This window comes from Neorhizobium sp. R1-B, assembly GCF_004368875.1.
GTDB classification, from domain to species: domain Bacteria; phylum Pseudomonadota; class Alphaproteobacteria; order Rhizobiales; family Rhizobiaceae; genus Neorhizobium; species Neorhizobium huautlense.
Genome location: NZ_SOEM01000001.1, coordinates 452,442 through 563,415, shown reverse-complemented (window position 1 = coordinate 563,415; position 110,974 = coordinate 452,442). Strand labels below are relative to the sequence as shown.

The 110,974-nt window shown below is 60.9% G+C and carries 115 protein-coding genes and 2 pseudogenes (1 of these 117 running past the window's edge); 58 read left to right on the top strand and 59 right to left on the bottom strand.

The features are described 5' to 3' along the window. Both EDE05_RS02690 and EDE05_RS02685 read right to left on the bottom strand, forming a co-directional pair. A pseudogene (locus tag EDE05_RS02690) lies at window positions 1-284 on the bottom strand (IS110 family transposase); the annotation flags it as partial. A gap of 85 nt (window positions 285-369) precedes the next feature. Next, window positions 370-1,320 (bottom strand): aldo/keto reductase, encoded by a 951-nt coding sequence (locus EDE05_RS02685; protein WP_134099855.1) that lies wholly within the window; start codon window positions 1,318-1,320, stop codon window positions 370-372. A 196-nt stretch (window positions 1,321-1,516) separates the two neighbouring features. Between EDE05_RS02685 and EDE05_RS02680 the strand changes: the two genes are divergently transcribed. Continuing rightward, on the top strand, window positions 1,517-2,503 hold the full coding sequence (locus EDE05_RS02680; protein WP_134099853.1) for a Gfo/Idh/MocA family oxidoreductase: 987 nt from the start codon (window positions 1,517-1,519) through the stop codon (window positions 2,501-2,503). 12 nt (window positions 2,504-2,515) lie between these two features. Here EDE05_RS02680 and EDE05_RS02675 read toward each other — a convergent pair whose 3' ends face one another. Together EDE05_RS02675 and EDE05_RS02670 are read right to left on the bottom strand one after the other, a co-directional pair. Continuing rightward, on the bottom strand, window positions 2,516-2,890 hold the full coding sequence (locus EDE05_RS02675; RefSeq protein WP_105370376.1) for a GtrA family protein: 375 nt from the start codon (window positions 2,888-2,890) through the stop codon (window positions 2,516-2,518). Then, the gene (locus EDE05_RS02670) at window positions 2,887-3,891 is read right to left on the bottom strand and encodes a glycosyltransferase (protein ID WP_134099850.1); all 1,005 of its coding nucleotides are present in this window, start codon (window positions 3,889-3,891) and stop codon (window positions 2,887-2,889) included. The genes EDE05_RS02675 and EDE05_RS02670 overlap by 4 nt, the downstream gene beginning before the upstream one ends. Before the next feature lie 139 nt (window positions 3,892-4,030). Between EDE05_RS02670 and EDE05_RS02665 the strand changes: the two genes are divergently transcribed. After that, the gene (locus tag EDE05_RS02665; protein ID WP_245519846.1) at window positions 4,031-5,878 is read left to right on the top strand and encodes a hypothetical protein; all 1,848 of its coding nucleotides are present in this window, start codon (window positions 4,031-4,033) and stop codon (window positions 5,876-5,878) included. Between the two features lie 19 nt (window positions 5,879-5,897). Here the strand turns inward: EDE05_RS02665 and EDE05_RS02660 are convergent, their stop codons facing one another. Beyond that, window positions 5,898-6,128 carry a hypothetical protein gene (locus tag EDE05_RS02660; RefSeq protein WP_105370379.1) on the bottom strand — a complete coding sequence of 77 codons (231 nt, stop codon included), beginning with the start codon at window positions 6,126-6,128 and terminating at the stop codon, window positions 5,898-5,900. A 74-nt stretch (window positions 6,129-6,202) separates the two neighbouring features. Beyond that, window positions 6,203-6,520: a hypothetical protein gene (locus EDE05_RS02655; RefSeq protein ID WP_134099845.1), complete on the bottom strand. Its 318-nt coding sequence runs from the start codon at window positions 6,518-6,520 to the stop codon at window positions 6,203-6,205. 292 nt (window positions 6,521-6,812) lie between these two features. Here EDE05_RS02655 and xseA point away from each other — a divergent pair, with 292 nt between their 5' ends. After that, entirely contained in the window at window positions 6,813-8,417 is a 1,605-nt protein-coding gene (xseA, locus tag EDE05_RS02650; RefSeq protein WP_134099842.1) for an exodeoxyribonuclease VII large subunit, read from the top strand. Next, window positions 8,417-9,010 (top strand): NAD(P)H-dependent oxidoreductase, encoded by a 594-nt coding sequence (locus EDE05_RS02645; RefSeq protein WP_105370382.1) that lies wholly within the window; start codon window positions 8,417-8,419, stop codon window positions 9,008-9,010. Before xseA ends, EDE05_RS02645 begins: the two co-directional genes overlap by 1 nt. A gap of 3 nt (window positions 9,011-9,013) precedes the next feature. Here the strand turns inward: EDE05_RS02645 and EDE05_RS02640 are convergent, their stop codons facing one another. After that, window positions 9,014-9,955, bottom strand: a complete 942-nt coding sequence (locus EDE05_RS02640; RefSeq protein ID WP_134099839.1) for a cyclase family protein — start codon at window positions 9,953-9,955, stop codon at window positions 9,014-9,016. 159 nt (window positions 9,956-10,114) lie between these two features. Between EDE05_RS02640 and EDE05_RS02635 the strand changes: the two genes are divergently transcribed. Next, window positions 10,115-11,224: an endonuclease/exonuclease/phosphatase family protein gene (locus tag EDE05_RS02635; RefSeq protein WP_134099836.1), complete on the top strand. Its 1,110-nt coding sequence runs from the start codon at window positions 10,115-10,117 to the stop codon at window positions 11,222-11,224. 5 nt (window positions 11,225-11,229) lie between these two features. Here the strand turns inward: EDE05_RS02635 and EDE05_RS02630 are convergent, their stop codons facing one another. From EDE05_RS02630 to EDE05_RS02615, 4 genes are all read right to left on the bottom strand, one after another. After that, the gene (locus EDE05_RS02630; RefSeq protein WP_134099833.1) at window positions 11,230-12,483 is read right to left on the bottom strand and encodes an aminopeptidase; all 1,254 of its coding nucleotides are present in this window, start codon (window positions 12,481-12,483) and stop codon (window positions 11,230-11,232) included. A gap of 108 nt (window positions 12,484-12,591) precedes the next feature. Next, window positions 12,592-13,482 carry an MBL fold metallo-hydrolase gene (locus EDE05_RS02625; protein WP_134099830.1) on the bottom strand — a complete coding sequence of 297 codons (891 nt, stop codon included), beginning with the start codon at window positions 13,480-13,482 and terminating at the stop codon, window positions 12,592-12,594. A gap of 8 nt (window positions 13,483-13,490) precedes the next feature. Beyond that, a complete protein-coding gene (gene ybaK, locus EDE05_RS02620) occupies window positions 13,491-13,964 on the bottom strand; it encodes a Cys-tRNA(Pro) deacylase (protein ID WP_134099827.1) in 474 nt (157 codons plus the stop codon). Window positions 13,965-13,968: 4 nt separating this feature from the next. Further along, window positions 13,969-14,322, bottom strand: coding sequence for an ArsC family reductase (locus EDE05_RS02615; protein ID WP_134099824.1), 354 nt, complete (start codon window positions 14,320-14,322; stop codon window positions 13,969-13,971). Between the two features lie 174 nt (window positions 14,323-14,496). Here EDE05_RS02615 and EDE05_RS26690 point away from each other — a divergent pair, with 174 nt between their 5' ends. Further along, a complete protein-coding gene (locus EDE05_RS26690; RefSeq protein ID WP_165924078.1) occupies window positions 14,497-14,658 on the top strand; it encodes a hypothetical protein in 162 nt (53 codons plus the stop codon). Window positions 14,659-14,786: 128 nt separating this feature from the next. Next, complete coding sequence (locus EDE05_RS02610; RefSeq protein WP_112802387.1) at window positions 14,787-16,223, top strand: methyl-accepting chemotaxis protein; 1,437 nt, start codon at window positions 14,787-14,789, stop codon at window positions 16,221-16,223. Here EDE05_RS02610 and EDE05_RS02605 read toward each other — a convergent pair. Together EDE05_RS02605 and EDE05_RS02600 are read right to left on the bottom strand one after the other, a co-directional pair. After that, a complete protein-coding gene (locus tag EDE05_RS02605) occupies window positions 16,220-16,729 on the bottom strand; it encodes a VOC family protein (protein WP_134099821.1) in 510 nt (169 codons plus the stop codon). The two genes, EDE05_RS02610 and EDE05_RS02605, sit on opposite strands and share 4 nt — an antisense overlap. An 81-nt stretch (window positions 16,730-16,810) precedes the next feature. Then, on the bottom strand, window positions 16,811-17,485 hold the full coding sequence (locus tag EDE05_RS02600) for a 2'-5' RNA ligase family protein (protein WP_134099818.1): 675 nt from the start codon (window positions 17,483-17,485) through the stop codon (window positions 16,811-16,813). A gap of 185 nt (window positions 17,486-17,670) precedes the next feature. On the opposite strand from EDE05_RS02600, the gene EDE05_RS02595 reads away from it, so the two are divergent. Then, a complete protein-coding gene (locus EDE05_RS02595) occupies window positions 17,671-18,234 on the top strand; it encodes a methylated-DNA--[protein]-cysteine S-methyltransferase (RefSeq protein WP_208325199.1) in 564 nt (187 codons plus the stop codon). A gap of 127 nt (window positions 18,235-18,361) precedes the next feature. Beyond that, window positions 18,362-18,868 carry a ClbS/DfsB family four-helix bundle protein gene (locus tag EDE05_RS02590; protein ID WP_134099812.1) on the top strand — a complete coding sequence of 169 codons (507 nt, stop codon included), beginning with the start codon at window positions 18,362-18,364 and terminating at the stop codon, window positions 18,866-18,868. Between the two features lie 131 nt (window positions 18,869-18,999). On the opposite strand, the gene guaA is transcribed toward EDE05_RS02590, so the two are convergent. From guaA to EDE05_RS02525, 13 genes are all read right to left on the bottom strand, one after another. Further along, complete coding sequence (gene guaA, locus EDE05_RS02585; RefSeq protein ID WP_134099809.1) at window positions 19,000-20,589, bottom strand: glutamine-hydrolyzing GMP synthase; 1,590 nt, start codon at window positions 20,587-20,589, stop codon at window positions 19,000-19,002. Window positions 20,590-20,628: 39 nt separating this feature from the next. Beyond that, the gene (locus EDE05_RS02580) at window positions 20,629-21,282 is read right to left on the bottom strand and encodes a 5'-methylthioadenosine/S-adenosylhomocysteine nucleosidase (RefSeq protein ID WP_134099806.1); all 654 of its coding nucleotides are present in this window, start codon (window positions 21,280-21,282) and stop codon (window positions 20,629-20,631) included. Continuing rightward, window positions 21,279-21,728: a PaaI family thioesterase gene (locus EDE05_RS02575; protein ID WP_105370394.1), complete on the bottom strand. Its 450-nt coding sequence runs from the start codon at window positions 21,726-21,728 to the stop codon at window positions 21,279-21,281. The genes EDE05_RS02580 and EDE05_RS02575 overlap by 4 nt, the downstream gene beginning before the upstream one ends. Before the next feature lie 71 nt (window positions 21,729-21,799). Next, a complete protein-coding gene (locus tag EDE05_RS02570; protein WP_134099804.1) occupies window positions 21,800-22,252 on the bottom strand; it encodes a TspO/MBR family protein in 453 nt (150 codons plus the stop codon). A gap of 37 nt (window positions 22,253-22,289) precedes the next feature. Next, window positions 22,290-23,372, bottom strand: coding sequence for a DUF1513 domain-containing protein (locus EDE05_RS02565; protein ID WP_134099801.1), 1,083 nt, complete (start codon window positions 23,370-23,372; stop codon window positions 22,290-22,292). 5 nt (window positions 23,373-23,377) lie between these two features. Continuing rightward, window positions 23,378-24,481: an imelysin family protein gene (locus tag EDE05_RS02560; RefSeq protein ID WP_134099798.1), complete on the bottom strand. Its 1,104-nt coding sequence runs from the start codon at window positions 24,479-24,481 to the stop codon at window positions 23,378-23,380. Further along, window positions 24,481-25,950 (bottom strand): di-heme oxidoredictase family protein, encoded by a 1,470-nt coding sequence (locus tag EDE05_RS02555; RefSeq protein WP_245519856.1) that lies wholly within the window; start codon window positions 25,948-25,950, stop codon window positions 24,481-24,483. Before EDE05_RS02555 ends, EDE05_RS02560 begins: the two co-directional genes overlap by 1 nt. Window positions 25,951-26,069: 119 nt before the next feature. Beyond that, complete coding sequence (locus EDE05_RS02550; RefSeq protein WP_134099792.1) at window positions 26,070-27,344, bottom strand: imelysin family protein; 1,275 nt, start codon at window positions 27,342-27,344, stop codon at window positions 26,070-26,072. Between the two features lie 134 nt (window positions 27,345-27,478). Then, complete coding sequence (locus EDE05_RS02545) at window positions 27,479-28,768, bottom strand: RsmB/NOP family class I SAM-dependent RNA methyltransferase (protein WP_134099789.1); 1,290 nt, start codon at window positions 28,766-28,768, stop codon at window positions 27,479-27,481. 87 nt (window positions 28,769-28,855) lie between these two features. Next, window positions 28,856-29,236, bottom strand: a complete 381-nt coding sequence (locus EDE05_RS02540; protein WP_245519855.1) for a septal ring lytic transglycosylase RlpA family protein — start codon at window positions 29,234-29,236, stop codon at window positions 28,856-28,858. A 413-nt stretch (window positions 29,237-29,649) separates the two neighbouring features. Next, complete coding sequence (locus EDE05_RS02535) at window positions 29,650-30,522, bottom strand: SDR family oxidoreductase (protein ID WP_134099783.1); 873 nt, start codon at window positions 30,520-30,522, stop codon at window positions 29,650-29,652. Beyond that, complete coding sequence (gene queG, locus EDE05_RS02530; protein ID WP_134099780.1) at window positions 30,522-31,697, bottom strand: tRNA epoxyqueuosine(34) reductase QueG; 1,176 nt, start codon at window positions 31,695-31,697, stop codon at window positions 30,522-30,524. Before queG ends, EDE05_RS02535 begins: the two co-directional genes overlap by 1 nt. Beyond that, window positions 31,678-32,370: a glutathione S-transferase family protein gene (locus tag EDE05_RS02525; RefSeq protein ID WP_105370404.1), complete on the bottom strand. Its 693-nt coding sequence runs from the start codon at window positions 32,368-32,370 to the stop codon at window positions 31,678-31,680. The genes queG and EDE05_RS02525 overlap by 20 nt, the downstream gene beginning before the upstream one ends. Window positions 32,371-32,526: 156 nt before the next feature. On the opposite strand from EDE05_RS02525, the gene EDE05_RS02520 reads away from it, so the two are divergent. Beyond that, on the top strand, window positions 32,527-33,333 hold the full coding sequence (locus EDE05_RS02520) for an undecaprenyl-diphosphate phosphatase (RefSeq protein WP_112802419.1): 807 nt from the start codon (window positions 32,527-32,529) through the stop codon (window positions 33,331-33,333). Window positions 33,334-33,381: 48 nt separating this feature from the next. On the opposite strand, the gene EDE05_RS26685 is transcribed toward EDE05_RS02520, so the two are convergent. The 7 genes from EDE05_RS26685 to dnaN all read right to left on the bottom strand — a co-directional run bounded on the left by EDE05_RS26685 (window position 33,382) and on the right by dnaN (window position 38,393). Then, a complete protein-coding gene (locus EDE05_RS26685) occupies window positions 33,382-33,534 on the bottom strand; it encodes a hypothetical protein (RefSeq protein ID WP_165924080.1) in 153 nt (50 codons plus the stop codon). Window positions 33,535-33,792: 258 nt separating this feature from the next. After that, a complete protein-coding gene (locus tag EDE05_RS02515; protein ID WP_134099778.1) occupies window positions 33,793-34,773 on the bottom strand; it encodes a complex I NDUFA9 subunit family protein in 981 nt (326 codons plus the stop codon). A 102-nt stretch (window positions 34,774-34,875) separates the two neighbouring features. Beyond that, window positions 34,876-35,163: a DUF1330 domain-containing protein gene (locus EDE05_RS02510; protein WP_132408279.1), complete on the bottom strand. Its 288-nt coding sequence runs from the start codon at window positions 35,161-35,163 to the stop codon at window positions 34,876-34,878. A gap of 120 nt (window positions 35,164-35,283) precedes the next feature. After that, window positions 35,284-35,976 (bottom strand): orotidine-5'-phosphate decarboxylase, encoded by a 693-nt coding sequence (gene pyrF, locus EDE05_RS02505; RefSeq protein ID WP_132408281.1) that lies wholly within the window; start codon window positions 35,974-35,976, stop codon window positions 35,284-35,286. Beyond that, window positions 35,963-36,565 (bottom strand): histidine phosphatase family protein, encoded by a 603-nt coding sequence (locus tag EDE05_RS02500; RefSeq protein ID WP_132408283.1) that lies wholly within the window; start codon window positions 36,563-36,565, stop codon window positions 35,963-35,965. The genes pyrF and EDE05_RS02500 overlap by 14 nt, the downstream gene beginning before the upstream one ends. Continuing rightward, on the bottom strand, window positions 36,565-37,158 hold the full coding sequence (pmtA, locus tag EDE05_RS02495) for a phospholipid N-methyltransferase PmtA (RefSeq protein WP_134099775.1): 594 nt from the start codon (window positions 37,156-37,158) through the stop codon (window positions 36,565-36,567). Before pmtA ends, EDE05_RS02500 begins: the two co-directional genes overlap by 1 nt. Before the next feature lie 116 nt (window positions 37,159-37,274). Further along, the gene (gene dnaN / locus EDE05_RS02490) at window positions 37,275-38,393 is read right to left on the bottom strand and encodes a DNA polymerase III subunit beta (protein WP_105370702.1); all 1,119 of its coding nucleotides are present in this window, start codon (window positions 38,391-38,393) and stop codon (window positions 37,275-37,277) included. Between the two features lie 258 nt (window positions 38,394-38,651). Between dnaN and rsmI the strand changes: the two genes are divergently transcribed. The 9 genes and pseudogenes from rsmI (at window position 38,652) to EDE05_RS02445 (ending at window position 47,638) form a co-directional block, all read left to right on the top strand. After that, entirely contained in the window at window positions 38,652-39,569 is a 918-nt protein-coding gene (gene rsmI / locus EDE05_RS02485) for a 16S rRNA (cytidine(1402)-2'-O)-methyltransferase (protein WP_112802432.1), read from the top strand. Then, window positions 39,559-39,924 carry a YraN family protein gene (locus EDE05_RS02480; RefSeq protein ID WP_132408287.1) on the top strand — a complete coding sequence of 122 codons (366 nt, stop codon included), beginning with the start codon at window positions 39,559-39,561 and terminating at the stop codon, window positions 39,922-39,924. Before rsmI ends, EDE05_RS02480 begins: the two co-directional genes overlap by 11 nt. 111 nt (window positions 39,925-40,035) lie before the next feature. Then, window positions 40,036-41,358 carry a sn-glycerol-3-phosphate ABC transporter substrate-binding protein UgpB gene (gene ugpB / locus EDE05_RS02475; protein WP_132408289.1) on the top strand — a complete coding sequence of 441 codons (1,323 nt, stop codon included), beginning with the start codon at window positions 40,036-40,038 and terminating at the stop codon, window positions 41,356-41,358. A gap of 78 nt (window positions 41,359-41,436) precedes the next feature. Continuing rightward, window positions 41,437-42,321: a sn-glycerol-3-phosphate ABC transporter permease UgpA gene (ugpA, locus tag EDE05_RS02470; protein ID WP_105370416.1), complete on the top strand. Its 885-nt coding sequence runs from the start codon at window positions 41,437-41,439 to the stop codon at window positions 42,319-42,321. Window positions 42,322-42,330: 9 nt separating this feature from the next. Then, complete coding sequence (gene ugpE, locus EDE05_RS02465) at window positions 42,331-43,179, top strand: sn-glycerol-3-phosphate ABC transporter permease UgpE (RefSeq protein ID WP_132408293.1); 849 nt, start codon at window positions 42,331-42,333, stop codon at window positions 43,177-43,179. A 1-nt stretch (window position 43,180) separates the two neighbouring features. After that, entirely contained in the window at window positions 43,181-44,281 is a 1,101-nt protein-coding gene (locus EDE05_RS02460; protein WP_105370418.1) for a sn-glycerol-3-phosphate import ATP-binding protein UgpC, read from the top strand. Between the two features lie 107 nt (window positions 44,282-44,388). After that, window positions 44,389-44,892: a cupin domain-containing protein gene (locus EDE05_RS02455; RefSeq protein WP_132408295.1), complete on the top strand. Its 504-nt coding sequence runs from the start codon at window positions 44,389-44,391 to the stop codon at window positions 44,890-44,892. Between the two features lie 75 nt (window positions 44,893-44,967). Next, window positions 44,968-45,918: a glutathione synthase gene (gshB, locus tag EDE05_RS02450; protein WP_112802438.1), complete on the top strand. Its 951-nt coding sequence runs from the start codon at window positions 44,968-44,970 to the stop codon at window positions 45,916-45,918. Between the two features lie 185 nt (window positions 45,919-46,103). Continuing rightward, window positions 46,104-47,638 (top strand): annotated as a pseudogene (locus tag EDE05_RS02445) (YifB family Mg chelatase-like AAA ATPase). A 19-nt stretch (window positions 47,639-47,657) separates the two neighbouring features. Here the strand turns inward: EDE05_RS02445 and cysK are convergent. Together cysK and dut are read right to left on the bottom strand one after the other, a co-directional pair. Further along, the gene (cysK, locus tag EDE05_RS02440; protein WP_112802442.1) at window positions 47,658-48,626 is read right to left on the bottom strand and encodes a cysteine synthase A; all 969 of its coding nucleotides are present in this window, start codon (window positions 48,624-48,626) and stop codon (window positions 47,658-47,660) included. Window positions 48,627-48,756: 130 nt separating this feature from the next. Further along, the gene (gene dut / locus EDE05_RS02435) at window positions 48,757-49,227 is read right to left on the bottom strand and encodes a dUTP diphosphatase (RefSeq protein ID WP_132408297.1); all 471 of its coding nucleotides are present in this window, start codon (window positions 49,225-49,227) and stop codon (window positions 48,757-48,759) included. 90 nt (window positions 49,228-49,317) lie between these two features. Between dut and EDE05_RS02430 the strand changes: the two genes are divergently transcribed. Then, window positions 49,318-50,901, top strand: a complete 1,584-nt coding sequence (locus tag EDE05_RS02430; protein ID WP_132408299.1) for a peptide chain release factor 3 — start codon at window positions 49,318-49,320, stop codon at window positions 50,899-50,901. Between the two features lie 6 nt (window positions 50,902-50,907). On the opposite strand, the gene EDE05_RS02425 is transcribed toward EDE05_RS02430, so the two are convergent. Continuing rightward, window positions 50,908-51,294, bottom strand: a complete 387-nt coding sequence (locus EDE05_RS02425) for a RidA family protein (RefSeq protein WP_134099773.1) — start codon at window positions 51,292-51,294, stop codon at window positions 50,908-50,910. A gap of 82 nt (window positions 51,295-51,376) precedes the next feature. Between EDE05_RS02425 and EDE05_RS02420 the strand changes: the two genes are divergently transcribed. Further along, complete coding sequence (locus EDE05_RS02420) at window positions 51,377-51,904, top strand: Lrp/AsnC family transcriptional regulator (RefSeq protein WP_134099770.1); 528 nt, start codon at window positions 51,377-51,379, stop codon at window positions 51,902-51,904. A gap of 10 nt (window positions 51,905-51,914) precedes the next feature. On the opposite strand, the gene EDE05_RS02415 is transcribed toward EDE05_RS02420, so the two are convergent. Together EDE05_RS02415 and EDE05_RS02410 are read right to left on the bottom strand one after the other, a co-directional pair. Continuing rightward, window positions 51,915-52,871, bottom strand: a complete 957-nt coding sequence (locus tag EDE05_RS02415) for a threonine/serine dehydratase (RefSeq protein ID WP_132408305.1) — start codon at window positions 52,869-52,871, stop codon at window positions 51,915-51,917. A gap of 59 nt (window positions 52,872-52,930) precedes the next feature. Continuing rightward, a complete protein-coding gene (locus EDE05_RS02410) occupies window positions 52,931-53,827 on the bottom strand; it encodes a LysR substrate-binding domain-containing protein (RefSeq protein ID WP_132408307.1) in 897 nt (298 codons plus the stop codon). A gap of 105 nt (window positions 53,828-53,932) precedes the next feature. Between EDE05_RS02410 and EDE05_RS02405 the strand changes: the two genes are divergently transcribed. Then, a complete protein-coding gene (locus EDE05_RS02405) occupies window positions 53,933-54,640 on the top strand; it encodes a glutathione S-transferase family protein (RefSeq protein WP_132408309.1) in 708 nt (235 codons plus the stop codon). Window positions 54,641-54,710: 70 nt separating this feature from the next. Here EDE05_RS02405 and otsA read toward each other — a convergent pair whose 3' ends face one another. Further along, entirely contained in the window at window positions 54,711-56,087 is a 1,377-nt protein-coding gene (otsA, locus tag EDE05_RS02400) for an alpha,alpha-trehalose-phosphate synthase (UDP-forming) (RefSeq protein ID WP_134099768.1), read from the bottom strand. A gap of 16 nt (window positions 56,088-56,103) precedes the next feature. Beyond that, the gene (otsB, locus tag EDE05_RS02395; RefSeq protein ID WP_134099765.1) at window positions 56,104-56,913 is read right to left on the bottom strand and encodes a trehalose-phosphatase; all 810 of its coding nucleotides are present in this window, start codon (window positions 56,911-56,913) and stop codon (window positions 56,104-56,106) included. A gap of 192 nt (window positions 56,914-57,105) precedes the next feature. Here otsB and EDE05_RS02390 point away from each other — a divergent pair, with 192 nt between their 5' ends. Continuing rightward, window positions 57,106-57,915: a class II glutamine amidotransferase gene (locus EDE05_RS02390; RefSeq protein ID WP_132408313.1), complete on the top strand. Its 810-nt coding sequence runs from the start codon at window positions 57,106-57,108 to the stop codon at window positions 57,913-57,915. Here EDE05_RS02390 and EDE05_RS02385 read toward each other — a convergent pair. Next, on the bottom strand, window positions 57,899-58,264 hold the full coding sequence (locus EDE05_RS02385; RefSeq protein ID WP_105370433.1) for an MmcQ/YjbR family DNA-binding protein: 366 nt from the start codon (window positions 58,262-58,264) through the stop codon (window positions 57,899-57,901). The genes EDE05_RS02390 and EDE05_RS02385 overlap by 17 nt on opposite strands. A 1-nt stretch (window position 58,265) precedes the next feature. Next, on the bottom strand, window positions 58,266-59,477 hold the full coding sequence (gene coaBC, locus EDE05_RS02380) for a bifunctional phosphopantothenoylcysteine decarboxylase/phosphopantothenate--cysteine ligase CoaBC (RefSeq protein ID WP_134099762.1): 1,212 nt from the start codon (window positions 59,475-59,477) through the stop codon (window positions 58,266-58,268). 130 nt (window positions 59,478-59,607) lie between these two features. Here coaBC and EDE05_RS02375 point away from each other — a divergent pair, with 130 nt between their 5' ends. The 3 genes from EDE05_RS02375 (at window position 59,608) to EDE05_RS02370 (ending at window position 61,052) form a co-directional block, all read left to right on the top strand. Next, entirely contained in the window at window positions 59,608-59,973 is a 366-nt protein-coding gene (locus tag EDE05_RS02375) for a hypothetical protein (protein WP_134099759.1), read from the top strand. A gap of 155 nt (window positions 59,974-60,128) precedes the next feature. Continuing rightward, window positions 60,129-60,293, top strand: coding sequence for a hypothetical protein (locus tag EDE05_RS26680; RefSeq protein ID WP_166675413.1), 165 nt, complete (start codon window positions 60,129-60,131; stop codon window positions 60,291-60,293). A gap of 210 nt (window positions 60,294-60,503) precedes the next feature. Continuing rightward, window positions 60,504-61,052, top strand: coding sequence for a glyoxalase superfamily protein (locus tag EDE05_RS02370; protein WP_134099756.1), 549 nt, complete (start codon window positions 60,504-60,506; stop codon window positions 61,050-61,052). A 9-nt stretch (window positions 61,053-61,061) separates the two neighbouring features. On the opposite strand, the gene EDE05_RS02365 is transcribed toward EDE05_RS02370, so the two are convergent. The 4 genes from EDE05_RS02365 to ubiE all read right to left on the bottom strand — a co-directional run bounded on the left by EDE05_RS02365 (window position 61,062) and on the right by ubiE (window position 65,577). Beyond that, entirely contained in the window at window positions 61,062-61,847 is a 786-nt protein-coding gene (locus EDE05_RS02365; protein ID WP_105370438.1) for an ATP-dependent Clp protease proteolytic subunit, read from the bottom strand. Further along, window positions 61,834-63,141 (bottom strand): hypothetical protein, encoded by a 1,308-nt coding sequence (locus EDE05_RS02360; RefSeq protein WP_105370439.1) that lies wholly within the window; start codon window positions 63,139-63,141, stop codon window positions 61,834-61,836. The genes EDE05_RS02365 and EDE05_RS02360 overlap by 14 nt, the downstream gene beginning before the upstream one ends. A gap of 92 nt (window positions 63,142-63,233) precedes the next feature. Next, window positions 63,234-64,796 (bottom strand): 2-polyprenylphenol 6-hydroxylase, encoded by a 1,563-nt coding sequence (gene ubiB, locus EDE05_RS02355; protein WP_134099753.1) that lies wholly within the window; start codon window positions 64,794-64,796, stop codon window positions 63,234-63,236. Between the two features lie 4 nt (window positions 64,797-64,800). After that, window positions 64,801-65,577, bottom strand: a complete 777-nt coding sequence (ubiE, locus tag EDE05_RS02350; protein WP_134099750.1) for a bifunctional demethylmenaquinone methyltransferase/2-methoxy-6-polyprenyl-1,4-benzoquinol methylase UbiE — start codon at window positions 65,575-65,577, stop codon at window positions 64,801-64,803. Window positions 65,578-65,725: 148 nt separating this feature from the next. On the opposite strand from ubiE, the gene mutM reads away from it, so the two are divergent. From mutM to EDE05_RS02320, 6 genes are all read left to right on the top strand, one after another. After that, window positions 65,726-66,604, top strand: coding sequence for a bifunctional DNA-formamidopyrimidine glycosylase/DNA-(apurinic or apyrimidinic site) lyase (gene mutM / locus EDE05_RS02345; RefSeq protein WP_134099748.1), 879 nt, complete (start codon window positions 65,726-65,728; stop codon window positions 66,602-66,604). 15 nt (window positions 66,605-66,619) lie between these two features. Then, window positions 66,620-67,393: an enoyl-CoA hydratase gene (locus EDE05_RS02340; RefSeq protein WP_134099745.1), complete on the top strand. Its 774-nt coding sequence runs from the start codon at window positions 66,620-66,622 to the stop codon at window positions 67,391-67,393. 182 nt (window positions 67,394-67,575) lie between these two features. Then, complete coding sequence (gene rpsT, locus EDE05_RS02335; RefSeq protein WP_105370704.1) at window positions 67,576-67,842, top strand: 30S ribosomal protein S20; 267 nt, start codon at window positions 67,576-67,578, stop codon at window positions 67,840-67,842. A gap of 859 nt (window positions 67,843-68,701) precedes the next feature. Beyond that, complete coding sequence (gene dnaA / locus EDE05_RS02330) at window positions 68,702-70,267, top strand: chromosomal replication initiator protein DnaA (protein ID WP_134099742.1); 1,566 nt, start codon at window positions 68,702-68,704, stop codon at window positions 70,265-70,267. A gap of 37 nt (window positions 70,268-70,304) precedes the next feature. After that, window positions 70,305-70,889, top strand: coding sequence for a LysE family transporter (locus EDE05_RS02325; RefSeq protein ID WP_245519845.1), 585 nt, complete (start codon window positions 70,305-70,307; stop codon window positions 70,887-70,889). A gap of 11 nt (window positions 70,890-70,900) precedes the next feature. Continuing rightward, window positions 70,901-71,491 carry a class I SAM-dependent methyltransferase gene (locus EDE05_RS02320; RefSeq protein WP_134099736.1) on the top strand — a complete coding sequence of 197 codons (591 nt, stop codon included), beginning with the start codon at window positions 70,901-70,903 and terminating at the stop codon, window positions 71,489-71,491. A gap of 10 nt (window positions 71,492-71,501) precedes the next feature. Here the strand turns inward: EDE05_RS02320 and hemW are convergent, their stop codons facing one another. The 4 genes from hemW to rph are packed head-to-tail and all read right to left on the bottom strand — an operon-like array spanning window position 71,502 to window position 74,489. Next, window positions 71,502-72,695 (bottom strand): radical SAM family heme chaperone HemW, encoded by a 1,194-nt coding sequence (gene hemW, locus EDE05_RS02315; protein ID WP_105370705.1) that lies wholly within the window; start codon window positions 72,693-72,695, stop codon window positions 71,502-71,504. A gap of 1 nt (window position 72,696) precedes the next feature. Continuing rightward, complete coding sequence (gene rdgB / locus EDE05_RS02310) at window positions 72,697-73,341, bottom strand: RdgB/HAM1 family non-canonical purine NTP pyrophosphatase (protein ID WP_134099733.1); 645 nt, start codon at window positions 73,339-73,341, stop codon at window positions 72,697-72,699. Window positions 73,342-73,349: 8 nt separating this feature from the next. Then, complete coding sequence (locus tag EDE05_RS02305) at window positions 73,350-73,757, bottom strand: VOC family protein (RefSeq protein ID WP_134099731.1); 408 nt, start codon at window positions 73,755-73,757, stop codon at window positions 73,350-73,352. Window positions 73,758-73,772: 15 nt separating this feature from the next. Beyond that, complete coding sequence (gene rph, locus EDE05_RS02300) at window positions 73,773-74,489, bottom strand: ribonuclease PH (protein WP_134099728.1); 717 nt, start codon at window positions 74,487-74,489, stop codon at window positions 73,773-73,775. A gap of 169 nt (window positions 74,490-74,658) precedes the next feature. Between rph and hrcA the strand changes: the two genes are divergently transcribed. The 3 genes from hrcA (at window position 74,659) to EDE05_RS02285 (ending at window position 76,933) form a co-directional block, all read left to right on the top strand. After that, window positions 74,659-75,738, top strand: coding sequence for a heat-inducible transcriptional repressor HrcA (hrcA, locus tag EDE05_RS02295; RefSeq protein WP_105370450.1), 1,080 nt, complete (start codon window positions 74,659-74,661; stop codon window positions 75,736-75,738). A 117-nt stretch (window positions 75,739-75,855) separates the two neighbouring features. After that, a complete protein-coding gene (gene grpE, locus EDE05_RS02290) occupies window positions 75,856-76,503 on the top strand; it encodes a nucleotide exchange factor GrpE (protein WP_105370451.1) in 648 nt (215 codons plus the stop codon). A gap of 106 nt (window positions 76,504-76,609) precedes the next feature. Further along, the gene (locus EDE05_RS02285; protein WP_105370452.1) at window positions 76,610-76,933 is read left to right on the top strand and encodes a helix-turn-helix domain-containing protein; all 324 of its coding nucleotides are present in this window, start codon (window positions 76,610-76,612) and stop codon (window positions 76,931-76,933) included. A gap of 75 nt (window positions 76,934-77,008) precedes the next feature. Here the strand turns inward: EDE05_RS02285 and ptsN are convergent, their stop codons facing one another. The 6 genes from ptsN to lptC form a co-directional block, all read right to left on the bottom strand. Then, window positions 77,009-77,473, bottom strand: a complete 465-nt coding sequence (gene ptsN, locus EDE05_RS02280; RefSeq protein WP_105370453.1) for a PTS IIA-like nitrogen regulatory protein PtsN — start codon at window positions 77,471-77,473, stop codon at window positions 77,009-77,011. A gap of 79 nt (window positions 77,474-77,552) precedes the next feature. Beyond that, on the bottom strand, window positions 77,553-78,128 hold the full coding sequence (gene raiA, locus EDE05_RS02275; protein WP_105370454.1) for a ribosome-associated translation inhibitor RaiA: 576 nt from the start codon (window positions 78,126-78,128) through the stop codon (window positions 77,553-77,555). A 255-nt stretch (window positions 78,129-78,383) separates the two neighbouring features. Beyond that, window positions 78,384-79,943 carry an RNA polymerase factor sigma-54 gene (rpoN, locus tag EDE05_RS02270; RefSeq protein ID WP_134099725.1) on the bottom strand — a complete coding sequence of 520 codons (1,560 nt, stop codon included), beginning with the start codon at window positions 79,941-79,943 and terminating at the stop codon, window positions 78,384-78,386. 167 nt (window positions 79,944-80,110) lie between these two features. Next, window positions 80,111-80,893, bottom strand: a complete 783-nt coding sequence (gene lptB / locus EDE05_RS02265) for an LPS export ABC transporter ATP-binding protein (protein ID WP_105370707.1) — start codon at window positions 80,891-80,893, stop codon at window positions 80,111-80,113. Window positions 80,894-80,929: 36 nt separating this feature from the next. After that, a complete protein-coding gene (locus EDE05_RS02260; RefSeq protein ID WP_245422742.1) occupies window positions 80,930-81,388 on the bottom strand; it encodes an LptA/OstA family protein in 459 nt (152 codons plus the stop codon). A gap of 117 nt (window positions 81,389-81,505) precedes the next feature. Continuing rightward, window positions 81,506-82,174, bottom strand: a complete 669-nt coding sequence (gene lptC / locus EDE05_RS02255) for an LPS export ABC transporter periplasmic protein LptC (RefSeq protein ID WP_134099722.1) — start codon at window positions 82,172-82,174, stop codon at window positions 81,506-81,508. 210 nt (window positions 82,175-82,384) lie between these two features. Between lptC and sppA the strand changes: the two genes are divergently transcribed. The 3 genes from sppA (at window position 82,385) to EDE05_RS02240 (ending at window position 84,108) form a co-directional block, all read left to right on the top strand. After that, window positions 82,385-83,341: a signal peptide peptidase SppA gene (gene sppA, locus EDE05_RS02250; RefSeq protein WP_134099719.1), complete on the top strand. Its 957-nt coding sequence runs from the start codon at window positions 82,385-82,387 to the stop codon at window positions 83,339-83,341. 26 nt (window positions 83,342-83,367) lie between these two features. Further along, a complete protein-coding gene (locus EDE05_RS02245; protein ID WP_105370457.1) occupies window positions 83,368-83,667 on the top strand; it encodes an integration host factor subunit beta in 300 nt (99 codons plus the stop codon). A gap of 105 nt (window positions 83,668-83,772) precedes the next feature. Further along, window positions 83,773-84,108, top strand: coding sequence for a lipopolysaccharide assembly protein LapA domain-containing protein (locus tag EDE05_RS02240; protein WP_105370458.1), 336 nt, complete (start codon window positions 83,773-83,775; stop codon window positions 84,106-84,108). Between the two features lie 12 nt (window positions 84,109-84,120). Here EDE05_RS02240 and EDE05_RS02235 read toward each other — a convergent pair whose 3' ends face one another. Further along, complete coding sequence (locus EDE05_RS02235; protein WP_105370459.1) at window positions 84,121-84,576, bottom strand: carbon monoxide dehydrogenase subunit G; 456 nt, start codon at window positions 84,574-84,576, stop codon at window positions 84,121-84,123. Between the two features lie 174 nt (window positions 84,577-84,750). On the opposite strand from EDE05_RS02235, the gene EDE05_RS02230 reads away from it, so the two are divergent. The 5 genes from EDE05_RS02230 to EDE05_RS02210 all read left to right on the top strand — a co-directional run bounded on the left by EDE05_RS02230 (window position 84,751) and on the right by EDE05_RS02210 (window position 90,014). Beyond that, entirely contained in the window at window positions 84,751-85,863 is a 1,113-nt protein-coding gene (locus tag EDE05_RS02230; protein ID WP_134099717.1) for a class I SAM-dependent methyltransferase, read from the top strand. Then, complete coding sequence (locus tag EDE05_RS02225; protein WP_134099714.1) at window positions 85,860-86,720, top strand: RNA methyltransferase; 861 nt, start codon at window positions 85,860-85,862, stop codon at window positions 86,718-86,720. Before EDE05_RS02230 ends, EDE05_RS02225 begins: the two co-directional genes overlap by 4 nt. After that, on the top strand, window positions 86,717-87,208 hold the full coding sequence (lspA, locus tag EDE05_RS02220) for a signal peptidase II (protein WP_134099711.1): 492 nt from the start codon (window positions 86,717-86,719) through the stop codon (window positions 87,206-87,208). The genes EDE05_RS02225 and lspA overlap by 4 nt, the downstream gene beginning before the upstream one ends. 55 nt (window positions 87,209-87,263) lie before the next feature. Then, window positions 87,264-89,042, top strand: coding sequence for a response regulator (locus EDE05_RS02215; protein WP_134099709.1), 1,779 nt, complete (start codon window positions 87,264-87,266; stop codon window positions 89,040-89,042). Window positions 89,043-89,141: 99 nt separating this feature from the next. Further along, window positions 89,142-90,014, top strand: coding sequence for a GNAT family N-acetyltransferase (locus tag EDE05_RS02210; protein ID WP_105370463.1), 873 nt, complete (start codon window positions 89,142-89,144; stop codon window positions 90,012-90,014). A gap of 245 nt (window positions 90,015-90,259) precedes the next feature. On the opposite strand, the gene EDE05_RS02200 is transcribed toward EDE05_RS02210, so the two are convergent. Continuing rightward, entirely contained in the window at window positions 90,260-92,542 is a 2,283-nt protein-coding gene (locus EDE05_RS02200; protein ID WP_134099706.1) for an NADP-dependent malic enzyme, read from the bottom strand. 204 nt (window positions 92,543-92,746) lie between these two features. On the opposite strand from EDE05_RS02200, the gene mutS reads away from it, so the two are divergent. The 4 genes from mutS (at window position 92,747) to murJ (ending at window position 101,309) form a co-directional block, all read left to right on the top strand. Further along, on the top strand, window positions 92,747-95,392 hold the full coding sequence (gene mutS, locus EDE05_RS02195) for a DNA mismatch repair protein MutS (protein WP_245519854.1): 2,646 nt from the start codon (window positions 92,747-92,749) through the stop codon (window positions 95,390-95,392). 122 nt (window positions 95,393-95,514) lie between these two features. Further along, window positions 95,515-96,543: an AraC family transcriptional regulator gene (locus tag EDE05_RS02190; RefSeq protein ID WP_134099701.1), complete on the top strand. Its 1,029-nt coding sequence runs from the start codon at window positions 95,515-95,517 to the stop codon at window positions 96,541-96,543. 110 nt (window positions 96,544-96,653) lie between these two features. Next, window positions 96,654-99,479: a [protein-PII] uridylyltransferase gene (locus EDE05_RS02185; protein WP_134099698.1), complete on the top strand. Its 2,826-nt coding sequence runs from the start codon at window positions 96,654-96,656 to the stop codon at window positions 99,477-99,479. Between the two features lie 258 nt (window positions 99,480-99,737). Further along, a complete protein-coding gene (murJ, locus tag EDE05_RS02175; RefSeq protein ID WP_134099692.1) occupies window positions 99,738-101,309 on the top strand; it encodes a murein biosynthesis integral membrane protein MurJ in 1,572 nt (523 codons plus the stop codon). On the opposite strand, the gene EDE05_RS02170 is transcribed toward murJ, so the two are convergent. After that, the gene (locus EDE05_RS02170) at window positions 101,306-101,746 is read right to left on the bottom strand and encodes a DUF882 domain-containing protein (RefSeq protein ID WP_105370469.1); all 441 of its coding nucleotides are present in this window, start codon (window positions 101,744-101,746) and stop codon (window positions 101,306-101,308) included. The two genes, murJ and EDE05_RS02170, sit on opposite strands and share 4 nt — an antisense overlap. A gap of 824 nt (window positions 101,747-102,570) precedes the next feature. Between EDE05_RS02170 and trpS the strand changes: the two genes are divergently transcribed. From trpS to EDE05_RS02115, 11 genes are all read left to right on the top strand, one after another. Further along, a complete protein-coding gene (gene trpS, locus EDE05_RS02165) occupies window positions 102,571-103,635 on the top strand; it encodes a tryptophan--tRNA ligase (RefSeq protein ID WP_134099689.1) in 1,065 nt (354 codons plus the stop codon). A gap of 123 nt (window positions 103,636-103,758) precedes the next feature. Further along, a complete protein-coding gene (locus EDE05_RS02160; protein ID WP_105370471.1) occupies window positions 103,759-104,250 on the top strand; it encodes a universal stress protein in 492 nt (163 codons plus the stop codon). Window positions 104,251-104,417: 167 nt separating this feature from the next. Then, window positions 104,418-104,984, top strand: a complete 567-nt coding sequence (locus tag EDE05_RS02155; RefSeq protein WP_105370472.1) for a NifU family protein — start codon at window positions 104,418-104,420, stop codon at window positions 104,982-104,984. 18 nt (window positions 104,985-105,002) lie between these two features. Beyond that, the gene (gene tsaB / locus EDE05_RS02150) at window positions 105,003-105,662 is read left to right on the top strand and encodes a tRNA (adenosine(37)-N6)-threonylcarbamoyltransferase complex dimerization subunit type 1 TsaB (protein ID WP_134099686.1); all 660 of its coding nucleotides are present in this window, start codon (window positions 105,003-105,005) and stop codon (window positions 105,660-105,662) included. Window positions 105,663-105,670: 8 nt separating this feature from the next. Beyond that, on the top strand, window positions 105,671-106,165 hold the full coding sequence (locus EDE05_RS02145) for an N-acetyltransferase (protein ID WP_134099683.1): 495 nt from the start codon (window positions 105,671-105,673) through the stop codon (window positions 106,163-106,165). Window positions 106,166-106,204: 39 nt separating this feature from the next. Next, window positions 106,205-106,633 carry a Fur family transcriptional regulator gene (locus EDE05_RS02140; protein ID WP_105370475.1) on the top strand — a complete coding sequence of 143 codons (429 nt, stop codon included), beginning with the start codon at window positions 106,205-106,207 and terminating at the stop codon, window positions 106,631-106,633. Next, the gene (locus EDE05_RS02135; protein ID WP_105370476.1) at window positions 106,630-107,433 is read left to right on the top strand and encodes a lysophospholipid acyltransferase family protein; all 804 of its coding nucleotides are present in this window, start codon (window positions 106,630-106,632) and stop codon (window positions 107,431-107,433) included. The genes EDE05_RS02140 and EDE05_RS02135 overlap by 4 nt, the downstream gene beginning before the upstream one ends. Before the next feature lie 42 nt (window positions 107,434-107,475). After that, a complete protein-coding gene (gene miaB, locus EDE05_RS02130; protein WP_134099681.1) occupies window positions 107,476-108,897 on the top strand; it encodes a tRNA (N6-isopentenyl adenosine(37)-C2)-methylthiotransferase MiaB in 1,422 nt (473 codons plus the stop codon). 23 nt (window positions 108,898-108,920) lie between these two features. Beyond that, window positions 108,921-109,976: a PhoH family protein gene (locus tag EDE05_RS02125; protein ID WP_105370478.1), complete on the top strand. Its 1,056-nt coding sequence runs from the start codon at window positions 108,921-108,923 to the stop codon at window positions 109,974-109,976. A gap of 17 nt (window positions 109,977-109,993) precedes the next feature. Next, complete coding sequence (gene ybeY, locus EDE05_RS02120; protein WP_134099678.1) at window positions 109,994-110,503, top strand: rRNA maturation RNase YbeY; 510 nt, start codon at window positions 109,994-109,996, stop codon at window positions 110,501-110,503. Between the two features lie 10 nt (window positions 110,504-110,513). Continuing rightward, window positions 110,514-110,974, top strand: partial view of a hemolysin family protein gene (locus EDE05_RS02115; RefSeq protein ID WP_134099674.1) — the 5' portion only. It continues 718 nt past the right edge of the window; 461 of the gene's 1,179 nt are visible here — the first part of the coding sequence; it begins with the start codon at window positions 110,514-110,516; its stop codon lies off the right edge, out of view.

Sequence of the window (110,974 nt, the reverse complement as noted above, 5' to 3'; positions counted from 1 at the left end):
ATCACCGTCCAGTTGCGGGTCGCCTCGACAACCGCATGGCTGTTCTCCCGGTATCGCTCCAGGAACGACCCCAGCGACCGACGATCGTTCTTCACGCGCCCGGATCGTAGCGTCTTGCCGACGGAATCTTGCACGACCAGGTGGCTGTAGCTTTTGTGGTAATCCACGCCGATGTGATAATCATAAGGTGCAGTCACGCTTTGCTCTCCTTCACTGAGTTCGCGAAAACCCAGGAAAGGTAAGCCAAACGGCGCAAAGCGTGACTGTCCTAAGATCATCTGCATCTCAGAGATCCGTTCTCTCCATGGACGTGGCCTCTTTCATGCCACCTCCTTTGCGAGTGGGACGCGCGGCGCGGCGTGCCCGGATTCAGGCGCCGGCTTCAGTGAGCAGTTTCATCTGGTCGTCCGAGAGCGTCAGGTTGCCGGCGGCGATGATCGCGTCGAGCTGGTCGATGCTGGTGGCGCTGGCGATCGGCGCGGTGATGCCCGGCCGCTGGATAAGCCAGGCGAGCGCGATGGAAGCAGGCTCGGCATTCGTCTCGACGGCCACCTCATCGAGAGCGGCAAGGATGCGGTATCCCTTGTCGTTCAGATAGGTAAGCGCGCGGCCGCCGCGGGCCTTGCCCTCTGCATCCGTCCTGTCGCGGTATTTGCCGGTCAGGAAGCCGGAGGCGAGACCGAAATAGTTGATGACGCCGATCTCTTCCCTGAGGCAGAGTTCGGCAAGCGGTCCTTCGAATGAGTTCCGCGTATAGAGATTATATTCTGGCTGGAGCACGTCGTAGCGGGGCAGGCCGGCCTTGCCTGCAGCGTCGAAGGAGTCCTGCATCATCCCGGCATCGTAATTCGAGCAGCCGATCGCGCGGATCTTGCCCTGTTCCTTAAGCTTTGCGAAGGCGCCGAGCGTTTCCTCGTGAGAGGTGGTCTCGTCGGGCCAGTGGGCGAGATAGAGGTCGATATAGTCCGTCTGCAGACGACGCAGCGAATTGTCGGCTTCTTCGAGGATCCATTTGGCCGAGAGGTCCCGCTTTCCCTGACCCATATCGGATCCGACCTTGGTGACGATGATCGCTTCGTCTCGCGAGCGGCCGCTTTTCTTTAGCCATGCACCGATGATCGCCTCGGACTCTCCACCCTGATGGCCGGGGACCCAGCGGCTGTAGGCGTCGGCGGTGTCGATCGTATTGAAGCCTGCATCGAAAAAACGATCGAGCATGGCGAAGGAGATTTTTTCGTCTGCGGTCCAGCCGAATACGTTGCCGCCGAAAACGACGGGCGAAATGGAAAGACCGGTCCGGCCGAGTGCGCGCAGCTCCATGACATTCTCCAAAATTTCTAAATAAGCGGGGGTGGGTACGGGAAAGGAACTTGAGATTAACGGATGTACCGCCGCCGACCAGCCTCTATTTCGATCGCCAGATCATTTTTTCAAGCGCGAGTAACCCTCGCGTCCATTGCGCCGGCCGGAGGGGCCTCATATGGTGCGGCCCCGCAATGTGTTGATGGAGGGCCTTATGCTGCGTTTTGGAATCCTGTCGACAGCGAGGATCGGCCGCGAGCTGGTGGTGCCGGCCATTCAGGATGCTGAAAACTGCGTGGTGACCGCGGTTGCCAGCCGCGATATCGCCAAGGCCCGCGCCATGGCGGACCGTTTCGGCGCGCCCCATGCCTTCGGCTCCTACGAGGAGATGCTGGCCTCGGATGTCATCGACGCCGTCTATATCCCGCTGCCGACGAGCCAGCATGTGGCGTGGTCGCTGAAAGCGGCGGAAGCCGGCAAGCACGTGCTATGCGAAAAGCCGATTTCTCTGAAGGCTGCCGAAATCGAGAAGCTGATTGCTGCGCGCGATCGCCACAAGGTGCTGATCGCGGAAGCCTTCATGGTGACCTATGCGCCGGTCTGGCTGAAGGTGCGCGAGCTTCTGAAGGATAAGGCGATCGGCGAGCTGAAACATGTGCAGGGCGCCTTTACCTATTTCAACCGCGACGCTTCCAATATGCGCAATATCCCGGAGCTTGGCGGCGGCGCTTTGCCGGACATCGGGGTTTATCCGACCATCACGACGCGCTTCGTAACGGGTGCCGAACCCGAGCGCGTGCAGGCCGTCACGAGACGGGATCCGGAATTCGGCACCGATATCTATTCGAGCGTCAAGGCGGATTTCGGTTCTTTCGAAATGACTTTCTACGTGGCGACCCAGATGGCCGGCCGTCAGGTCATGGTTTTCCATGGAACGGAAGGCTATATCGAGGTGAAATCTCCCTTCAACGCCGATCGCTGGGGTGCGGAAGAGGTCGAGCTCACCAGCCAGAAGCACGACGTTTCCCAGATCTTCCGTTTCCAGGACAGCCGCCAGTATCGCAGGCAGGCGGAAGCGTTCGCGCGTGCCGTCAAGGGCGAACCGGCCGAGGTGGTGACGCTCGAGAACTCGCTGCTGAACCAGCGGTTCATCGACGCTATCTATCGCGCAAGCGACCATGATGGTTGGGAAAAAGTCTAGGGCTGTCGGTTCTTACTGGCGGAAAACAAAGCGCGAATAACCGAAGAAGCTGTAGAGCATGGCCGCAAGCGACGCGAAAACGATCGCCACAACGGGCTGCAGGAATGGCGCGCGGTAGAGAAGCAGGGAATAGACGGCATAGTTGAGGAGCGCCGACGTGACGCCCACCGCCCAGTAACGAAAACCTTCGGCGGCCAGTGAATGGCGGGAGCGGCCGAAGGTGCGGTTGCGGTTGATGAACCATGTCCAGGCCATGGCGGCCATGATTGCCGGAACGCGGGCCGCAAAAGGGCTGAGCCCGATGACGGTGATGAGGAGGTGAGTGAGGGCGGCATCGACCAGAAATCCGCTGCCGCCGGCAACCACGAACCAGAAGAGCCGTTTCATGCAGCACTCTTGTCGGTTCTGCCGCGTTTATCGGAAAGGGTTTTCGGCTGCGGCTGCGAAGACGTCTCGCGTCGGGGCAGGTTCATGTAATGGATGCGGAGCTGTTCGGCGCGGGCGCGCGAGACGGAATCGAGGATCAGCGCTGCAGTAAATATCAGCAGGGACATCAGCATCAGCACCAGGGAGAAGACCCAGGTGGGCATGCGCTCGACGAGGCCGGTCTGGAAATAGGCAACTAATACAGGCGCCATGAAGATCATGCTTGCCGCCATGAAGGCGCTGCTGATGATGCCGAAAAAGGCGAACGGCCGCGTTTCCTTCATCAGCATTGCGAACATCCAGAGGATCTTGAAACCGTCCCTGAACGTCGAAAGCTTGGAATGGGAGCCTTCCGGCCGCCGACCGTAGTCGAGTTCGATCTCGCAGACCGGCAATTTGAGCCGGGAGGCATGGACTGACATCTCGGTCTCTATTTCGAAGCCGCCGGAAACGGCGGGAAAGCTTTTGACGAACCGCCGCGAGAAGGCGCGGTAGCCGGAAAAGATGTCGGTGAAATCGGATCCGAAGATCGTCCGGTAGAGGAGATTGAACAGCCTGTTGCCGACTGCATGGCCCTGGCGCCCGGCATCGGCATGGACGCCGCGACGGGTGCCGACCACCATGTCTGCGCGCTCCGTCCGCAGCGTGCGGACCAGCTCTTCGGCGTCCTGCGGTGCATAGGTGCCGTCGCCGTCGGCCATCACGTAGATGTCGGCCTCGATATCGGCGAACATCCGCCGCACCACATGACCCTTGCCCTGCCGCCGTTCGCGCATCACCTCCGCGCCGGCAAGCATGGCCTGAAGCGCCGTGCCATCGGTGGAATTGTTGTCGTAGACATAGACGCGGGCTCGCGGAAGCGCTTCCCGGAACCCGCGAACCACGGAAGCGATCGTCGTTGCTTCATTGTAGCAGGGCAGCAGGATGGCAATATCCGGATGGCCTGTCAGCGCGTCGGTCATGATTTTCACTCGATACACGGAAAATCCAACGCAGGAACTGACTGCGCCGTCGGCTTTACTATTTCTTGGGAAGGTTAAGGCTACGTTTCCGCCACCTCGCGAGATGACAACTTCCCGGATGAATATGGCGGAAAGCACGATGGACAGGCCCGGTGGAATTGTGGCGGATCGGCTGGCCGCGCCGTTGTTCTCCAGGTTATGGCCCTCGGTCGCAGTCTATTGGCTCGTGACCGCCGCGATGAGCCTCCTCATTTTTCTTCCCAGAAGTACCGACTATATCGGTCGCGACAACGACGATGTCATGCGACTCGTCGAGGTGCGCGATCTTCTGGCCGGGCAGAACTGGTTCGACCTGATGCAATACCGCCTGGGGCTTGCGGAAGGCACGCTGATGCACTGGTCGCGTCTGGTCGATCTGCCGATCGCCGGGCTGATCAAGCTGTTCTCGCTGTTTCTGGAGCCGTTGCAGGCCGAAGCTGTTGCGGCGACGCTCTGGCCGTTCCTGCTGATGCCTTTCCTGCTCTTCCCGCTCGGCCTTGCCTGCCGGCGACTCGGTGGCGCGTCCGCCATGCATGTCGGGCTCGGGCTTGGCGCGATTTTCATTTTCACCTGCGTGCGCTTCTCCCCCGGCGCGCTGGATCATCACAACGTCCAGCTTGTCCTCGCCATGTGGATCGCCGCCATGCTGGTTGATCCGCAGAAGAGGGTTTCGAGCTACGGAGCCGCGGCCTTCGCCTGCGCCCTCGCGATAGCGGTCGGTGCCGAAACAGTGCCGCTCGTGGCCATTGCCTGCGTCATTGTCGCGCTGCAGTGGCTGTGGCATGGCGAGGCATTTGCCCGTTCCGCCCGAGCCTTCGGCCTTTCCCTGACCCTGTCGATTTCGGCCTTTTTCTTCCTGACGGTACCGCCGCGTTCCTATGGCGTGGTTACCTGCGACAATCTCTCCTTCGGCTTTTATACGCTTTCGGCGCTAGGGGGTACGGCACTTTTCCTCATGGCGAGCCTGCCGAGAACGCCCCCGCGAGCCGGCCGCTTGATGTTGGTCGCGATAACCGGCGGCCTTATCCTTCTGGCGGCTGTTCTCGTCGCGCCGGCCTGTCTTGGAGATCCGCTCGGATCGCTGGACCCCATGCTGGTCGAGTTGTGGCTGAAGGCCGTGAGCGAAGCGCGTCCATTTCTGACTGAGATGGCTGCCGAACCGGGTGTTGCGGGCGGCTTCTACGCCGTGGGCTTTTTTGCGATCGTCATATGTCTGTGCCGCAGCCTCAGAGGTGAGGCGGTGGAAATCCATATCATCCTCGCTGCGCTGGTCGGTGTCTCGTGGGGCGTGGCGTTGGTGCAGGTGCGGGGTGCGTTCTTTGCCAATATGCTGAGCATCCTGCCGTTGTCGCTGCTGATCGCCGACCTCAGACAGCGTGCTGCAGCCAGACCAAAGCATATCGGCCTTGCGCTCGGTTACATAGGCACCGTTTTGGCTTCCGTGCCGATCATCTGGGCTTTTGGCGGTGTGATTGTGATCAACGGCTGGAGAGACGGCTTCGACGTTTCCGCGCTTTCCCAGCCGGGAGAGCCCGATGCGTCCGGTGCCGAGACGGGCGAGTGCGGCAGCGCCGCAGACATGGCAAGCCTCAATAAACTCGACACCGGTGTGGTCGCAGCCCCGTCGAACAGCGGAGCGGATATTCTGCGTTGGACGCCGCACAGGGTCCTGTCTGCCCCCTACCATCGCAATCAGAAGGGCATGCTGACGGAACTGCACATCGGCCTCGCCCAGCCAGCGGAGGCCGAGGCCTTCCTCAGAGGGGCAGGTGTGACGATTGTCGCTTTCTGTGAGACCGATCCGCAGACCCGGAGCCTGATCCGCCTGAAGGCCGACGGCTTCTATGCGGGCCTCGCACGCGGCGCGGTTCCGGGTTATCTGCAGCCGGTGGGCGAAATCAGGAACGGAGGCTTTCAGTTCTATCGGGTGCTGCCGGCAGGCGGTTGAACTGAAAAATCGGTCAGGCTCAGGTAGCGCGCAAACGCTTGGCGATGAGAAGACAGGCCAGGAAATTGATCAAGCCTGCATTATAGCCGAGCATCGCGATGAGGAGATTGAGATAGGACGCTGGGCCGGGCGAGGTGATCGTCGCGAGCGCGAAAGTCACGACAATCAGGAACGCCACAAAGGCCATGGAGAAGGCGGACCGCATCATGGCGGCACAAACGCCTATCGATGCAGCGGTCAGAAACAGCACCTCAAATCTCCGTTTTGCCCTGTATTGCCGGGAGGATATGAGGCACGTCCTAAGAAATGCTTACCCGCCTTCGTTCAGAAATTCCCGGCATCGGGCGAAAATGGCTCGATCTGGGCCACAGCAGAATCCGATAACCTGGCCGCGACCGCGTCAGGTAGGACGTATGGCCTCAATGCGCGCGGGACCTCACCCTTCCAGACGAGGTTGATGTAGTAGCCCGACAGGGGAGATGTCAGCGCAACCACCTCACCTTCGAACGCAGCCGTCTCGCCAGTGGCTTCACTGAGGGTCCCGTCGCCCGGAATGGCATCCGCTCGGAGACCGACCGCGCTCAATACGAAAACCGCCTGGGACCTATCCTGGAAGCGAAGCAACAGGCGTTCAGGCTGCATAAGGGGCCATCGTTATCAAAGCAGCCAGGCGATCTCGGTAAATGTCGCTCCATGCCATTGTCGCTCTCCTCTGCTCCCCGGAGCGGACAGGTCATTCTCCAGGACAAGATGTGGCCGAGACAAAAAAAGAAAAGGCGCATGATAAGCAGGCGAGCGCACCGGTCAACGAGAGCGGCGCGACTGAGGCGCCCAAGGGAATCGCCTTGAGATGAGCTATTTTGGATTTGATCGTCCACGGTTCTGTGGTTACGGCAGTGATGAATTTGCCGGCCATATCCTCTAGAAGGAAGAAATGAACAGCCTGATCCCCAACGATTCGCCGACGAACCTGACCGAGTTTTCGGTGTCGGAGCTTTCGGGCTCGATCAAGCGCACGGTCGAGACCGCGTTCGACCATGTGCGGGTGAGGGGCGAGATTTCCGGATACCGCGGCCAGCATTCGTCGGGGCATGCCTATTTCTCTCTCAAGGACGATCGGGCGCGCATCGACGCGGTGATCTGGAAGGGCACATTCCCCCGCATCAAGTTTCGCCCCGAGGAGGGTATGGAGGTGATTGCCACCGGCAAGGTCACCACATTCCCCGGTTCGTCGAAATACCAGATCGTCATCGAGAACCTCGAACCCGCAGGCGCGGGCGCGCTGATGGCGCTGCTGGACGAGCGCCGCCGCAGGCTCGCCGCCGAAGGATTGTTCGACCAGAGCCGCAAACGGTCCTTGCCGTTCCTTCCGCATGTCATCGGCGTCGTGACCTCCCCGACGGGGGCGGTGATCCGCGATATCCTGCACCGTATTTCCGATCGCTTCCCGGTGCATGTCATCGTCTGGCCGGTGAAGGTTCAGGGCGAGGGTTCCGGCGACGAGGTGGCGGCAGCCATCCGCGGCTTCAACGCGATCGAGCCGGGCGGCCCTGTAAGGCGGCCGGACGTGCTGATTGTCGCCCGCGGCGGCGGCAGCCTCGAGGATCTCTGGAGCTTCAATGACGAGGCGGTCGTGCGCGCAGCGGCCGATAGTCGGATTCCGCTGATTTCGGCTGTCGGCCATGAGACGGACTGGACGCTGATCGACCACGCTGCCGATGTCCGGGCGCCAACCCCGACCGGGGCTGCCGAAATGGCGGTGCCGGTGAAGGCTGATCTGGATGCTCAGATAGCGAATTTGACCGCTCGCCTGCGCGGCTGCGCCACCCGGCAGATGGACCACCGGCGGCAATCGTTGCGGGCGCTCGTCCGGGCGCTTCCTTCGCTCGACCAGTTGCTGGCTTTGCCACGCCGCCGGTTCGACGAGGCTGCCGCCGGCCTCGGTCGCGGGCTGGAGCGTACCACCGTCGTCAAACGGCGCAGTTTCGAGCGCGTTTCCTCCGGCCTGAGGCTCGACCTGCTCACCAACAGGCTGGCCCAGCAACGGCAATTGCTGGCGGACCGGCTCACGCGCAGCGAGCGCTGCCTGGAACGTCAGCTGCTGAAGGAGCATAATCGGCTTTCTAAGGCAGGCGCTTCATTGTCCGCCTTGCCGCCGCGGCTGCTCGGCCAACTGGCGCGCGAACGCCAGCATCTGGTCTCGCTTGGCCGTCATGCCGATACGGCCATGTCGCATACGCTCCTCCGCGGTCGCTCTGCGATTATGGCGCAGGATAGGGTGCTGCAGTCGCTTTCCTACAAGAACGTATTGAAACGCGGCTTTGCGGTCGTTCGCGGCGAGGACGACAAGCCGCTTACGCGCGCCGCCGGGATCGGCGAGGGGCTTGGTGTATCGCTGGAGTTCGCCGATGGCCGGATCGCCGCGATCACGGGCGGTGAGGGCGAGGCAACTGGTTCGACCCCGCCCCCCCAGGCGAAGAAACGGCCTGCCAAGGCCGAAACCGCGGGCGGCGCCCCGAAGCAGGGCAGTCTCTTCTGATGCACGTGCTCCTGGTTTTGGCCCATCCCTTGCCGGAGAGTTTCGCAGCCTCCGTTGCGCGGACGATACGGGAAACGCTGGAGGCGAATGGCCATACGGTCGACCTCCTTGATCTTTACGCCGAGAACTTTGATCCACGGCTGACCGAGAAAGAGAGGCGCCGCTATTTCGATGTGCCTTACGACACCTCCGATGTCGCCGATCTGGTTGCAAGGTTGCGTCAGGCCGAAGCGTTGATGCTGGTCTTCCCGCAATGGTGGTTCAACCTGCCGGCGGTGCTGAAAGGCTTCTTCGACCGCGTTTTCGCTCCCGGCGTGGCATTCCGGCATGACAAGGACGGCGGCAGGATCGTACCGCTTCTCACCAATATCCGCCACTTTTGGGCTTTCACGACGACCGGTTCGCCGTGGTGGGTCGTCCGGTTCTACATGGGCGACCCGGTGCGGCGGCAGCTCAAGCGCGGTATCGCCATCTTCTGTAACCGGAAAGTCGATTTCCGCATGCTGGCCCTGCACGACATGGACCGTGCGACCGACGGCAAGCGCAGGCGGCACCTGGAACGCGTGAAGGCCGCGCTCCAGGATTTCCGGTAGATCTCAGCGAATCCGCATCCCCGCCTTCTCGTCGAAATGCAGGGGCTTGTCGAATTTCTGCAGCGGCGCTTCCGGGACTGAGCCCACCGTCACGCCGTACTGCCAATCCGGCGGGCAGATCGCGATGTAGCGGGCATAACCGCCGACCCCGCCGCCGAATTTGGGATAACCGATCGCCACCAGCGCGCCCGTTTCCGGTACCTTGTCGAGATTGGCCACGCCTTCGGCCTGCGCGAAGCCATTGTGCATTAGCCAGTGCTCGCCTTCGAGTGTCGGCGTTGTATCCGTATCCAGCGGCTCATGTCCGTGAAAAAGGATCTTTCGTTCCAGATGCAGGAACTTCAGTGCGTCGAGGGAAACGCCGGGGAAGGGACGGGTCGTGGAGAGCGAGGGATCCGGCCACTTCTTGTACCAGCCGGATCGCACGAAGACGACGGAGCCTTCCGGAATGCGCCCGTGCTTTTCTTCGAAACCCGTGATGTCGGCGACCTGCAGATGATAGCCCGCGTCGGCCTTCACCTTATCTTCGATATTGATGACCACGAGCGGCCGCACCGCATAGGTCGCAGGGATTTCATCGATAGCAGCATATTCAGGCGCCCAGTGGGCCGGCGGATCGAGTTGCGTGCCGAGCTGATCGGTTGCGAGATTGTAGGTGGAGGCGTTGAAGCCATGTTTCTCGTAGGTGAAGGTGTCGCCCTTCTTGGCATAACCTTCGAGATCGGCGCCGGCTGCAGCCTGCCCGAAGCTCGATTTTCCGAAGCCTGCCCAGACAGGGATGTCTGGTGTGATGGTATGCGTGAGATCGACGTATTTGGCGCCTTTCAGCGTCTCGTTATAGACCTTCCACAGCCCGGGCTCCTCGGCAAATGCAGTGGTGATCGGCGCAATATATAGAAGCGCTGCAGCAATCGGCGCAGCCAGACGAACAAATGAGCTAAACATCGCGACTTCCCTTTTTGGCTTTCGTCATCGTCAGCCGGAACCTGGAATATGCCGGCACTCTCAATCTCCTGCCGCAACGGAGGAAAAGTCAACTTCGGACCAGACACGTAAATGCAACAGAAACGTGTTACCTTCGCACGGATACAATGGGAGGGGCACATGAGATTGGCGGCATTCAACGTTGAAAACCTGTTCGACCGCGCCAAAGCGATGAACCTCGAAACCTGGGCCGAAGGTAGAAAGGTGCTGGAGCAGTTCGCCGAGCTGGACAAGCGCCTGGGGCAGGTAACATACAGCCCTGCGGACAAGGCGCGGATGGCGGAGCTGGTTGTCGAACTCGGCATGGAGAAGAGCGACACCGGCCCATTCGTCATTCTCAGGCGCAATAGAGGCAATCTCCTCAAGCGGCCGAGGACCGGTGGTGTTGTGATCACCGCAAACGGACGGTTCGATTGGGTGGGGTCACTCGAATTGCGTGATGAGCCAGTGGACGAAGAGGCCATGCGAAACACCGCCCGCGTGATGCACGACATCGAAGCGGATGTTCTGGGCGTTGTCGAGGCCGAAAGCCGACCGGTTCTTTGGGCTTTCAACAACCAAATTCTCCCGGCGATCAACGGCAAGCCTTATCGGCAGGCGATGGTCATCGACGGCAACGATGATCGCGGTATCGATGTCGGCATCATGACGCGCGAGAACTACGTCATAGACATGATGCGCAGCCATGTGGACGACCGCGGTGCGAATGGAGACCCGGTCTTTTCCCGCGATTGCCCGGAATATTACATCACGACCCCGAGGGGAACGAAGCTGGTGGTTCTGGTCAACCACTTCAAGAGCAAGGGTTTTGGCAGCGCTCAATCCTCCGACGCACGCCGCAAGGCGCAGGCGGCCCGGGTTGCAGAGATCTACGAACAATTGCTGTCCGCCGGCTTCGAACACATCGCCGTCATCGGCGATCTGAACGACACGCCGGACAGCGCGCCGCTGGCACCCTTGATGCAGACGTCGCTCAAGGACGCCTTCGTTCATCCGCAATTCGACGACGGCGGCTATCCGGGAACCTTCGGGCTCGGCAATGCCGACAACAAGATCGACTATCTTCTGCTTTCGCCCAAACTCTTTGAGACGGTGGAACGGGGCGGAGTCTTCCGCAAGGGCGCCTGGCCGGGATCAAGGCCGAAGCGCTGGGACACCTATCCGCAGGTCACAAGCCCGGAGCAAGCGGCATCCGACCATGCCGCCATCTGGGTCGATCTGGATATCTAGGGTTTTCAGGCCCACTCACCCTTGCGCATGACCGCGACCCTAGAGCCGTCAGCTCGGATGCCGTCGATATCCACCTGGTTGGATCCGATCATCCAGTCGATGTGGATGAGGCTGGAATTGCCGCCTTGTGCCTTGATCTGCTCCTGGCTGAGCGAGGCGCCGTCGAGGAAGCATTTCGAATAGCACTGGCCGAGCGCGATATGGCAGGAGGCGTTTTCGTCGAACAGGGTGTTGTAGAAAAGCACGCCGCTTTTGGAGATCGGCGACGAATGCGGCACCAGTGCCACCTCGCCGAGCCGCCGGGCGCCGTCGTCCGTGTCCAACACCTTGTTCAGCACCTCCTCGCCCTTTGAAGCCTTGGCCTCGACGATCCGGCCGGCCTCGAACTTCACCTGGATGTTGTCGATCAGCGTCCCCTGGTGTGACAGCGGCTTGGTGCTCGACACATGACCCTCGACCTTGAGCGCGTGCGGCGTGGTGAAGACCTCTTCGGTCGGAATGTTCGGATTGCAGGTGATGCCGTTCTTGGCGGTGGAAGCTCCGCCGTGCCACTCGTGGTCGTCGGCAAGGCCGACCGTCAGATCGGTGCCGGGACCGGTGAAGTGGAGGGCCGCGAATCGCTCGCCATTCAGCCAGGTCGAGCGCTTCTTGAGATTGGCGTTGTGTTCCGCCCACGCCGTGATCGGATCGGCGACATCGACGCGCGATGCCGCAAAGATCGCCTCGGCGAGTTTGCCGACGGCGACATCGTCGGGGACATCCGGAAATACCTGGCGAGCCCAGGAGGGATTGGGATAGGAAACGATGTTCCAGTTGATGTCGAAATTGGCGATCTTTTCGAGGGCCGGCTTGTAGGCCATCGAATTGGCCTTGTTGGCGCGGGCTACCTTGGCGGGGTCCTGAGCCGCGAGCAGCATCGGATTGTCTCCGGAAATCGCAAGCCGCGCCGCCCCATTCGCATAGGCCCTCGCCATGCCTTCGTAGAGCCAGTCGGAGGCCTTGTCGAAGCTGGCGTCTGGGGCATGCTCGTAGCGGGCAAGCGTCGTCTCTTCGTCGGAATAGAAGGTGGTGACGAGGCCCGCACCGGCCTTGTAGGCATGTTTGGTGATCAGGCGTACGAGCGGCAGGGCCGGAAGTGGTGCCGTGATCACCAGATCCTGACCCCCTTCGAGCCTGAGCCCCACTTTGACGGCCACTTCCGCAAGCTTTTCGAGTTTCTGAGGATCGACGACGGTCTGAAAATTCGGCACGATTGTCATGGATGGCCCTCTGCTTTCTCTATCCGGTTCCTGAAACTTAAAGAGCTTTGGGGCGAAAATGAAGACGCGAGCCCGAGAAACCGGCTCAGGGCTTCATCTTGGAATCCGCTACCCTTGCCGCAGCGCGGCTTCGAGCGCTGCAATGTTATTTGCATGGACGTCCTCGTAAGGCGCGAAATAGATCACCGCGCCGGAGGCGATCTCCTCGGCGACGAAGGAACGGAGCGACGGCTCGACTGGTTTGCCGGCGGCGAAAGCGCCCGCCACCCGCTGAAGATAGGCATGGTTGGCGTCGATCAGGCTTGGTCCATAGCCGCCGGAGGCGATACGATCCGCATCGCCATGCGCTGGCAGTACTTTTCCGATCGGCCAGTCCCGCATTCGCGCGAGTTCGGCGATATGGGTTCCGATCTCGGCCGCTTCCGAAATATAGGTGATCGTATCCTCGAGCGTATCGCCGGCAAACAGCAGCTTTTCATCCGGCAGCCAGAGCACGTTGCCATCGGCGCTGTGGATCGCGAAGTGATGCAGTTCCACATTGCGATGGCCGACCGTGAATTCGAGCCGTCCTTCGAAAACCGTTATCGGCATGACGAACGGCTGGATCGGCGGATTGGCGTTTTCGATCTTGTCGCGGTTCTGCTCGAGTTTCTCCGCGGTCAGCCGCAGCGCGATGATCTCACAATCGGCAAATACTGCATTTCCGGCGATGTGATCCTTGTGCCAGTGGCTCAGCACGACGCGGATCCTGGTGACGCCAAGGCCTTGCAGATGATGCCGGATCGCCTGGGCATGCTTGATGGAGATGTGCGTGTCGTAGACCAGCGCCTCGTCCCGGTCGATCAGGGCATAGGAGGCAATGCCGAGAGAATAGGCGCCGTCGTCCAACCAGTTGGCCGCTTGCGCATGGAGCCGCTTGCCCGCGACGCGGCCGTCGTAATAGGCGAAGATGCCTGGATAGGGTTCAAGGATGCGAAGCGTCTCGGTCATTTCAAGCATCGCAAGCCTCATGCGACCAATGGGGCGGCAACCGCCTTCAGCACATCGCGAGCGGCCTTTGGATCAAGCCTGACCTGCAAGCCGCGCTGCCCGCCATTGATATACACGTGCGGCTCGTCGAGCGCAGCGATTTCGATTGCCGTCGGAACCACCTTCTTCTGACCGAAGGGACTGATGCCCCCGACATGATAGCCGGTGGCGCGCTCCGCCTCGGCAGGCTTCATCATCGCGGCCGACTTGCCGCCGAAGGCCGCGGCGAGCTTCTTCATCGAAACCTCACGATCGGACGGCACGACGACGCAGACCGGCTTGCCGTCCACCTCCGCCATCAGCGTCTTTAGCACCCGGCAAGGCTCCTCGCCGATCGCTTCGGCCGCCTGCAGGCCGATCCGGTCGGCATTCGGGTCGTAGTCATAGGTGACGGTCGTGAAGGCGACACCGGCCTTCTGAAGGGTCTGCGTGGCACGCGTTGTCTTCGACATGACTTCAGTTCCCGCCGAACGCCTCTTCGTAGATCTCGGGTTTGAAGCCGACGATCAGCTTGCCATCGGCTTCCAGCACCGGACGCTTGATCATCGAAGGCTGAGCAGCCATCAAATCGATCACCTTCTGGCGGTCAAGGCCGGCCTTGTCGGCGTTATCGAGCTTCTTGAAGGTGGTTCCCGCCCGGTTCAGTACGGTTTCCCAGCCGGCGCGGCTGGTCCAGTCTTCCAGACTGGAGCGCTCGATACCGGCGATCTTGTAGTCGTGAAAGTCATAGGTGACACCTCTGCGGTCGAGCCATTCCCGCGCTTTCTTCATCGTGTCGCAGTTCTTGATGCCGTAGATCGTGATCGCCATCGAATACCCCATGTGCCGAGAGGGATCGATATCAACAGGCACCCTCCTCATGCAAGTCGTTGATCTGGCTCAATCGGCGTTATGTGACGGTTGCATGGCTCCCCTGTGCTGTTGTGCGTTGCACAAACGAGGGTCCGAGCTCATATTTTAGCGGAAAGAAAAGGAGAGATTGTCATGATCGCACAGAAGAAGAACCGTGGCGCATTTGGCCGGGCCTTTGCCGTCGTCAGCGCCGCAATTGCAGTTTCGGCTGCCGTAGAAAACCATCGTCGCCCGAAGAGCCACGATCTTAACACCCTCGGCATCGACCCCAAGGCTTTTGATCAGCTCGTTTAACTGGCTTCCGGCGAAACAGCCGCGAGTGTAACGGCTTCATCCGAAAGTATAGTTTCGCGCGCATTGCGCGCGGAAACTGTCCGTTAACCATAGCTATCCTATTATCTCCTAATATTTTGGAGGTTGAGGTGAGCGGGCAGGTCCTGAAAATAGCCGAGCGGCCGGATGCGGACGCGCTCGATGCCGAAGTCCTGAAGAATTCCGTCGTAAAGCTGGCTGGTGAGGCTTCGGCTCTCGGTCTCCACCTCGTCGATATCGCGGGTGTTGTACAGGATACCGCCGCCCAGTCTTCGCAGCATGCAGCGCTTCTGGGGCGTCTGACGCAGTCGGCCCAATCGATCGCCGAAGTCAACGGCCAGATCGCTCGCTCACTGCATGAATCCGATGAATTGACCACAAGCGCCCGCCAGGTTCTGGGCGCGCAGGCCGAGCAGCTTTCCGGTTCCGTCACCGCCATCGATCATATGGTCAATGCCTCGCAGGAGATCGGCGCGGAAATCAAGCTATTTTCCTCCGCATTGGGTGATGTCGGGCGGCTGGCGGATGCGATCGGCACGATTGCCCGGCAGACGAACCTTCTGGCGCTTAACGCGGCGATCGAGGCGGCGCGCGCAGGCGATGCGGGCAAGGGTTTTGCGGTGGTTGCGGCCGAGGTTCGGGCGCTGTCGCTGCAGACCTCTCAGACGACCAGTTCCATTCAGGCGACGCTCGACCAGCTGAACAGCCGCATCGACCGGCTTGTGGCGGCCGGCGAGGGCGCAAGCCGCTCCGCCGAAGGCGTGAAGACGACTGCGATGAAAGTGCAGGGCTCCTTCAAGGGCGTCGAAGACGTGATGACACGCATCCTCGACAACGCATCCGCGTTGGCGGGCACCACCGAAACCGTCGACCGGCAATGCGGCGAATTCGCCTCCTCGATTGCCTCAGCTGCCAGCGCGATCCTGAAATCCAACGATCAGCTTCAGCAGACCTCCGCCCGTGTCGGCGATATGGTGACGATTTCCGAACGGATGATCCAGGCGACCGCCAACGCCGGCGTCGAGACGCCGGACAGTCCCTACATCCGGCAGGTGATAAAGCTTGCCGCCGACGTCTCGACCGCTTTCGAAGCAGGTGTCAGATCGGGCCGCATCGACATGGCCTCGCTTTTCGACCGGCAATATGCGGCGATCCCCGGCACGGATCCTGTTCAATACATGACCCGCTTTACCGAGTTCACGGACGCGGTCCTGCCGCCGATCCAGGAAGGCGCGCCGGAAGCCGACGAACGGATCGCCTTCTGTGCCGCTGTGGACGAAAACGGCTATCTGCCGACCCACAATCGCAAGTTCTCGCAGCGCCCGCGTCCCGGTGATCCGACCTGGAACACCGCCAACTGCCGCAATCGGCGCATCTTCAACGACCGCGTCGGGCTCGCCGCGGGCCGCAACAAGGAACCATTTCTGCTGCAGACTTACCGCCGCGACATGGGCGGCGGCCAGTTCGTGCTGATGAAGGACATTTCCGCGCCGATCACCGTGAACGGCCGTCATTGGGGTGGCCTGCGCCTGGCGATCCGGGTCTAAGCCCGCGCTGCCTCCAACGTGGAACTCTCTTCATAGGCTGCATCAAGCCTGGCGATGTCGATCTTCCTCATCGACAGCATCGCCTCCATGACCCGGTTGGCCCGCATGGCATCGCTGTCGGTCAGCATTTTCGGCAGTCTGGCGTAGTTGACCTGCCATGCGAGCCCGAACCGGTCGGTCAACCAGCCGCAGGGCTGTTCCTGCCCGCCTTCGGCGAGCTTTTCATAATATGCGTCGATTTCCTCCTGCGTCTCGCAATGGATGAGAAAGGACACCGCGCCGTTGAACTTTGCCCACGGCCCGCCGTTGATCGCGGCAAAGCTCTGGCCTTCAAGCTCGAAACCCATGGCCATGACCTGCCCCCTGGGCCGCGGTCCGGCATCGCCATAACGAGAAACCTCGGTGATGCGGGAGTTTTCGAACACCGATACATAAAAATTGACGGCTTCTTCCGCATTGTCTTCGAACCAGAGATGCGGAACGATCTTGTGCTTCTCGATGGCCATTTTTCTCTCCTCTATCGGGTGACGTTCTTAGAACGTGGCGGAACCAGCCGATCCGACATCGCTCCGAAAATATTTATGCCTTTAGGCCATCAGTCTCAGTTGTTCGAAGCTTGGTGGGTAAGGTACGGCTTTCGGATCGAACGCCCATCGACCGAGTTCTTCGTGGCGGGTCTGGCCGTGATAGCTATAGACGAGCATGAATTCGCCGGAGATCCACGCGTAGTTGCGCGTGAGAGGCAGGGGTTCGATATTCCTGCAATCATAAGCAAGCGTTACATGCGGCATGAGCGCGCTCGCCTGAAAACTCGGAAGATTGTGTTGTGCCAAGGCACGCCCGAGCATCCTCACGAACTGGCCAACCATGGCATTGCCCTTGGGACGATAAAGGGCAAGATGGCGACTGTTGCCAAACAAGCCGGCACTGTCGAGGGTTATTGGGATCGGTCGCGCCTGAATGCCGGCCGCGATCGCCCTGGCTCTCTCGATCAACCGTGAAGGAGGTTTGTCGAACCGCCCCATGCAGAGCAGGCTCATATGCAGGAGATGTGGCGGATAAGCGTCCCGTCCGCGCTGAACCGCCAGATGAGTTGCGGCATCCTCATGCATCCGCAAGGCCACGGGGTTTGTAGGCCGCAGGACGAACATCAGACTGCTTTCCGGTCGGGCAGGGAAAACCGGCATCGACGGCCATCCGTCGCTGCCGAACAGCGGCAGCTGGTCGGTCGCAACTTTCCGATTCGTCCCCCTGCTTCCCATCTCCGTGCTCCGATTTGAGTTGGACGCAGATTAAAGGGATCGATGCCTCTAGTAAAGAACAAAAGAAGAACGTTTGCGCCGGCGACGTCGGCGAGGTTTTCGTGAGGATAGTCTCCTTCGAAGTAAGAAACGGGTTGAAACTCTTTGGGCGAAGGACGATTTTGGAAGGATCGACATGTGGAGGTCTGCCCATGGCTACGCATCAATATCTCGTTTTTGAAACGGCCGGCGGTTTCTGCGGCATTGCGTGGAACGACAAGGGGATCACGCGCTTTCAGCTCCCCACGAAGGCGGCGGAGTCGACGGAACGGCTGCTTCTCCGTCGCCTGCCGATGGCGAAGCCGGGACAACCGACGGTAAAAATCCACGAAGCCGTGGAGGCGGTGAAGCGGTATTTTGCCGGCGAATCGGTGGATTTTTCACGCTTCACGCTGGATCTCGACGATCAGGACGATTTCTTCAGGGAAATTTATTCCGCCGCCCGGCGGGTGGGCTGGGGCCATACCACGACCTATGGCGCCATCGCCAAGGAATTGGGGGCAGGCCCGCAGGCTGCCCGGGATGTCGGCCAGGCAATGGCAAGGAACCCCGTGGCGCTGATCATTCCTTGCCATCGGGTGCTTGCCGCCGGCGGCAAGCTGGGCGGCTTCTCGGCGCCCGGAGGCGCCATGTCCAAAGCACGCATGCTCGAGCTGGAAGGCGTCAGGCTCGGCCCGTCGGAACCGGCCCAGCAATCGCTCGGCTTCTAGGCCCGGAACGCGTGTCTTCGCGGAAAGGGCGACCCGATGTTCAGGTCGCCTTTGCACTCGCGTCGGTTGACACAGAACAACCTGTTGCAAGGGCAGGCATGGTAGAAAGCGGGAAAGGAGGAAGGACATGCCTGCCGCCGCCGCCAAAGCCCAATTGAAAGAAATCACCGTCGAGGAATATGTCAAGCTCAGGAGCCTGATCGATAGGATCGGCGAAGAGCAGGCGATGAGAAAACGCGAAGACGATACGTCCATCAAGGACGTCGTCGCTCACCGGGCCCATTGGATCGAACTGTTCCTTGGCTGGTATCGTGACGGCCAGACCGGGCAAAAGGTCGATATTCCCGCGAAGGGCTACAAATGGTCCGACCTCAAAACCTTCAATGCCGACCTGCGGGCAAGGCAGGCGGATCTCAGCTGGCTTGACGCGCGGGCGTCACTGGAAGGCTCTCATCAGAGACTTCTCGACTTCATCGATCGTCACGACGACGATGATCTTTATGCTGGTCCAATGAAAGGCGGAAACAGCCCGTGGACGACCGGGCGCTGGGCTGAGGCGGCCGGCCCGTCGCACTATAGATCGGCTGCGAAATGGATCCGCGCTTGCCTCCGGTCAGACCTGTCTGGGAACTGATCTTCAGCGCGAATGTTCATAGCACCCGTCAAGCGATTTCATCCCGCGCCAGTGGGTGAAAGACGTTGCTCCAACTGAGCCGACGGTCGTCTGCTATCCGTCGGATTTGGATACTCCCGGTTAAGCCGAAATCATTCCCACTCGATCGTGCCGGGCGGCTTCGACGTCACGTCATAAACGACCCGGTTGATGCCGCGCACCTCGTTAATGATGCGGGTGGCCGTACGGCCGAGGAAGTTCATGTCGTAGGGGTAGAAATCCGCCGTCATGCCGTCGACCGAGGTGACGGCGCGCAGTGCGCAGACGAAGTCGTACGTGCGATAGTCGCCCATCACGCCGACCGTCTGCACCGGCAGAAGCACGGCGAAAGCCTGCCAGATCGTGTCGTAGAGGCCGGCCTTGCGGATTTCGTCGAGATAGATCGCGTCCGCCTTGCGCAGGATCTCGAGCTTTTCGCGGGTCACGCCGCCGGGGCAGCGGATCGCAAGTCCCGGACCCGGGAAGGGGTGGCGACCGACGAAACGGTCCGGCAGGCCGAGTTCGCGGCCAAGCGCGCGGACCTCATCCTTGAAGAGTTCGCGGAGCGGCTCGACGAGCTTCATGTTCATGCGCTCAGGCAGGCCGCCAACATTGTGATGGCTCTTGATCGTTACGGACGGGCCGCCGGAAAAGGAGACGCTTTCGATCACGTCCGGATAAAGCGTGCCCTGGGCGAGGAAGGCGGGTGCGCCTTTGCCGTCTTCGGCAATCTTGTTGGCTTCCGCTTCGAAAACCTCGATGAACAGACGACCGATCGTCTTGCGTTTCACTTCCGGATCAGAGACGCCGGCAAGCTCCGTCAGGAACAGGTCGGAGGCATCCACATGCACGAGCGGAATGTTGTAGTGGTCGCGGAACATCTTGACCACTTCCTCCGCCTCGTTGAGGCGCATCAGGCCGTGATCGACGAAGACGCAGGTGAGCTGGTCGCCGATCGCCTCGTGGATCAGCACTGCCGCGACCGAAGAATCGACGCCGCCCGAGAGGCCGCAGAGCACGCGGCCGGAACCGACCTGTTCGCGGATCTTGCGGATCATCTCGGCGCGATAGGCCGCCATCGTCCAGTCCGACTTCAGCCCGACGATCTTGTGCACGAAGTTGGAAAGCAGCTTCGCACCGTCAGGCGTGTGCACCACTTCAGGATGGAACATGGTCGTGTAGTAGTGCCGGCTCTCGTCGGCGGCGATCGCGAAAGGCGCGTTCTCGGACGTCGCGATGACCTCGAAACCTTCGGGCAGCTTGGTGACGCGGTCGCCATGGCTCATCCAGACCGGATAACGGTTACCCGTTTCCCAGAAACCATCGAAGAGCGGGCTCTTTGCCCTGATCTCCACGTCGGCGCGTCCGAACTCTGCTGCGTGACCGCCTTCCACCTCACCGCCAAGCTGCAGGCAGAGCGTCTGCTGCCCGTAGCAGATGCCGAGGATCGGAACGCCGGAGTCGAAAACTGCCTGCGGCGCACGCGGGCTGCCTTCCGAGGTCACGGAGGCCGGACCACCGGAAAAGATCACGCCCTTGGGCCGAAGCTTCTCGAACGCGGAGGCCGCGTTCTGGAACGGATGGATTTCGCAGTAGACGCCGGATTCGCGGATGCGACGCGCGATAAGCTGCGTCACCTGGCTGCCGAAATCGATGATGAGGATGCTGTCGGGATGAGCTGCCAAGGTCGTGTTTTGGGTCATGGCGAGCCTTTAAAGAAAAGTTGTTTTTAACGCAACTGCTCAGAGGACCAATTTGCCATTCTCAAGCGCGTTAAAAAGGCCGTCCACCGCGTCCGCCAGCTTCACGTCGATCACGTGCAGATATTCCCTCCAGTCGTTGACGTGCTTGAGCTCTTCCTTTCCGTCCGAAATACCACGCAGGCCGATCAGGGGAATTGCGAAAAGCTGGCAGCAGCGCATCACTGCGAAGGTTTCCATATCCACCATGTCGGCTTCAATGAGATCGTATGCGGCGCCGGAGACGACGTTGCCGCCTGTCGAAAGCGAGGCGTCCGGAATGCCGGGGATGCGCAAGAGGAGCGGCATGGTCGCCGGATGTTCGAGGAAAGGCGTCCGGCCTTTCTCGAAACCGAGCGGCGAGGCGTCCATGTCGCGATAGGCGACCGAGGAAACCTGGTAGATTTCGGTTTGCTCGAGACTGCGCGAACCGGCCGAGCCGAGCGAGACGATAAGATCGGGCAGCTTGCCCGATGCCTCCAGCTTCGTCAGCGCATGGCTCAACACAATCGCGGCCTCGACAGGCCCGACACCGGTCATCAGCGGTTTGATGCGGGATCGGAGCGCCGGGCCGTATTCGGCGTCGACCGCCATGACGAAGAGAATGGATTTGCCGCTGGCGACCGCCGGTTCGGCCATGGAAAGTGCGGTGATCATCCGATGATGTCCTCCCGGCCGCGGATCACCATCATGGTGCCCGTCATGGAGGCGATGAGTTTGGCGGGACCGTCTCCGATGGCATAGGCACGGCCATCCGCGACGATGATCGTGGATCCCGGCTTGGTGATCTCGCCGCGGAAGAGAAACCGTTCGCCGCGGCCCGGCGACAACAGGTTCACCTTGAATTCGATCGTCAGGATGGAGGCTTCCGGCTCGATCACCGTATAGGCGGCATAGCTGCAGGCGGAATCAAGCGCGGCAGAGATGACGCCGGCATGCAGAAAGCCATGCTGCTGGGTGAGCTTCGCATCAAACGGCAGCTCGATCTCCACCATGGCCTGTTCGACGCGTGCCAACTCCGCCCCAAGCAGGCCCATGGCGCCCTGGCGTGCGAAGCTTTGCCTGACGCGTTGACGAAAATCGCCCGTATCTCTCCCGTCCATGTTTCATCCCTTTCGCAGCTGCGAAATTGGCATGGGCAAAAGTGTTCCGCAAGCGGGGGCCGTTGACGTCGTTAATTCAGGAGAACGATCGCGAGATTGAGCAACGTCGCGAAGCCGACCCAGAAGGCATAGGGGACAAATAGCCAGGCCGCCCAGCGGTTCGGCCGCCAGCTTGCGGCGATGAACAGCAGGATCGAGATCAGCAGCGGCACGATGATGACGAGACCAAGCCTAGGGCTCTGCAGACCAAAGAAGGCGGGCGACCAGGCGAGGTTCAGGACGGCCTGAACGGCGAAGATCTGCAGACGACGCCTGTTGTCTTCATCATACCAGGTAGCGGCAAGCGCCCCGCCGATCATGCCATAAAGGACGGTCCAGACCGGACCGAAAACCCAGTTCGGGGGATTGAAGAAAGGCTTGTTCAGCGACTGGTACCATTCGCCGGGCTGGTTGCTGAGGCCACTCAGCGCGCCGATCGCCACGCTGGCCAGGATGAAGATGAAAAATATGAGGATCTTGTTCATGAGGCTGCAATTAGGGCGATGCGCCGACGGAAAAAGATCACGCCAATCGAACAATATGCTGATCCCAGGCCACCTTGCTGCGGGTCTCGTTGAACTGGCCGTCATAGGAGGAAACGGCGATGCCGCTTGCTGCGGGGGCAACCCCGGCGGCGTCGCGGACCAGCTCTTCCTTCAGTACGGCCCCGGTCCCTGCGTCGAGAGTGACGGCCGCACCGATGACGGGGGACGTCATGCCGACGATGCCTTCGCGGCGATTGACGGCGATCGCGCCGACATAGTTGCCAAGCCGGATGGTGGTCTCCTCCGGCAGCGAAACGAACGAGAGGTCCTCGCCTTCCGAGAACCAGCCGGCGAGTGGCGGCAGTGCGTTGCGCGGGCCTTCCCACTGGCAGGCGAACCAGATGCGGCCATCCGCGCCGATATCCAGATGCCGGGTCGAAAGCTGGCGGAGCGCGGGGGGCAGGCCGTGCCGCTGGACGAGCGCACCAGTCCCGGCATCGAGCAGGACCAGCGACGGTTCCATATGGTCGAGATTGAGCTTGGTGCGGCCGAAGTCCGGGTGGGTTTCGATGCCGCCATTGGCGATGACCAGGAGCGTGCCATCATCCGAGACGGTCATGTCATGCGTTCCGATACCATGCGCGTCGAATTCGCCGATGCGGCGGAACTTGTCTCGCGCGTCGTAGACACCGATCATGCCGCGATTGCCGTCGAAATCGTTCTCGCTGGCGTAGAGCAGGGCGCCATTGGGCGAAAAGTGCCCGTGGCCGTAGAAATGCCGGCCTTCGGGCGAGGTGATGACGACCGGCTCCGTCTGCCTCGACAGATCGAAGACCATGGCGAATGTACCGGGGCGTCGGGCGAATGCGACGGTACGGCCGGTGGCTGAGCTATGGGCCAAGCCGTGGGCGCGAGCGGGTAGTGACGCTCGATCGATGATTTCGCCGCGCTCGGAAATCGTGGCGATGCCGAAGGAACCGTCAGATTCGCGAAAGCCCGCCGCATAGACTGCATCGGCCCGTTCCAGCGCCATCAGCGAGCGTGGCGAAAGCGAGGCAGTAAAAGATATACCCGCCGCCTTCAGGAAGCCGCGCCGGTCGATCGCCTTGCCGCGCCACATGGCCGTCAGTCTCCATCCGAAAAGGAAAAGCCGGAGCCGAGGCCGATCGCGCCGCCATAACCCTCGCTCAGGCTGATAATCACCTCGCGACCCTGGAAGAGCAGCGTGTCGAGCTTTTCGCGCTCCTTTGGATCCTCCACCGCTCTTTCAAGGTCGGGTGTTACCTGCTCTGAAAGCTCGGCCATGGATTTGAGGAGAGCCTTTGTGGAGGCGAGGATCGGCCGGTCGGATTGCTTCAGGAGGTTCGCCATCCCGGACGCTTCCAGCAATGCCGCCAGACCCTCGATATTGCCTTTGACGGAAGGCCAAGTCGTTTCGGAGCGCCAAAACAGTGCCTGTTTGGGGAATTTCGCCTTTTCCGGTCCCTTGTAGAAGGTCTCGATGCGTTGATCGCGCACGGTTTCGGCGCCGTGCACCAGGATGCCGAGGAGCGCCGTGGCCGCCTCGCCGCCGGTGCGGAAGACGGGATTGGCAGGCCCCGGTTGTTTCCAGGCTTCTTGAATGCCGTTCGGCGCATCCCAGATGCCGGAAATCTCCTCGGAAACATTGGTGATATTGCCAGCGACAGCAGCGGCGTAGCGGCAGCGAAAGCCGTTCTTCTCCCTCGAAAGGGCGTCCGACCCGGTGCCGAAGAGGAGATATTCCAGGGCGCCGAAACCTTGCGTCGCGACGCTCTTCGTCGCAAGCGTGGCGGGATCGGTGGCCGTTTCATCCGATTTCGACAAGATGCCCTGAACCTGCTTGAGGCCGGTGCTCTTGCGATCGGGATAAAACAAGATGCGTTCGAAGCGGTTCTGCTCGATGACAGGCCCGACCCGAATGATCTCTATGTGAGCCCAGCTTACCGCGGTGGCACGGAAGGCGCTCTTGGCAGAGTCGTGATTTGCCGCCGAAGGCGTCCCGCAGAGCGTCTTCACGACGGACGTCATCTTCTCCGCCGATCGATGGAAGGCGCTGTAGCCTGGCCGTATAAAGCCGTCCACGGCCGCCGTCATGACTTTGGAGACCTCCGCTTCCGGTAGATCGATCGAGGATGCGGGTTCGCTCTCCTGTGCCAAAGCCATGGCGGGCAGGAGCGAGATCAGGCCTGCGGCAAGGATCATGCGCATCAGAGCGACTCCAGGAATTTGACCAGCGCGGCGCGGCCGTCTTTGGAAAACGAGGCGAATGCATCCCGGGCATTTTGCGCTTCTCCGCCGTGCCAGAGGATGGCTTCCGTAAGGTTGCGGGCTCGCCCGTCATGTAGGAAGAAGGTGTGTTCGTTGACGGTTTCGGTCAGCCCGATGCCCCAAAGCGGCTGGGTACGCCACTCGCGGCCGTCGGCGACGCCGACCTGCTGCCCGTCGGCCAGACCTTCGCCCATGTCGTGCAGGAGGAAATCCGAATAGGGCCAGATCAGCTGGAAAGCATGCGCCTTGTTGCCTGCATTGCGGCGGGTGACGAATTTCGGCGTATGACAGGCAGTGCAACCGGACTGGTAGAAAAGCTCCTTGCCCCTGAGTACGGTGGGGTCCGCGATATCGCGTCTTGCCGGCACCGCTAGATTCTCGGAATAGAAGGTGACGAGTTCCAGCACGGGATCCGGCGCTTCGACCGGTCCGAGCCTTTCCTGCACGCCGGTCGGCATCGCAAGGCATTCGGCTTCCGCCTTGGTGCAATCTCCATGATCGAAGGGTTTGTCCGGCGTTGAAATGCCAAGGTCGCCAGCAAAGGCTCCGGAACTCTGGTCCCGGACGGAGGCATTCTGGGCCTTGAAGCCGAAGCGGCCGAGTTTCAGGTCGCCCGTCTTGTGGTCGCGTGTCAGCGCGGGCTTGCCCGATATCCCATCGCGGTCCTTGTCGTCGGGATCCGCCTTGGCGAGGATATCCGCCTCATGGATCGCCTGGATGAGGCCCATGCCGATCATCGGAGGCGCCACGCGCGGCGATAACGTCACGTCTCCTTCGAGCGGACCATGGCCGAGATCGACGGCGGAATAGGTGGGTTTGCGCAGTTGCACCACCTCCCCATCACCAAGCGTTATCGGGATCTCCTCGTAGGAAATCTGCATCCGGCCTTCCGATTTCAGGCCCGGCACCGCCAGATCCTGCAACTGCTCACCATAGGTCGCGTCGGGGAAATTGAGCTTTCGGATATCGGCGATCGCCTCGCGCTCGTCGTCCGTGCGGGCGGGGCGGGCAAGCCGGAGGAACATGGAAGTCGAATCCGCAGAACCTTCGGGCGGATGCCCGCGTCCATCCTTCAGATGGCAGCTTTGGCATGCCCGGGCATTGAAGAGCGGCCCCAGGCCGTCGGAAGCCTGGGTCGAGGAGGGCGAGGAAACCCAGAGCTTGCGGAACAACGCGTTGCCGAGCTTGAACTTTTCTTCCTCGTCGAAATCGAGATTGGCGGAAAAATGCGAAAAGGCGTCTCCGTTGACGAGCGCCCTGGTCGTCGCCGCGCCGCCCTGCATCGTCTCGAATTGCTCCGGCTTGGAAAAATCGGTTGCGGGCCGCGTGACGCTTTCCACACGTCGCTGATCCTTCGGATTGATATCCGTGCGTGATGTCGGAAAAAGCGTCTCACCGCCGATGGCCATCAGCGGCGCGAGAAGAAGAGCGCCCGAAACAAGCGGGAGCAGGAACAGCGAGGATATGGGCGCTCTCATCGGTCATCGGGCCGCAAGCTCATCAAGCCGCGACCCGCCTTTATTGGAAATTACTTGAAAACGGCGTCAGGATTATCAAGGCTGTCGGAACCTTCAAGCTCGATCTTGCCGAGATCCAGCGACGCAATGACGCGCTCGATCGTCTTGGTCTGATCGATCAGGCCGTCGATCGCCTTCTGGACCACGGCATTACCCTTGACATTGTTCTCACCGATCATCTGGTCATAGGCCTCGACCTTCTGGCCCCGATCAGCCATGGCGTTCATGGCGGCGAGCGTCGCATCGAGCTTGCTCTTCATCTCGGTGTCGAGCGCCTTGTCCTTGGCGATGACCAATTCCGAAACCGAGGGTCCCTTCAGCTTCGTACCGTCGACCCGGAGATATTCGCCCGTATAGGCCGACTTGATGCCGATCGCGTCGTTGAGATGCGACGCATAGGTATTGTCCGAGAAACAATCGTGTTCTTCTTCCGGATCGTGCAGCAGAAGGCCGAGTTTCATGCGTTCGCCGGCAAGTTCGCCGTAGGATAGCGAACCCATGCCGGTAAGGATCGCCGACAGCCCCGCCTTGGGGTCGCCTGTGACGTTCTTGGTGGCGTCGCCATCGGGGGCCCAGGCTTTCACCATGTCCTCGAGGTCGGTTACAAGCAGGGTCGATGCAGCCTTCAGGTAGGCGGCGCGGCGGTCGCAGTTTCCACCGGTGCAGTTGGCCTTGTCGTAATCGGTAAAGGGGCGCTTGCCGGCTCCCGCGCCTGTGCCGTTCAGATCCTGTCCCCACAGAAGGAATTCGATTGCGTGATAGCCGGTCGCGACATTTGCCTCTATCTCGCCGGCTTCGTGCAGGCTCTGAAGGGTTTCGGGCGTGATGTTGGTAACGTCGATCTCTTCGCCGTTGACCTTGATTTTCGGATTGGCGATGACATTGGCGGTATAGAGTTCGTTCTCGTCGCTTTCCTTGCCGTAGGAGGCGTCGACATAGTCGATGAGGCCTTCATCGAGCGGCCAGGCATTCACTTTGCCTTCCCATTCGTCGACAATGGGGTTGCCGAAGCGATAGACTTCCGTCTGCTGATAAGGAACGCGCGCCGCAATCCAGGCGGCCTTGGCGGCCTTCAGTGTTTCGTCGCTCGGCTTGGCGATCAGCGCATCGATTGCGGCGTCGAGCTTCTTGGCCGTCGTCAGCGAGTCCTCGTATTTGGCATGCGCGAGCTCGGCATAATGCTTGAGGACGGCGGCGGCATCGGCGGCCTTTGCCGGCGTGACGGTATAGGCCGCGGAGGCGGCAAAAAGCGCCAGTGCGGCGCTCAGAACGGTCTTGCGGATCATGGTCCCTCTCCTTCAGCGGCCGAGGTTCCCTGGCCGCTCGATCGAGTTCTTCGCGCAAATGGAAACTGGTGTCAAACGATCTAGTTTAGAACGTTTTGAAAGAAGGAGAGGCCGTTTCGCCTTGCCGGCTCTGTTCAACGCTTTCGCTGCATCCGGCAGAAAAAGAAACCGTCGGTATCGGTGCTTGCGGGGGTGAGCGTGACGGAGAGATGATCCTTCGATCGTGGCAGGGCAGCATCCTTTCCGAACGCCTGCTCCCATTGCGGCTCGGTCGGTACCACCGAAAACTGCGGGTTCTCCGCGCAGAACCGGGCTGTCTGCCGGTCGTTCTCTTCCGGCAGGATCGAGCAGGTGACGTAGAGCAACGCGCCGCCCGGCTTCACGAAGGCTGCCGCTTCCGTCAGCGCCTCCTGCTGTTGTGCGATGCGCTCGTCCAGGTTTTTGGGCGTCAGGCGCCATTTCGTGTCCGGACGCCGACGCCATGTTCCCGTGCCGGTGCAAGGCGCATCGACAAGAACCGCATCGATTTTCCCTCTCAGGGGCTCGAGCTGACGTGCGTCGTCATGGACCTGAACGTTGCGGGTGCCGGCTCGGCGCAGCCGTTCGATGATCGGAGCGAGCCGCTTGCGGTCGGCGTCATAGGCGTGGATCTGCCCCTTGTTGTGCATCGCGGCCGCCATGGCGAGAGTCTTGCCGCCGCCGCCTGCGCAATAGTCGAGAACCTGGTCATGTTCGCCCGGCTGCACGAGCTCGGCGACGATCTGCGATCCTTCGTCCTGAACTTCGAACCACCCTTTTTGGAACGAAAGCTCGGCGGTGACGTTGGGCAGACGGGATGCTCCTTCGCCGGCGGCAATCCGAATGCCGTTGCGGGCGATGCGCGCGGGTTTGGCACCTGAGCGTTCCAGCGCCTTTACGACCTTCTCTCGCGACGCCTTCAGGGTATTGGCGCGGAGATCGAGGGTCGGCCGGCCGTTGAGTGCCTTGGCCTCGACAAGCCAGTCCTCGCCGAAATTGGCTTCGAAGGATGGCTGTATCCAGTCCGGGATGTCGCCCTGAACATGGAGCGGCGCATCCTCGAGATTGCGGGAGGCAAGTGCCGAAAGGTTCGCTTCGGTAAGAGCAGGCGGCGCAAAGCGGTCATCGGCGAACTCGGCATGCAGAGCCTCGGGCGAGAGGCCCCATTGCCGGATGAGGACCGCATAGGCGAGAGCAGTCGGGCTCTCGTCGTCCATGATCCAGGCATGCGAGAGCCGCATCCTCAAGGCGTCATAGACGATGTTTCCGACAGCTGCGCGATCGCCCGAGCCGGCAAAACGGTGTGCGAGGCCCCAATCCTTGAGGGCGTCGGCGACAGGCCGCTTCCGCGTCTCTATATCGGACAGAACCTCTATGGCTCCGGCCACTCGTCCGCCCAGTCGCATGTCGCTCTCCGTGTCGGTTGCACCCGTATGGGAGGGCTCCTAGCCGCGATTGGTCCGAAGAGCAAGAGGCGGGCAGGCCGCCGAGGCTCAGCCGTCGATCTCTTTCAGGCCTTTGCCGGCGATCTTCTGGGTACCGGCGTCGACGATCTGATAACAGACCTGCGCGGTGCCGGAGCTGACCATGCCAATGTCTTTGGCTGCGGCTTTGGAAACGTCGATCACGCGTCCGCGGATGAATGGTCCGCGGTCATTGATCCGTACCACGACGCTCTTGCCGTTGCGCTTGTTCGTCACCTTTACTTTGGTGCCGAAAGGCAGCGAGCGATGAGCGGCGGTGAGTAGCGAAGCGTTCATCCGTTCACCGGATGCCGTCTTGGAAGTCAGAGCGTACCAGGATGCGTGACCGCACCCGGGCGCAGCATTGGCCTGCGCGGAGCCGAGAAGTGCAAAAGAAGCAGTTGCGGCCACGGCGAAAGTCGAGCGTCGAATTGTTGTCAAGTCGGTCGTCCCCGTTCGATTGGTCCCTGCACGTTGCGTGCAAGAATGGCTAAGCGGGGCCAAAAGTGGCGGAAAAGTGGGACTTTTGATCACGGAGTATTACGTAGTGTAACATTTGTGATCGGAATTCTACTGAATCGTTTAAGAAGCCAGCTAACCTTTCTAGGAAGAAAACCTTTAAAAACAGGCAGAAAGAGGAAAGCTATTCCGAGATGATGGTCGCGTCGCGGGCGATCACGAAAATCGCGGAAAAAAATTTGTTGCGATGCAAGATTCTTTGCCTCATTTGGACAAATATTATGGCCAGTTGCCGCAGATCCTAAGAAATAATAACCAGGAGAGTGGCTGAAGATGGAATTTTCACCCGTTTCAAAATGGGAAAATTATCCTCTCCATCGGCCTGTCGACCACATCTCGTCGAGTGACATGCGGTAGTTCGGGAAGCGGAACTGGAACCCCAACGCGCGGATTTTGGCATTGGAAACGCGCTTGTTGGCTCCGTAAAAGGACCGGGCCATGGGAGTCATGTCGGCTGTCTCGAAGTCCTGTTCCGGAGGGGGCTCGACACCCATCAGCCGGGCGGCTTCGATGATGACGTCCTGCGGCGGACCGGGCTCGTCATCCGTGACGTTATAGATGCCTTCCATCTCGCGCTTTGCGAGGAACAAGGCGGCGCCGCCGATGTCTTCGACACGGATCCGGTTGAAGACCTGGTCTTTCTTTATGATGCGCCGCGCCGTGCCGCGCGCAAGATTGACGAAGGCGTTGCGGCCCGGTCCGTAAATTCCTGCAAGCCGCAGGATTGCCACCGGTATGCCGCCGCCTTTGCCCTCGGAGATCCAGGCTTCCTCGGTATCGACCCGCTCGATCGAGCGGCCGAGGATCGGGCTGCCGGGCGTCTCCTCGGTCACCCAGCCTCCTCCGTGGTCGCCGTAGACGCCGACGGTGGAGAGGTAGCCGATCCATTGAAGCTTCGGGCAAAGTTCGCGGAGCTGTCTCGCGAGGAGTTTCAACAATGGGTCGCCTTCCTTGCCAGGCGGAATGGACTGAACGAGATGCGTAACCTCCCTCAGTTCGATCAGGAGTTCGTTGCTGAAGGCACTGCCGTCGAAGACGAATGCATGAATGTCTTTGGTTGCGAGATCCTGCGCCTTGTCGGTGCTCCTCGCGGTGCCGGAAACCCGCGCGCCTTCCGCTTCAAAGGCCTCGGCAATTGCCTGGCCGGAATAACCGCATCCGAAAATCATTACGCGCATCAGGCCACTCCCGCCAGTTTCCACTCATCCACCACCTCGGGCTCGTCCTCAAGAAGGCGTTTCTGCGCAAATCGCAGGAATTCGTCGGCAGGCATCAGGCGTTTCAGAGCCCATATGACCATCCCGCGCACCGCCGGCGAAGGGTCGTCCGCAAGCTCGCGGCAACGCTCAACCAGCGAGGCATCGCCGGAATTGCCGGCGGCGATCAGCACATTGCGAATGAAGCGGTCCCGGCCGATGCGTTTGACGGGAGAGCCGCTGAAGAAGGTGCGGAACGTCGGATCGTCCAATGTCAGCAGGAAGGCGATCTCCGGTTCCTTCAGGTCTTCCCGCGCCTTGAGCTTCATTTCCGAAGCGCTTGCCGCGAACTTGTTCCAGGGACACGCGGCCAGGCAATCATCGCAACCATAGATGCGGTTGCCGATCAGCGGGCGGAATTCCGCGTCGATCGGCCCTTTGTGCTCGATGGTCAGATAGGAAATGCAGCGGTTCGCATCGAGCCGGTAAGGTGCCGGAAAGGCGGCGGTCGGACAGGCGTCGAGGCAGGCGCGGCAGGAGCCGCAATGATCGTCCTCTGGCTTGTCCAGAAGAAGGTCAGCTGTTGTGAACAGGCTGCCGAGGAAGAGCCAGGAGCCGTGGGTGCGGCTGACGAGATTGGTATGCTTGCCCTGCCATCCAATTCCGGCCGCTTCAGCCAGCGGCTTTTCCATGACAGGAGCCGTATCGACGAAGACTTTGACGTCCTCGCCGGCGCGGGCGGCGAAGCGCGTGGCGATTTCCTTCAGCCGGCCCTTGATGATGTCGTGATAGTCGCGGTTGCGGGCATAGACGGAGATCGCCGCTTTATCGGGCTTCTCGAGAATGCCGCGTGGATCTTCCTCCGGCCCGTAGTTGAGGCCGAACATGACGATCGACCGCACCTCCGACCAGAGTACTTTCGGGTCGGCGCGCCGTTCGCGGGTCTCAGCCATCCATTCCATCGTGGCATGGTGACCATCAGCCAGAAAGGCGCCGAGCCGTTCGGGAGCTCTGGGAATGCTGTCGGAGCCGGTGATGCGGCAGAGGTCGAAGCCCTGCGCGGCCGCCTCCTCGCGGACGAAGGCGGTCAGCTTCTCCCGCCGCCTCCGTGCCTTGTCCTCCTCTCGCGCCGTGGCTTCAGAAATCAAGGTCCGCATAGTGAGATACCGGAGTGATGCCGCGGATGCGTTCGGCAAGCAGCGGCCGGAAGGAGGGGCGGGACTTCAGACGCTGATACCAATCCTTGGCCACCGGCGTTTCGGCCCATTCGATTTCGCCGAGGTAGTCGAGCACCGAGATGGAGGCCGCGGCGGCAAGGTCTGCGTAACTCAATCGATCCCCTGCGAGCCAGGGCCGCGAGCCCGCGAGCCACGAGAGATATTTCATGTGCTGCCTGATATTGGCGCGCGAGGTGCGCAGCACTTTGGAATCCGGTGCACCGCCGCCCTGGGCGGCCGTCATCTGCAGCTTGTAGATTCGCTCGCGGGTCAGAGGACGCGTCACGTCCTGTTCCATCTTCTGGAGGAACCATTCCGTCAACCGGCGGATCTCGGCGCGCTGCCATGGGTCTTCGGCGAGCAGCCGGCGGTCGCGCTTCAAGACGCCATGCGTCTCATCCAGAAATTCCAAGAGCACGGAAGGGCCACAAAGTACTCTCATGCTGTCGTCCACATAGACGGGAAGGGTGCCCGCCGGATTGAGCGTCAGGAATTCGCGACGCTTTTCCCAAGGCTGCTCTTCGACCAGATCCGCCTGAAACCCGTATTCGGCCAGAATCAGCCGGACGAAGCGGGAGGCCGAAGACATGGAGTGATGGTAGAGAGTGGGCATGGATATTTGAACTTCACGAACATTGTCTAGGAAGGGTAAGGCTGCTTTACGCGCCCGCCTGACATATGACAGCTATATGGATTTGGTAGGGCCAAGACAAGCAATGGCTCATAGAGTGCTTAAAACTGCCCTTATCTACTCAATAAAGGATTAAGAATGGCGGATCAGTCCATTATCAGCGCCCTCGTTCTTGGCTTGATCGAGGGGCTAACGGAGTTTCTTCCCGTATCGTCCACCGCCCACGTTCTGCTAGCCGGCCATTTTCTCGGTTTTCAATCTCCAGGCAACACATTCGCCGTATTGATTCAGCTGGGTGCGATCCTGGCTATCCTGCTCGTTTATTTCCGCAAGCTTCTGCAGATCGCCACCGACCTGCCCAGCAGCGCAAAGGCCCGAGGTTTTGTCGCAACCGTCCTCATCGCCTTCCTGCCTGCGGCCGTCATCGGCGCTCTGGCGCATGATTTCATCAAGACGGTTCTCTTCGAAACACCGATGCTGATCTGCGTGGTGCTGATTCTCGGGGGGCTTGTGCTGCTGGCGGTCGACAAGATCAAGTTCCGGCCGGTCTATCACGACGTGATGGACTATCCGCCGTCGCTCGCGTTCAAGATCGGGCTTTTCCAATGCCTTGCGATGGTTCCAGGCACGTCCCGTTCAGGCGCGACCATCGTAGGCGCGCTGCTTCTCGGCGCCGACAAGCGTTCGGCAGCGGAGTTTTCCTTCTTCCTCGCCATGCCGACCATGCTCGGCGCGTTCACGTTGGATCTCTATAAGAACCGCGCAGCGTTGAGCTTCGATGACGGCGCGGTAATTGCCGTGGGGTTTATCGCCGCTTTCGCCACCGCCCTCATCGTCGTGCGCTCCCTCTTGGATTTTGTATCGAGCCGAGGTTATGCGCCCTTCGCCTGGTGGCGGATCATCGTCGGCGTCGCAGGCCTGATCGCGCTTCTCCTGGGAGCATGAACGAAAAAAGGCGGCCGAGAGGCCGCCTTGTAGCCGGATCAGGTTACCTTAGTGCTGGATGGACGCCGTGCTGCACGGGTCGACGCCATAGGCCGGCGCGCATCCGCTCTTGGTGGCTGCGTCTGTCTTCGGGGCCATGAAGGAGCCCGCCAGGATGATCAGTGCAGCGCATGCAAAAAAGAGCGCGATGGGCTTGCCCATGAAGGAATGCCTTTCCAAGGATGGTTTGATCGTCACGATTGAATGTCTTGTTGGGAGGCGAGCTTTATTGCTCGCATTCAAGGAATTCAATAAAGGATTTTGCTGAATCCGGCGTTAACGCCACTGCATTGGTCTGTGCGGCCTTTGTGCCACATCTCATGCTCGAAAGATAAGCCAAAACAAAAGACTGCTCGCTTTTTAGGCGAGCAGTCGGTCTTTCCGCAAGGGTAAGTAAAGTCTCGGCAAGGCAAAGAAAAATCAGGCGGCCCGGCCGGACCCGGTATATTGGCCCTGCGGGCGATATTGCACGAGGTAGGATGGCAGGATGGATGTGGCGAGCGTCGGACGGATGCCCATCCCCTGAAGCGTACGGCCTTCCTTGGCGGCGGCCTCGGAGACGACGTTATCGACCTTGAGCAGCTTCACCTGATCGCTGGTAATCGGCGGCTTCACGAAGGGAATGAGCGACGCGATGCTGCCGATCAGCGACGCAATGCCGAAAGGCAGCGAGACCAAGGCATTGGAGCGGTTGGTAATACGCAGCATCGTCTCGAGACATTCGCGGAAGGTCATGACCTCAGGGCCGCCCAGCTCATAGATCTTGCCGGGGGCTATCGTGCCGTCCACCGAACGGGCAACGGCCTCGGCGACATCTTCGACATAGACCGGCTGGAATTTTGTCCTGCCGCTGCCCACGAGCGGAAGCGCCGGGAAGACCTTCGCCATCGCGGCGAACTTGTTGAAGAAGCTGTCTTCATGGCCGAACATGATCGACGGGCGCAGGATGACGGCATCCGGAAGGAGCGACAGGATGGTCGCCTCAGCGCGTGCCTTCGTGCGGGCGTAGGAGGAAGGGGAGTTCGAATCGGCGCCGATCGCGGAGATATGCGTGAGCTTGGCGCCGGCCGCCTGGGCGGCTTCCGCGATCGAGCGGGCTCCGAAATCCTGGACAGCATCGAACGTGTTGCGGCCTGACTCGAACATGATGCCGACGCAGTTCACCACATGAGAAGCGCCTTCTACAGCCCGGAAGATCGACTGACGGTAACGCAGGTTCGCCTGTACGAGCGCGATCTGGCCGACATAACCGGCCGGCAGAAGGAAACCTGCAAGATCGGGACGGCGCACTGCGACCCGCACTCGATAGCCCCGCCTGACGAGCGTTCTGACCACGTGCCGCCCGACGAACCCGGATCCTCCGAAGACGGTGACGAGGGGCGGAAGGTTACTGACGGTCATGACATGCTCCGGGAGCCGATTGGAAGGGTTGAATGGTCTTTAGCCGAATCGTGGCAGAGGTGGAAGTACCCACACTGCCGCATCGCTTTTGGTTTCGAGGCTTCAGATGCCTTCGACCACAACCAGTTCCCCATCCGCCGCTTCCTGGCGGATTTTCGCGGCGATCTGGTATTCCGGCGAGTTATAGCAGTCTATCGCGGCCTGTGCCGAGGGGAATTCGAGCACCACATTGCGCGCCCGCGCCTTGCCTTCCAGTTCGGTGAACGGACCGCCGCGGGCAAGCGGCTTCGCGCCGTACTTCGCGAAGGGGGCCTTCGTCGCGGCAACGTAATCCTTATAACGTTCCGGATCGCGGATATCGATGCGGGCGATCCAGTATCCCTTGGCCATGAGAATTCCTCCAATACGGCGTGTGAGCGGGCTTCGATGAAATTGTGCGCGGGTCGAGATGATCAAGGCCGACAATCGCCATCATGCCGGATTGCTGTGGCGGGAAGGCCCTGGAGGAGCCTAGAGGACGGTTTGCATCTCGGCCAGGATGGCCTCCGCCGCCGCCTGCGGGTCTAAGGCCTTGACGATCGGGCGACCGACGACGAGATGGCTCGATCCGGCCTGCAGCGCGTCCGCGGGCGTCATCACCCGCTTCTGATCCCCGGCGTCCGAGCCGGCCGGCCGGATGCCCGGTGTGACGACCGCCATATCCGGGCCGACGATCTTGCGAACCGCAGCCGACTCCTCCGCCGAGCAGACGATGCCGCCCATGCCTGCTGAAAGCGCCTGTTCGGCGCGGCGCAGCACCAAGGTATGCGGGTCGTATTCGTAACCGGCGTCAATGAGATCGGTTTCGTCCATCGACGTCAGGACGGTCACTGCAAGCAGGCACAGGCCGGAGCCCTCTGCTGCCTCGACCGCGGCACGCATCGCCTTCGGATAGGCATGCAGGGTCAGCATGGTCATGCCCATCTTGGCGATATTCTCGACGCCCTTCGCCACCGTATTGTCGATATCGAGCAGCTTCATGTCGAGAAAGACGTTCTTGCCGTCTCTGGCAAGGTCGCGGGCAAATTCGAGCCCGCCGGCAAAAGCGAGCTGGTAGCCGATCTTGTAGAAGGAAATCCTGTCGCCGAGCGTCGCGACCATCTTTTCCGCTTCGCCGACGGTCGGGATGTCGAGGCCTACGATCAGACGGTTACGTGCGTTCATCGGCTTGAACTCCCTGCCATGTCTCGATTGCCGTCCAGTCGCATGAGACGGTTCGATCCGCAAGGGTGAAGTGGAAGAGATTTCCGCCGCCGCCCGGCTGATCCCGGTCCCGCGAAATCGGCAGGCCGAGAAGGTGGCATTTCAGAAGGGTGCCGACACCGCCATGGCCCACGAAGGCGATCGGCACGTCGGGATCATGACTGTCGAGGATCCGAACAACGGAGGAGACGATCCGGGCTTGCGCGTCGACAGCCCGCTCCCAGCCCTTGAAGCTCTCCTGCGGATGGGCAAAGAACCAGTCCGCCGCTTTTTCGAATTCGGGTGGCAGCAGGAAGCCGGTGGCGGACCGGTCGTTCTCGTGCATGCGAGGGAAGATCTCGACCTCGATGCCGGCCGCCGAGGCGAGTATTCTTGCCGTCTCGGTTGCCTTCACCTCATCGCTGGAAACGATCCGGCCGAGCTTTTTCGCCCAGCCCGAACGGCTCGCCTGTTCGGCGCGCCCCCGTCCTATATCCGAAAGTCCCCACTTCGGCACCGGTACGCCGGGGTCGATCCGAACCTGAGGATGCGTGATGTAGAGGCCGAACATCAGGGGCGCGTATAGGTCCACAGCTGCGCCGGCGGAATATTGCGCATGACGAAATCGTAGTGCTTGATCTTGTAGCGGTCCGGATTGGCGATGATCGGCGAAATGGGGCCATAGGTGATCTGCATCATCGGCCGGCCCGCCGGCATGCGGTCGAGCAGATCTTCCAGCAGGGCGATGCGACGCTCCATCGGGAAGCTCAGCAGCGGAATGGCGGAGATCACGCTGTCGAAGGTCGTGTCTTTCAAATTGCCCAAGGTGCGGTCGAGGTCGAAGGCGTCGCCGTTGATGAAATTCACGCCGGGGAAGGCCTTCAGGAGATGCTGATAGAAGTCCGTCGAATATTCGACGGAGACGAGTTCCTCAGGCCGAACGCCGTGCTTCAGGATAGCCTTGGTGATGATGCCCGTGCCGGGGCCCAGTTCCAGCACAGGCAGACCGGACCCGGTATTGATGACGCTTGCCATCCGTTTCGCGGTGACGGAGGAAGTCGGAAGAATGGCGCCAACCTGTTTCGGTCCGTCGATCCAGCCTTTGAAGAACCGGATTTCCTCATCGAACTTGCGGCCCAGCCGCTCTTTCAGACGCAATTCCATCGTCTGTCCTCCCTCTTGAATGCCTTATGCCGATGTTCATGCCGCAAAGGCAAGAGCAAATGTCGCATCTGGCGTAGGTCATGAAAAAAGCGGCTGGTTGCCAGCCGCTTCGATGATTAGACGCGCATAGGCATCAAGACGTAGAGTGCATCGTCGCCGGCCGTGTCCCGTACCAGCGTCGGAGAGCCGGCATCCGCCAGCATGAAGATCGCATCATCACCGGACAACTGCGCCGTGATGTCGAGCAGGTATTTGGCGTTGAAGCCGATTTCCATCGGATCGTTGTCGTAGCCGACTGCCACTTCTTCCGTAGCGCTGCCGGAATCGGGGTTGTTGACCGTCAGCATGAGCTGACCGTCCGTAAGCGACAGCTTGACGGCGCGGCCACGCTCCGAGGAAATGGTGGAGACGCGATCGACCGCCTTGGTGAAGCTTTCGCAATCGACCCGCATTTCCTTATCGTTGCCGGTCGGAATAACCCGCTGGTAGTCGGGGAAGGTGCCGTCGATCAGCTTTGAAGTCATCACCACCGTGCCGATCGTCAGGCGGATCTTCGCGTCGGAAACTTCGACGGTGACGATTGCCTCGGCGTCGTCCATGAGCTTCTGCAATTCGCCGACCGTCTTGCGGGGAATAATGATCCCCGGCATGCCTTCCGAACCGGCCGGCGCCTGGACATCGGCGCGGGCCAGGCGGTGTCCGTCGGTCGCGACGGCGCGAAGCTTCAGGTCGCCGCCGGCCTCGATCGTGTGGAAGAAGATGCCGTTCAGGTAATAGCGAGTCTCCTCGGTGGAGATCGCGAACTGCGTGCGGTCGATCAGCATCTTCAGATCGGTCGCCTTCAGCTTGAAGGTATGTGTGAAGCTGCCGGCGGTGAGATCGGGGAAATCCGATTCCGGCAGGCACTGCAGCGAGAACTTCGAGCGGCCGGACTGTACGGTCATGGAGCCGCCGTCCGGATTGGTCGCGAGCAGCACTTCCGAACCGTCGGGCAGCTTGCGGACGATTTCATAAAGCAGATGCGCCGGAACCGTCGTCGCTCCCGCATTCTCCACCATGGCCGGGAGGGACTCGGTGATCTCGAGGTCGAGGTCGGTCGCTTTCAGGTCGAGGCTGTTGCCCGAGGCGCGCATCAGCACGTTGGAAAGGATCGGGATCGTGTTCCGCCGCTCGACCACGCGATGTACGTGGTTCAGCGATTTCAGAAGGTTGGACCGCTCAAGAGTAATACGCATGGACGCTATCGCTTTCGACCGTGACGGATCCGGCAGGGCCGGACCCTGATATTGTGCCGGCTCCAAGGCAGCCGGATGATGTGGACGCGCAAAATGGCAGACAACGGCGGCGAAAAGCAAGAGGTGAACAAGGAGTTGCCATGCCAAATCGCCCGATCGGCTTGCACTGCACACAGAAAACATCTCCTCCGTTTACTTGCCGAACCGGGCTGGGATGCTCATAAAGAGGCATGAGCATCCTATCCCCTAAGGTATCCCGTGGCAGACGAACATAAAGCCGCCCAGCGCGGCTATCGCGTTGCCAACACATTCGTGCCTGCCAGACCGCAGGAGCCGGCGCTTTATCTGGTGGCGACGCCGATCGGCAATCTCGGGGACATCACCTTGCGCGCCTTGGAGACGCTCGCGGGCGTCGACGTGCTGGCCTGCGAAGATACGCGCGTCACCCGGGTCCTGCTGGACCGTTACGGTATCGTCAACCGGCCCTTTGCCTACCATGAGCATAATGCGGATGAGGCCGGGCCGAAGCTGATTGCCGCCCTAGAGGAAGGAAAATCGGTGGCACTCGTCTCCGATGCCGGCACGCCGCTGGTCTCCGATCCGGGCTACCGGCTTGGGCAGATGGCAGTCGAGGCTGGTCATAGGGTCGTGCCGATCCCCGGCGCGTCTGCGCCGCTTGCGGCTCTTGTCGGCTCTGGCATGCCTTCGGACGCCTTTCTTTTTGCCGGTTTCCTGCCGGCCAAGGACAAGGGACGGCGAGATCGGCTGGCGGAGCTTTCCAAAGTGCCTGCCACGCTGATCTTCTTCGAATCGCCGCATCGGATCGGCGCCACTCTTGCGGCGGCGGCGGAGGTGCTTGGGAAAAACCGTCGCGCCTGTGTCTGCCGGGAGCTCACGAAGACCTTCGAGGAGTTCCGTCGCGGATCGCTGCAGGAACTTGCCGCTTATTATGATGAGGAGCGGACCGTGAAAGGCGAGATCGTACTGCTTGTCGCGCCTCCGCAGGCGGAAGAGGCGCCGGGCGAGGTGGAGGTGGAAGCACTGCTGCGGGAACTCTCGGCCACGATGCCGACGGCCAAGGCGGCAGCAGAAGCCGCCCGCCTCACGGGGCTTGGCCGAAAAGACCTCTATCAGCGGCTCCTGGACCTGAAGGAAACGGGTGGCGGTGGAAAATGACCCCGGCTTGAAGCGGCGCAAGGCCGAACGCCGAGGCCATGTCTCGGAATATCTGGCCGCGTTGTACCTGCTGGCAAAGGGCTACCGGGTTCTGGCGATCCGCTATCGCACCAAACTCGGCGAGATAGATCTGATTGCCCGCAAAGGTGATCTCGTCATCTTCGTCGAAGTGAAGGCCCGGATCGGCGAACAGGAAGCGATCGATGCCGTTGGCTTCACCACGCAGGCTCGCATCCGCGCGGCAAGCGATCTGTGGCTTTCGAAGCGGAAGGATGCGGCGAGGCTTTCGCAGCGTTACGACATTATTGCCGTATTGCCGAGCCGGCTTCCTCGGCATTTTCCGGACGCGTTTTAAGGAAACTTCCAACGATCCTTGCTCTGTTAGAAAAATGACATAAAACTGTAAAGTCGGTGTCATGGGAGGACCCTATTCGGGGCCGGCACCAATCAAGGTGGAGGACATAAAATGTTGAAAAAACTTTCGATGGCCGCATTCGCGGTCGCTCTGTCGGCAACCTCTTCGCTTGCTGCGACGGAAGTCACCTGGTGGCATGCCATGGGTGGCGAACTCGGCAAGAAGCTGGAAGAAATCGCTCAGAAATTCAACGAGAGCCAGACCGACTACAAGGTCGTGCCTGTCTACAAGGGAAGCTATCCAGAAACGCTGACGGCAGCGATCGCCGCTTTCCGCGCAAAACAGCAGCCGGCTATCGTTCAGGTCTTCGAAGTCGGCACAGGCACGATGATGGCTGCCAAGGGTGCCGTATATCCGGTTTACAAGCTGATGGCCGATGAGGGCGAAACCTTCGACCCCAAGACCTTCCTGGCGCCGGTCACTGGTTATTATTCCGATACCCAGGGCAACATCCTGTCGCTGCCCTTCAACTCCTCCACGCCGATCATGTATTACAACAAGGACGTCTTCAAGAAGGCCGGCCTTGATCCGGAAGTCGCTCCGAAGACCTGGAAGGAAGTCGAAGAGTTCTCGAAGAAGATCGTCTCTTCGGGCGCTGCCAAGTGTGGCTTCACCTCCGCCTGGATCACCTGGGTTCAGACGGAGAACCTGTCGGCGATTCACGACAAGCCTTTCGGCACTCTGCAGAACGGTTTTGGCGGCGTGAAGTCCGAATTCAACTTCAATGGCCCGCTTCAGGTCAAGCATTGGGCAAATCTGAAAAAGTGGCAGGACGAGGGCCTGTTCAAGTACGGCGGTCCGGTCGGTGGCGATCAGGCGGCGACGATGTTCTACGCGCAGGAATGCGCAATCACCATGAACTCGTCTGCAGGCCGCGCCGGCGTTATCAACAACGCCAAGACCTTCACTCCGGGCTTTGCTCCGCTGCCTTATTATGACGACGAGATCAAGGAGCCGAAGAACTCCATCATCGGCGGCGCGACCCTCTGGGTGCTGAACGGCAAGGACAAGGCCACCTACAAGGGTGTTGCCAAGTTCTTCAGCTACCTCTCCAAGGCGGAAGTCCAGGCCGATTGGCACCAGTTCACCGGTTACCTGCCGATCACCAATGCCGCCTACGATCTTGGCCAGAAGCAGGGCTACTACGAAAAGAACCCGGGTTCCGACATCGCCATCAAGCAGATCACCCGCGGCACCCCTTCGGACAATTCGAAGGGCTTGCGGTTTGGCAATTTCACGCAGGTCCGCACCATTGTCGACGAGGAGTTCCAGGCGCTGCTCGCCAACAAGAAGGACGCCAAGCAGGCGCTCGACAGTGCCGTTCAGCGTGGCAACGCGCTGCTGCGTGAATTCGAAGCGGCTAACTCGAACTGATCACGCCGATTCACTGCAGGGAGGGCCGGCGCCTGCCGGGCCTCCCTTGCTCGTTTCCTATTTTGTGGTGAGGGATCGGTGGATACCAAGAGAACAACCTTCAACAACCGCCTGCTGCCTTATCTGCTGCTTGCGCCCCAGCTCGCTATCACGCTCATCTTCTTCATTTGGCCTGCTGCGCAGGCAGTGAAATCCTCCTTCGAGCGGGAGGACCCATTCGGGTTCTCGACCGTCTTTGTAGGGCTGGCGCATTATCAGCAGCTGCTCGCTGATCCGAACTATCTGGATTCTCTCTGGCGCACCGCGGTATTCGCCGTGTCGGTTACGTTGCTTTCGATGGTGCTGGGCCTCGCATTTGCGGCTGCGGTCGATCGCCTGACGCGGACCTCGAAGGTCTACACAACGCTTTTGGTCTGGCCTTATGCCGTCGCTCCCGTCGTCGCCGGCGTCCTCTGGTGGTTCCTGTTCAACACCTCGACCGGCCTCTTGCCTTTCTTTCTGGAGCGGTTCGGGATTCTCTGGGATCACGACCTCAACGGCACCCATGCCATGATCCTGATCATCATCGCCGCGGCCTGGAAGCAGATCTCCTACAATTTTCTTTTCTTCCTCGCCGGCCTGCAGTCAGTGCCGCAGGCGCTGATGGAGGCCGCGGCGATCGACGGTTCCGGGCCGGTCAAGCGCTTCTTCACGATTTCGCTGCCGCTTCTGTCGCCGACGACGTTTTTCCTGTTCATCATCAACGTGAACTACACGATGTTCGATACCTTCCCGATCGTGGACGCCACGACGGGCGGCGGACCTGCTCAGGCGACGACCACGCTCGTCTACAAGGTCTATCAGGATGGTTACGTCGGCTTGAACCTCGGCTCCTCTTCGGCGCAATCGGTGCTTTTGATGCTGATCGTGATGCTGCTGACCTTCGTCCAGTTCCGCTTCGTCGAACGCCGCGTCCAGTATTGAGGAACGATCATGGTTGAAAACCGCCCCTTCCTGACCTTCCTCACCCACGCTTTCCTGATCCTGGGATTCTTGATTGTCGCTCTGCCGGTCTATGTCGCGATCATGGCGTCGACCCATGATATTTCGACACTGATGAGCGGTCCTGTTCCGCTCTTGCCGGGCTCGCATTTCATCGAAAACTACTCGACCATCCTGACCAGCGCCTCTGCTGCCCACGGCTTGCCCAACTACTCGCATATGGCATTGAATTCGCTGGTCATGGCGCTGGCAATCACGGTTGGGAAGATTTGCATCTCTATCCTTTCTGCCTTCGCGATCGTCTACTTCCGCTTCCCTTTCAGGCTTCTGGCCTTCTGGATCATCTTCGTCACGCTGATGCTGCCGGTCGAGGTGCGCATCATGCCGACCTACAAGATCGTCGCCGATCTCGGCATGCTGAACTCCTGGGCCGGGCTGACCATTCCCCTGATCGCATCGGCCACGGCGACTTTCCTGTTCCGCCAGTTCTTCATGACGGTGCCGGACGAGCTTCTGGAAGCGGCGCGTGTGGACGGAGCCGGCCCGCTGAAGTTTTTCAGGGACATTCTGCTGCCGCTCTCGCGCACCAATATCGGCGCCTTATGCGTCATCCTCTTTATCTATGGCTGGGTGCAGTATCTCTGGCCGCTCCTGGTGACCACGGATCCCGGCTACTACACGCTGATGATGGGCATGAAGCGCATGGTCACCGTTCAGGACGGCGTCATCGAGTGGCACCTCGTCATGGCAGGTTCGGTACTTGCAATGCTTCCCCCCATCCTGGTCGTGGTCTTTATGCAGCGGTTGTTCATCCGCGGCCTTACTGAAACGGAGAAATGAAATGGCCGGCATCCACATCGCCGAGGTTTCGAAGGTTTATGCCGGCGGCGTAAAAGCCGTGAATTCGGTGTCGATCGACATCGCCGACGGAGAGTTCATCGTGCTGGTCGGTCCGTCCGGCTGCGGCAAGTCGACACTTTTACGCATGGTCGCGGGGCTGGAGACGATCTCGGGCGGTGAGGTGAAGATCGCCGACCGCGTCGTCAACAACGTGGAGCCGGCCGATCGCGATATCGCGATGGTCTTCCAGAACTATGCGCTCTATCCGCATATGACGGTCTACAACAACCTCGCCTACGGCCTGAAAAACCGCGGCACGCCCAAGGCGGAGATCGATGCCCGCGTGACGGAGGCGGCGCGGATGCTGGAGATCACCCAGTATCTCGACCGCAAGCCGCGCGCTCTTTCCGGCGGTCAGCGCCAGCGTGTGGCGATGGGCCGTGCGATCGTGCGCAAGCCGGCCGCCTTCCTGTTCGATGAACCGCTGTCGAACCTCGATGCGAAGCTGCGCGTTTCGATGCGCGGCGAGATCAAGCGCCTGCAGCGCCGGCTCGGCACGACGTCGATCTACGTCACCCACGATCAGCTGGAGGCAATGACGCTCGCCGACCGCCTCGTCGTGCTGAATGGCGGCAGGATCGAACAGATCGGTGCTCCTCTGGAGGTCTATCACGCGCCGGCATCCACCTTCGTCGCGAGCTTCATCGGCTCGCCGGCCATGAATCTCGTCAAGGGGGAGCTGCACGGCGACAAGCTGGCGATCGGCCCGTCGGTGATCGGACTCAACGGTTTTGCGCCCGCATCCGGCACCGTCACCGTGGGCGTCCGCGCCGAGGATATCCGGATTGCACGTGCGGATGAGGAGGCTCTGCCCTTCCGTCTGGAATATGCGGAGGAACTGGGCGCCCAGCGCCTTATCCACGGCACGGTGGGCGATCAGCAGATCACGGCGGCCGTATCGCCTGAACTCGAACTTGCGCCCGAGATGCAGATCGCCATCGACGCGAGCCGCCTGCATTTCTTCGCCGTCGACACCGGCAAGCGGTTGCCCGGCAATGTGCCGGCGGAGGCGAAACTTGCTCCTGTCGAGCCGGTCGCCTGACCGCCGTCCTGAAATCGGGCCGACCGCTAAAATTGTAGTGTCGGCCTGAACAGCCAGGTTACGCTTTGCCGCTATTGTTTCCCGGTCTGGGAACTATAGGGGGCAATATGAGCTGGCAAGTTCTTGCTGTGAGTGTGGCGGCCATGGCCGTTCGGCACAAGTCCTACGCGCCGGAGCAGGCGCCTGTTAAAGCATTTGTCGGCGCCTGTCCGGATTCTCTCGAAATGGCTCCGCTGCCGATCGAGCCCTCCTGGATTATCTCCGGCAATCCGCAGGCCCGTGCCGCCTCTCATTCAAAGGCCGACGATCAATGTGCCGCGACGGGCGTATGGGACTGCACGGCCGGCACCTTCCGCTGGTTCTTCGGCTGGGACGAGACGGTCGTGATCCTGGAAGGCGAAGTGCATGTAACCGCCGAAGACGGCACCGAGCGCACCCTGCGCAGTGGCGATGTGGCCTATTTCAAGGGCGGCACCTGGGCCACCTGGCAAATCGATAACTATGTCCGCAAAGTCGCTTTTCTGCGCAAACCGTTCCCGGCGCCGCTCGCGATGCTCTATCGTCTCCGCAACATGCTGCGCCCCAAGGCCCAGGTCGGCCTGGCGGCTTGATATCGGTTTGATTGCCGTTGCCTTCGAGCGCCCGCCGTCCTACATCAGGCGGGCATTTTTTGAGGGGCTGAAGTCATGGCAAAAATCCGCACCGTCGCGTTCCAGATGGACCATATCTCCGGCGTCAACATAGCCGGCGATTCGACATTCGCCATGGCGCTGGAAGCACAGGCGCGAGGCCTGGAGCTTTTCCACTATACGCCCGACCGGTTGACGCAGCGGGACGGCAGGATCTTTGCGACCGTCGAGCCGCTGCAGGTCCGGGACGTAAAGGGCGATCACTTCACGCTTGGGGAAAAGCAACGTGTCGACCTTTCGACCATGGACGTCGTTCATCTGCGTCAGGACCCGCCCTTCGACATGGGCTATATCACGTCGACTCACCTGCTCGAGCGCATCCATCCGAAGACCTTGGTGGTGAACGATCCGGCCTGGGTGCGCAACTCGCCGGAAAAGATCTTCGTGACCGAATTTGCCGATCTGATGCCGGCGACCCTTATTTCGCGCGATCCGATGGAGATCGCCCGCTTCCGGGAGGAGATGGGCGATATCATCCTCAAACCGCTCTACGGCAATGGTGGTGCGGGCGTCTTCCATTCGGCGCGCGACGATCGCAACTTTACCTCGCTTCTCGAAATGTTCGGCCAGATGTATCGCGGCGAGCCCTATATCGCCCAGGCTTATCTGCCCGCCGTGCGCAAGGGCGACAAGCGGATCCTGCTGGTGGATGGCGAACCCGTTGGGGCCATCAACCGGGTGCCGGCCGAACATGACAGCCGCTCCAACATGCATGTCGGCGGGCGTGCAGAGCCGACCGAGATAACGGCGCGCGAAAGGGAGATCTGCGCTCGGATCGGGCCGGCATTGCGCGAACGCGGCTTCCTCTTCGTCGGTATTGATGTGATCGGCGACTATATGACCGAGATCAACGTCACGTCCCCGACGGGAATCCGTGAAGTCAAGAAGTTCGGCGGCGCCGATGTCGCAAGTCTGCTGTGGAACGCCATCGAAGCAAAGCGGGGCTGAGTCCCCTTCTCGCGTTCGCTTTTGTTCCAGCGATGCAACCCGATACAACCGAGTTGCATCGCAAGCGCGAATTTGTTCCCTTAATGTTCTTGTATTTCTATTGATCCTGTGTCAGGTTGCAATCGCTGGCGCGGAATGCGTGTATCGCTGACGCTCCGGACATGATGTTTTGGGGGCAGGGTCACATGGTTTCGCGCGTCAGCACGGTTGCATTTCAGGGCATAGAGGGCGTTCCGGTCGACGTGCAGGTCATGGTCGGCCCGGGCAAGATGAACATGCATATCGTCGGCCTGCCGGATAAGGCTGTGGCCGAAAGTCGGCAGCGGGTGCAGGCTGCGCTCCACGCCTCGGGGCTTGCGATGCCGCCGAAGAAGGTGACGGTCAATCTTGCGCCGGCCGATCTGCCCAAGGAGGGCTCGCATTACGATCTGCCGATCGCGCTCGGGCTGATGGCGGCTCTCGGGGCTATCCCTGGCGATGCGCTGACCGACTATGTGGTTCTCGGAGAACTCAATCTCGACGGCACTCTGGCACCCGTTGCCGGGGCTCTTCCGGCCGCTATCGGCGCCAATGCGATCGGCAAGGGCCTGATCTGCCCGGCCGATAGTGGCGCGGAGGCCGCATGGGCCGGCCCCGATATCGATATCCTGGCCCCCGCAGCCTGATTGCGCTCGCCAACCATTTCCGAGGCACGCAGGTGATCTCGCGGCCGCAGCCGGCAATCCGCGCGCTACCGGCCAACCTGCCGGATCTGGTGGACATCAAGGGGCAGGAAAGCGCCAAGCGCGCGCTGGAAGTGGCCGCCGCCGGAGGCCACAACCTCCTGATGGTCGGCCCGCCCGGATCGGGAAAGTCCATGCTTGCCGCCCGGCTGCCATCGATACTGCCGCCGCTTTCGGCGGTCGAGCTTCTGGAAGTATCGATGATCCATTCGATCGCCGGCCAGCTTTCCGGCGGCAAGCTTTCGGATCGCCGCCCGTATCGCACGCCGCACCATTCCGCCACCATGGCGGCTCTGGTCGGTGGGGGCTTGCGCGCCAGGCCGGGCGAGGCCTCGCTTGCCCATCATGGCGTACTCTTCCTGGACGAATTTCCGGAATTCTCGCCGCAGTCGCTCGATGCGCTACGCCAACCGCTCGAAACCGGCGAATGCATCATCGCCCGCGCCAATCACCGGGTCTCCTACCCGGCCAGCATTCAGCTTGTCGCGGCCATGAACCCCTGCCGTTGCGGAATGGCCGGCGAACCGGGACACACTTGCGCCAGAGGTCCGCGTTGCGCTGCCGACTACCAGGCTCGCATTTCCGGGCCGCTGATGGATCGTATCGATATCCGCATCGATGTCCCGGCGGTTTCTGCGGCCGATCTTATCCGTCCCATGCCGGCGGAAAAGAGCGCTGACGTCGCCAGGCGCGTCGCCGCGGCGCGTGAAAGGCAGCGGGAGCGTCTGGAGCATGCCGGCTATCCGGCTATCCTCACCAATGCCCGGTGTTCCACGTCGTTGATCGAAAAATTCGCTGAGCCGGATGCGAGCGGCCTGCAATTGCTGCGGGATGCGGCGGAGAAATTGAAATTCTCCGCCCGCGGTTATCACCGGGTGCTGAAGGTCGCCCGCACGCTCGCCGATCTCGACGACAAGGATACGGTCGGCCGCATCCACCTGGCCGAGGCCATTTCGTACCGCATGGCCGGCGAGCGGCTGGCAACCGCGGCGGCGTGACGTTGCACGGCGGAGGACGCTAGGCTCCGAGCCCTTCAAAAAGCGCGGTCGAAAGATAACGTTCTGCAAACGAGGGGATGATGACCACCAGGTTCTTGCCGGCATTCTCCTCGCGACTGCCAACCTTGACGGCGGCGACGAGGGCTGCACCGGAGGAAATGCCGACGGGCACGCCTTCCAGTCTGGCCACCAGGCGGGCCATTTCCATGGCCTCCGGGCCGTTGACGGTGACGATCTCGTCATAGATCTTCGTGTCGAGGATCTTCGGCGCGAAACCGGCGCCGATACCCTGGATCTTGTGCGGGCCGGGCTGGCCGCCGGAAAGCACAGGAGATTCTTCGGGCTCGACGGCGATGACCTTGAGGTTGGGGTTGCGGCCTTTCAGCACCTGGCCGGCGCCGGTGATCGTACCGCCGGTGCCGATGCCGGAAACGAAGATATCCACTTTTCCGTCGGTGTCGTTCCAGATCTCTTCGGCGGTCGTCTTGCGATGTATTTCCGGATTGGCGGGGTTTTCGAACTGCTGCGGAATGATCGCGTCAGGCAGCGAAGCGGCGAGTTCTTCCGCCTTGGCGATCGCGCCCTTCATGCCTTTCGGGCCTTCGGTCAGCACCAGTTCCGCGCCGAGCAGTGCCAGCATCTTCCGGCGCTCGATCGACATGGTTTCCGGCATGGTCAGGATCAGTTTGTAGCCCTTCGCGGCAGCGGCGAAGGCAAGTGCAATACCGGTATTTCCGGACGTCGGCTCCACCAGCGTCGTCTTGCCGGGGGCAATCTTGCCTTGGGCTTCCAGGCTCTCGATCATCGCGACGCCGATGCGGTCCTTGACGGATGCGATCGGGTTGAAGAATTCCAGCTTGGCCAGGAGATTTGCCTTGACGTCCTTCTCCTTGGCGAGTTTGTCGAGACGCACGATCGGCGTATCGCCGATGGTTTCGGTAATCGAGGAATAGATCTTGCCGCGGCCCGGCTTTCTGGTCTCTGACATGGTGCTCTCCCTGAGTTTGAGGGAGAAGGTAGGGCTTGTGCCGGTCGAATGCCAGCAACGTCACACCGGTGGAGGCGAGAAATCGAAATTTTGTTCCACGAGAAGGCGGAACCCGAAAATGGCGTTGCGGTCAAACGCCGGTCGAGCCGAAGCCGCCGCTGCCCCGCGCGGTGGCGGTCGCCTCGGTGATCTCCCCGATCCGCGCCTGGATCACAGGCGCCACGACCAGTTGGGCGATCCGCATGCCGCGCGTGATCACGAAATCCTCCTCGCCGAGATTGATCAGCAGCACCTTCACTTCGCCGCGATAGTCGCTGTCGATCGTGCCTGGAGTGTTGAGGCAGGTGATGCCGTGCTTGAAGGCGAGACCGGAGCGCGGCCGCACCTGCATTTCGAACCCGTCTGGAATTTCGAAGATGAAGCCGGTCGGGACCAGTACTCGCTTGCCCGGCGGGATTGTCAGTGGCGCATCTTCAGCCACCGCCGCACGCACGTCCATTCCGGCCGCCCCGGAAGTCTCGTAGGACGGCAGGTCCATGTCCATGCCATGCGGCAGGCGGATGAGGCTGAGCTTGGGCGCGGAGGGGGTGTGCATGTTCATAAGGTATTACTTTGTCTCCGTAGCCGGCAGGTCAATTGCAATGGCGGGCTTTAATCGCTAGATACGCCGGCAATTCACAGGATTTATGTCATGCCCGAAACTATTGCCGAGGCGGTTGCCCGCCGCCGCACATTCGCGATCATTGCCCACCCGGACGCCGGCAAGACGACGCTGACCGAAAAGCTGCTGCTTTTCGGCGGCGCCATTCAGCTCGCCGGCGAGGTCAAGGCGAAGAAGGATCGCATCCAAACCCGGTCCGACTGGATGAAGATCGAGCGGGAGCGCGGCATCTCGGTGGTCACCTCGGTGATGACCTTCGAATATGGCGGCAATGTCTTCAACATTCTCGATACCCCCGGCCACGAGGATTTCGCCGACGACACCTATCGCACGCTGACCGCGGTAGACGCGGCCGTCATGGTCATTGACGCGGCAAAAGGTATCGAACCGCGTACGCTGAAGCTCTTCGAAGTCTGCCGCATGCGGGACATCCCGATCATCACCTTCGTCAACAAGATGGACCGCGAAAGCCGGGATCCCTTCGAGATTCTCGACGAGGTCGAGGAGAAGCTGGCGCTCGATACGGCGCCGGTCACTTGGCCGATCGGCCGCTCCAAGACCTTCTGCGGTTCCTATCATCTCGCCGACAACACGGTGCGGGGATCGGACACGGAAGTGAAGCCGACCAAGGTCAATGGCCCGCAGTCGGTTGCCGATCGCCTGCCGGAAAACGAACGGGCGGCTTTCATCGAGGAAACGGAACTCGCGATCGAGGCCTGCAGGCCTTTCGATCGACAGGCCTTCCTCGAAGGCCATTTGACCCCGGTGTTCTTCGGCTCGGCTTTGCGTAATTTCGGCGTCCGCGATCTCATCGATGCACTGGGGGATTTTGCGCCGCCGCCGCGCGACCAGGTCGCCGACATCCGCAAGGTCCACGCTGCCGAAGACAGGATGACTGCCTTCGTCTTCAAGATCCAGGCGAACATGGATCCAAACCATCGCGACCGCATTGCCTTTGCGCGCGTCTGCTCCGGCAAGCTGGAGCGCGGCATGAAGGCGCGACTGGCGCGGACTGGAAAGCAGCTTGGTCTGACAGCGCCGCAATTCTTTTTTGCTTCGCAGCGTCAACTGGCAGACACGGCCTATGCCGGCGATGTGGTCGGCATCCCGAACCACGGCACCCTTCGTATCGGCGATACGCTGACCGAAGGTGAGCCGCTGGTCTTCCAGGGCGTGCCGAACTTCTCGCCGGAAATCCTCCGCCGCGTGCGGCTGGAGGATGCCATGAAGGCGAAGAAGCTCAAGGAGGCCCTGCAGCAGATGGCGGAAGAAGGCGTCGTGCAGCTCTTCTCGCCGGAAGACGGTTCGCCTGCCATCGTCGGTGTCGTGGGCGCGCTGCAGCTCGACGTGTTGAAGGAGCGTCTATCGGCCGAATACGGTCTGCCGGTCTCTTTTGAGATGTCGCGCTTCTCGGTCTGCCGCTGGATCTCCTCGGATCAGCCGGCCGATCTTGAAAAGTTCCTCACCGTGAAGCGCGGCGACATCGCCCGCGATCTGGACGGCGATCCGGTCTTCCTGGCGCAGGATGCCTTTTCCCTGCGCTACGAAGCAGAGCGCTATCCGAGCATCAAGATGGTGGCCATCAAGGAATATCACGTCGCCAAGGCGGCGTGATCTCCGTCAGGCAGCGGCGATGATCTCGATCTCCACCAGCCAGTCGTCGATCAGCGTTTCGACGACGACGGCAGTCGTCGGTATGCGGCGGTTTCCGAGTGCCGAGAGGCGTGCATTCTGGTTTGCCTCCACGTAAGCCGCGTCGCGCAGATAGCTCGTCAGCCGCACGATATTGTCCGTGCCCATATGCGCTTCGGCGAGGATCCGCTTCAGGTTTGACCAGATCAGCTTGAGCTGCATATCAAGGTCTGCTCCGGCAACGCCCGCTTCATCGAGGCCCATCGTCCCGCTGACGAAAAGCAAGCGCTCCGGCTGGCGCACCTCCATGGCATGTACGTAGTCGGGCGTAGCGGCATAGACACCCTCTTGTGGATTGCAGACGATCATTTCCATCTCGGCCTCCTCTGGAATTTTATCTGGAATTGAAGCAGTTTCGCCGAAGATTATTCGCCAGAAAAGCAAAGGAGGCGGCTGGATGGAAAATACAGAAGACATTCGGCCGAAGCGGCGGGGGCCACCCCCGCTCGATCCCTTTGACCGAAAGATATTAGCCGCACTGGCTGCCGATGCCGATCAAAGCTATGCGGCGCTCGGCGAAAAGGTGGGGCTTTCGCCGCCCGCGGTGCACGAGCGGGTCAAGCGATTGAAGCGGGCAGGCGCCATCCGGGATACGGTAGCCCGGCTCGATGGAACTGCTGTCGGCAAGCCGCTGACTGCCTTCGTGCATGTGGAGGCGGCCGGCTGGGGCAAGAGCGAGCGTTTGATGCAGCTTGCCCGCTTTCCGGAGGTGGAAGAGATGCACTCCGTCGCTGGCGACGCGAGCGTGATCTTCAAGGTTCGGATGGAAAGCCCGCAGGCGCTGGAATTCCTGCTTGGGCAGATCCATTCGGTGCCGGGCGTACGCGGCACGAAGAGCTATATCGCGCTTTCCACCTATCTGGACCGGCCGGTCCAGGCGGAGGTCACGACCGACTGGCCGGGCGTGCCTCTTCCGCCGGAATAGGTGCCGGCGTTTAGCCGAACTTGACGGCGGTCGTATTGGAGCCGCAAACGAGCACGCAGACCTTTTCATCCTGCTCCGGCACGTATTTGCCGGAAAGCAATGCCGCCAATGCCGCCGCTCCACCCGGCTCTGCGACGAGCCGTGCGCCCGCCCAGAGCGCCTTCTGTGCCGCAAGGATCTCATCGTCGGAGACAAGCACAGGCGGCTCAACGTATTTTTTCGCAATCGGAAACATCATCTGGCCGACCTGCTTCGGTGCGAGCGAATCCGCAGCGATGCCGCCGGCCGGCGCATCCACCGGCTTGCCGGCCTTGAAAGCGTGGTCGAGTGTCGGCGCGCCGTCCGATTCGACCGCGACGATCTTCACCCGGCCGCGGAACCACGAGGCGATGCCGCCGATCAGCCCACCGCCGCCGACTGCGACGAGCAGCGTCGTCATATCCGGCAAATCCTCTTCGATCTCCTTGCCGAGCGTGCCCTGGCCGGTCAGCGTTTCTGCCTGATCATAGGCATGGATCGGCAGCGCGCCGCTTGCCGCCGCATAGGTCTCGCTTGCCGCAAGAGCATCCGCATAACGCTCGCCACCAACCACCAGTTCGGCGCCATAGGAGCGGATCAGGTCGATCTTCGCCTGCGAGGCGACGCTTGGCACGAAGATATGCGCCGGCACGCCGCGTTCGCGGGCGGCATAGGCGACCGCCGCACCGTGATTGCCGCCGGATGCCGCCACCACGCCGGCTGCCGGGATATCGCGGGTCAGCAGGCTGGTGAAGGCACCGCGTACCTTGAAGGAACCCGAATGCTGAAGCAGTTCAAGCTTCAGGTCGACCGGCCGCGCCGTGCCGCAAAAATCTTTGAGGTCGACCCGCATCACCGGCGTGTGGCGAATGAACGGACGGATCAGCGCCTCGGCTTGCGCAATGCGTTCGGGCGTGACTTCGAAGGCGGTTGGGGTTTCGATCGACATGCTGGCCTCTTTCGAATGAAAGGCGATGAGGTAGCCCGTAATTGGCCGGATGGAAAGGGTCAGTCACTGATCCGCTCTGCAAGAAAGTCGACCACTGCGCGCACTGAGGGAAGCTGCCCGCGCCGATGCGGCATCAGGATCGTCGTGGTGATGCTGCCGGCCGTCCAGTTGGGCAGCAGACGGACGAGCTTTCCCTCTGTCAGTATTTCCCGACAAACCGATGTCGGCAGGCACGCCACGCCAAGCCCCGCAATAGCGGCCTTCATCATAACCATGGGTTCGTCCGCAGCGATCACCGGCTTCGGCGCGATCTCAACCTCTTCTCCCTCCTTGGACGTCAGCCGCCAGCGGGTGTCGCCGAGGCCGGCCGTGATGGCATGGTGTCCGGTAAGGTCCTCCGGCCGTTTCGGCTCGCCATGAGTTATGAGATAGCCGGGCGAGGCGACGACGAAGAAGGCATGGGTGGCGAGCCTGCGCTGCAGCAGTGTCGAATCCGGCAGAGGCGCCTGATGGCTGCGGACCGCGATATCGAATCCCTCCTGTACGATATCGACGAACCGGTCGCTTACATGCAGCGAGAGCTGCAGCTTGGGGTATCGCGCCGGAAGTTCGACCAGATGTTCAGCGAGCACGAATTGGGCGGTCGGCACGGCTGCGGTCATTCGCACGATGCCGCTCGGTTCGCCGAGATGGGTGCGAACGATCGCCTCGGCCATTTCCGCTTCGATAACCGAGGCCTGCGCATGCCGGAGGAATTCCCGTCCCAGGTCGGTAAGCGTGAAGCTTCTCGAAGTACGCTGGATCAGCCGTACCCCGAGCCGGCTTTCCAATTCGGCCACCCGCTTGCTCACCGTGGATTTTGGCACGCCGAGCATTCGTCCGGCAGCCGAAAAACCGCCATGCTCCACCGCTTGAACGAAAAAGTTCAGGTCGTTGAGGTTGAGTGGATTGCTCATGCAGCTTCCAGATTTGTGAACTTTAAGGCGCCAAACTGGCATCTATTCCTTCAGCGTCCATGCCTCATATTGGTTTCATTCCAATATCAACGCAAGGAGTGATACATGACACCGATCCTGTTTTATGGGGTGCCCGAAGGATGTTCGTTCGGTTCGATCGTCGCGCTTGAATGGACGGGAGCGCCTTATCGCCTCTGCCGCATCGACATGCCGGGCGTCGTCTCGAGTGACGTTTACAAGCCGCTGAACCCGATTGGCGAGACGCCGTCGCTGATGCTGCCGGACGGTCGGGTGATGAGCGAGAGTATGGCAATCCTCAATCATATTGCCGTCCGTACCGTTCACAAAGGCTGGGGTTTTCCTCCGGACTCGGAAAAGTTCGATCGGCTGAACCAGATGCTGGCCTTCCTCAATACCAGCTTCTTCAATGCGTTCGGCCCGCTCTGGCATACGGTCGAGCATGAACTGGAACCGCAAGCCAAGGAAGCCTTGCAAGCCTATGGCATTGCCAAGGTGGAGAAGGCGCATGCGCAGCTGGAAACGCTGCTCGATGGCCGCCCATGGCTGCTCGGCGAGGAAAAGAGCTTTGCGGACGCCTATTTCGCCGGCATCGCCCGCTGGAATGATTTCCACCAGGTCGTCGACAGGCGGAAGTTTCCGGCTCTGAACGCCCTGTACGAACGGCTCCAACTGGATCCTGCAGTGCGCTTCGCCTGGGCGATCGAACACGAAGAGGATGCCCGGACCACCGGCAAGTTCCTGGGGCATGTCAGCCTCGAAGAGGCGCTCGGATCGCTGAAACAGGCAGCTTAAGAAGGACGTCGGGGGATATTCGACTGGATATCCCCCGATGCCGCTGGGGCGTATTCCCGAGACTCGCAGCTCAGGCGGCTGCGAGATCCTTCAGGAAGTCATCGCACCAGCGGTTGATATCGTGTTTCAGGAGATGCTCCATCATCTTCTCCCAGCGCTGCTTGCGCTCCTCCAGCGACATCGTCAGTCCGCGTGCGATCGCGTGCGCTGTGCCTTCGATATCATAGGGATTGACGAGTAGGGCGCCGGTGAGCTCGCGGGCGGCGCCGGCAAAGCGCGAGAGCACAAGCACGCCTGGATTCTCCGGGTCCTGGGCAGCGACGTATTCCTTGGCGACGAGGTTCATCCCGTCCCGCAGCGGCGTCACAAGCCCGATCCGCGCCAGCCTGTAGAGGCCTGCCAGCACCGGTCTGGCCACGGAGCGATTGACATAGCGGATCGGCACCCAATCCACGGTACCGATCGCACCGTTCACCCGCCCGGCCTGTTCGGCGACGGTGCGCTGCATCTGCTCGTATTCGGGCACTTCCGAGCGGGACTTGGGGGTGATCTGAAGATAAGTCACCTTGTTCTGGTAGGCCGGGTTGAGGGTGATGAACTGTTCGAAGGCGTCGATGCGCTGGGTGATGCCCTTGGAATAGTCGAGCCGGTCGACGCCGATGATGAGGTCCCGGCCCTCGACGCTCTGGCGCGCCTTGCGCACCATCGCATTGGAGGCGGCTTTGCGGGCGAACTCCGCGAAGGCAGCCGTCTCGATGCTGATCGAATAGGCGCCGCCTTTGAAGGTGCGGCCATAGGTGCTGAACTTGCCTTCGCTGAGGCGCTCGCCAATGCCCTCGCGCACCAGCCCGCCGCCGAAATTGTCGAGGTCGAAATCCGTCTGGAACCCGACGAGATCGTACTCGGACAGCCCACGCATGATCTGCTCGTGCACCGGCATGGAAAACAGCACGTCTGCGGGCGGCCACGGGATATGCAGGAAAAAGCCGATCTTGTTCTTGAAGCCCATCTGGCGCAGCTCGGAAGCAAGCGGGATCAGATGGTAGTCATGGACCCAGATGACATCGTCTTCTTTGATGAGCGGCGCCAGCCGTTGGGCGAAGAAGCGATTGACGCGGAAATAGCCGGCCATTTCCTTGCGCCCGTATTCGGCGAGATCCAGCCGGTAATGGCAGATCGGCCAGAGCACGCGGTTGGCGAAGCCGTGATAATATTCCTCCACATCGGTCTTTGTGAGGTCGGTCAGCGCATAGGTTATGTTGCCATGCGTCTGCAAATGGAGGGCTGCGGGCTCTTTCGCCCCGCTCGACTTTCCGGACCACCCCATCCATATGCCTCCGCGTTCGGCAAGGGCTGCCTGCAAGGCGACAGCCAATCCGCCTGCCGGGGCGGCCCCGCCTCTTTCCGGGACGGTGACACGGTTGGATACGACCACGAGACGACTCAAGATTTCTTCCTTTTGTTCATGTAGCGGTTTTATCGCCAGCAAGCGTGGCGACTATGCCTCGGAGCACTGAGGCCGACCGGATGATCGATTTCGCCTCGGTTCCATCGAGCACCTCGGCGATCCGGATCGAATGCCCGCCAAGTTCATTGGCGATGCGGAACATCGCTTCGTCGGTTACGTCGTCGCCGATGGCTATCGGCTTGCGGCCCTCGAATGGGGCTTGCTCGAGAAAGGCCTGCAGGGCATGGCCCTTGCTCGCGCGTGCCGGGCGGATCTCCATCACCATCTTGCCGCGCTGAAGCGTGAAATCAGGCCCGGCCATTTCCAGGTAGCGAGGCATGGCCGCCTCAAGCGCCTGCTGCCGGTCGGGTGCCAGGCGATAGTGAGCGGCGACCGCAGCTCCCTTGTCCTCCACCAGAACGCCGGGCCATTGCTCCGCTTCACGGGCAAGCGCGGCTTTCAGGTCCTCGAACGAGGCGTCTGGTTCGATCCGGCTGATGGCGCCGGATGGATCGCGCCGCTCCGCCCCATGCAATCCCGCGATCGGAAACGCATAGGGCCTAAAAAGCTGGTCGGCATACGGCAGTGCCCGGCCCGTTACCAGCGCGAGCGCACCGCCGAGTTTCATGGAAAGCCGGTGGAGGTGTTCCGGCAGATCCGGCGGGACGACGATCCCATCGGGGGTTTCGGCCAGATCGAGCAGCGTGCCGTCGATATCGAGGAATAAGGCCCATTCGTCGGGTTCGCTTGCAAGTTTGGAGAGGACCCGGTCTCCGGGCAGAGCAGGTACTTGTCCTGCCGTGGTGGGATGTTGCTGATGCGACATAGTGCCTGATTTAGGCCACAAGTTCACGCCGACAACCGCACGCGGCAACATTACGTTGCAAAAAGTGATGTTTGCTCCGCCGAAAATCTGGCATGAAAGCCCTTGGTTGACGTCCCGTTAACCATTTGCCGGGACTCTGAGTTTTCCAAATATCGGGCCGCGAACGGGCGGCAATGTCGGAGCAGCAGATCTATGTGCCGTTGGGCAGCCTATCGCGGAGAACCTCTTTATCTGGAAGAGCTCGTATCCTCGCCGGCCCATTCCCTCATCGAACAGTCCCATTGCGCCACCCGCGCGAAAACAGCCACCAATGGCGATGGCTTTGGCATCGCCTGGTATGCCGACCGGCCCGAGCCCGGGCGGTATCGCGATATCCTGCCGGCCTGGTCGGACTGCAATCTGCGAAGCATCGCCCGGCAGATCCGTTCGCCGCTCTTCCTTGCCCATGTAAGGGCCGCAACCGCCGGCGGCACGCGGCGGGATAACTGCCATCCTTTCGTTCACGGTCACTGGTCGTTTATGCACAATGGCCAGATTTCCGGTTTCGAACGCATTCGCCGCGCGATGGAAGCGATGCTCGGTGATGAGCTTTTCCATGCCCGCACCGGCACGACGGATTCCGAACTTCTGTTCCTGCTCGCGCTGGAGCTGGGGCTTGATACCGATCCGTTCGGAGCGATGGAAAAGGTGATCGCGACGGTTGAGGACCTTTCGGTGGAGAAATCCGGCAACGCGCTGGTGCGCTTCACTGCGGCCTTCTCGAACGGCCGCGAGCTTTTTGCCGTGCGTTATGCTACCGATCACAAGCCACCGACCCTCTATGCCGCTCCGATGGGCGGCAAGACGGGTTATTGCCTTGTCTCCGAACCACTGAACGACGACGTCGACGCTTGGGCGGAGATTCCCGACGGCAGCGCCGTGAAGGTCGGTGGCGAAGGCGCGAAGGTGTCTGTCTTCGCGCCTCGCCGCGAGGACGAAGAAGCTGTCAGGAAGTTGGCGTAATTCCCAATTCCTGTCGGAGTTTCTTCGTCAGGCTCGCCGCCACGAGGTGATAAGACTGGGTGAGATAGTGAATTACCTCGTCATCTGAAAGCGGCGAGGATCTGCCGATCTCCACCCATTTGCGCTTGGCGAAATAGGGAGCCTGCCGGATCCCGTCGAGTGCCGTCAGGATTTCGAAACTTTCTTCCGGGCATTTCGCCACCACGCGCGCCTTGCCGTCTTCTGCCGAAAGCAGCGTAAAGACCTTGCCGCCCACCTTGGCAACGTGGCTGCCCCACTGGTCGACAAAGGACGTGCCCGGCAGGCTTTTGACGAAGGCGTCGAAACCTTCAGGCTCGAAAACGCTCATGTCAGGCTCCTGCCAGCCGCTCGGCGATAAGCCGGGCCAGTCGTTCCGCGACTTCATCCTTTCCGAGATCGGGCCATTCCTCGATCCCACCGGCAGAGATAATCTTCACCCGGTTGCGGGTGCCGCCCATGATGCCTGTCCCGGGGGAAACGTCATTGGCGACAATCATATCGGCGCCCTTGCGTTCGAGCTTGGCGCGCCCGTTCTTTTCGACATCCTGCGTCTCAGCGGCAAAGCCGACGACCAGTTTCGGCCGCTTGTCGTGATGCCCCACCGTTTTAAGGATATCGGGATTTTCGGCAAGCTGCAGCGGAGGTGGAGCCTCACCCGGCCGTTTCTTGATCTTCTGTTCCGCCGAGGAGGCGACGCGCCAGTCGGCGACGGCAGCCACCATGACCGCGATATCGGCCGGCAAACGGGAAAGCACCGCGCCAAGCATCTCCTCCGCCCGCTCCACATGCACTGTCTTGACGCCGGCCGGATCGGGAATGGTCACGGGGCCGGAAACCAGCGTTACTTCGGCACCAAGTCTTGCCAGTGCCGCCGCAATCGCATGGCCCTGACGGCCGGAGGAGCGGTTGGCGATGTAGCGGACCGGATCGATCGGTTCATGTGTCGGGCCGGAGGTGACGATTGCCGTCTTTCCGGCCAAGGGTTTCGGTGCCTCGTCCAGCAACCGTTCTATTGCCGCGACGATCTCCAGCGGTTCGGCCATCCGGCCAATCCCCGCCTCGTTGCTTTCGGCCATTTCGCCAGCCATCGGGCCGATGAAATGGATACCGTCCGCGTTCAGGGTTTCGGCGTTGCGCCTGGTCGCGGCTGCGGCCCACATTTTCGGATTCATGGCGGGTGCGATGAGCACCGGCCGGTCCGTCGCCAGCAATACGGCGCTGGCGAGATCATCGGCAAGCCCATGTGCCATCTTTGCCATCAGGTCGGCGCTTGCAGGCGCCACGACAACCAGATCGTTTTCGCGGGCCAGCCGGATATGGCCCACATCCTGTTCGTCCTCCCGCGAAAAGAGATCCACATAAACATGGCCGGAAGAGAGTGCGCCGACGGCAAGCGGCGTGACGAATTCTTGCGCAGCCTTGGTCATGATCGGCCTCACCGAGGCTCCGCGTTCGCGCAGCCTGCGGATCAGGTCGAGGCTCTTATAGGCCGCGATGCCGCCCGAAATGATCAGAAGAATGCGCTTGCCTGTCAGTGCCATGCTCTTGCCCGGATATAGGATGTGTGGCGGAAGCTAAGCCCTTGCCCGCCAAGTTGCAATCGGCGCCACCTTTGGTCTTTTGGAACTGCGACGAGAGGGTGGGCGTTCTCTTTCCCAAAGGAGAAGACAGATGGCCAAGAAGAACGCAATCCCGAAGAAAGTCGCCGGCTTCAAGGTGCCGAAATCGATCCGCAAGTCTTCCTTTCTCAAGAGCATGCTGGCCAGCAAGACCGGCCGGGACATTCTTGGCAAAGCGCTCTTGGCCGCAGCCGGTGCGGCTGCCGCCGTGCTGACGGAGGAACGGGAGGACATCGCCAGGGCAGGCAAGAAAGGCGCACGCAAGGGCGCTCGCGCGGTGGGAATTGCCGGAGAGGCACTGCAAAGTGCCGCCAATGCCGCCATGGATGTGGTTGTCGACCAGACCCGTTCTATCTTTCCTGCCGCCAAGAAGAAGGAAAAAGACCACCGCCCTTTAGCGGACGCGGTAAGACATTAGCGAGAAGACGTGCCTCCTCTCGCGGCAAGCAGAAATCTCGCCTGCCGGGCCCGTTGAAGCGCCTGGTTCTGAAACGCTACGGCAAAACTGCGGCGGGCCGCATAGGCGCGGCTGCCGTGTTGAAGGCGCTCCGTGTGCTTGTCAGGCGACATCCAATGACGGCATTGGAAATGGCGGGGGCCGGCTTGAGCGAAGCCGGAGGGGCAGGTTTCCAGGAAATAAAGGCAGCCGTCATACTGTCGTCTGACAACTATCAGGAGGGGAGCGCCGCCGCTCCGGCCGCATCTCCCAACGATACTGTCGAAACGAAAACCGTCTGAACGTCCTTGCTCCAAGCTATGAGGCAGATTGATCCTTCTGCAGGTGTGATGCTATCGATGAGTTGGCCGGATGCGGCCAGCCGTCCGCGGGCTTTTCGCCCATGGTGAACGCATCCACCGCCTCTCATCCTTAGCCACCCGGCCAACGATGACGAACGGATCAGTAATGCGGACCCTGATCTTGCCGTTCGTCCTTTGGAGGGTGATGAGATGCGCGACTTTCGCGATGCCAAACTGATGGCAAAAAGCCTGCGTGAGGCGCTGGCCGAACGTAAGATAGATCTTACCCATAGCCAGGCGCTCGAATTGGTCGCAAACCAGTTCGGCTACGACAACTGGAATGTGCTTGCCGCCAAGATCGAGGCGGTAGAGCCTCCGACGAGGCGGGAGGCTGCGTCGATCCAGCCGGCGATCCCGATCTTCCGCATATTCTCCGTCGATAAGGCCATGGAGTTTTATTGTGGCTTTCTGGGCTTCGAGGTGGATTGGGAATACCGCTTTGGCGACAAGGCACCGCTTTATTGCCAGATTTCCCGCAGCGGCATGCTGATGCATCTGAGCGAGCATTCGGGCGATGCTTCACCCGGTGCGCGGGTCTTTGTGCCCATGCAGGGCATCAGGCACTTCCATGCCGAACTGATCGGCAGGAATTATTCCTATATGAGGCCGGGGCTCGAAGAGGCGCCCTGGGGCCTGGAGGTCACGGTCACTGACCCTTTCAGCAACCGGATTACCTTCTGCGAGCGCCAGCAAGGCTAGCGGTCGCCGCTAGCTCTTTTTCTTGGCAGTCGCGACCGGCTCGGTTGTCAGCTTGAAATCCGCCATTTCCTTTGGCGTCAGGTAATAGAGCCGGTCCGGCGGCGTTTCCAGGGCATTGATCCAGAGCCCGGCACCTATGCCCATCGCATCCAGATGCCGGGCTACCCGCGCGGTCGTCGCCTGCGCGGCCGACATGGCCTGTTCGGCGGTGGGCCTGTCCTTGCCACCATTGAAGACCTGATGCACGCCGACAACCGCGTCCTTCTCCGCCATGCGCCCAATACCGCCGGCGAAAACGATCGGGCAGGAGGAGGCGCAGAGGCCCTTCGTGGCCACCTTGGTGTCCAGCTTCTTCTCCCGGATCAGCTTCGACATGGTAAGCGCATCTTCGACCGAGCCGCCGGGCGAATTGAGCATCACCGTCTTCACATATTCGCCGCGGGCCTCGATCTCCTGTGCAAACCGACCCGCGGCACCAGGATCGATTGTCCCCTCGGCCAGAAGAACGCCACTCGGTTTCAACTCGAATTTCATCGGCTGGCGCAGCACTTCCTTGGAGCTCGCCGGCTGGACCGGCGGCGCGGCAGGCACTCCGTCCGTCAGTGCCGGAGGCAGGACGGGTTGGTCCTGGCGCAACGGGTCGTAGCCCGGAAGCTCCGCATTCATCGCGGTAATGTCGCGCACGTCGATGACAAGAAAAACCGCCGCGGCCGACAACAGGATAAAGAAGGCGCCCCGCATGAGAACGCCGTCGTCCAGCTTCAACAGCGCCTCGATCGGCTTATCGATCCTCATGAGAGCGGTCCCGTGTGCGCGACTTGAGATCGATCGCGGTTATATTGTTCGGCTCTTGCGCGTCGTTCTCCGGTTCTGCCCTGGCGACGGCTTCTTCGATGCTGATGCCGCCAGCGGTGATCGCCCGCTGGACTTGCAGCGCCTGAAGTAGTTCCGCGGCAGTAATGCGTTCGGCAAAAGGCAGCTTTTCGTCCTGCCTGCGGATAGCGCCGTGGACGACCGCGAGAATGAAGACCAGCACGCCGGGCAAAAGATCGATCGAGATTGCGCCAGCCCAGGCAGGAATGAAGTCGGATGCGTAGCGCAGCACCGCTTCCGCGGAAGAGAGGGGTACGAACCGCCGTTCGGGCACGGGAGCACGAGCGAGGATTTCGTCGGCGGCCTGAGAGAGGACCTTCGACTGTGCCGCGACCGACGCCCGCACCGTCTCCATGACCTGGTCCTGGCGGCTGACGAGATTGGCATCACCGCCATCGGCCACCGGAGCGATGAAGCCGAGAGACAGGTCGTCCGCCGCCCGGCGGATCGACGGCGCGATCGATGTCTGCCCGAGCGAAGCAATGACGCCGGTGAGTGCGACGACTTCTGAGGAAAACTGGTCGGCGCGCGGTTCTATGGCGCCCGGGGCCGAAACGAGCGTCCGCATCGTCTCCAGCCGCTTCTGCCCGTCGTTGAAGAGGTTCGTCACCTGCTCACGCGACGTGTTGATGCCGTTTTCGAGATCTTTAAGCTGTGCCGACATCTGCGAAAGGAGCGCTACGACGCTGCCGGATCCGTTCGTTCCCGTAAGTGCGCCCGATTGCCGTTCGGAGGCCGCGAGCTGGGCGAAACGCTCGGATGCCCGCTGGATATCCGGCAGCAGGCTTTGCGCGGCCAGGGCGTTTTGATGTGCCTGGTCGAGATCGGTAGTATAATCCTCCACCGTTTCGGCGAGATGCTGTTCGAGTGCCGCCGAGCCTGCCAGTGCCGCCGCGTTCAGCCAGCTCGACATCGCAATGATCATGGCAGCGCCGAGTGCCATGACGCCGAGCATGGCGGTTCGGCCGGCGCGGGTCGTCACATGCGGATAAAAGCGTGCCATGTAGGACCAGAAGGCGTAGATCCCCACGGAAACGGAAGCGGAATATATGATCGCCGCAAAGAAGACGGCGGTCGGCGAGCCGTCGAGGATCGAACGTACGCCGAGATAGGTATAGACGCCGGAGGCGAGCGCGAGCACAGCGAGCGCAAACCGGGTCATGGTTTCGACGGCCGCGACGCCGTCCTGCAAGCGTTGGGAAGCGCCGAGCGCCATGGGCAAGGTCTCCGGAAAGGAATGTATTCCTTAACAGAGAATGAAGAACCGGGCGGAATAAAGGCGTCTGCGGTTCGCGCTGCCGGTGTGTGTCAGCCGAGCGTGAAGACGAAATAGAGCAGCGAGAGCGCGATGATCCACAATGCGATGCGGCCGGAACGGCTGTGTCGGGCTTCCGACCTGCCGATCGCTTCGGCCGTTTCGGGGTCGAAACGCAAGCCGTGCTCGCTCATATGAATGAGTTCTTCGTGGAACCTCTCGGTCTTGGCGGCAATTTCCGGTGCAGCTTCCGCAAGTTTTACCATTGCCTTCAGGCCGTCCTTCAGATCGGAGACCACTCGTTTCGGCCCCAGATTGCTGCGGATCCAGTCGCCGACCACCGGCTCGGACGCCTTCCACATGTTGAACCGCGGGTTCAGCATCCGCGACACGCCTTCGACGACGACCATCGTCTTCTGCAAAAGGATCAGCTCCGGCCGGGTCTGCATCTCGAAAAGGTCGGTCACCTCAAAGAGCAGCGCAAGCAGTCGCGCCATGGAAATCGTTTCCGCCGGCTGTCCGTGGATAGGCTCGCCGATTGCACGGATCGCCTGGGCAAAGCTCGACACGTCATGGTGGGCCGGAACGTAGCCAGCCTCGAAATGGACCTCCGCGACCCGTGTGTAGTCGCGCGTGATGAAACCGTAGAGGATCTCCGCGAGGAAGCGCCTTTCCTTCTTGCCCAGCCGGCCGACGATGCCCATGTCGACGGCGACGATCGTGCCGGTTTTGTCGACGAAGAGATTGCCGGGATGCATATCGGCATGGAAGAAGCCGTCGCGCAGCGTATGGCGAAGGAACGACTGGATCAGGACCTCGGCAAGCCTCTCCAGATCGTGGCCGGCAGCCTGCAAAGCGCCCACGTCCGACATTTTGATGCCGTCGATCCATTCCATGGTGACGACATCGCGGCCGGTCCGCTCCCAGTCCACGCTCGGCACGCGGAAGCCGTGATCGTCCTTGATGTTTTCGGCAATCTCGGAAAGCGCGGCCGCTTCCAGGCGAAGGTCCATCTCCACCTTGGTGGTCTGTTCAAGCGTGCGCGTGACCTCGACCGGCCTGAGGCGCCGGGAGGAGGGTACGAAGCGCTCCTGCATGCGCGACAGGAGATACATGCTCTCGATGTCGTGGGCGAAGCGCTGCCTCACACCCGGCCGCACCACCTTCACAGCCATCTTCCGGTCGCCGATCATGCAGGGATGCACTTGGGCGATGGAGGCCGCGGCGATAGGCTCTCCGAATGAGGAATAAAGATCGCTGATGGGTCGTCCGAGCGAGCCTTCGATCGCCGCCTTGGCAGTCTCCGTCGGGAAATAGGCCATGCGGTCCTGCAGGAGCGCAAGGTCCACGGCCCAATCCACGCCGACCACGTCCGGGCGAGTTGCAAGGAACTGACCGATCTTGACATAGGACGGGCCGAGCCTGTCCACGGCGCGCGTCAGCCGCTCGCTGCGTGCCTGCTTGAGCGAATGGTTGCGGGCCAAGGGCTGGAGGAGCGACTTAATAAGACCGACCGAAGGCGGCAGGCCCTGCGAAGGGAGGGCCGATACCACTCCTTCGCGCACCAGGACCCAGCCGACGCGTGCAAGCCGGAAATAAGCGCCGATCGTGCTCATGCGGTCAAAGCTTCCAACCGGAATGCAGCGCTGCAATGCCGCCGGTATAATTGGTGTAGGTCACGCGGGAGAAACCGGCGTCGCGGATCATCGTGGCGAAATTCTCCTGGTTGGGGAACTTCCGGATCGATTCCACCAGATATTGATAGGGCTCGGCCTCTCCGGTAATCATCTTGCCGAAGCGCGGGATCGCCTTGAAGGACCATTCGTCATAGAAGCGCTCGAGCAGCGGCATCTCGACCTCGGAAAATTCCAGCACCAGCAGCCTGCCGCCCCGTTTGAGGACGCGGTAAGCTTCTTTCAAAGCCACATCGATATGCGGGACATTGCGAATTCCGAAGGCGATCGTATAGGCGTCGAAGGAGCTCGACTCGAAAGGCAGGGATTCCGCATTGGCTTCAACGAAATCGAGGTTCTCCGAAAGCTTGCGCTTCGTGGCCCGCTCGGCGCCGACTGCAAGCATCGAACCGTTGATATCGAGCACTGTGACATGGGCCTTGCGGCCGGAGGCCTCGACGATCCGGAAGGCGATGTCGCCAGTGCCGCCTGCCACATCGAGGGTCCTGTAGCTGCTGTCCTTGCGCGGGTTGAGTGCCGCGATCATGGCATCTTTCCAGACCCGATGCATGCCGGCCGACATCACGTCGTTCATCACGTCGTAGCGCTTTGCCACCTTGTGAAAGACATCGTTGACCAGCCCCTGCTTCTCACCCTCGGCAACCCGGCGGAAGCCGTAGGAAGTCTCCATTCCGCCTTCAGCGCTGGTACGGGCTTCGGTCATCGGTGAACTCCTTGACTCCATTCGCGAGCGACCATAGCGAAATCACCTGCGCCTCGCTATCTGTGGTCCATGCATTATAGATGCATGCGACATCCGGTCCGCTCTATAGAGCAGGAACGGTACGGTTGGAACAGGAAGTTAGGTAACTATGCCCGAATTGCCAGAGGTGGAAACCGTCCGGCGTGGTCTCGCGCCGGCAATGGAAGACGCCGTCGTCTCGAAGCTGGAACTGAACCGGCCGGATCTGCGCTTTCCGCTTCCGGAAAACTTCGCCGACAGAGTGAAAGAGCGCCGGATCGTGTCGCTGGGCAGGCGTGCCAAATATCTGCTGATCGATCTGGAGGACGACCTGACGGTCATCAGCCATCTCGGCATGTCCGGCTCCTTCCGGATCGAAGACAACACGCTGGGTGAGTTCCATCATCCGCGATCCAAGGACAGCAAGCACGACCACGTAGTCTTCCATCTTACGAAAGAAAGCGGACCGCTGCGGGTCATCTATAACGACCCGCGCCGCTTCGGCTTCATGCATCTATGGAAGCGCAGCGAACTCGACCTTTATCCCGCCTTCGCCGACCTGGGACCCGAGCCGACCGGCAACGCGCTCAATGCGGACTATCTCGCGGCTCGCCTTGCTGGTAAGAGCCAGCCGCTGAAGGGTGCCTTGCTCGACCAGACGGTGATCGCCGGTCTCGGCAATATATATGTATGCGAAGCGCTGTGGCGCTCGCATCTTTCACCCAAACGCGCGGCCGGCGGCGTGGTCACCAAGACGGGAAGACCGAAGAAAGAGCTTTTCGCGCTTCATGAAGCCATCCGGAACGTCATTTCGGATGCGATCGCCGCGGGCGGCTCTTCACTTCGGGATCATATTCAGACTGACGGTTCTCTCGGGTATTTCCAGCATTCCTTCTCGGTCTACGACCGGGAAGGCGGGGCTTGCCGCACGCCCGGCTGCAGCGGTACGGTCGCCCGCATCACGCAGGCGGGCCGCTCCACTTTTTATTGTCCTGTCTGCCAGAAATAGGAGAGGAGACACCGGATGAGCTACGAAACCCTGTTGACCGAAATCCGCGAGTCCGTGGCGTTGATAACGCTCAACCGGCCGAAGGCGCTGAACGCCCTCAATTCCACCGTCATGGCAGAACTCACCGATGCATTGGCCGGTTTTGGCAAGGACGAAGGCATCGGCGCGATCGTTCTGACCGGCTCTGAAAAGGCCTTCGCCGCCGGCGCTGATATCAAGGAGATGCAAGGGATCGATTTTGTCGATGCTTATGTGAGTGATTTCATTTCCGGCTGGGAGGCGATCGCCGCAACCCGCAAACCGATGATCGCGGCCGTATCCGGCTTCGCGCTCGGGGGCGGTTGCGAGCTTGCCATGATGTGCGACTTCATCATCGCTTCTGAGACCGCGAAATTCGGCCAGCCGGAAATCACCCTCGGCGTCATCCCCGGCATGGGCGGTTCGCAGCGCCTGACACGGGCGGTGGGCAAGGCGAAGGCCATGGACCTCGTCCTGACGGGGCGGATGATGGACGCGGCCGAGGCCGAACGCGCTGGCCTGGTATCGCGGATCGTGCCTCCGGAGCGCCTGGTTGATGAGGCGGTGGAAGCGGCCGCCAGGATCGCTTCCTTCCCCAGGGCTGCCGTCCTGATGGCCAAGGAAGCGGTTGCCCGCTCCTTCGAGGCGACGCTTGGAGAAGGCCTGCGTTTCGAACGGCGGCTCTTTCATTCGCTATTTGCCACGGCCGACCAGAAGGAAGGCATGAGCGCCTTCGTCGAAAAGCGTAAGCCGCAATTCTCGAACCGGTGAAACAGGCACGCGATTGGTCAAAATGCGCGTTGACTGGAGCGGGTATTCCGGCTATATGCCCGCCCACAGTTGGGAAAGCCTGATCACGGCTTCCTCTATTGCTCCCGAATTGCTGGATCGAGGGTCGCAGGACCGACGCGGCAACGGCGGAGTTTTGGTTCGAATTCGTAGAGAGGCATGAAATGGCCAATACAACTTCGGCGAAGAAGGCGACCCGCAAGATCGCTCGCCGTACCGCAGTCAACAAGGCTCGCCGTTCGCGCGTCCGTGGCTTCATCCGCAAGGTTGAGGAAGCCATCGCATCCGGCGACATCACGGTTGCTGCCGAGGCTCTCAAGGCTGCGCAGCCAGAGATCCAGCGTGCCGCTACCAAGGGCGTGCTTCATAGCAATACAGCGTCCCGCAAAGTGTCTCGCCTGGCGGCTCGTGTGAAGGCTCTTTCGGCCTAATAGCACTCGACAAAATTAAGTCACAAAAAAGCCTGGTCGCTTGACCGGGCTTTTTCTGATTCTCTCAGCTAACCTTATATTTACCCGGCTCAATAACAATTTCGTGTCAGCGGCGTGACAGAAATTTCTGTATAATTTCAATATGTTGGTGGAGGTGGTTAGGCGAGGGGGCAGCTCGGGCGCCCGGCGGATGGCCCCCAACTGAGTCAAGAAGATTTTTATTTTTTTTGTGAACGATCGCGCCGAATGTATGTCATTTTTGAATCCCATTGATTCAAAAGCGATTCTCCATGAAGCCGTCTGTGACATTCAAATCACGCTGGGAGAGTCAACGCCCAGCTCTTAATTTTGCGTAAAATTCATCATTGATCTTGGCATTTGATCCTGCCTAAATGGCCTCCAGCAAGGGGCGCGGGGATTACTTCAGAGGGCTGCCGGCAGTCGTTCTTCCAGGACGGCGCGGAGACTTTCTGCCCCTTGCTACGGGACAAGTTTTGCCCGTTTTCCATATAACTATCGGTTGTGATCCGGAAATTTGACGTTTCCGGAGACGGTCGGATTTTGTCGAGGCCAGACCCGCGCTGCGGAGCTGGGGCAAAGGAGGAGAGGCAGGTTCGAGCGGCCATGATGAGGATGGGCGTTCGGTGTTGTGCGAGGTGGCTCTCGCGAGGCTTTGGTCCGAATACGAGGCGGACTGGGCAACGCTTTCGATCTGCTGTTGAGGCGGGGAAGCATAAAAAATGGAACGGGCGGCGATGTTCTCAATGATTGGGAATGGTTTGCTGTGCCCGGGAAAACGAGGTTTGTCCTGGCGGCGTAACGAGAACCGCCGGGCTATGAATTTGGAAGGCGGCGCATAATGCAAATCAGTATCGTACCGAACCGTGCGGGTAATGGGGACCAATCACGGCAGTCATTTGATTCAGTTTGCTCTCAGGCGGCAGGGGAACCACCGGAAATGAAGCATGATGCTCTTTTCGAGCGATTCAGCACGCGTTTGAAGGCACAAGTCGGCCAGGATGTTTATGCAAGCTGGTTTGGGCGTTTGAAGCTGCATTCGGTCTCGAAAAGCGTGGTTCGGCTGACGGTGCCGACGACCTTTCTGAAGTCCTGGATCAACAATCGTTACCTCGATCTCATCACGTCCATCTTTCAGGCGGAAGACGCGGAAATTCTGAAGGTGGAAATCCTGGTGCGCAGCGCAAGCCGCAACACCCGCGCCCCGGTAGCGGGAGAAGAACGCGGGACCGCGCCGGACCCGATTCCCACACAATCCTTCCAGCGTCCGCAGATGCCGCGCGAAATCGGCAAGATCGCAACTTTTCCCACGCCGGCGGCTTCGGCTGCCCGTCCGACGCAGGCGCCGAGCCCGCTGTTTGGCTCGCCGCTGGACAGTCGCTTCACCTTCGACACCTTTGTGGAAGGCGCATCGAACCGCGTCGCGCTGGCCGCAGCGAAAACCATCGCCGAAGCTGGCGCCGGTGCGGTCCGCTTCAATCCGCTCTTCATTCATTCCGGCGTCGGCCTCGGCAAGACCCATCTCCTGCAGGCGATCGCCAACGCTGCGGTCTGCAGTGAGCGGATGCCGCGTGTCGTCTACCTGACGGCGGAATATTTCATGTGGCGCTTTGCGACCGCCATCCGTGACAACGATGCACTGACGCTTAAGGACTCGCTGCGCAATATCGACCTCCTGATCATCGACGACATGCAGTTCCTGCAAGGCAAGATGATCCAGAACGAGTTCTGCCACCTCCTTAATATGCTGCTCGACAGCGCCAAGCAGGTGGTGGTCGCTGCCGACCGTGCTCCCTGGGAACTGGAATCACTCGACCCGCGGGTCCGCTCGCGTCTGCAGGGCGGCGTGGCGATCGAAGTCGAGGCGCCGGATTACGAAATGCGTTTCGAGATGCTGAAGCAGCGGCTCGCCGTCGCACGCCAGGATGACCCGTCGCTCGATATTCCGGTGGAAATCCTCTCCCATGTCGCGCGCAATGTCGCAAACAGCGGCCGCGAACTGGAAGGCGCGTTCAACCAGCTGATCTTCCGCCGCTCTTTCGAGCCTTCGCTGTCGATCGAGCGCGTGGATGAACTGCTGGCCCACTTGGTCGGTGCGGGGGAAGCCAAGCGCGTCCGCATCGAAGACATCCAGCGCATCGTCGCGCGTCATTATAATGTCTCGCGCCAGGAACTGGTATCCAACCGCCGTACACGGGTAATCGTGAAGCCGCGACAGGTGGCCATGTATCTTTCGAAAACCCTGACGCCGCGGTCTTTCCCGGAAATCGGGCGCCGGTTCGGCGGCCGTGATCACACCACAGTGCTCCATGCGGTCCGCAAGATCGAGGAACTGATCTCCGGCGATACCAAACTCAGCCACGAGGTCGAGCTCTTGAAGCGGCTGATCAACGAAAACAACGCCTGAGACAATGTTTCTTCTGTCCGTCGCAACGATATGGGCCGTGGCGTGCATTACGCCAGGGCCTAACACGTTGCTCGTGATGCGCTACGCACTGACAGCGCCGAGACCGGTGCCGATTGCTGCGGCGATGGGCACCATCACCGGCACCTTCTGCTGGGGCCTTGCCGGCTGGCTCGGCATCAACGTCCTGTTTCAGGCGGCTCCATTCGCCTATGTGGCGCTGAAGACGGCCGGCGGGCTCTATCTCGTCTGGCTGGGGGCGAAGATTTTCCTGGATGTTCGCAAGGCCCGGCATGCGCCGGACCTGACGGCGCAACGGGTCGATATGCCGTTGAAGACTGCTTACAGAATGGGATTGGCGACCAATCTCGCCAATCCGAAATCGGCGCTTTTCGTCGCAAGTCTTTTTGCGGCAACCATGCCGGCCGGCACCCCTTTCTTTTATGGCTTGATCGCAATTGCGGTTATGCTTGTCGTCTCGACCGTCTATTATGCCTGCCTGATCGGCCTGATCACGCATCCGGCAATCGCAGCCGGATACATCAGGGCCAAAAAGAAGATCGACGTCGGCGTCGGCCTGATCTTCGTGGGCTTCGGCACGAAACTCTTGCTATCGCAACGATAGGATAAACGTAGATGCACGGCGATCCGACCTCCTCGTTTTATGCCGAAAATGCTGCGGCATATGCGGGAAGCGCAGCCGGGCCGAGCACGCGCCGGCTGGATCTGTTTCTCGCAAAGCTCCAGCCCGGTGCTCAAATTCTCGAACTCGGCTGCGGCAACGGGCGCGACAGTGCCGAGATGATCAGACGCGGCTTCCGCGCCGTGCCGACGGATGGTACGCCGGAAATGGCCGAAGAGGCAACGAAACGCCTCGGCGTGCCGGTTTCGGTGCTGCGTTTTGAGGATATCGATGCGGTCGAAGCCTTCGACGGCGTCTGGGCAAATGCCTGCCTGCTGCACGTGCCTCGCGCGAAACTTGGCGCTGTCCTTGGAAAAATCCATGCCGCGCTCCAGCCGGGGGGCCTGTTTTACGCGAGCTTCAAGGCCGGTGAGGCGGAAGGCCATGACGATCTCGGCCGCTTCTACAATTATCCGTCCAAGGAGTGGTTGGAAGAGCTCTACGCGAGCTTGTCCTGGACCTCGGTTAAGATCGCCGAGGAGCAGGGCACCGCCTATGACAAGCGGCCGACCGATTGGCTCCATGTAGTGGCCGTAAGAGCGTAGCTTCCAGTCGTCAGCAAGCCAGATCGGCTACGACGGAATCGAGGATCAGCATGCCCGACGGCGTGCAGCGGAGCCGCGAATTGCCGAGCCTTTCGATAAATCCGTGCTCCAGCAGTCGCTCCTCGCGCACGGGATCGGGATCGCGGCCGGAAAGCTGCTGCCAGCGCGCAAGATCGACGCCCTCACGGAGCCGAAGACCCATCAGCAACAGTTCGTCGGCCTGTTCTTCGAAGCCGAGGACCTCCTGATCGAGCATGCCGTGTCCCTGGCTTTCGACGAGGTCGAGCCAGCTTTCCGGACGCCGTTCCGTGGCGGTGGCCAGCTTCTGGTTCCCCCGGCTCAGCCGGCCATGGGCCCCCGGGCCGATGCCGGCATAATCGCCATAACGCCAGTAGGTCAGGTTATGGCGGCTTTCGGCGCCCGGCCGGGCGTGGTTGGAGACTTCGTAGGCAGGCATGCCGTGCCTTTCCGTAATCTCCTGCGTGGCTTCGTAGAGCGTAGCGGATTGGTCGCCATCCGGCACAATCAGTTTGCCGGCCTTGTGGAGCCCGTAGAAGGGCGTGCCTTCCTCGATCGTGAGCTGGTAGAGCGACAGGTGGTCGACCGCGTAGGAAATCGCCTCTTTCAGCTCGGCCTCCCACGCCTCGACCGTCTGTTTCGGCCGTGCATAGATGAGATCGAAGCTCATGCGTGGAAAGATCTCGCGAGCAAGCCGGATCGCCTTCAGGGCATCGGCGACATCATGGAGCCGCCCGAGGAATTTCAGATCCGTGTCGTTCAGTGCCTGGACGCCGAGCGATACGCGATTGACGCCAGCACTCCGATATCCGCGAAAACGGGTCGCCTCGACGCTGGAGGGATTTGCCTCCATGGTGATCTCGATGCCGTCGGGCACGTGCCAGTGTCTGGCGATCCCATCCAGGATCGCCGAAACGGTGGCCGGATCCATCAGCGAGGGCGTGCCTCCGCCGAGGAAGATGCTGGTGACCGTTTTCGGGCCGCTCATCTTCCGCATCGTCTCCATCTCTTTCAGGAAGGCGGCGGTAAAGCGCGGCTGGTCCACCGGCTGGTGGCGGACATGGCTGTTGAAGTCGCAATAGGGACATTTGGCCGCACAGAAGGGCCAATGCACATAGACGCCGAACCCCGGTTCGCCCGTATCGGGCAAAAGTGTATCGGTAGGAAGAGTGAGGGAGGGGGTCAGTTCATGCCTCCAGGCAGGTTTCGACGAAGCGTTTGAACGCGCGGGCGCGGTGGGACAGCGCCTCCGGCTCGCCGGGTCGCCAACCATGCTTCTGTTCGCTGCTCATTTCCCCGAAGGTGATGTCATAGCCTTGCGGCTGAAAGACGGGATCATAACCGAAACCCTGGGTGCCGCGCGGCGGCCATACGACGGCGCCTTCCACCTCGCCGCGGAAAAACTCCGTATGCCCGTCGGGCCAGGCAAGGCAGAGCACGCTGACGAAGCGGCCGGCGCGCTGTTCGGCCGTCGTCGCGCCGCGTTCTTCCAGCGCCTTTTCGACCTTCTCCATCGCCATCTGAAAATCGCGGCTGCCGTCCTCGCGCTCCGCCCAGTTGGCCGTATAGACGCCGGGCGCCCCGTCCAGCGCGTCGATCACCAAGCCGGAATCGTCCGACAGCGCCGGCAGGCCGGAGGCCTTTGCCGAGGCAAGCGCCTTGATCGCTGCATTCTCTTCGAAAGTCGTGCCCGTTTCGTCCGGTTCGGCAAAGGCCAGCTCGGCCGCCGATTTTGCCGAAAAGCCGAGTGGGCCGATGAGCTCGGCGATCTCGCGAATTTTTCCGGCATTGTGGCTGGCGACGACGATGGTCTTGGTATCGAGCTTGCGCATCAAAATTCCTATTCGATATTCCACAGCTTCGGCTCTGCACATTCCAGGCTGTTGCCCGCCGGATCGCGGAAATAGATCGAGCAGGCGCCGTTCGGCCAATGAAAGTCGCTTTCGATGGCTACGCCTGCCTTGTTCAGCTTTTCCCGGAGCCTGTCAATCGCCTCTCGGCTGATGCGGAAACAGGCATGGCCGGCTCCCCTGGTGCCGTGCGGCGGCACCGGCAGCGCGTCCTTGGAGGGCGGCTTTGTGGTCTCGGCTGGATTGAAGATCAAGAGGATCCCCGGGCCGCAGCGGAAGAAGACGTGCCGGTTGCCGGCACGCAGGACCTTTTCAAGGCCGAGAACGCCGCCGTAGAAAGCTTCGGCGGCGTCAAGGTCATCGGCATAGAGCGCGGTTTCGAGGATGCCTTCGATCAACGCGCCCTCCCTCCGTCAGGCGATCGCCTGTTTTTGCATCGCCACCAGTTCCTGCGTACCAGCCTGCGCCAATGCCAGCAGCTTCAGGAATTCGTCCTGGCTGAAGGGCGCGCCCTCGGCCGTGCCTTGAACTTCGACGATACCACCGGCACCGGTCATCACGAAATTGGCGTCCGTCTCGGCGGCGGAATCCTCCAGATAGTCGAGGTCGATGACAGGCTGGGTTGCGAAGATGCCGCAGGAAATGGCCGCCACGTGATCCTTCAGCACCTTCTCGACCTTGATCATCGAGCGCGCTTCCATCCACTTCAGACAATCGTAAAGCGCCACCCAGCCGCCTGTGATGGACGCCGTGCGCGTGCCGCCGTCGGCCTGGATGACGTCGCAGTCGACGGTGATCTGCCGCTCGCCGAGCGCTTCGAGATCGACGACGGCCCGAAGCGACCTGCCGATCAGACGCTGGATCTCCTGCGTCCGGCCGCCCTGCTTGCCGGCTGCCGCTTCACGCTTCATGCGTTCGCCCGTAGCGCGCGGCAGCATGCCGTATTCGGCAGTCACCCAGCCCTTGCCGGAATTGCGCAGCCACGGCGGCGTCTTTTCCTCAAGGCTGGCCGTGCACAGGACATGCGTGTCGCCGAACTTGACGAGGCAGGAGCCTTCCGCATGTTTGGAAAAATTGCGCTCGAACGAGACCTTGCGCATCTGGTCTGTTTGTCTGCCTGAAGGCCTCATGCTCTGCTCCTGAATTGCGTTGGCGTCTTCTAAGACCGCCGCCGCTCTTTTGCAAAGGAAAAGCCCCGGCCGGTTACAGCGGTGTCACGGAAGAACATTATTTCCAATTTGCGCCGGCCGGGGGAATGACTATATTTCCTTTGGAGATCAACGGTACGGTGAAGGATTGATGGGTTTTTCTGGACCGACGGGTAGAGACAACGGATCCGTGCTCGATGACCGTTCGCGGGAAATATTCCGTCGCATCGTCGAAAGCTATCTCGAAAACGGCGAGCCGCTCGGCTCCCGAAATCTTTCGCGTCTCCTGCCCATGTCGCTCTCGCCGGCTTCCGTGCGCAATGTCATGAGTGATCTGGAAGAACTCGGCCTCATCTATTCGCCGCATGTCAGTGCCGGCCGCCTGCCGACGCAGACAGGCCTGCGTTTCTTTGTCGATGCCTTCATGCAGGTCGGAAACCTCTCGGAGGAGGAGCGCTCTGCAATAGACCGGCAGGTTCGCCGCGCCGATCGCGATCAGCCGATGGAAAGCCTGATGGCGGAAGCGAGCCTGATGCTCTCCGGCGTGTCGCGTGGCGCCGGCCTCGTCATCACAACCAAAAGCGATCCGGTCCTCAAGCATGTGGAATTTATCCGCCTTGAGCCGACAAAGGCGCTTGCCGTATTGGTCGGCGACCATAACCAGGTAGAAAACCGTATCATCGAATTGCCGGCGGGCGTCACGTCCTCGCAATTGGTGGAGGCTGCGAATTTCCTGAACGCCCACCTGACGGGCCAGACCCTACCGGAACTGCGCAACCAGCTCACGAAGCTGAAGGATGCGGTCCAGAGCGAGCTTTATGCCCTCTCCCAGGATCTGGTCGAACGGGGGCTGGCGGTCTGGTCCGGCGACAGCGAGGAAGGCAAACCGAGCCAGCTTATTGTCCGCGGCCGCGCCAACCTGCTTCAGGGCCTCGATGAGACGGCTGATCTCGACCGGCTGCGGCTTCTCTTCGACGATCTGGAAAAAAAGGACAGCCTGATCGAAATCCTGGAGCTTGCCGAGAAAGGTCCCGGGGTCCGCATTTTCATCGGCTCGGAAAACAAGCTTTTCTCGCTCTCCGGTTCTTCCTTGATCGTCGCGCCCTATCGCGACGGCGAGGACCGGATCGTGGGGGCCGTCGGGGTGATCGGGCCGACGCGCCTCAATTATTCCCGCATCGTACCCATGGTGGATTATACGGCCCAGCTTCTGGCAAGGCTGTCGCGCTGAAACCGGCTGAATGCCGGCGCAAGTTTCCCGGCGAGCCTTGATTTTTCCACTTTAAACCTCGATATCGGGCACAAATCCAAAGCCATATATCCCAGTGAAGAATAACCGGAGACCGTCATGACCGACGAAACCAAGAAGCACGGACCTGACGCAGCCGCCGCCGAGAATACGGCGGAAGCCGTGGCGTCTGCTCTTCAGGACGCGGCCAACCAGGGCGCAGCCGAAGCGCCGGCCGCGGCCGAGCCCGACCCCATCGAGGTTTTGAAGGCGGAGAACAACGAATTGCGTGATCGCTTCCTGCGTCTTGCCGCCGAAATGGACAACCTGCGCCGCCGCACCGACCGCGATGTCAAGGATGCCAAGTCCTATGCCGTCGCCGGCTTTGCGCGCGACATGCTTGCCGTTTCCGACAATCTGCGCCGTGCACTGGATGCCGTTCCGACGGAAATGCGCGCAGCTGCCGACGCGGCGTTGACGACGCTTCTCGAAGGCGTCGAACTGACGGAGCGCTCCATGCTCTCGGCGCTCGAGCGTCACGGCATCAAGAAGATCGAGGCGGAAGGCCAGAAATTCGACCCGCACTTCCATCAGGCCATGTTCGAAATTCCAAACGCAGACGTGCCGAACAACACGGTCGTTCAGGTCGTCCAGGCAGGATATACGATCGGCGAGCGGGTGCTGCGTCCTGCCATGGTCGGTGTCGCCAAGGGCGGCCCCAGGTCCGAAGCCACGGCTGCGGAGCAGGCGGGTGAAAAGAACGCCTGAGACGTGTGAAGGCGGGCGGTTTCGCCCGCTCTCTCGCGATGAAGGTGAGGGTGCTCGCGCGCTCTCATGACTTGCCGCCCTGCAAGATCAGTTATAAAAATATAACGTGTCAGCCGATTCGGATATCGATGCCGTTTTCAAAGCTCTCGCCCATCCTCGGCGAAGGTTGATCCTCGACCAGTTGAAGGATCGCCCGCAAACTACCGGATCGCTCTGCGAAACCTTCTCGGACATGGATCGCTGTACGGTGATGCAGCATCTGAAGGTTTTGGAGGACGCCGATCTGGTGATCGTAAGAAGGGAAGGGCGCGAGCGCTGGAACTACCTCAACGCGCTGCCCATTAAGGCGATCCAGGATCGCTGGATCGGCGATTACGCCGCCCACGCCGTCCGCCTGCTCGATCGGCTTCAGGCCGACCTCAAGGATTGAAGTTTAAACGGATCCACCCGACGCTCGATCGCGGCCGGGCGAACTGATTTCGTCTCCACGAAAATCGTCAAGCCGTCAGGCGGCGTGATTTGCCTGTTCCTCATTCAGGAAGGCATAGATGGCGGTGGCGGAGTCCGTCTTGCGAAGCTTTGCCACCAGCTCTTGATCTCTGAGCACGCGCGCGATGCGAGACAGTGCTTTCAAGTGGTCGGCGCCGGCCCCTTCCGGAGCGAGCAGCAGGAACACGAGATCCACCGGTTCGTCGTCCAGCGCCTCGAAGTCGACCGGCGTCTCGAGTCGTGCAAAAATGCCCTTGATCGACGAAATGCTGTTGAGCTTGCCGTGCGGAATGGCGATCCCATGGCCGACGCCGGTGGAACCGAGCCGTTCGCGCTGCAGAATGATGTCGAAGATTTCCCGCTCGCCGACGCCAGTAAGCTTGGAAGCCTTGGCTGCCAGTTCCTGCAGGAGTTGCTTTTTGGAATTTACTTTCAAGGCAGGAATAATCGCATCTTGCTGCAGCAAATCTGCCAATGCCATTCTAGTCATCCTTTGTGCCGCAAGAGCTCCCGCTCCAGGCGAGGGGAAGCGCCGCTTCCGACGCTCTCCCCAAGATTGTTCAGTTCTTGATATTGGTGGAATCGATCCAGCCAATATTGCCGTCGTTGCGGCGGTACACGATGTTCAACTCTTCCTTGCCGGGGCTGCGGAACAGCAGCACAGGCTCGTCGGTCATATCCAGCGCCATCACGGCGGTTGCGACCGACATCGTCTTCAAAGGTTTTGAGCTTTCCGCGACGATGGTCGGCGCAAAATCCTCAGGCACTTCGTCTGCTTCATCCGGTACGCGGTCCATGACCGTATATGCGACTTCGGCATGGCCATTCAGGTGGTTGCCGGCATGATGATCCTTGAGGCGCCTCTTGTAGCGGCGCAGCCGCTTTTCGATCCGCTCAGCTGCGGCATCGAAACTGCCCTGTGGATCGTTTGCTTCCCCTGCCGCATGCAAGACGATCCCGGTGTCGAGATGCACTTTGCAGTCGGCCGAAAAACGCGAGCCGGATTTTTCTACAATGACTTGGCTCGAATATCCCCCGTCGAAATATTTCGTAACCGCCTCACCGATCTGTCCCTCGATCCGCTGACGGAACGATTCGCCGATTTCCATATGCTTACCGGATACACGGACACCCATGGAATTTTTCCTTCTTGTCGTGACTTGCGTGTTCAGTCTACGCCAAGCCGCCCCCTCATCCAAGCCACTCGCATGCGACAAGGTCAAATTGCTGCAATCTTTGCCCAGCTGGTTGTCGGGGATGCCTAAAGCCTATGTCCCGTGCAATTGCGGCGGGCTTCTAGCCCCCGGAGCCTTAAATGTCAACGGTTGGGGAACTTGGGAATTTTACGTAGCCCTCCACGACGTCAGGGCAGGTTTTTCGTCAAGATGAGGTTAGAAGGCAGCCACTTTTGCAAGCGCTCGCTTCTCCCGGCGTCGCTGAACAGAAGACGGAATGTTCATTGCCTCCCGGTATTTGGCGACAGTCCGGCGGGCGAGATCGACACCGCCGCGTTTCAGGCTGATGACGATGTCATCGTCGGAGAGGACCGCCTCGGGCGTTTCCTGTGCGATCAGTTGGCGAATACGGTGCCGCACCGCTTCGGCGGAGTGATTGTCCCCGCCTTCTTCCGCCGAACCGATTGAGACGGTGAAGAAATATTTGAGCTCGAACAGACCCCGGGGCGTAAGCATGTATTTGTTTGAGGTGACCCGGCTTACCGTCGATTCATGCATTTTGATCGCCTCGGCCACCGTCTTGAGATTGAGCGGTCTCAAGTGATCGACGCCGTGCATCAGGAAGGCGTCCTGCTGGCGGACGATTTCAGCCGCCACCTTGATGATCGTCCTGGCGCGCTGGTCGAGGCTGCGGGTCAGCCAGTTCGCGTTCTGCATGCATTCCGAAAGGAAATTGTGGTCCTCGCCACTTCTCGGGCAGCTCTTCGAAACCGTCTGGAAATACGCCTGGTTGACTAGGACGCGCGGCAGTGTGTCGGGATTGAGTTCGATCATCCAGGTGCCATCAGGCGCAGCGCGGACGACGATATCAGGGGAAATCGTCTCCGAGGCGCCACGTTCAAAGCTGGCGCCGGGCTTCGGATTCAGCCCGCGAATTTCCGCCAGCATATCGATCAGGTCCTCGTCGTCGACGCCGCAAATCTTTCGCAGCGAGGCGAAGTCGCGTTTGGCGAGCAGTTCGAGATGCCGGACGAGAGCGTCCATGGCGGGGTCCAGCCGATCCTTCTGACGAAGTTGAATCGCCAGGCATTCGCTGAGCGACCGTGCGAAGACGCCGGGCGGATCGAGCGTCTGCAGCTTGTTCAGGATGGCTTCCACATCCTCGCAGGACTTGCCGAGCCGGGTGGCTGTTTCTTCGATGGCGCCGTGCAGGTAACCCGCCTCGTCGAGTTGATCGACCAGATGCTGCGCGATCAGCCGGTCGGCCGTGCCGGTGATGAGAAACGGGATCTGCTGGTTCAGGTGGTCGCGCAATGTCACTTGGCCGGCGACGAACTCGTTCAGATCGTAATCGTCGCCGGATTCTCCGCCCGGCATCGACTTCCACTGGCTCAGCAATTCTGGTGCATCGGCACGGCGGGCTGGTCCGTCGTCCGGAAAGACGTTTTCAAATCCCGTATCGAGACCTTCGCCAAGACGCTCGGCAGTTATGGCGGAGTTGCCCTCGTACCAGTGGCCGTCGCTGGAGATGTGGAGGGCTTCGCCGCTTCCGCGGTCGGCTTCCGGGAAGGTTTCCTTGTTTTCAAAGCCTGTTTCCGTGCCGCCATCGATCTCGCCTGGCGCAATTTCGAGCAGCGGGTTCTTCTCGACTTCCTGTGCGATGAACTGGTTGAGCTCGAAATGCGTCATCTGCAGCAGTTGAATGGATTGCATCAACTGCGGCGTCATCACCAGCGACTGGGTCTGCTTCAGAAAAAGGCTGGCGGATAAACCCATGGCGGACGCGAAACTCCCCTGATATCCCCTGGCTGTTCCGTCATGAAACAGCGCAGCGCGCCTTCGGCCACCCCGCACATAGCCAAATTTGCATCTGGCACAAGAATTGCTTTTTTGAAAGATTTGGTCAAGCGCCGCAGTACGGGAAAGTAAATTTCTTCCGCGCACTACAGGCTGAACTTGTCGCCCAGGTAAAGGCGGCGAACATCGGGATTGTTGACGATGTCATCGGCCCGACCATGGGTCAGGACTTCGCCTGCGTGAATGATGTAGGCGCGATCGATGAGGCCGAGCGTCTCGCGAACGTTGTGGTCCGTTATCAGAACGCCGATGCCGCGTGCCGTCAAGTGGCGCACGAGGTTCTGGATATCGGAAACCGAAATCGGGTCGACGCCTGCAAAAGGTTCGTCGAGCAGCATGAAGGCCGGGTCGGTCGCAAGTGCGCGGGCGATTTCGAGCCGCCGCCGTTCGCCGCCGGACAGAGCGACTGCCGCGGACTTGCGAAGCTGGCTGATATGGAATTCTTCCAGAAGCTCGTCGAGCTTGCGCTCCCGCTTGTCCTTGTCCGGTTCGTGCACTTCGAGCACGGCACGAATATTTTCCTCCACCGTCAGGCCGCGAAAAATCGACGCTTCCTGGGGCAGGTAGCCGACGCCGAGCCGAGCCCGGCGATACATCGGCATATGGGTGACCTCGTTGCCGTTGATGGCGATCATGCCTTCATCGACAGGCACGAGCCCGGTAATCATGTAGAAGCAGGTGGTCTTGCCCGCGCCGTTCGGTCCGAGCAGCCCGACCGCTTCGCCGCGGCGCACGACCAGCGACACGCCGTTGACGACGCGGCGCGTATCATAGGTCTTGGAAAGGCCGTGCGCCACCAATGTCCCCTCGTAGCGCGCTTTGTCGCGTGCAACGAAGGGTTCTGGCGCAGACGGCTTCCTGGCCGACAGACGGGAGAGCAACGGTGTTTTCACGAGATATGTCTATTATTGCTTCTGTTGCGGCTGCCGCGACTTCGGGTCGAGCAGGATTTCGACCCGGCCGCCGCAGGCATCGAGCTTGGCCTGGCCCGTTTCCATCAGCACCGTCAGCTTACAGCCCTTAAAGACGTTGGGGCCTTCCGACAGGACAACCTGCTTTCCTGAAAGCACGAAGGTTTGTGTCGCCATGTCGAACTCGCCTTTTTCGGCGGTCGCCTGCTGGGTGCCGGAGGTCAGGAAAACGGTATCGTCCAGGAAGATCTTATCGATATTGGCGTTGCCGGACGTTACGGACGCGCCTTCACCGGTATAGAGGACGGTCATCTTGCCGGCCTTCATCGTGGTCGAGCCTTGCACGACCTGGACGTTGCCGGTGAAGAAGGCTTTCTTTTCCTGTTCCTTGATCTCGAGCTGATCACTCTGGATCTGGATCGGTTGGTCGTTGGAGAGCTTCAGGCCCTCCATCTGGCTGGTTGTCGATTGGGCGGAGGCTGTTGCGGCAAAACAGCACGCGAAGCTTGCCGCGATCAAGAATGCGGTATTCCGGTTGAGAAGGCGGCGATTGGTCATGACGGCCGGGCTCTATTTGCCTTGGTTGCGGATGGCGGTAGGATCGAGATGGACGCGAACCTGACCTTTGAAGGTGATGGTGCGTCCCTTATCCGTTATCTTTAAAGACTCTGCAACAATCGAACCTTCCTTCATCGAAATGTCGACGGGATCGGGCGTATCCATGACGCCGGCATTGACATCGAGATGTGCGGATTTGAAGCGGGCGGTGATCCCGTTGGAAAGGTTGACGTCGAAGGGAGCGGTGAGGTCGAGCATGTCGGTGCCGCGGTCGAAGTCGGCGCCGGTGGCAATCACGCGGGCGATCACGTCGTCGTTGACGGGTACGGCGGCCTTGACGTTTTCAAGCGTGATCTTGTTCGGATTCTCGATATCCTGGAGCGCCCGGTTGGCCGTCATCGAATAGCTGATGCCGTCATTGTTGCGGCCGGAAATGGCCGGCCGTTCCATGACGATCTTGCCGTTCTCGATGCGGGCGTTTTCGATGGACAGATTTTCCGGCAGATAGGCGCGGATGATGGAAACGCCGATGAATGCCGCCGAGATCACGGCTGCGGCGATTGGCAACAGGACCTTCAGCTTCCGCACCATGGCGGAATGCGCAAGCGCGGCCTGATATGCATCCGCCTGGGGCTGCAGCGCCAACGCAAGGCCTGCCGTTTTTCGGATATTCTGCAGCATGCGTGCCGGATAGGTCCTTCTTTGCCTGCCACCGCCGCGGCGCCATTCGAATGGCGCCGGCATGCACCGGGCAGGCTTTCGTTGTCCGCCAATATGGTTTTTATTCATCAACAAACAATAACGGACAATATAAAAACGTGATGTGCGCCGCTGCAAAACGCGCTAGAGAGCCTATTTAGCAACGGAAGCGCATTTCAAAGGGCATTTTCCATGGATCAAATGGCAATCGCGGACAGGCGGAACCTGCGCCGCAAGCTGAGCTTCTGGCGCGTCGTCGCCCTGGTTTTCCTGGTCGGCATCGGCTTCGCGCTCTATCGCACTGCTTTTGGCGAAGGCGCCGGATCCACGGTGCCCCATGTTGCCCGCATCGAGATTTCGGGCCTAATCACCGATGACAAGGAACTGCTGGAGCGGCTCGAGCGGATCGCCGAGAGCGACCGCGCCAAAGCCCTCGTCGTTTCGATCTCTTCGCCCGGCGGTACGACTTACGGCGGAGAGCGCATTTTCAAGGCCATCCGCAAGGTGGCGGAAAAGAAGCCCGTCGTTTCGGATATCCGCACCCTTGCTGCCTCGGCCGGTTACATGATCGCCACTGCAGGCGATCAGATCGTCGCCGGCGAGAGCTCGATTACCGGTTCGATCGGCGTGATCTTTCAGTATCCGCAGGTCGACGAGGTGATGAAGAAGGTCGGCGTTTCGCTGGAAGAGATCAAATCGGCGCCGCTGAAGGCTGAGCCTTCTCCCTTCCATCCGGCGAGCGAAGAAGCAAAGACGATGATCCGCAACATGGTGATGGACAGCTATGCCTGGTTCGTCGATCTCGTTGCCGACCGCCGCAAGCTGCCGCGCGACGAGGTGCTGAAGCTCGCCGACGGAGCGATCTTCACGGGCCGACAGGCGCTGACCGTCAAACTGGTGGACAAGCTCGGCGGTGACGAGGACATCCGCGTCTATCTGGAATCGCGCGGCGTCTCCAAGGACCTGCCGGTCGTCGACTGGAAGGAGCGGAACTCGTCCTCGTCCTTCTGGCTTGCGAGCATGCTTGGCCAGTTCGTCAAGCAGACCGGTCTGGGCGAGGCCATCGCGCCGGATATGCTCCGCATCTTCGGCGCGGACAAGTTGTTCCTTGACGGTCTGGTCTCGGTTTGGCAGGTTGGGCGCGGTTGAAAATCTAGTTTTTTCAGGGGGCAACCGTGATCAAGTCAGAACTGGTGCAGATCGTTGCAGCTCGCAATCCGCATCTCTACCATCGCGACGTCGAGAACATCGTGAACGCCGTGCTCGACGAGATCACGGATGCCCTTGCCGCCGGAAACCGGGTCGAATTGCGTGGCTTCGGCGCCTTTTCGGTGAAGAATCGTCCTTCCCGTTCCGGCCGCAATCCGCGCACCGGCGAAAGCGTCTTCGTGGAAGAGAAATGGGTTCCCTTCTTCAAAACCGGTAAGGAACTCCGTGAACGCCTGAATCCGGATCTTGCCGACGAAGAGGATTGATCCTCTGTGGCGCGGCTTTGCGTCGCCCTTGAAACCCCATAAAGCGCGCCTATTCTGCAACAGACGCCGGTAAAGCGGCGATTGACCTGTTGCCGGAGATTACCCATGGACAAGCTCAAAAAGATCCTCAGCCTCGTGATCTTCGTGCCGCTCGGGATCATATTGATCGTGCTGGCGGTGGCGAACCGTCAGATGGTGACGCTTGCACTCAATCCATTCCGGCCGGAAGACAGCGTGCTGGCCGTCAGCGCGCCTTTCTTCCTGTTCCTGTTTCTTGCCCTTCTCTTTGGCATGCTGGTCGGCGCGGCTGTGACCTGGTGGAGCCAGGGCAGGCATCGGAAGCAGGCTCGTGTCGAGGCACGCGAGGCGGTGCGCTGGCAGAAGGAACACAAGGCTGCCGTCGGCGGTCAGCCGGCCTCTCGGCAGCTGGTTTCCAAATAGACGGGCCTTGGCCTAAGCTTGCCCGGTCTTTGCCATCACCGCTTTGTTGAAGTCTGCAAAGAACTGGCCGGCGAGTTTTTGCGATGTCGAATCGATGAGGCGAGAGCCGAGCTGGGCGAGCTTGCCGCCGACCTGCGCTTTCGTCGAATAGCGCAGCAAGGTTTCGGAGCCGTCTTCCAGCAGCGTCACGGTTGCCGATCCCTTGGCGAAACCGGCGATACCGCCCTTGCCTTCCCCGGAAATCGTGTAGCTCTCCGGCGGGTTGACGTCGGACAAGGTCACTTCGCCGGAAAAATTCGCCGAAACCGGGCCGATCTTCAGCTTGACCGCCGCGACAAGTTCGGTCGGCGATTTCTGCTCGAGCGTCTGACAGCCCGGAATGCACTGGCGGAGAATTTCCGGATCGTTGAGTGCCTCCCACACCACTTGGCGGGGTGCTGCAATTCGTTCTTCGCCGCCCATATCCATGTCGTGATCCTCCCAAGACCTGTGGCGGTACTATTGCTGCGGCGTCTCGTTTTGCCAAGGGGAACATTGGTGGGCGTGTGGCCCGATGAATAAAACGCGGCATCTGTCCGGCAGTGACTTTGAAGAATGCCGGGCAAATGCTATCTGCTGCCCCACGATTACCAATCTGAGCGGATGAGCGCATTGAAGAACAAGGAAAGGCGGCCGGCAAAGAAGGTTCAGGCCGCTGGCCCAAAAAGGGCTGCGCGCGGTCCGGCGGCGTCAGCCAATCCGCAGCCGGCAAGGCAGGCGGCCCGTCCCCCGGAGAAGGCCGCAAAGCCGGCGGCCGTGACAGCACCGGCGGAAACGCGTGCACTTCTTGCCCGCCAGGGGGAGAGGCCGGCCGAGCGGGTGCCGGTCATCCTGGAATCCTCCGGCGCAGGTGATTTCCACCTGATCGATAGCGGCAAAGGCTTGAAGCTGGAGCAATATGGCCCCTATCGGATTGTCCGGCCGGAGGCACAGGCGCTCTGGCAGCCGTCGCTTCCCGCCCATGTATGGGAAAAGACGGATGCGGTCTTCACCGGTGATACGGACGAGGACGGCATGGGCCGCTGGCGCTTCCCGAAGGATGTTCTTGGCGAAACCTGGCCGCTATCGCTGCTCGGGGTCGATTTTCTCGGCCGCTTCACGGCCTTCCGGCATGTCGGCGTCTTTCCCGAGCAGATCGTTCATTGGGACTGGATGAAGCGTCGGGCCGAGGAGGCGAACCGCCCTGTCAAGGTGCTGAATCTCTTTGGTTACACCGGTGTGGCCTCACTTGTTGCAGCCGCCGCCGGCGCCGAGGTCACGCACGTTGATGCCTCCAAAAAGGCAATCGGCTGGGCCCGCGAAAACCAGGCGCTGGCGCGGCTTGAAAAGGCGCCGATCCGCTGGATCTGCGAGGATGCCATGAAGTTCATCCTGCGGGAGGAACGCCGTGGCAACCGCTATGACATCATCCTCACCGATCCGCCAAAATTCGGCCGTGGCCCGAACGGTGAGGTCTGGCAGCTCTTCGATCATTTGCCACTGATGCTGGACATCTGCCGGGAACTGCTTTCGCCGAAAGCGATCGGTCTGGTTCTCACGGCCTATTCGATCCGCGCGAGCTTCTATTCCATTCACGAACTGATGCGCGAAACGATGCGCGGTGCAGGCGGCGTGGTGGAATCCGGCGAACTTGTCATTCGCGAGGCTGGACTGGACGGCAAAAGCCCCGGCCGGGCCTTGTCCACGTCCCTTTTCAGTCGCTGGGTACCCGCATGACCGACGAATATCACAAGAATGGTCCACGACGTGTCGGCCAGGTGAAGGAAGTCACTTCGCTCGCCAACCCGATCATCAAGGATATCAAGGCGCTCACCAACAAGAAGGACCGCGAGGAGAGCGGCACTTTCATGGCCGAAGGCCTGAAACTCGTCATCGACGCGCTGGAACTCGGCTGGTCGATCCGCACGCTCGTTTATTCCAAGGCTGCCAAGGGCAAGCCGCTGGTCGAACAGGTGGCGGCAAAGACCGTGGCGCACGGCGGGCTGGTTCTGGAAGTGAGCGAAAAGGTGCTGTCCTCCGTCACCCGCCGCGACAATCCTCAAATGGTTGTCGGCATCTTCGAACAGCGCTGGAAGAAGCTCGACGATCTGAAACCGGCTAGGAACGAAACGCTGGTGGCGCTCGATCGGGTCCGCGATCCGGGCAATCTCGGCACGATCATCCGGACGGCTGATGCGGCGGGAGCGTCCGCCGTTGTCCTCGTCGGCGAATCCACCGACCCGTTCTCGCTGGAGACGGTTCGTGCCACCATGGGCTCGGTCTTTGCCATGCCGGTGGTGAAATGTTCCGCAGAGGAGTTTCTCGCCTGGCAGAAGCGTTCCGGCGTCGAGGTCGTGGCCACGCATCTCGCCGGCGCCGTCGACTACCGGACCGTCGATTATGCCGGAAAGCCGGTTGTGCTTTTGATGGGCAACGAGCAGTCCGGCCTGCCGGACAACCTCGCCAGGGCTGCCGATCGCACGGTCCGGATCCCGCAGCAGGGGAGGGCGGATTCACTGAACCTCGCCGTCGCCACCGCCGTCATGCTGTTCGAGGCGCGGCGCCACCTCCTGACCCTGGACGAGAAGAAATGACCGAACGCGCCACCTTTCTTTCAAGGCCGTTGGTGGCCCTGATCGTCATCGTCGTAGCTGTCGTCCTCGATCAGGTGGTGAAGATTGCCGTCGAAAATTATCTTCCCATGGAAGAAGCCGTGCCGTTGCTGCCCGTCCTGGCGCTTTACCGCACCTATAATCTGGGCGTCGCTTTCTCCCTTCTCTCGGGAATGGAGCGCGAATTCATCATCGGTATGCGAATCGTCATCGTCGCCTTCGTCGTCTGGCTCTGGCGGCGCACTCCGAAGGATCGGGCTTTCGCCCATGCGGGCTTCGCATTGATCATTGCCGGTGCGATCGGCAATCTGATCGACGGTTTTCTGTATGGCCACGTGATCGACTACATTCTTTTCCACACGGCAACCTGGTCCTTTGCGGTGTTCAATCTGGCCGATAGCTTTATCACCGTCGGTGCCGGCCTGGTGGTCCTCGACGAGCTTTTCGGACCGAAAACCGCCGATCAGTAAAATTTTACCTGATTGCTCTAAGGATTGGGAAAGAAACCTCGGTAGTCTTCCCCATATGCGCGACATTGCCGAAATACATGAGCGTATCGCCAAAGCGTTCGCGTCTCCCACCTCGGTCGAAAATGCCGAACCGGTGGAGGAGCAGGCTGTGCCTGCCTTGGGCCTTGGTCCACGCGAACAACCCCGCCCACCGGCCAATGCGGTCGCGGCGCTGGTTTCCCGCATCTTCGAATGGCGCCGCAGGCGCACGGTTTCCCGCCTGCATCAGGCCTGGAAAGATGCCGAGGCAGCCAGCGCGGCAAAATCCCGGCAGATCGCGACGGTTGTGCATGAAATCCGGACACCGCTGAACGGCATACTCGGGATGACCCATCTGCTCGGCCAGACGAAGCTGACCGCAGAGCAGCAGAACTATCTGAGCGGCATCCGCCAATCCGGTTATGCCCTGGCGCAGCTCGTGGAGGACCTGCTCGACTACTCGACACTCGAGGCAGGTCGTTTCAAGCTTAACAATCGGGCCGAGAACCTGCGCCACGTGATCGAAAGCGTGGTTGAACTGCTGGCGCCTCGTGCCCACGAAAAGCGCATCGAGATCGCTGCCACCGTGGACGCCGATCTGCCTGATCTGCTCGACTTTGACCCCGCGCGCATCCGGCAGGTGCTTTTCAACGTGATCGGCAATGCCGTTAAGTTCACCGCGGAGGGCGGCGTTCTGGTGCGGGCCTGTGTCGACAACGGAAATGTAGCGATTGCGGTTATCGATAGCGGTCCCGGCATGACGCCCGACGAACAGCGGCGGATCTTCGGCGAGTTCGAACAGATGGGCACCGCAGAAGCGCGCAGCGGAGGCACCGGGCTCGGCCTTGGAATCGCCTCTCGCATCCTCACCGAATTCGGCGGTTCGCTGTCCGTTGCGAGCCGCAAGGGAAGCGGCAGCACCTTCACGATCCGCTTTCCGCTGCAGCTTGCGGAAGTTGCGCAATCGGGCACCGTCGAGCGTAACCAGTTGCTGGCCCGTTCCCGTGTCCTGCTTCTGGCGCCCGATGGCCCGGCGGCGAGGGCAACGGTCGCGACCATCGAGACCCTGGGCGGTCGCTGCCGGCACGTTTCGAATACGGCGGAGGCCCAGATGCTGATCGACCGGGCGGAAGCCGGGCCTGTGCCCTATACCGATCTCATCGTCGACCACCGGCTGGCATCCGACTACGCCAATGAAAAAGCCCATGCGCCGCTGCATCGTATTCTGCTTGTCAACCCGGAGGAACGGGCCTCCCAGCCGCAGGATTTCTTCGATGCCTGGCTCATTCGGCCGCTTCGCGAGAAATCGCTGATCGACGTGCTGAGCGGCCTGCTCAGGGGGTTCGGCACGCGCGATGCGTTGAACGACAACCAGGTGCCGCCGGCGCCCGTCATCGAAAAACCCGTCGATGGGCTTTCTATCCTGCTTGGTGAAGATGATCCGGTCAGCGCCCTGCTCACCCGTTCCATTCTCGTAAAGGCAGGGCATCGCGTCATCCTCGCCGAAGATTTTCCCGCATTGCTGGAAGATGCGCTGCGGGAAGAGGCCCGGCCCGATCTGGTTATCTCGGATATGCATATGCCGGGAGGGACGGTACTCGACCTACTATCGGCATTGCGCAAAGTAGAGAACCAGGGCGGCCTTGCACCCGTTCCGGTCATCGTCCTCACCGGCGAAAGCCGGGAGAATATCCGGCGGGAGGCCCTCCTTAATGGCGCGAGCGTTGTCTTGGGCAAACCGGTCGACCCGCTGAAGCTTCTGGACGAGATCCAGGCTCTGGACGCGGCCGCGTCCGGTCGTCAACAGATCCGTTGACGGAATCACTACCGGAACATATTGTCACAAAAGTTGTCACGTTCCTGTTGCAGAGACGTGATTTATGGCGGTGATCCAACCGGTACGGGACGAATCACCATGACACTTGAACTCCTGAACCGTAACTTGACCTCTGAAAAAACCCAGTCGCCGGCACCTGCCCCGGCAAGCGGCGATACCTTCGGCCGCATAGGCACGCTGGAAACCCGGCTTGCACGCAATGATCGCGAGATCGACGCCGCGCAGGCCGTGCGTTACCGCGTCTTTGTCGAAGAGATGGGCGCGACCCTGAATTCGGACGCCATGCGGCGCCGGCGCGATGTCGATTCCTATGACGCTATCTGCGACCATCTGCTTGTGATCGACCATGCGATTGAGGGCGATATCGAGGACCAGATCGTCGGCACCTATCGCCTGCTGAGGCAGGACGTGGCGCTCGCCAACGGCGGCTTCTATTCGGCCTCCGAGTTCGACATCGAGCCGCTGCTCTCCCGTCACCCGGACAAGCAGTTCATGGAACTTGGCCGTTCCTGCGTATTGCCGGATTATCGCACCAAACGCACCGTCGAACTGCTCTGGCAGGGCAACTGGGCCTACTCGCTGAAACACGGCATGAGCGCCATGTTCGGTTGTGCCTCCTTCCCGGGAATCTACCCGGAGGAGCACGCGCTGGCGCTGTCCTTCCTGCATCACACGGTTTCTACCAAGGGGGAGTGGGCAGTCTCCGCCCGTCCGGAACTCTATCGCAAGATGGATCTGATGCCATTCGAAGGCGTCAACGCCAAGAAGGCGCTGATGGCCCTGCCGCCGCTGATCAAGGGCTATCTGCGTCTCGGTGCGATGATCGGCGACGGTGCCGTCGTCGACCACGCCTTCAATACGACCGACGTGCTCGTCGTCTTGCCGATCGCCTCGATCTCCAGCCGCTACGTCAACTACTACGGCGCCGACGCCGGCCGGTTTGCGAGCTAACGCACCAGCCTGATTGGCCCGTTATATTGCGCGATCGTTCGTCCGGAGTCAGCAGCGGCATGCCTTCGGTCATGCTCTGCTTGCGAGCTCTGGCGATCACAAAACCCTCTCCTTTTGCCGCCTCCTCGACAAAGTGCGACAGATGAGTTTTCGCTTCATGAATATTGACCGTCTTCGTGGGAAAAGTAATCGAGTGGACTTAGTTTACTAAACTTCGTCCACCCGGGTGCTGTCTTCACTGGGGCTCATGTCCCGGCATTGTAAGCTGCGATCGCCGCCATGTTGACGATGTCGCTGTCCTTGGCGCCCATCGAAGTGATCTGCACCGACTTGTCGAGTCCGACGAGTAGCGGTCCGATGACTGTCGAAGCGCCAAGCTCCTGCAGCATGCGTGTCGAGATCGATGCCGAATGGATCGCCGGCATCACCAGCACGTTCGCTGTTCCCGAAAGCCGGCAGAACGGGTACTGCTCCATGCGGTGCGGATTGAGCGCCACGTCGGCTCCCATCTCGCCATCGTATTCGAAGTCCACCCGCCGCTGGTCGAGGATCTTCACCGCCTCGCGCACCCGTTCGGAACGCTCGCCGATCGGCTGGCCGAAGGTGGAATAGGCAAGCAATGCAACGCGCGGCTCGTAACCCATGCGCTTGGCAACGCGTGCGGCTTCGACGGCGATATCGGCAATGTCCTCGGCATTCGGCATGTCGTGGACCGCCGTATCGGCGACGAAGATCGTCCGGCCGCGCGAGATCACTAGCGAGACGCCGATCACCTTGTGGCCGGGCTTGGGGTCGATGCAGCGGCGAATATCCTGCAGTGCGGTCGCGTAGTTGCGGGTCGTGCCGGTTACCATCGCGTCCGCGTCTCCGATCGCCACCATGGTCGCGGCAAAGTGGTTGCGGTCGTTGTGAATGAGGCGCTGGACGTCGCGATGCAGGAATCCTTGCCGTTGCAGCCGGGCGTAGAGATGATCCGTATAAGCCTCGACCCGATTGGAAAGGCGGGCATTGAGGATTTCGATGCCGGGGCGGTCGAGCTCTATGCCGGCCTTTTCCGCTGTCGCGCGGATCACGTCGTCGCGGCCGAGCAGGATTGCGGTTCCGAGTTCCTGATGGCAGAAGGAGATCGCCGCCCGCATGACCTGTTCTTCCTCCGCCTCCGCGAAGACCACCCGTTTCGGAAAGCGGCGCACGCGCTCGTAAATGCCTTGGGTGGTAGCGGCGATGGGGTCGCGGCGGGCGGAGAGCTCGCGGCCATAGGCGGCAAGGTCCGTAATGTTCCTGCGCGCCACGCCGCTTTCCATTGCCGCTTCCGCAACGGCGACCGGGATCGCCGAAATCAGCCGCGGATCGAACGGCACGGGGATAATATATTGAGCGCCGAAGCGCGGCCGGTTGCCCTGGTAGGCCGCGGCGACATCGTCCGGCACGTCTTCCCGTGCCAGTTTGGCAAGGGCTCTGACAGCCGCGATCTTCATCGCATCGTTGATCTGGCTTGCCCGAACGTCGAGAGCGCCCCGGAAAATGTAAGGAAAGCCGAGGACGTTGTTGACCTGATTCGGATAGTCCGAGCGGCCGGTCGCCATAATCGCATCGTCACGGATACGGGCGACTTCTTCCGGCGTGATTTCCGGATCCGGGTTCGCCATGGCGAAGATGATCGGCTTGTCGGCCATGGAGCGGATCATCTCTTCGCTGAAGGCGCCTTTCTGGGAAAGGCCGAACACGACATCCGCGCCCTTCATCGCCTCTTCAAGCGTCCGCTTGCTCGTCTTCACCGCATGCGCCGATTTCCACTGGTTCATACCCTCGGTGCGCCCCTGGAAGATGACGCCCTTGGTGTCGCAGAGGATGATGTTTTCCGGATTGAAGCCCATCGCCTTGATGAGTTCGACGCAGGCGATCGCCGCAGCCCCCGCGCCGTTGCAGACGAGCTTCGTCGTCTTGAGGTCGCGTCCGGTCAGTTCCAGCGCATTGATGAGGCCGGCGGCGGCAATGATTGCCGTGCCGTGCTGGTCGTCATGGAAGACCGGGATGTCCATCAGCTCGCGCAAGCGGCTTTCGATGATGAAGCACTCCGGCGCCTTGATATCTTCGAGATTGATGCCGCCGAAGGAGGGGCTGAGGAAGCGCACGCAGTTGATGAATTCGTCGACGTTCTCGGTATCGACCTCGAGATCGATGGAATCGACGTCGGCAAAGCGCTTGAAGAGGACGGACTTGCCTTCCATGACAGGCTTGGAGGCAAGTGCCCCGAGATTGCCGAGGCCGAGGATCGCCGTGCCGTTGGAGATGACGGCGACCATATTGCCGCGCGTCGTGTAATCGTAGGCGGTGGCAGGATCGGCTGCGATCGCCTTGACGGGCACGGCGACGCCAGGTGAATAGGCGAGCGAAAGATCGCGCTGGGTCGCCATCGGCTTGGTCGGATTGATCTCGAGTTTCCCGGGTCGGCCTTCGGAATGAAAGTCGAGCGCCTCCTGTTCGGTCACGGATGTGCGCGTGCGGGCCTTGTCGTTGACGGGCATGTCTCCTCCAGCTTTCAGCTTTTTGTGGGCAGCCGTCCTCCAGGCCGCGGCAGATATTGTCTTTCAGGGGCCAACATCGATAGTGTCGCCAATTCCTGTGCGCAACAAAAAATCGGTTCTGTGACCCAATTTGAAAGATTCTCCATCGAAGCCTTGAATGCAGCCGAGCTTGCCTCGGAGGAAAGCCGCGCGTCCGCGACGCCGATGATGGAGCAGTATATCGAGATTAAGGCGAACAACCCCGGTTCGCTGCTCTTCTATCGCATGGGTGATTTCTACGAACTGTTCTTCGAGGATGCGATCGATGCGTCCCGCGCGCTCGGCATCACCCTGACGAAGCGTGGCCAGCACATGGGCCAGGATATCCCCATGTGTGGCGTGCCCGTGCATGCGGCGGACGACTATCTCCAGAAGCTGATCTCGCTCGGCTTCCGCGTTGCCGTCTGCGAACAGGTGGAGGACCCGGCGGAAGCAAAGAAGCGCGGTTCGAAATCGGTCGTAAAGCGCGATGTCGTCCGGCTCGTGACGCCGGGCACGATCACAGAAGAAAAGCTGCTCGTCGCCTCCGAATCCAACTATCTGATGGCGCTCGCCCGCATCCGCGGCTCCTCGGAAGCGCAAATGGCGCTTGCCTGGATCGACATCTCGACCGGCGTCTTCCGGGTCGCTGAAACCGATCCGTCGCGCCTGCTCGCCGATATCCTGCGCATCGATCCGCGCGAGCTGATCTTGGCCGACACCATTTTCCACGATGCGGAGTTGAAGCCGGTCTTCGACGTGCTGGGCAAGGTTGCCGTGCCGCAGCCATCCGTTCTGTTCGACAGCGCCAGCGCCGAAGGCCGCATCGCCCGCTATTTCGGTGTCGGGACGCTGGACGGCTTCGGCACCTTCTCCCGCTCCGAGCTGGCCGCCGCCGCGGCCGCGGTCGCCTATGTGGAAAAGACCCAGATTGCCGAACGCCCGCCGCTCGGCCGACCGGAACGCGAAAGCGGCGCCTCGACGCTCTTTATCGATCCCGCCACCCGCGGCAACCTGGAACTCACCCGCACACTGTCCGGTGAACGCGAAGGCACTCTCCTGAAGGCGATCGACCGCACCGTCACCGGTGGCGGCGCTCGTCTGCTCGCCGAGCGGCTGATGTCACCGCTGACTGATCCCGACCGCATCAACCGGCGGCTCGACTCGATTTCGTTCCTCTTGGAGGAGCCTGGGCTCTGCTCCGAGCTTCGTTCTTCGCTGAAACACGTGCCGGATATGCCGCGTGCGCTGTCCCGTCTAGCGCTGGATCGCGGCGGTCCGCGCGATCTCGGCAGCATCCTGCAGGGGCTGGAAGCGGCGCGCGGCGTGGCGGCCTTTCTTGATGGTGCTCTGCTGCCGGAAGAGCTCGGCAATGCGCTCACCGATTTGAAAGCCCTGCCGCTGCACCTGGAATCGATGCTTGGAAACATGCTGGCCAAGGAACTGCCGCTCCTGAAGCGCGACGGCGGCTTCCTGGCCGAAGGCGCCCATTCGGAGCTGGACGAGGTCCGTGCCCTGCGCGATCAGTCGCGCCGGGTGATTGCCGCGCTCCAGCTTCAATATGCCGAGGAAACCGGCATCAAATCGCTGAAGATCAAGCACAACAACGTGCTTGGCTATTTCATCGAGGTCACGGCCGGCAATTCCGGCACGATGACAGACACGCCGGAGGGCAAGGCGCGCTTCATCCATCGCCAGACCATGGCAAGCGCCATGCGCTTCACCACGACCGAGCTTGCAGATCTTGAAAGCCGCATCGCCAACGCTGCCGATCGGGCGCTGACGATCGAGCTCGAAGCCTTCGGCCAGATGGTCGAGGCCGTTACCGCCGAAGCCGAGGCGATCAAGGCTGGCGCCCGAGCACTCGCCGTCGTGGATGTGGCCGCCGGTCTCGCCATGCTCGCCGAGGAATGGAACTACCGCCGCCCCGTCGTTGATGCCTCCCGCATGTTCGCGATCGAAGGGGGCCGCCATCCCGTCGTCGAACAGGCGTTGCGCCGGCAGTCCTCGGGTCCCTTCATCGCCAACGACTGCGATCTTTCCCCGTATGGGACCGGCGAGTTCGGCGCGCTCTGGCTGCTGACCGGTCCGAACATGGGCGGCAAGTCGACTTTCCTGCGCCAGAATGCGCTGATCGCCATCCTTGCGCAGATGGGCTCCTTCGTACCCGCGACGTCAGCCCATATCGGCGTCGTCGACCGGCTTTTCTCACGCGTCGGTGCATCGGATGACCTGGCGCGCGGCCGGTCGACGTTCATGGTGGAGATGGTCGAGACGGCGGCGATCCTCAACCAGGCGACCGACCGGTCGCTGGTCATCCTCGACGAGATCGGCCGCGGCACGGCGACTTTCGACGGCCTGTCGATCGCCTGGGCGGCGGTGGAGCACCTGCACGAGGCGAACCGGTGCCGCGGCCTCTTTGCCACCCACTTCCATGAACTGACGGTGCTTTCGGAAAAGCTCAATCGCCTCTCCAATGCCACGATGAAGGTCAAGGAATGGGACGGCGAGGTAATCTTCCTGCATGAGGTCGGCCCAGGTGCTGCCGACCGCTCCTACGGCATCCAGGTCGCCCGGCTTGCCGGCCTGCCTGATTCCGTCGTTGCCCGCGCTCGCGACGTTCTCACCAAGCTGGAAGATTCCGACCGCAAAAACCCGGCAAGCCAGCTGATCGACGACCTGCCGCTCTTCCAGGTCGCAGTGCGCCGTGAAGAAGCCAAACGCGCCGGGCCGTCGAAAATCGAGGAAGCGCTGAAGGCAATCAATCCAGACGACATGACACCGCGCGAGGCATTGGACGCGCTTTATGCGCTGAAGAAGCAGCTGAACTGACAGCTTTTGATCTGGGAGCAAGACGGCCGGCGCATCCTGCGGCGGTCTCTTCATGCTTTTCAACTTGGAACATGATAGGCATCGAAATCTGGATTTGAGGCGACTTTCGTCGGATATCTGCATTGCTCTCCATTCCCTTGCCATTCCTTGCCGGCCTTGTCTTCGCGCTGACGCTTTATCGCAGCCTGAAGGGCGTCGAAGTCTCCGGAACCCGGCGCTATTTTTATGCCTTTCTCGTCCTATATGCCTTGCAGGGCATCGGTGTAGGTCTGCGTTTTGGTTATGGTGTCGAAGGGTTGATACCCTTTCTTCCAGTCTCGGCATCCCTCATGCCGCCGCTTGCTTTTCTGGCGTTTCGCGGTCTGACGGCGAAGCCTCTCCCGAGGCCCTGGCTCCATCTGCTGCCGCCGCTTGCCGTTTCGGTCGCTGTTGGCTTCTTCCGCGATCTGGTGGACCTGCTGCTGCTGGCGATCTTCGTCGGCTATGCTTTCGCGCTCTGGCGGCTCACCGTTGCGAACGGCACCGAGGTCATGGCCGAGGCCTCGCTGCAGCGCATGCGCCCGGCGTTTCGTGCGGCCCGTCTGACCGCAGGTCTGATGTTATTCTTTGCCGTGAGCGACGCTGGGCTCGCCGTCTATGCAGGCCTCTACGGCTCCGATGACGTGCCTTTCGTGGTCGCCATCATGAATATCGCCGCAATCGCCGCCGTGGTGGTCTATTACTTCGCGCCGGAGCTTTCGGCTTCAGGCGCTCCGGCAAGGCCGGCAATGGAGGCGACCGCGGAAGACCGCGCCATCCTCGCCCGTGTGGAGGTGGCGCTGGAGGATCGCGAACTTTACAAGAGTGAAGGTCTGAGCCTGGCGAAGCTTGCCCGCAGGACCGGCCTCTCCGTGCGAGATGTCTCTTCCGCCATCAACCGCGCGACCGGCCTCAACGTCTCGCAATTCGTCAACAACCGGCGCGTCGCCGAAGCCTGCCGTCTCCTTAAGGAGAGCGAGCAGACGGTCACGGCGATCATGTTGGATGTCGGCTTTTCGACGAAATCGAACTTCAACCGCGAATTTCGTCGCGTGACGGGCATGAGCCCGGCGCAGTACCGCATACGGGCCAATCAGCCGCAAAGCGGCTCCGCAGAACCGAAGCGGACTTGAACTTTGTGTCGGGAAGAAACAACTTTGAAACGACCGGCAGTGATAATTGTTGGTCAAGGTGCCCCGAAATCGCTATAGCCTCCCCGGCAGGCCGGCACCGGCAGGATAACATGGCCAGACACGATATCGATTTTTCTGAACTGCTCGACGCAACCCGACTCAGGGCCGAATGCAAGGCGATCGCCGAGGACAAGAACCGCTCGCAGCTGGAATTGCGCGCCGCTCTCTTGCCGGTCCTGCGCCGCGCCAGCGTCGAAGGACGCGAAAAGGCGCGGGAACTGTTGGCCAGGGACGGCAGCGGGCTCGCCTGCGCGCGGCGCATTTCCTGGCTTCAGGATCAGCTGATCTGCGTCCTGCACGAAACCATCGCAGCCGGCCTCTATCCGGAGAGCAGCGCGATCGCGATCGCGGCTGTCGGCGGTTATGGACGCGGCACATTGGCGCCGGGGTCCGATATCGACCTTCTCTTCCTTCTCCCGGAGAAAAATTCGGAGAATATGCGCAAGGCCGTGGAGTTCCTGCTTTACGTCCTGTGGGATCTGGGCTTCAAGGTCGGCCATGCAACCCGCACCCTGGAGGAATGCATCCGCCTGTCCAAGACGGACATGACGATCCGCACGGCCATCCTCGAGAGCCGCGACATCTGCGGCTGCGAGCGTCTGGTGAAGGAGCTCGAGACCCGTTTCGACAGGGAGATCGTCGCCGACACAGGCCCTGAATTCATCGCCGCCAAGCTCGCCGAGCGCGACCAGCGCCACCAGAAAGCGGGCGATACCCGCTATCTCGTGGAGCCGAACGTGAAGGAAGGCAAGGGCGGTCTTCGCGACCTTCACACCCTCTTTTGGATCGCGAAATATTATTACCGCGTCCGCGATACGGCCGATCTCGTCAAGCTCGGCGTCCTGTCGCGCGAGGAATGGCGCCTGTTCGACAAGGCGGATGACTTCCTTTGGGCCGTTCGCTGCCACATGCATTTTCTGACCGGCAAGGCGGAGGAACGCCTTTCCTTCGACATCCAACGCGAAATCGCCGAAAGCCTCGGTTACCATTCGCGTCCGGGCATGTCCGCCGTTGAGCGCTTCATGAAGCATTATTTCCTGGTCGCCAAGGATGTCGGTGATCTGACCCGCATCCTGTGCGCCGCGCTCGAAGAACATCAGGCGAAGGCGGCGCCGGGCCTGACCCAGCGTGTCATCTCGCGCTTTACCAAGCGGCTGCGCAAGATCCCCGGCACGGTCGAATTTGTGGAGGATCGCGGTCGCATCACGCTTGCCGACCCGGATGTCTTCAAGCGCGATCCGATCAATATCATCCGCTTCTTCCATGTGGCGGATATCAACGGGCTTGAGCTGCATCCGGACGCGCTGAAACACATGACCCGATCGCTGTCGCTGATCGGCAACGACGTGCGCGAGAACGAAGAGGCCAACCGCCTTTTCCTATCCATGCTGACCTCGCGCCGTGACCCAGCCCTCATGCTCCGCCGCATGAACGAGGCGGGCGTTCTCGGCCGCTTCATTCCCGAGTTCGGCAAGGTCGTGGCGATGATGCAGTTCAACATGTATCATCACTACACGGTCGACGAACACCTGATACGCTCGGTGGAAGCGCTGTCCGAGGTGGACCAGGGCAAGGCCGCCGATATTCATCCGCTCTCGAACAAGTTGATGCCGAGCATCGAGGATCGGACGGTGCTTTACGTCGCCGTCCTGCTGCATGATATCGCCAAGGGTCGCCAGGAGGATCACTCGATCGCCGGCGCCCGTATCGCGCGCAAGCTCTGCCCGCGGCTCGGGCTCAACCCGAAACAGACCGAACTGGTCGTCTGGCTGATCGAGGAGCATCTCCTGATGTCGATGACCGCCCAGACGCGCGACCTGCACGACCGCAAGACCGTTACCGACTTTGCCGAAAAAGTGCAGTCGATGGACCGGCTGAAGCTGCTCCTCGTGCTGACCATCTGCGATATCCGTGCGGTCGGTCCGGGCGTCTGGAACGGCTGGAAGGGCCAGCTGCTGCGCACGCTTTATTATGAGACCGAGCTGCTCTTGTCCGGCGGCTTCTCGGAGCTGTCGCGCAAGGAGCGCGCCAAGCAGGCGGAAGAGGAGCTTTTCAAGGCGCTCGTCGACTGGAGCCAGAAGGAGCGCCGCACCTATTCCAAGCTGCATTACCAGCCTTATCTGCTCTCGGTATCGCTGGACGATCAGGTCCGCCACGCCAAATTCATCCGCGATGCGGACAAGGCCGGCCAGGCGCTTGCCACCATGGTCCGCACCGACTCGTTTCATGCGATCACCGAGATCACCATTCTGGCGCCGGACCATCCGCGCCTCCTGTCGATCATCGCCGGCGCTTGCGCCGCGGCGGGCGCCAATATCGCCGACGCGCAGATCTTCACCACATCCGACGGGCGTGCGCTGGACACGATTCTCATAAATCGCGAATTCCAGGTGGACGAGGACGAGCTTCGCCGCGCCGGCACGATCAGCCGCATGATCGAGGACGTGCTGTCGGGCAAGAAACGCCTGCCGGAGGTCATTGCCACCCGGGCCAAATCCCGCAAGCGCAACAAGACCTTCGTCCTGCCGCCCTCCGTCACCATCTCGAACGCGCTTTCGAACAAGTTCACCGTCATCGAGGTGGAGTGCCTGGACCGTACGGGCCTGCTTGCGGATATCACGGCGGTCCTGGCCGACCTGTCGCTCGATATCCATTCAGCGCATATCACCACCTTCGGCGAAAAGGTCATCGATACCTTCTACGTCACCGATCTCGTCGGCTCGAAGATCATCAACGAGAACCGCCAGGGCAATATCTCTGCGAGGCTGAAGGCCGTCATGTCGGAACAGGAAGACGAGTTGAGAAGCGGCATGCCGACCGGCATCATCGCGCCGGCACCCACTCCGGCCCAACGCAAGACCAAGGCCAGCGCGTGAGCCGTCTTTGATGAACATCTTTGCTTGGAAGTACACCCCCCTCTGGCCTGCCGGCCATCTCCCCCACAAGGGGGGAGATCGGCTGGTGGCAACGGTGTCACCAAACAGTAGGCGCCCCTATTCGGCTCTTCGCCAATTTGGCGGGAAAAGCGCGCCGCTTGTAATCTCCCCCCTTGTGGGGGAGATGGCCGGCAGGCCAGAGGGGGGCGGGCTTGCTGAAGCCGGTGCTATTTCGCACGACACGATGAGCCCCGCCCCATGAGCCTTGTCAAAAAATTCGCGACCGTCGGCGGCGCGACGCTTGGCAGCCGTATCTTCGGTTTCGCGCGTGAGACGCTGATGGCGGCCGCCTTGGGCACCGGGCCCATGGCCGATGTCTTTTATGCCGCCTTCCGCTTTCCGAACCTTTTCCGGCGCCTGTTCGCCGAAGGCGCCTTCAATGCGGCCTTCGTGCCGCTCTTTTCCAAGGAAATCGAGGCGAATGGCATAGAAGGAGCCAAGCGGTTTTCGGAAGAGGTCTTCGGCGTTCTGTTTTCGGCCCTGATGATCATCACCATCGTCATGGAACTGGCCATGCCGTGGCTGGTGGAATGGGTGATCGCGCCGGGTTTTGCTGATGACCCGGAAAAGACGTCGATCACGATCCGCATGGCGGCCGTGATGTTCCCCTACCTGATGTGCATGTCCTTGACGGCGATGATGAGCGGTATGCTCAATTCGCTGCATCATTTCTTCGCGGCAGCGATCGCCCCGGTCTTCCTCAATGTCGTGATGATCGCGGCCCTGTTTTATGGGCTTTGGATCGGCGCCGAACCGCTCACCATCGCCTGGTATCTCTCCTGGAGCGTGCTGGTCGCCGGCATCCTGCAATTGGCTGTGGTCTATGTCGGCGTGCGCCATGCCGGCATCAATATCGGCTTCCGCCGCCCGAGAATGACGTCGAACGTCAAGCGCCTTCTCGTCCTCGCCGTGCCGGCAGCCGTGACCGGCGGCATCACCCAGATCAACCAGATCATCGGCCAGGCGATCGCATCCGGCAAGGAGGGCGCGATCGCGGCACTTCAATACGCCGACCGGATCTATCAGCTTCCGCTCGGGGTGGTCGGCGTTGCGGTCGGGGTCGTCCTGCTGCCGGAGCTCGCAAGAGCCTTGAAGGCTGGCCATGTGAAGGAAGCTGCCAATACCCAGAACCGGTCGATCGAGTTCGTGCTGTTCTTGACGCTGCCGGCCGCCGCAGGTCTTTGGATACTTTCGGAAGCGATCATCCGGGTTCTCTACGAGCGCGGTGCCTTTTCGGCGGAAAACACTGACGTTGTGGCTTCCATTCTCGCCATCTATGGTGTCGGTCTTCCGGGCTTCGTGCTGATCAAGGCGCTGCAGCCGGGCTTTTATGCTCGCGAGGATACCAGGACGCCGATGCGTTTCACCATGGTCTCCGTCGTCCTCAATTCCGTCCTGGCGATCTCGCTCTTCCCGCTGATTGCCGAACGCGGTATCGCAACCGCCGAGGCCGCCGCCGGCTGGATCAATACCACCTTGCTTTTTGCGACGCTCCTCTGGCGCGGCGACCTTGCTTGGGAATGGGCGCTTGCGAAGCGGCTCATCCTGCTGCTGGTCGCCGCCGGCATCATGTCGGCAGCACTGATCTATGCGCTGCCCTATGCCGGGCCGTGGCTGGCGCCGCAGGTTTCGCTGCTTTATCAGGTTGCAGCACTCGGCGCCCTGCTGATGCTTGCCATGGTGGTCTATTTTGCCGCCGCTTTCCTGATCGGCGGCGCCGATATCGGCATGATCCGGCGGAACCTGAAGCGAAAGCCGAAGGTAGGCTAGCCTCTCGACCGTCGCCCGCAATGGACCCAGCGCCGTTTAGGCCCGATATCCACGTGGACGATGCCGTTGCAGTAGCGCCCGATGCCGCCGATTCCAGGCGCGCTGGAAGCCGCCGCAAGGATCGTCCGTTCCGAAACGCCGGGCACGCGGATATCTGCGGCGTAGCAGTTGCTGTGCTGCGATCGGCCTGATCGTGGCCGGTGACCGGACGTCACCATCGGCTTTCGGCCGGTCTGCTTTGCGATATGGGCAAGAATGGCTCCGAGTTTTTCCGGAAAACAGTTCGTCCGGACGCTCACCCGTTGCACGGTGTAAAAGGCGGTATAGTCGTGTCTGAAAATGTTGCCTCGGCGTTTCTGGCTTTCGCCGGCTTCGGCGTTCACATTGAATCCGAGCGCCAGAAGGCAGGTAAGCGCGACGCGAAAAATATTGCGCATGACATCCCCCGAGATGAGACCCGTCGTTCATGACGGATTAACCGTGGTACGGGGAGAGTATTTCTTTTCCAAAAGAGGCGCGAATAAGGAGGCTTTTGCTCAAAAATGGGAAAGTTCCTGCCTTAAAGGCTAATAGGCGTTAATCTTTTCGGATGAGGGGGAGCAAGAAATTCCCCTTTATAGGTAGGCGACGGAAAGCTTGAGACCAAAAGTGGTAGGTGGATCGGCTTTCGCCATTCCTTTCCCGGCATCGGCTGTCCGGGATGATTTTCTTCCATCCCCGCCCGTTTTTCAAAGACATAGACGAAATTCCATCCCCTCGCATCCCCTTCCGCGCCGGCTCCGCCTAGAATTTCCCCGTCCCGCTTCGGCTACACCGGCCCGCATAACCGGCGAGGCGGGACCGGTGATCTGGCGAACCGCCCTTATGCAAGCGGATCGTCAGGGGCTGCGCAGAAAATGGTTCCCCTCTCGCCGGAACCGGCGGGGCGTGCGTGTGTCGCACACAAACCGGCCCTGATAAACATCATCGACAAACGGGTCGCCGCAGAGGAACCGGAGTTGCGTGGAAAAACACACCGAACGGGACACGTCGCGTGTCACCTAAACTAATTTATACGAGGCACACGACGTGTCCCGGCCGATCCTCGCCTCAAGGCCGAGGATGACGAAAGAAAAAACCCGACAGCACCAAGGGACGAGTCTGCCTTGAAATAAAGCCCCGCGCGCCCCTTGATCCCGCATCCTCCACCGTGCATAAGCCCGCGCGTTAGCAACATGGCCCTTCGGGCCTGGGGCCCTCCACCAGCCTATCGAGGACGATAATGAATTCCTTCAAGCCGCTTGTTTTTTCCGGCGTTCAACCGACCGGCAATCTCCATCTTGGCAATTATCTCGGCGCAATCCGCAAATTCGTCGCACTCCAGGAAAACAACGACTGCATCTATTGTGTCGTCGACCTGCATGCGATCACCGCCCAGCTCGTCCATGACGATCTTCGCGGCCAGATCCGTTCCATCGCCGCAGCCTTTATCGCCTCGGGCATCGACCCAAAGAAACATATCGTCTTCAACCAGTCGGCCGTGCCTCAGCATGCCGAACTTGCCTGGATCTTCAATTGCGTCGCCCGCATCGGCTGGATGAACCGCATGACCCAGTTCAAGGACAAGGCCGGCAAGGACCGCGAAAACGCCTCGCTGGGCCTCTTGGCCTATCCGAGCCTGATGGCCGCCGACATCCTCGTTTACCGCGCCACCCATGTGCCGGTCGGCGACGACCAGAAGCAGCACCTCGAGCTTGCGCGCGATATCGCCCAGAAGTTCAATATCGACTTCCAGGAGAAGATCCGCGCGACCGGCACCGGCGTCGACATGGTCGTCGGAGAGGAGCCGATCCACGGTTATTTCCCGCTGGTCGAGCCGTTGATCGAGGGTCCGGCGCCGCGCGTCATGTCGCTGCGCGACGGCACCAAGAAGATGTCGAAATCCGATCCGTCGGATCTTTCGCGCATCAACCTGATGGACGAGCCGGAAGAGATCGCCAAGAAGATCCGCAAAGCCAAGACCGACCCTGAAGGTCTGCCGAGCGATGTCGAGGGACTGAAGGGGCGCCCGGAAGCGGACAATCTCGTCGGCATCTATGCCGCGCTCGCTGACAGGACGAAGGCCGATATTCTTTCCGAGTTCGGCGGTCAGCAGTTTTCGGTCTTCAAGCCGGCGCTTGCCGATCTCGCGGTCAGCGTGCTTTCGCCGATTACCGCCGAGATGCGGCGGCTTCTGGGCGATACGACCCACATCGATGCGATCCTTCGCGATGGCGGCGAGCGCGCCCGCGCCCGGGCCGAGAAGGTCATGGGCGAGGTCTTCGATATCGTCGGCTTTCTGAAATAAGTCAGGCGTCACGGAAAGATTGCATACCCGCCATGGCTTTCATGGCGGGTTTTCATTTTTCGCTGTTGGTATAAGTTCGCCATCGCGACCGCTTCGGTCGTGAACCGGCGAAGAGGGGGCAGCATGGTTTCAAAACGGCTTTCTCGGCTAGAAGGGCATCGTCGCAAGTTCATGGCGGTCATCGATGGAACGCCGGAATGCGAAAAGGCCGTCCATTATGCCGGCCGTCGCGCCAAGAATTCGAATGGAGGCTTGGTTCTCCTGTTCGTGATTCCCGAAGGCGATTTCCAGCAGTGGCTCGGCGTCGAGCAGATCATGCGCGCCGAGGCGATGGAAGAGGCCGAAGCGGTCATGGCGAAGGCGGCGCAGCGGGTGCGTGAAACGATCGGCATCGACCCGGAAATCGTCATCCGCGAGGGCAGTGCCACGGAACAGATCAATCAGCTGGTCGAGGAGGACCGCGATATCGCCATTCTCGTCCTGGCTGCCGGTTCCGCCAAGGAAGGTCCGGGACCGCTTGTATCGTCCATCGCCGGCCGGGCGGCGGCCTTCCCGATCCCAGTTACCGTGCTCCCGGATACGCTCACGGCCGAGGAAATTGACGCCCTTTGCTAGAACAATTCGAGGAAACGTGCAGCGGTTTTGCGTCTGAGATCGCGTCAAGACAAAGAGCCCGCTTGACCTCGAAATGGTAAAGACGCACTTGAACCAAAAGATGATACGGCTTATCTTCTTTTGAAGAATTCTAAATTTCAGGGGCGACATTGCCCGGGAGAAACAAAATGTTCATTCAGACGGAAGCCACACCCAATCCGGCGACCCTGAAGTTCTTGCCGGGCAAGGTGGTCATGGAAAAGGGCACGGCGGATTTCCGCAATGCTGCGGAGGCGGAAGTCTCTCCGCTCGCTGCCCGCCTCTTCGCGATCAACGGCGTGAGCGGCGTCTACTTCGGTTACGATTTCATCACCGTCTCCAAGGAAAGCGCCGAATGGCAGCACCTGAAGCCTGCGATCCTCGGTTCGATCATGGAACATTTCATGTCGGGTCAGCCGGTCATGGGCGGCACCTCCACGCTTGCCGAAGTCTCCGACGAGGAAGGCGAGTTCTTCGACGAGGATGACGAAACCATCGTTGCGACGATCAAGGAGTTGCTGGAGACGCGTGTTCGCCCGGCCGTCGCACAGGATGGCGGCGACATCACCTTCAAAGGTTTCCGCGACGGTACCGTCTATCTCAACATGAAGGGCGCATGCTCTGGCTGCCCGTCCTCGACGGCAACGCTGAAGCACGGTGTGCAGAACCTGCTGCGCCATTTCGTTCCGGAAGTGCAGGCGGTCGAGGCTCTCTGAGCCCGCCGATTCCTCCGCATGATCGTTTTGGCCATTGATACCGCCGGGGTGGATTGTTCCGCTGCGCTGTTTGACAGCGCGGAGGGCAAGGTCCTGTCTGCCGTTACTGAAACAATCGGCAAGGGCCATGCCGAACGGCTGATGGCGGTGATCGATCAGGCGCTTTTCGAAGCCAATCTCCCGCTTGAAAGGGTGGGTCGGATCGTCGTCGTCATTGGCCCCGGCTCCTTTACCGGCATCAGGGTGGGGGTGGCCGCGGCTCGCGGACTTGCCTTGGCACTCGGCGTAGATTCCGTCGGCGTGACCACGCTGGAGGTCCTGGCTCGCAGCTATCTGGCCGGACATCCGGGCAAAGGGGTGGTCGCCGCCATGGACGCCAAGCGCAACGAGATTTATGCGCAGGCATTTTCCGGCGAAGGCACGGCCCTCAACCAGGCTGCGGCCCTTTCTGCCGAGAATGTGGCCGGGCTTGCCCGGACTTTCTCCGCCGTGGTCATCGGCTCGGGTGCAGCCGCTTCCGCCGGCAGCGGCGAAGGTGCCGGCTCCGACCGGTTCGATATCGCCATGGTCGCCCGTATCGGTGCTGAAAAACCGCTGGATGCGGAACGTCCGAAACCGCTATATCTTCGCGGACCCGATGCGAAGCCGCAGACTGGCTTCGCCCTTGCACATATCTGACTGCTCCGATGTTCGACGACTACCTGAGTTGGAAGCCCTTTTTCGAAATCGTGCCGATGGAAGTCGCCGACTGTCCGGAAATATCCCAGCTGCACGGTCAGCGGTTTCCGCGCCAGTGGAATGACGGCGAGTTTCAGAGCCTTCTCCTGCAGCAGAATGTTTTCGGCTTCGTGGCGCGCCAGACCAATGCCTTCTTCTCGAAGCCGCTTGGTGGTTTTGTCCTGTCGCGCGAGGCGGCGGGTGAAGCGGAAATCCTGACTTTGGCGGTGAACGATAAGTTCGGCAGGCAGGGGCTCGGCTGGCGGCTGATGCAGGCCGCCCTCAGGGAGGCCGCAGCCCGCGGCGGTGAGAGTATGTTTCTCGAGGTCGAGGCCGCAAACCGTGGGGCGGTCGGACTTTATCGCAAGCTCGGTTTCGAGAAGGTCGGGGAACGGCCGGCCTATTATGCGGGGACGGATGGGACACGATCCGCGGCGCTTGTCATGAGCCGCGTTCTTCGTTAGTCCCTAACTTCAGACTGGAACGTTTCGAGGCCAAACGACATGACAGACCTTTCCAAAACCCTGGAGGAGCTGTGTGCGGAAAAGGGCATGCGAATGACGGACCAGCGTCGTGTGATTGCCCGTATCCTGCAGGAATCCGCCGACCATCCGGATGTCGAGGAACTTTACCGCCGCTCCTCCAAAGTCGATCCGCGTATCTCGATCTCGACTGTCTATCGCACCGTCAAGCTGTTCGAGGACGAGGGGATTATCGAAAGGCATGATTTTCGCGATGGCCGCTCGCGTTATGAAACCGTGCCGGAAGAACATCACGACCACATGATCGACCTCACTACCGGCAATGTCATCGAATTCCGCTCGGCGGAAATCGAAGCGCTGCAGGAGCGAATTGCCCGCGAGCACGGCTTCCGCCTCGTCGGCCATCGGCTGGAGCTTTACGGCATCCCGCTCGACAAGGACGATAAGTGATAACCTGGCTGCGGATCGGCCTCATTGTCGTCTCCCTCTTCGCAGTCACGCTGATCCTTTTGCCGTTCCAGCTGGTTGGCCTCCTCTTCGACCTCAAGATCCGGCGTCGCGTCCCGCGCTACTGGCACAGGGCAGCCTGCTGGTTGCTCGGGATCCGCATCCACGTACACGGGCATCTCGAGTACCGCCGGCCGCTGATGCTCGCCTCCAACCATGTGTCATGGAAGGACATTCTGGTGCTCGGCGCGGTGGCGGATGTCGTCTATATCGCAAAGGCGGAAGTTGCCGACTGGCCGATTTTCGGCACCCTGGCAAAGCTCCAGAAGAGCATTTTCATCGCCCGCGAGCAGAAGCGTCGGACGGGAGAGCAGGTAAACGAGATTGCCGAGCGGATGAAGGCAGGCGAGATCGTAGTGCTTTTTCCCGAGGGCACGACATCGGACGGCAACCGGCTCATGGAGGTCAAATCGTCGCTCTTTGGAGCGGCGGCCGCCGCGGCGCCTTACACGTCCGGAGGCGTCGTGCATGTCCAGCCGGTGGCGCTCGCCTATACCCGTGTGCATGGCATGGCGATGGGCCGCTTCCACCGGCCGATCGCGGCTTGGCCGGGCGATATCGAACTCGTCCCGCATCTGATGGGCGTGCTGAAGGAAGGCGCGCTCGATGTCGATGTGGCGTTCGGCGAAACGGTGGATTTCCGCACCGGGGACAATCGCAAACATCTGAGCCAGGCAATCACCAGCCGCATCCGGCGCATGCTGATCAGGCACCTGCGCGGCCGCGACTATGAAGGCATGTAGGAAATGCTTCATTTCCCGGCCCTCTTGCGGTAAAGAGCCCGCATGAACGAACACGTCTCCCTCTCAGTTCCGGCCGACGAGCCGCCAGCGCGTCAGAATGAGCGCACCAACAGCCGCAAGGTCTTCATCAAGACCTACGGCTGTCAAATGAACGTCTACGATTCCGGCCGCATGACCGATGCGCTGGCAGGCGATGGCTATGTGGCGACCGAAGAGATGGGTGAGGCGGACCTGATCCTCCTCAATACCTGCCATATCCGCGAAAAGGCGTCAGACAAGGTCTATTCGGCGCTCGGGCGTCTGCGAGACATGAAGAAGGCAAGGGCCGCTGAGGGCAAGGAACTGATGATCGGCGTGACGGGCTGCGTCGCGCAGGCCGAAGGAGAGGAAATCCTCCGCCGCGCCCCCGCCGTCGATGTCGTTATCGGCCCTCAAACCTATCATCGGCTGCCGGAAGCGCTGAAGCGCGCGCGGGCCGGTAACCGCGTGGTCGACACCGAATATGCGGTCGAGGACAAGTTCGAACATCTGCCGGTAACGGAAAAGGCAAAGATCCGCGCCCGCGGCGTGACCGCTTTCCTGACGGTGCAGGAGGGCTGCGACAAGTTCTGCACCTTCTGCGTGGTTCCTTACACGCGGGGTTCGGAAGTTTCGCGGCCGGTGCAGCAGATTTTGGACGAAGCCCGGCGGCTGGTGGATGCGGGTGTCCGCGAGATCACGCTTCTCGGCCAGAACGTCAACGCCTGGCGCTCTGAAGGCGAAAAGGGCGAATGGAGCCTCGGCGATCTTCTCTACAGATTGGCGGAAATCCCCGGACTGGCGCGGCTGCGTTATACGACGAGCCATCCGCGCGACATGGACGACAAGCTGATCGAGGCGCATCGCGATCTGCGTGCGCTGATGCCCTATCTCCACCTGCCTGTGCAGTCGGGATCGGATCGTATCCTCAAGGCCATGAACCGGCGTCACACGGCGGCGGAGTATCTCCGTCTCGTCGAGCGCATACGCACTGTCCGTCCGGATATCGCGATGTCCGGCGATTTCATCGTCGGATTTCCGGGAGAGACCGATCAGGATTTTGAAGATACGCTACGCATTGTCGAAGACGTGCACTATGCCCAGGCCTTTTCCTTCAAGTACTCCACCCGTCCAGGCACCCCCGGCGCGGATCTGTCCGATCAGGTTCCGGAGGACGTGAAGGCCGAAAGGCTCGAAAGATTGCAGGCCTTGCTCTTGAAACAGCAGGCCGACTTCGCCAAATCCTGCGTTGGAAAGGTCATCGACCTGTTGCTGGAAAAGCCCGGCCGCATGCCCGGACAAGTTATTGGACGTTCTCCATGGCTCCAGTCTGTGAATGTTGATGCAAAAACTTCGCAAATCGGTGACATTGTTAAGGTGCGAATCATCGGAACCGGCCCAAACAGCTTGTTTGCCGAACCGGCAGAGAGTTTAATCGGGCCCTGAACCAAGAATAGGAGCTTGCCTGCTTGAACGGACATGAATTGGTTTCTTCACCCGCGCGCCAACCCCGATCCGCCGTGACCGACGCCAATCACTTCGTCCTGACGTTCGAGAACAACAGGTTCGCAAGCGAGCTTTTCGGACAGTTCGACCAGAATTTGAAGCTTCTCGAGGAGCGGCTGCATATCGATGCCCGTCCACGCGGCAATTCGGTCGCCATTTCCGGCGACCTGACCGCCACCAACCAGGCCCGCCGGGCTCTGGATTTTCTTTACGACCGGCTTCAGAAAGGCGGCTCTGTGGAAGTATCCGACGTTGAAGGTGCTATCCGCATGGCGCAGGCGGCCGACGATCAGCTCACTCTTCCCACGTTGGAGCGTAAAGCCAAGTTGTCGATGGCTCAAATTTCCACCCGCAAGAAGACGATTGCGGCGCGCACTCCCACCCAGGACGCCTATATGCGCGCGCTGGAAAGATCGGAGCTTGTTCTTGGGGTCGGCCCTGCCGGCACGGGCAAGACCTATCTTGCTGTCGCCCATGCCGCCCAGCTTCTGGAGCGCGGCGCCGTCGACAAGATCATCCTGTCCCGCCCGGCCGTCGAAGCCGGCGAGCGCCTCGGCTTCCTGCCGGGCGACATGAAGGAAAAGGTCGATCCCTATCTCAGGCCTCTGTACGACGCGCTCTACGACATGATGCCGGGCGACAAGGTGGAGCGGGCGATCACCGCCGGCGTCATCGAGATTGCGCCGCTCGCCTTCATGCGCGGCCGGACGCTTGCGAATGCCGCGGTTATCCTGGACGAGGCTCAGAACACCACGTCGATGCAGATGAAGATGTTTCTGACGCGTCTGGGCGAGAATTCCCGGATGATCGTCACGGGCGATCCGAGCCAGATCGATTTGCCGCGAGGCGTCAAGTCGGGACTGGTCGAGGCGCTGCAGGTGCTGAAGGGCGTGGAAGGCATTTCCGTCATCCGCTTCAAGGATACCGATGTCGTCCGTCACCCGCTGGTCGGCCGGATCGTCAAGGCCTATGACGCGCAATATGCCGTTCACGAGGAAAGCGAGGACTTCGATCGTTGAGATCGAAGCCGCAGTTCATGCCGAGTTTGGATATCCAGATCAGCGTCGAAGAAGAGGGTTGGCCTGGCGAGTCAGCTCTCCTGGCCCTGAGCGAAAAAACCCTCGGCGTCGCCGCCGATCTCCTCTCGAAGGAGGAAGTGCAGCCGTTCCCGAAAACCGCGCCGGAACTTTCGCTGGTCTTCACCAATGACGCCTCCATCCAGGAAATCAACGCCGAATGGCGCGGCAAGGACAAGCCGACCAATGTCCTGTCCTTCCCCGCGTTTCCTTTGGCGCCGGGCAAGATGCCGGGGCCGATGCTTGGCGACATCGTCATCGCACGCGAGACTGTCGAACGGGAAGCGGTTGATCTTGACAAGACTTTCGAGGATCATCTGACCCATCTGCTGGTCCACGGTTTCCTGCATCTGTTCGGTTACGACCATATGCAGGCGGACGAAGCGGAGAAAATGGAAGCGCTGGAGACTCGCATTTTGGCGAAGCTCGGCCTATCTGACCCCTATGCGGGGCAGGACCCGATAGTATAGTATTGGACCTATGAACGATTTTTCGAGCAATGTTGCCCGCGAGGGCAAGGACGCCGACACCAGTTCCTCGGAAGAGGGCAGTAGTCCGTCACGATCCGAACACCAGCCCAGATCGCATAATACATTCTGGTCGCGCGTCCTCAGGCTGCTGCGTCCATCGCAAGGCGAGAAGCTTCGCGAAGATCTCGCCGACGCGCTGCTGACCGATACCAATGTCAGCAATGCCTTTTCGCCCGAGGAACGGGCGATGCTGCACAATATCCTCCGCTTCCGCGAAGTTCGCGTCGAGGATCTCATGGTACCGCGCGCCGATATCGAAGCGGTCGACATGAACATGACGATCGGCGAATTGATGATCCATTTCGAGGAGACCGGGCGTTCGCGCATGCCGGTCTACGGCGACAATCTCGACGACGCCCGTGGTTTTGTGCATATCCGGGATCTCCTCTCCTATCTCGCAAAGCAGGCCCG

Coding starts and splice junctions, on each gene's coding strand:
- EDE05_RS02685 (WP_134099855.1), bottom strand. CDS start 1,320: ATGGAGCTGCGCGCACTCGGCCGGACCGGTCTTTCCATTTCGCCCGTC.
- EDE05_RS02680 (WP_134099853.1), top strand. CDS start 1,517: ATGCTGCGTTTTGGAATCCTGTCGACAGCGAGGATCGGCCGCGAGCTG.
- EDE05_RS02675 (WP_105370376.1), bottom strand. CDS start 2,890: ATGAAACGGCTCTTCTGGTTCGTGGTTGCCGGCGGCAGCGGATTTCTG.
- EDE05_RS02670 (WP_134099850.1), bottom strand. CDS start 3,891: ATGACCGACGCGCTGACAGGCCATCCGGATATTGCCATCCTGCTGCCC.
- EDE05_RS02665 (WP_245519846.1), top strand. CDS start 4,031: ATGGACAGGCCCGGTGGAATTGTGGCGGATCGGCTGGCCGCGCCGTTG.
- EDE05_RS02655 (WP_134099845.1), bottom strand. CDS start 6,520: ATGCAGCCTGAACGCCTGTTGCTTCGCTTCCAGGATAGGTCCCAGGCG.
- xseA (WP_134099842.1), top strand. CDS start 6,813: ATGAACAGCCTGATCCCCAACGATTCGCCGACGAACCTGACCGAGTTT.
- EDE05_RS02645 (WP_105370382.1), top strand. CDS start 8,417: ATGCACGTGCTCCTGGTTTTGGCCCATCCCTTGCCGGAGAGTTTCGCA.
- EDE05_RS02640 (WP_134099839.1), bottom strand. CDS start 9,955: ATGTTTAGCTCATTTGTTCGTCTGGCTGCGCCGATTGCTGCAGCGCTT.
- EDE05_RS02635 (WP_134099836.1), top strand. CDS start 10,115: ATGAGATTGGCGGCATTCAACGTTGAAAACCTGTTCGACCGCGCCAAA.
- EDE05_RS02630 (WP_134099833.1), bottom strand. CDS start 12,483: ATGACAATCGTGCCGAATTTTCAGACCGTCGTCGATCCTCAGAAACTC.
- EDE05_RS02625 (WP_134099830.1), bottom strand. CDS start 13,482: ATGCTTGAAATGACCGAGACGCTTCGCATCCTTGAACCCTATCCAGGC.
- ybaK (WP_134099827.1), bottom strand. CDS start 13,964: ATGTCGAAGACAACGCGTGCCACGCAGACCCTTCAGAAGGCCGGTGTC.
- EDE05_RS02615 (WP_134099824.1), bottom strand. CDS start 14,322: ATGGCGATCACGATCTACGGCATCAAGAACTGCGACACGATGAAGAAA.
- EDE05_RS26690 (WP_165924078.1), top strand. CDS start 14,497: ATGATCGCACAGAAGAAGAACCGTGGCGCATTTGGCCGGGCCTTTGCC.
- EDE05_RS02605 (WP_134099821.1), bottom strand. CDS start 16,729: ATGGCCATCGAGAAGCACAAGATCGTTCCGCATCTCTGGTTCGAAGAC.
- EDE05_RS02600 (WP_134099818.1), bottom strand. CDS start 17,485: ATGGGAAGCAGGGGGACGAATCGGAAAGTTGCGACCGACCAGCTGCCG.
- EDE05_RS02590 (WP_134099812.1), top strand. CDS start 18,362: ATGCCTGCCGCCGCCGCCAAAGCCCAATTGAAAGAAATCACCGTCGAG.
- guaA (WP_134099809.1), bottom strand. CDS start 20,589: ATGACCCAAAACACGACCTTGGCAGCTCATCCCGACAGCATCCTCATC.
- EDE05_RS02580 (WP_134099806.1), bottom strand. CDS start 21,282: ATGATCACCGCACTTTCCATGGCCGAACCGGCGGTCGCCAGCGGCAAA.
- EDE05_RS02575 (WP_105370394.1), bottom strand. CDS start 21,728: ATGGACGGGAGAGATACGGGCGATTTTCGTCAACGCGTCAGGCAAAGC.
- EDE05_RS02570 (WP_134099804.1), bottom strand. CDS start 22,252: ATGAACAAGATCCTCATATTTTTCATCTTCATCCTGGCCAGCGTGGCG.
- EDE05_RS02565 (WP_134099801.1), bottom strand. CDS start 23,372: ATGTGGCGCGGCAAGGCGATCGACCGGCGCGGCTTCCTGAAGGCGGCG.
- EDE05_RS02560 (WP_134099798.1), bottom strand. CDS start 24,481: ATGCGCATGATCCTTGCCGCAGGCCTGATCTCGCTCCTGCCCGCCATG.
- EDE05_RS02555 (WP_245519856.1), bottom strand. CDS start 25,950: ATGGCCATCGGCGGTGAGACGCTTTTTCCGACATCACGCACGGATATC.
- EDE05_RS02550 (WP_134099792.1), bottom strand. CDS start 27,344: ATGATCCGCAAGACCGTTCTGAGCGCCGCACTGGCGCTTTTTGCCGCC.
- EDE05_RS02545 (WP_134099789.1), bottom strand. CDS start 28,768: ATGCGACTGGGCGGACGAGTGGCCGGAGCCATAGAGGTTCTGTCCGAT.
- EDE05_RS02535 (WP_134099783.1), bottom strand. CDS start 30,522: ATGCGCGTAATGATTTTCGGATGCGGTTATTCCGGCCAGGCAATTGCC.
- queG (WP_134099780.1), bottom strand. CDS start 31,697: ATGCGGACCTTGATTTCTGAAGCCACGGCGCGAGAGGAGGACAAGGCA.
- EDE05_RS02525 (WP_105370404.1), bottom strand. CDS start 32,370: ATGCCCACTCTCTACCATCACTCCATGTCTTCGGCCTCCCGCTTCGTC.
- EDE05_RS02520 (WP_112802419.1), top strand. CDS start 32,527: ATGGCGGATCAGTCCATTATCAGCGCCCTCGTTCTTGGCTTGATCGAG.
- EDE05_RS26685 (WP_165924080.1), bottom strand. CDS start 33,534: ATGGGCAAGCCCATCGCGCTCTTTTTTGCATGCGCTGCACTGATCATC.
- EDE05_RS02515 (WP_134099778.1), bottom strand. CDS start 34,773: ATGACCGTCAGTAACCTTCCGCCCCTCGTCACCGTCTTCGGAGGATCC.
- EDE05_RS02510 (WP_132408279.1), bottom strand. CDS start 35,163: ATGGCCAAGGGATACTGGATCGCCCGCATCGATATCCGCGATCCGGAA.
- pyrF (WP_132408281.1), bottom strand. CDS start 35,976: ATGAACGCACGTAACCGTCTGATCGTAGGCCTCGACATCCCGACCGTC.
- EDE05_RS02500 (WP_132408283.1), bottom strand. CDS start 36,565: ATGTTCGGCCTCTACATCACGCATCCTCAGGTTCGGATCGACCCCGGC.
- pmtA (WP_134099775.1), bottom strand. CDS start 37,158: ATGGAATTGCGTCTGAAAGAGCGGCTGGGCCGCAAGTTCGATGAGGAA.
- dnaN (WP_105370702.1), bottom strand. CDS start 38,393: ATGCGTATTACTCTTGAGCGGTCCAACCTTCTGAAATCGCTGAACCAC.
- ugpB (WP_132408289.1), top strand. CDS start 40,036: ATGTTGAAAAAACTTTCGATGGCCGCATTCGCGGTCGCTCTGTCGGCA.
- ugpE (WP_132408293.1), top strand. CDS start 42,331: ATGGTTGAAAACCGCCCCTTCCTGACCTTCCTCACCCACGCTTTCCTG.
- EDE05_RS02460 (WP_105370418.1), top strand. CDS start 43,181: ATGGCCGGCATCCACATCGCCGAGGTTTCGAAGGTTTATGCCGGCGGC.
- EDE05_RS02455 (WP_132408295.1), top strand. CDS start 44,389: ATGAGCTGGCAAGTTCTTGCTGTGAGTGTGGCGGCCATGGCCGTTCGG.
- gshB (WP_112802438.1), top strand. CDS start 44,968: ATGGCAAAAATCCGCACCGTCGCGTTCCAGATGGACCATATCTCCGGC.
- cysK (WP_112802442.1), bottom strand. CDS start 48,626: ATGTCAGAGACCAGAAAGCCGGGCCGCGGCAAGATCTATTCCTCGATT.
- dut (WP_132408297.1), bottom strand. CDS start 49,227: ATGAACATGCACACCCCCTCCGCGCCCAAGCTCAGCCTCATCCGCCTG.
- EDE05_RS02430 (WP_132408299.1), top strand. CDS start 49,318: ATGCCCGAAACTATTGCCGAGGCGGTTGCCCGCCGCCGCACATTCGCG.
- EDE05_RS02425 (WP_134099773.1), bottom strand. CDS start 51,294: ATGGAAATGATCGTCTGCAATCCACAAGAGGGTGTCTATGCCGCTACG.
- EDE05_RS02420 (WP_134099770.1), top strand. CDS start 51,377: ATGGAAAATACAGAAGACATTCGGCCGAAGCGGCGGGGGCCACCCCCG.
- EDE05_RS02415 (WP_132408305.1), bottom strand. CDS start 52,871: ATGTCGATCGAAACCCCAACCGCCTTCGAAGTCACGCCCGAACGCATT.
- EDE05_RS02410 (WP_132408307.1), bottom strand. CDS start 53,827: ATGAGCAATCCACTCAACCTCAACGACCTGAACTTTTTCGTTCAAGCG.
- EDE05_RS02405 (WP_132408309.1), top strand. CDS start 53,933: ATGACACCGATCCTGTTTTATGGGGTGCCCGAAGGATGTTCGTTCGGT.
- otsB (WP_134099765.1), bottom strand. CDS start 56,913: ATGTCGCATCAGCAACATCCCACCACGGCAGGACAAGTACCTGCTCTG.
- EDE05_RS02390 (WP_132408313.1), top strand. CDS start 57,106: ATGTGCCGTTGGGCAGCCTATCGCGGAGAACCTCTTTATCTGGAAGAG.
- EDE05_RS02385 (WP_105370433.1), bottom strand. CDS start 58,264: ATGAGCGTTTTCGAGCCTGAAGGTTTCGACGCCTTCGTCAAAAGCCTG.
- coaBC (WP_134099762.1), bottom strand. CDS start 59,477: ATGGCACTGACAGGCAAGCGCATTCTTCTGATCATTTCGGGCGGCATC.
- EDE05_RS02375 (WP_134099759.1), top strand. CDS start 59,608: ATGGCCAAGAAGAACGCAATCCCGAAGAAAGTCGCCGGCTTCAAGGTG.
- EDE05_RS26680 (WP_166675413.1), top strand. CDS start 60,129: ATGACGGCATTGGAAATGGCGGGGGCCGGCTTGAGCGAAGCCGGAGGG.
- EDE05_RS02370 (WP_134099756.1), top strand. CDS start 60,504: ATGCGCGACTTTCGCGATGCCAAACTGATGGCAAAAAGCCTGCGTGAG.
- EDE05_RS02365 (WP_105370438.1), bottom strand. CDS start 61,847: ATGAGGATCGATAAGCCGATCGAGGCGCTGTTGAAGCTGGACGACGGC.
- EDE05_RS02360 (WP_105370439.1), bottom strand. CDS start 63,141: ATGGCGCTCGGCGCTTCCCAACGCTTGCAGGACGGCGTCGCGGCCGTC.
- ubiB (WP_134099753.1), bottom strand. CDS start 64,796: ATGAGCACGATCGGCGCTTATTTCCGGCTTGCACGCGTCGGCTGGGTC.
- ubiE (WP_134099750.1), bottom strand. CDS start 65,577: ATGACCGAAGCCCGTACCAGCGCTGAAGGCGGAATGGAGACTTCCTAC.
- mutM (WP_134099748.1), top strand. CDS start 65,726: ATGCCCGAATTGCCAGAGGTGGAAACCGTCCGGCGTGGTCTCGCGCCG.
- EDE05_RS02340 (WP_134099745.1), top strand. CDS start 66,620: ATGAGCTACGAAACCCTGTTGACCGAAATCCGCGAGTCCGTGGCGTTG.
- rpsT (WP_105370704.1), top strand. CDS start 67,576: ATGGCCAATACAACTTCGGCGAAGAAGGCGACCCGCAAGATCGCTCGC.
- dnaA (WP_134099742.1), top strand. CDS start 68,702: ATGCAAATCAGTATCGTACCGAACCGTGCGGGTAATGGGGACCAATCA.
- EDE05_RS02320 (WP_134099736.1), top strand. CDS start 70,901: ATGCACGGCGATCCGACCTCCTCGTTTTATGCCGAAAATGCTGCGGCA.
- rdgB (WP_134099733.1), bottom strand. CDS start 73,341: ATGCGCAAGCTCGATACCAAGACCATCGTCGTCGCCAGCCACAATGCC.
- rph (WP_134099728.1), bottom strand. CDS start 74,489: ATGAGGCCTTCAGGCAGACAAACAGACCAGATGCGCAAGGTCTCGTTC.
- hrcA (WP_105370450.1), top strand. CDS start 74,659: ATGGGTTTTTCTGGACCGACGGGTAGAGACAACGGATCCGTGCTCGAT.
- grpE (WP_105370451.1), top strand. CDS start 75,856: ATGACCGACGAAACCAAGAAGCACGGACCTGACGCAGCCGCCGCCGAG.
- ptsN (WP_105370453.1), bottom strand. CDS start 77,473: ATGGCATTGGCAGATTTGCTGCAGCAAGATGCGATTATTCCTGCCTTG.
- raiA (WP_105370454.1), bottom strand. CDS start 78,128: ATGGGTGTCCGTGTATCCGGTAAGCATATGGAAATCGGCGAATCGTTC.
- rpoN (WP_134099725.1), bottom strand. CDS start 79,943: ATGGGTTTATCCGCCAGCCTTTTTCTGAAGCAGACCCAGTCGCTGGTG.
- EDE05_RS02260 (WP_245422742.1), bottom strand. CDS start 81,388: ATGGAGGGCCTGAAGCTCTCCAACGACCAACCGATCCAGATCCAGAGT.
- lptC (WP_134099722.1), bottom strand. CDS start 82,174: ATGCTGCAGAATATCCGAAAAACGGCAGGCCTTGCGTTGGCGCTGCAG.
- sppA (WP_134099719.1), top strand. CDS start 82,385: ATGGATCAAATGGCAATCGCGGACAGGCGGAACCTGCGCCGCAAGCTG.
- EDE05_RS02240 (WP_105370458.1), top strand. CDS start 83,773: ATGGACAAGCTCAAAAAGATCCTCAGCCTCGTGATCTTCGTGCCGCTC.
- EDE05_RS02235 (WP_105370459.1), bottom strand. CDS start 84,576: ATGGATATGGGCGGCGAAGAACGAATTGCAGCACCCCGCCAAGTGGTG.
- EDE05_RS02230 (WP_134099717.1), top strand. CDS start 84,751: ATGAGCGCATTGAAGAACAAGGAAAGGCGGCCGGCAAAGAAGGTTCAG.
- EDE05_RS02225 (WP_134099714.1), top strand. CDS start 85,860: ATGACCGACGAATATCACAAGAATGGTCCACGACGTGTCGGCCAGGTG.
- lspA (WP_134099711.1), top strand. CDS start 86,717: ATGACCGAACGCGCCACCTTTCTTTCAAGGCCGTTGGTGGCCCTGATC.
- EDE05_RS02215 (WP_134099709.1), top strand. CDS start 87,264: ATGCGCGACATTGCCGAAATACATGAGCGTATCGCCAAAGCGTTCGCG.
- EDE05_RS02210 (WP_105370463.1), top strand. CDS start 89,142: ATGACACTTGAACTCCTGAACCGTAACTTGACCTCTGAAAAAACCCAG.
- EDE05_RS02200 (WP_134099706.1), bottom strand. CDS start 92,542: ATGCCCGTCAACGACAAGGCCCGCACGCGCACATCCGTGACCGAACAG.
- mutS (WP_245519854.1), top strand. CDS start 92,747: ATGATGGAGCAGTATATCGAGATTAAGGCGAACAACCCCGGTTCGCTG.
- EDE05_RS02185 (WP_134099698.1), top strand. CDS start 96,654: ATGGCCAGACACGATATCGATTTTTCTGAACTGCTCGACGCAACCCGA.
- murJ (WP_134099692.1), top strand. CDS start 99,738: ATGAGCCTTGTCAAAAAATTCGCGACCGTCGGCGGCGCGACGCTTGGC.
- EDE05_RS02170 (WP_105370469.1), bottom strand. CDS start 101,746: ATGCGCAATATTTTTCGCGTCGCGCTTACCTGCCTTCTGGCGCTCGGA.
- trpS (WP_134099689.1), top strand. CDS start 102,571: ATGAATTCCTTCAAGCCGCTTGTTTTTTCCGGCGTTCAACCGACCGGC.
- EDE05_RS02160 (WP_105370471.1), top strand. CDS start 103,759: ATGGTTTCAAAACGGCTTTCTCGGCTAGAAGGGCATCGTCGCAAGTTC.
- EDE05_RS02155 (WP_105370472.1), top strand. CDS start 104,418: ATGTTCATTCAGACGGAAGCCACACCCAATCCGGCGACCCTGAAGTTC.
- tsaB (WP_134099686.1), top strand. CDS start 105,003: ATGATCGTTTTGGCCATTGATACCGCCGGGGTGGATTGTTCCGCTGCG.
- EDE05_RS02145 (WP_134099683.1), top strand. CDS start 105,671: ATGTTCGACGACTACCTGAGTTGGAAGCCCTTTTTCGAAATCGTGCCG.
- EDE05_RS02140 (WP_105370475.1), top strand. CDS start 106,205: ATGACAGACCTTTCCAAAACCCTGGAGGAGCTGTGTGCGGAAAAGGGC.
- miaB (WP_134099681.1), top strand. CDS start 107,476: ATGAACGAACACGTCTCCCTCTCAGTTCCGGCCGACGAGCCGCCAGCG.
- ybeY (WP_134099678.1), top strand. CDS start 109,994: ATGCCGAGTTTGGATATCCAGATCAGCGTCGAAGAAGAGGGTTGGCCT.